Genomic DNA, 110,663 nt, shown 5'->3' on the forward strand with positions numbered 1-110,663 from the left:
CGGCCAGAGGCGGTCGCCGAACTCGGGCAGCGAACGCTCGAGTTGTCCGACTCCGATTCGCTTCTACTGTGGCTGTCGCCGGCGATTCGGATCGGTTCCGCCAAGCGGTCCGGTACCCGCATGCCGACGCGAGTGCGGCCGCCGGTTGGCAGACCCTACGTATATCTGTGTTCGCGGATAAACGTGGACAAGAGTGGACGATTTCAGTTCGCGATCGGGGGATCGGGATCGATCCGGCGAATACAGATCGCCGCTTCCAGGTGTTCGAGCGACTCCACGGCGCCGAGGAGTCCGAGGAACCGGGACCGTGCCGGCGCCGTCCGAGACCGACACCGCGACTGGAACCACGACCGACCATGAGTGATTCGAGACAGTTCAAACCAGAGCCAGCACAGATCCTGTTAGTCGAGGACAATCCGGGTGACGTCCGACTGACCGAAGAAGCGTTCAAGCAGGGCCGCATCGAGAACGACCTCCACGTCGTCTCGGACGGCAACGAGGCGCTGGAGTTTCTCTACCAGCGCGGCGAGTACGAGGACGCGCCGCGACCGGATCTCATCCTGCTCGACCTCAACCTCCCGCGGAAGGACGGCGAGGATGTCCTCGAGGAGCTCAAGGGGGATTCCGAACTGCGATCGATTCCGGTGATCGTCCTGACGAGCTCACGGGCCGAGGAGGACGTCGTCAGATCCTACGAACTCCACGCCAACGCCTACCTGACGAAGCCGGTCGATCCGGACGATTTCATCGAGACGGTCCGGGCGTTCGAGAAGTTCTGGTTCTCCGTCGTCCGGCTTCCGCCGGAGGGTGAGGGCCAATGAGCGGAACGGACACGCGGGCCGACGCGGACGGAACGACCGCCGAGGTCGATACCCTGGAGATCCTGCTGATCGAGGACAACCCCGGCGATGCGCGCCTGATCCAGGAGATGCTCCGTGGGACCGAGGAGCTCGCCCAACGGGTCAGCTCCGACGAATCGGCGGGGCGGACGCCGGAGATCACCCGCGAAAACCGGCTCGAGGACGGCCTCGAGACGCTCGAGGGGTCGCCGGTCGACGTCGTCTTGCTGGACCTGAACCTGCCCGACAGTGAGGGGCTGCAGACGCTCGAGACGGTCCACGACGAGAGCGGGGCGACGCCCATCGTCGTGCTGACGGGCGTCCGCGACCAGCAGGTCGGCGTCCAGGCGATCCAGCGGGGCGCACAGGACTTCCTCGTCAAGGACGAGGTGACCAGCGAACTGCTGGTGCGGACGATCCACCACGCGATCGAACGGGCCCGACAGGAGCGCGAACGCCGCCGCCAGCGCGAGCAACTCGAGGCGCTCAACCGGCTCAACCGGATCGGTCACGACATCACTCACGCGGTGATCACGACCGAAACGCGGGCCGACCTGGAACAGCAGGTTTGCGACCGGCTCGCCGAGTCCGACGCTTACCGGTTCGCGTGGATCGGCGGCGTCAACCCCGGAAGCGACCGCGTGGTTCCGAAAGCGGCGGCGGGCATCGAGGAGGGCTATCTCGACGCCGTCGACGTCAGCGTCGCCGAGGACGACGCAACCGGCCAGGGGCCGGCCGGAACGGCGATTCGAACCGGCTCGGTGCAGGTGATGAGCGACATCCAATCGGATCCGGAGTTCGAACCGTGGCGGGAGGAGGCGATCGAGCGCGGCTACCGTTCCTCGGCGGCGGTTCCGATCGTCCACGAGGATCTGGTCTACGGCGTGTTGAACGTCTACTCCGAGTCGCCGCGGGCGTTCGAGGGGCCGGAGACGACCATCCTCGCCCGGATCGGCGACGTCATCGCCCACGCAATCACGGCGATCGAGCGCAAGGACGCGCTGGTCAGTGACGCCGTCATCGAACTCGAGTTCCGCGTCGAGGAGTTGGCCCAGCCGCTGATCCGACTCTCCTCGGAGGAGGAGTGTACGATCGCGTTCGAGCAGCTGATCCACGGGGACGAGACGCTGCTCGCGTACGGCTCGGCCCACGAGGTCGATCAGGACGCGTTTCAGGAGGGGGTCGACGAGACCGACGGCTTCGGCGACGTCCGCTTCCTCGCGGTCAGGCGCGACGCCTTCGAGTTCGAACTCGTGGCGCCGGCCGCCGTCTCGCTGTTCGAGACGATCGCGACCCACGGCGGCCGCGTCCAGTCGGCGACCATCGACGACGGCGAGTTCCGTTTCGTTGTCGAACTCCCGCGGGGTCGGGACACCCGTCAGATGATCGAACTCATCCAGGAACAGCGCGATGATGTCACCTACCTCGCCCAGCGGACCCGCGAGCGCGGCGACCGCAACGATTCCGGCTCGTCGTCGGTCCTCGAGGACGACCTCACCGAAAAGCAGCGGGCGGCCCTCGAGACGGCCTACTTCGCGGGCTACTTCGACTGGCCCCGCGAGAGCACCGGCGAGGAAATCTCCGAGCGACTCGGGATTGCGCCGGCGACGTTCAACCAGCACCTCCGGACGGCCGAACGGAAGTTCTTCGATTCGGTGCTCGGCGAGCAGTAGTCGGCTGCCGATCGCTCGTTCTCGGTTCAGTATCGTCTGCGAGGTCGCCTGATAGTCGTCGTTCGATCCGAACGAACGGACGGCTTCCCGCTCCCGATTACCCGTCACGCTCGGCATCGTCGTTAGTCGACGCCTCGATACTCGGGGGATACTTACCCAGTCGCAGTTCGAGGTCGGACTGTGGGCGCGCCATACAGGTCAGCGCGTAGGAATCCGCCTCCTCGGCGGTAAGCCCTCGTGCCGCGGGTTGAACGACGTCTCCGGCGACGATTTCCGCCGTACACGCGACGCACGCCCCGACTCGACACGAGTACTCCGACGCGATTCCCGCTTCCAGACACGCCTGCAGGATCGTTTCCGTTTCCGATACCTCGAGCGTGGCGCCGCTGTCGACGAATTCGACCGTGTGTTTTGGGTTCGTCATCGTGATTCAACGCTTGCGTAAGTCGTTCGGGGTTAGTATTTCCGCTCGGCATCACAGATCGAGTGAAACTCGTCCATGATGGCGTCTCGACCCGTCTGCCATCGTTCGAACGCCGCCGGCGTCTCCGGGTACGACGCGTAGTGGTCGGCCAACTCCGTCGCGAGGTCCCGGACGCGGTACAGTTCGCGCAGTTCCGACCAGTAGCCGAACGTCGAGCAAAGCGTCTTGAGCTTCAGCCCGAGTCCCATCGAGGGCGTACCCGAGCCGCCGACCGCGTCCGCGAGTTGCTGGGCGGGCAGCGAGGCGACGATTCCCGACAGCGTCTCGGTGTCGTACGCCGTTCCCCAGACGTTGTACAGATCGATCACGGCGAACCGCTTGCCGAAGTCCGTCATCACGTCTCGGTTGTACTGCCAGAGGGCTCGCTCCGAGGGATCGCCCGTCGATATCGCCTCGATCGCCGCGTTCGCTGCCCAGTGTCCCGCGTTCGCTGCGCTGCCGATTCCGCCGCCGGTCACCGGATTGACGTGGGCGGCTGCGTCTCCGACCGCCAGATACCCCGGTGCGACGGCGGAATCGTACGGTCGGCGGGTCGGAAGCGCCGCACCGAGCTTGTTTTTCACCGTCGCGTTCTCGAACATCGGTTGCCGCCGGAGATCACGTCGTAACGCGTCGACGAGTTTCATCGGTTCCTCGGTCATCTGGAAGCCAAGGCCGACGTTGATCTCCGTCTCCGAGCGCGGGAAATACCAGAGATAGCCCAGTTCGTCGGTGGGTTTGAACACGATCGCGTCGTCCCAGTCGACCGGTTCCGGGACCTCGATGATTTCCCGGTAGGCAGAACAGAACTGAGAGTACCGGACGTCCGTGTCGAAGGTCGTCCCTGAGAAATTGGCCCTATCCTGAAGTATCGACAGCGCGCCGGCGGCGTCGACGGTTATCGGCGCTTCGTAGACGATCTGCTCGCCATTGCGTTTCGCATGGACGCCAGTTATTCGTGCCCCCTCTTGGCGGACGTCAACGACTACGGTATCGTATTCGACCGTCGCGCCGAGTCGCTGGGCCTCCTCGAGGAGGATTTCACCGTACCGTTTCCGATCGACGACAGCACCTCGCTCTCCGAACTCGACCTCAAGTTCCTGCTCGTGATGGGGGTTCCGAAACACCGCACGACGGATGTTCCGGTTCGTAAACGACGCGTCCTTGAGATAGTCGACGTCGATGACGTCGGGAAACGCGCTCGTGCCTTTGATCGCGTCACCGCAGGCGATACGGCCCGCTTCGGACTCGCTTTTCCGCTCGAGTACGACGACGTCGAGGCCGGCGTCGGCGGCCGTGGCGGCGGCGAACGTCCCGGCAGTCCCGCCGCCGACGACCACGAGATCGGCGCGTCGGTGGGTGCTGGATTCGACCATCGAGTATCTGTAGCTGATCGCGCTGTTCGGTAAAATTATTGAAACGTAGTGCCACTTTCGGCGCGTTTCTCGGCTCTGAGCGAACGCGACGAGCGTCGAGCAGACCCCCGAATCGGCAATCGAACGGAAGATGTCGTAGGTATTTATACGCGACTCGAGACCGAAATCATATGTCTGCGTTGCGCGAACTTGGCGTATCGAGTTACGAGGAGTCCGCGTATCGGACGTTGCTCGTGACCGGTCCGTCGACCGCCGCGGACGTTGCGACGGCCAGTGACGTCCCGCGAGGGCGGATCTACGACGTTTTGAACGGGCTAAGTGCCCGACGGTTAGTTCGAACTCGATCCGCCGATCCGAAGCGGTACGTCGCCGTGGAGCCGGAGACGGCGGTCGACCGACTTCTGGCGGAGCGACGGGACGAACTGGTCACGAAGTGGACCCGCTCGCTGGAAGTCGCCGACCGGCTCCGCTCGGACCTCGTTCCGCAGCCATCGCGCGACGGACACTTCTGGCCGGGATCGCTCGGCAGCGACGGGATGCTCACGGCCCTGCGACACCACGCTCGAGCGACCGACGAGCGGGTGCGGATGATCGCTGGAATTCCGTACGAGTACGCCCGAGCAGACGCCCTCCGTTCGGAAACGGACGTCTTCTTCGAGGAACTCGCGGGGGATATCGACGTCGACCTCGTTTGCAGTGCGGGCGTCCTCGAGAAACTCGCGGATTCGATTCCGTCGGCCGCCGCCGATCATGCCGCCGACGTTCGAGTGCGAGGGGTCCCTGATCTACCCCTCTCGTTCGACATCGTTGATGGGACGACGGCGACGATCGAGATCCCCCATCCGCGGACGAACACCGATCGGTTCGGCGTGATCGGTCTCACCGACTCCCGAATCGTCAACCGACTCGAGCGGCAGTTCCAGCAACTCTGGGACGAGGCGACGCCGGTATTGTGATCGTTCGAGCCGCCGCCCCTGCCTTCCTCGAGACTCCGTCGATCGCGCGGCTCGTCGCGGGTTTTCGCTACTCGGCTCCCGGTCGGATTTAGGTCGTGCGAAAAATTATAAGAAAATTGAGAAGTTATATGTGGGTGGGCGTCCTCTACTAGATCGTAATGAGTACGCAGAAGTCCGTTCAGCAGGAGGCCGGCACCGTCGAGGAGAACGCGCTCAGACTCGAGCCCGAGAAGGCCGAACAGATCATCGAGGCGCTGAACCGCGACCTCGCGGATTCCTACGTCCTCTACCACCAGCTCCACAAGCACCACTGGAACGTCGAGGGCGCGGAGTTCCTCGATATCCACGTCTTCCTCCAGGAGGTCTACGAGGACGTCGAGGAGGCGGCCGACGACCTCGCCGAGCGGCTCCAGGCGCTGGGCGGCGTTCCGCATGCGAACATGACGACGCTGGCCGAGAAGGCCACCGTCGAGCCCGAGGACGAGGACGTCTACGACATCCGGACGTCGCTCGAGAACGACCTCGAGATGATGGGCGACATCATCGAGAGTAACCGCCAGCATATCGAACTCGCCGAGAACTTAGGCGACCACGCGACGGCCCAGATGCTTCGCGACCAGCTCGTGACTATCGAGGAACACGCCCACCACATCGAGCACTACCTCGAGGACGACACGCTGGTCCTCGAGTCGGCGACGAACTAACGGGCCAGTCGACGCGACGACCCGCGACTACTCGACGGACGGCGGCCGTTCGTCCGCCTCCGCTTTTTCCGCGTCGAGCAGCGTTTCGGCGACCCGGTCGGTGACGACCGAACTGACGCTTCCCACGAGTTGCATCGCCTCTCGCCGCGGCTCCGGGAGCTCGAGGACGTCCCGAAAGAACGTCGAGAGGACGACGTAGCGCTCGTGGAGCTCGGCGGACGTCTCCCGGCCACGGTCGGTGAGCGTCGCCCCCTCGTACGGCTCGTACTCCAGATAGCCCCGGGCCTCGAGCCGCTGGAGGGTTTCTGTCGCGGTCGACGGCGACCGGTCGAGCTCCTCGGCGACGTAGCCGGGTGCGATTGGTTCCTCGCCGTCCGTCTCCCGGGTCGCGCGATAGATCACCAGCAGGTACTGGGGCGCGTCGGTCATGCGCGACGGCGACGATACTGATCGGCGGGCGGCTGGGTCCCCCTGTCGGGCGCGTCGAGCGAGCGCTCGCACGCCGGCGGGGTCGACGGTCGTCTCGGACTGCGCTTCCGAACCGGATCGCCTTCCATGCGATTTAGGCTTACCTAAAACGTTAAAGTAGTTGCGACTGGCGACCGTTCGATCCGGAACCGTCGATGACAGGGTTTCGACGGCGTCCGTCGGTTTCCGAGAGTACCGCCACCGGATGAGCGATCACTCGTTCGGAATCTCCGTCGTCGGATCGGTCCGTCCGTCCGACGACCGCACCGACTCGAGTCGGCCGGCGAGGTTCCGCAGGAGGACGCGGCTCGAGAAGCGGAACGTCCGCCGGCGATCCCGATAATAGAACGGCCCGAGTTCCGCGTCGGGTACCGTTCGGGGGGTGACGGCCGGATCGGACAGCTTCTCGATCCCGTCGGAGAGGAGACTAATCTGGAGCGCCGCGAGACGATCGAAGACGTCCCAGAGCGTCCGGCAGTCGGCGACGCTCGTCTCCGCGGAGGCGACGATCTCGCCGCCGTCGATCGACTCGTTCAGCCGCTGGAGCGTCGTCCCGGCGCGGTCCCGCCCGTCGTGAAAGATCACCGGCGGCCCCATCCCGCGATAGCGCCGGATATCCGCCGGATGGAAGCTCACCACGCCGTGTTCCGTCGCGGTCAGGACGTCGCCGCGAATCAGTCCGAACCCGAAGCGGACGACGACATCACAGCGGTCCGCGAGCCGGGAGACGATCCCCGGCGGGAGTTCGTTCCAGCCGTCTTCGGTCCGCGGCCGACACCGGACGTGATCCGCGTCGGCGAGCGCGTCGGCGCTCTCGGTCGCGCGTCGGTGCCACAGCGGCCGTTCGTCGCCGAACAGCCGCCCGAGGCTTCGCTCCGCGAGGACGGCTGTCCACGCTCGCTCCTCGCGGAAGACCTCGACGAGTTCGACGACGTCCGCGAGCGAGAGGCGATCTTTGCTCTCGTCCCACGACTCGTCCCCGACCGCCGTGCCGGCGGCGTTGTGGACGACGAGCGGAATCTCGACGTCGACGGCGGCCTCGCGGCGGAGTCGTTCGAGGGCACGGACTTGCCACTCGTAGAGGGACGGTTCCGCCAGTACCCCGACCGCCATCTGTTCACCCCCGGACATGCGGCGGACTACCGGCGTTCCGCCCTTTGTTACTCGCGCCATTCAGGCCGAATATTCGTCCGAAATTGGGACACTCAGCGGGAGGGACGGGTTCAGCGACCGAAAGGTCGAGGTGGTCGTCGGGCGTACGCTCGGCCGTGACCGACGAAACCGACGGGATCGACGACCGCGATGACGACGGCGATAGCGCCGACGTCGCCCACGCCCGTCGCGAGTGCGACGTTTGTGGGGCGTCCGTCCCCGCGGCGACCTACCGCGAGCACCTACTCAAGGAGTGTCCGGGAGAGCCTCGCTGACCGGCCTCGAGTCCGAACGTCGACCTCACGCGCCCGCAATCCCTTTCACCGATCTCTCCGTACGGTCGGTATGAAATTCGCCGTGTTCGGCGCCGGCGGTGTCGGCGGCTACCTCGGCGCGCGACTCGCCGACGCGGGCCACGAGGTCCACCTGATCGCACGGGGCGACCACCTCGAGGCGCTCCGGACCGACGGGTTGCGCCTCGAGAGCGTCGCCGGGGAGACGACGGTCGAACTGCCCGCGACCGACGATCCGGGCGAGATCGGGCCCTGTGACTACGTGCTCTTTTGCGTGAAGGCCTACGATACGCGCGACGCCGCCGGCGACCTCGAGCCGCTGCTCGGCGAGGAGACGGCGGTCGTCTCCTTTCAGAACGGCGTCGACAACGAACGGTGGCTCGCCGAGGAGATCGGCGACGAGCGCGTCGTCGGCGGCGTGGCCTACATCTTCTCGACGATCGGGGAGCCGGGCGTCGTCGAGCATACCGGCGGCCCGGCGCGGTTCGTCTACGGCGAACTCGACGAGCGGCGAACGGATCGGATCGAGGCGCTCGACGACGCGCTGTCGGAGAGCGAGGGCGTCGACGCGGTGCTGGCCGACGACATCCGCGTCGAACTCTGGCGGAAGTTCGCGTTCATCTGTGCGCAGGCCGGGATGACCGCCGCGACCCGGCTCCCGGTCGGCGAGATTCGGGACACCGACGCCTCGTGGGCGATGTACCGGCGGCTCCTCGAGGAGGTCTGTACCGTCGCTCGGGCGGAAGGCGTCGACCTCCCGGACGGCCTCGTCGACGAGTGGCTCGAGTTCGCCCGGGAGCTGGATCCGGAGATGTACTCCTCGCTGCAGTACGATCTGACCCACGACAAGCCGATGGAACTCGACGCGCTCCACGGCTCGGTCGTCCGCCACGCGGCCGACTGCGGCGTCGACGCGCCGATGAACGAGGCCGTCCACGCGATCCTCCGTCCCTGGGCCGACCGGAATCGGAAGGACGACTGAGAGTGAACCGTCGGTCGACACCCCGAGTGCGTACGGACGAATCCGTGCGACCGCGTTTTCCCATCGCTCGTGGATTCTCAAGACTGTTCTCTCGCAGCGAGATGCGGGGAAAATATTATGCGGACCGTTGGACTCACACCGACCAGTGACGGGACAGCACGGCTCTCGACTCTGGAAGTGTCCGAAATGTGACCGATCGGTAAACCGTTTCGTGAACGGCTGTCGGTGTCCGTTTTGTCGGGAGACCGTCGCCGACGAGTGTGACTGCGAGACGATTCACACGACCTGACCGCGAGGGTTCGCTTCGAGCCGCCGCCGTCGGTTCGGATCGCGTTAGGCGGTCTCTGACGATCGATCGAGCGCGCTCGCTACTTCTCTTCGACGTGGCGGATCTCGCAGGCAATTCCCCGAGAGCTCTCGCACATTTCGCGGCCGAACATCTCCGCGCGGCCGACGGCGAAGGCCTTCGGCCCCTCGACGACGACCTCGTCGCCGACGCGGATCTCGTCGTCGGCGTCGACGACGCCCGGCGCGAGCACGCTGCCGTGGGGGACGAAGCCGTCGATCTCGACGCGCTTGGTGGGCGCGTCGCCCTCGACCCACCGCTTCGCGCCCTCGAGCGTAAAGGAGAGCGTGCCGTACTGGGGGACCATCGTCGCGAGCTGGGTCTCCTCGCTATCGCGGACCTGGATCTTCGGATAGCGACTGGTCGTCTGGATGTCGTCGAAGAGGTCGTCGCCGGCGCCGTCGCCGAGCAGGTAGTCCGCGATGGCGCGGACGGTGTTGTGCTCGCGCTCGCGCTTGGAGTACTTCAGCTCGCCCGACAGCGCCGTTCCGAGATTGGAAAGGGACTCGTCGTCGGTGGGGTGGCCGCCCTCGGGAACGGTGTACGTGATATCGAGGTCGAGGGCCTCCTCGACGCGTCCGACGATGTCGCGGTAGCCCTCGTCGGGGACGTGGGCGATGATCTCGGGGTAGTCGTTGCGCTCGAGGTAGCGCTGCAGGACCTCGCTCACAAATTCCTTCTCGTCTTCGGACCACCGCCCCGTGACGACGGTGTCGTAGTGTTGGGCCGGATAGGTCGTCTCGAGTTCCTGCGGGACGACCCCGATGGGGCTGGTCATCGAGACGAGGTGGGCGCGCCACTGGATGACGTCGTGGAACTGGCCGTGACTCTGGGACTCGCTGTAGGGTTTCGTTGCCGAACAGGGGACCAGCACCAGCGGATTCTTGAAGCGATTCTGGTAGCGCGTGGTCACGCGGTCGGCGTACCGCTGGATCTCGACGCGTCGGAGGGTGTCCTCGGTCGCGGCGTTAATCTCCGCGTCTCGGAGGATGGGCGTGCGCTCCTCAAGGTAGCCCCACTCCGCGTCCAGTTCGCGCACGGCGGCGGTGAGCCACTGGTCGTGGCGGGCCTGTCCCTCGACGTAGTCCCGGAGGCGGCCGTCGCGGATGCGTCGGCGGACGATGCCGAGTTCGGCCGCGAGGGCGTTTCGGTTGTGCTCGGCGCAGTCCTCGCGGGTGAACTCCTCGCGGGGCTGCTGGCAGGCCGAACACGAGCAGGGGAGTTCCTCGAGGTCCTCGAGGAAGTACGCCTCGTCGGTCGTGAGATAGCGGCCCTCGGTGCCCTTCACGACCGCGGCGGTCTCGTCGAAGAGGTCGACACCGGCGTAGGCCAGCACGGCGACGTTGCGCGGCGTGGCGACGCCCGAGAAGTAGAGGGCGGTGTCGGTCGGAATCGCCTCGTGGACGTTCACGACGGCCTCGACCAGCGCCGCGCCGTGACCCGTAATCGACTGGACGTCGGAAACGGCGTAGGCGTCGGTGCCCTGCTCGTCGACGTGCTCGCTCGAGACGACCGCGACGCTCGGGTAGTCGACCTCCGGGTGATCGACCGCGAACGACTCGCGGACTTCCTCGGCGGTGCCGCCAGGGAACGCCCGGTGGGGGAGGACGGTGAGCGTCGACTCGTCGCCCTCGGGAAGCTCCCGATCGGCGCTCCACAGCGATCCCGCGTCCTCGAGGACGTCGTCGACGAGCGCGGGGGTCGTCACGGGCGACTCGAGTCGGAGTTCGCCCACGCGAGCGGCCCCATCGCGCTCGTGGACTTCGAAGTAGTCGGTCATACCCGATATGGGCGGGGGAGCGCGAAAGAGGCTGTCGGTCCCGACGCCGGAATCGCGACCGACTCTCCTTCTCGGTATTGAATATAATGATTAATAGACTCGGGAAAATTATATGAACGTCGGGGACCTTGCCGCTATCAATGACAGAACACTACGAATGTTCGAATTGCGGCTCCGAGCTGCACTACCGAACGACGAAGCACAACGGCTGTCCGAACTGCGGCACCGTCCCGCTTCACAGCGCCGACTGAGGACCCGACCGTCGCGCGATCGATCACGCTGACTGCTGACTGATCCGCGAGTCCGGCGTGTCCGCCGATTGTCGCGGTACCCGATATTCTATTCGGTGGCATATGCGAGTCGATACCGACGGTCAGGCGCGCCGAGACGCCGGTTTTCTCTACCGCGGTTCTTCGGAATTGCACCGCTCTACGCGGTTCCACGGAATCGCGCCGTCGCCGACGTGTGGCCGCGGTTGAACGAGAGCACCTCGAGTTCGATCACGTCGCCGACCGAGAGGTCGCCGGGGACCTCCTCGACGAAGACGACGAACCCCTCGATCTTGCAGACGGCCCGCCGCTCGCCGGTGTGGTGTTCCGTGAACTCGTGGACGGCGGCCTCCCTGACGTCGCCGAGATCGACCGGCGGCTCGCGCTCCTGGGCCGCCTTGTGTTTCTCGTAGGACTGCCGACGTCCCGCCGATCGACCGCCCCGGACGCGCTTACGCAGCCACGAGCCGACAACGAGAACGACGAACACACCCGCGACGAGGGCGAACACACCGACGGGCGACGCGGCGCCGAACATACGCGAGGGTGGCGTCGCTTGCGCCTTTGCTGTTCCGATGCCGCGCCGTCGGCGCCGCGGCGACGGGCCGAACCAAAAGCGCTTGCTGCTGGCCCCGAAACTAGCGCTATGGCGTTCGAACTCGACGAGATCGACAGGGGGATCCTCCATCGGCTGCAGGGCGACGCCCGCCACACGACGGCGGCGGACATCGCCGGCGACGTCGGCGTCACGGCCAACACCGTCCGAAACCGAATCCGACGACTCGAGGAGGCGGGCGTGATCGCCGGCTACGTCCCGATTATCGACTACGAGCGGACGGGGAAATCGATGCACATGGTCGTCCAGTGTACGGTACCGATCCACGAGCGCAGCGACTTGGCGGAGACCGCCCTCGGGGTCGACGGCGTGGTCGGCGTCCGCGAACTCATGACCGGACACCGGAACCTCCGGGTCGATCTCGCCGCCGAGAACAGCGAGGAGATCACGACCGCCGTCAGCCGCCTCCAGCGCGCCGGACTCGAGATCGAGGCGGAGGAACTCATCAAAGCCGAGTACCGCCAGCCGTTCGACCACTTCGGAACCGATGCCGTCGATAGCTAACTGCAAGCCCCGATTGATCTCGACTCCGCTCCGAAACCGGCGATATTTTTCGGAAACCGAGATGAATACCGCTGCTATTTCGGTAACGCCGAAATACCCGCTACCCTTTTATGGATAGGAACGGTTGAGTACAACGTGAGTAATTCATTCATCGGTTCGATCGACGACGGGTTCGACGGGGACATCAGCATCGCCGTCGTCACTGCGGTCGCGACCAAGCGCGACGTCGAGCCGACCGAGCTACCGCCCCTCTACGAGTCGATCGATCCTGATGCCCTGGACGCCCTCTTCGCACCGACGCGAACGAGCGGTCCGCGCCGCGGACGTCTCGAGTTCACCTACGACGGCCACGCGATCGTCGTCGAGTGTGGGTCCGACCTCGAGATTACGATCGACGGCACCCCGGCGACGGCCGAGCCGATTTCGGCCGGCCGCGCCGATCGACTCGGCGACTCCCGGACCGGCGCCTGAAGCGCCGGTCGACCGCGACGCTGCCACAGTCTCCGCGTCAGCCGATCGCTGAATTACTGCTTTTCAATTACGTACCGCGGAGAGTCGTCGAAATCGCGTTCGCTCTCCTCGCGCATTCGTCACGGCGGTCGTCGCCGCCTGAACGGCTCGAGGGCGATCAATCCGACGTGAGATCGATCAACTCGACGGACTCGGGAACGCGCTCGAGGACGCCGGCGGGCCAGCCGCGGTGGCCGAGCGCGAGGTCGGCGTCGGGGTTCACCTCGGCGAGTCGCGCGACGCCGTTCGCCGCGGCCGACAGGGCCGCGCGGTCGGTCCGCTCGGGAACTTCGGCCGTGAGCGGGTAGGATCTCGAGAGCGCCCGCGGGAAGGGACCGAACGGCGGTTCGACCCGCCAGGAGTCGTCGAACTCGTCGCCCCGGGCCGGCTGTCCCTCGGTGAGAAACAGCGAGTCGGGGACGGAGAGGCGCTCGAGGCGCCGGTGGTGGCGGACGACCTCGGGGCGGCGAGCGCTCTCCGACGAGACGTGGAAGAACGCGCCCTTCGAGACGGGGTCCGATCGCTCGAGTTGCTCGGCGTGGTCGAGCAGCGCTCGGTAGCCGTCGAGCATCGTCGGGTGCGAGCGGGCGCGTTGCTCGACCAGTTCCAGCAGGTTACCCGCGCGGATGGCCTGTTTGATCCGGCGAATCTCCGCGAACGTGACGTGGAGGTTGTGAGCGGCCAACTCCTCCTCGCGTTCGTCGTCAGGAAGCGCGCGGAGGTCGTCCGGTGAGTGGCTGGTGCAGACGGAACACGAACACGGCAGGTACTCGAGGTCCTCGAGCAGCCGCGTGCCCCGGACCGTGAGGTAGCGGTCGTCGCGGGCGTAGAGCGCATAGGCGGCGGAGTCGAACAGGTCACACCCCATCGCGACGCCGAGCGCGAACATCATGGGGTGGCCGGCGCCGAAGAGGTGGACCGGCGCGTCGGCGCCCAGACCGCGCTTGGCGGCGGCGACGGCGTCGACCATGTCGTCGTACCGGTAGTCGTTCATCAGGGGAACGACCGCGCCGACGGGGAAGACGTCGAGGGTGGTGCCGTTGGCGTGGCGGCCGGCCGCCTCGCGGAGGTCGGGGTAGGTCGATCCCTGCACGGGCGCCGACACGAGCATCTCGCCAGTGTCGACGCCCTCGGCGATCTCGAGGCGTTCCTGAGTCGTCTCGAGTTCGGCTTCCGCGCGGTCGCGAGGGACGTCCGGCGGCGTCGGAATGTCGACGGGCGTGGCGATATCGGAGCCGATCTTGTGTTGGAACTCGAGGATCTCCTCGGTCGTGACGTCGATGTCGCCGTATTCGGAGAGCTGAAAGGAGCCCGAATCGGTCATGATCGCGCCCGGGAAATCGAGCAGTTCGTGGAGGCCGTCCTCGAGGGCCCGCTCGCGGACGTCGTCGGTCCCGTGGATGATATACGAATTCGTGATGAGGATCTCGGCCCCGAACTCGTCGGCGAGGCGACGAGGGGCGATCGTGTCCAGATTCGGATTGATCACCGGGAGCAACGCCGGCGTTTCGACGGTGACGTCGGCCCGCGGAACGGTAAGTTCTCCGATACGTCCGCCCGCGTCGGTGTCCCGAAGTTCGAAGCTCTCGCGCATCGACCGCCCCTTCGGCCGTCGGACGTAAGTCAGTGAAGGTTTGCGACCGATCAGCTGTCGGAACGGTATACATTCCGAGAGCGTCCGTCCTGAACGCGTCGGTAAACGTCTCGTTCCGTCCAGTCTGGTATAATCTCCCATCGTCTGCAAGCACAAGTTCGATTTCACTCACTGAGGTGATAATTATCATCCGATTCACCCTGATCGCCTCGATAGCTGTGACTATAATCGACCCCGACAGGTGAACGCGAGATTAGGGACTGTTGCACGATTCCAACACCTCTTTTCTCCGAGATAATCTCGAAACAGTCGCCTCGTTTTAGCCTGAAACCGCTGGTAGGATCTATCGCAATGGTTTCACGACTACAGAAGCTCGGCGTTGCGTTCGTCGCACTGATGGTCGCACTATCCGGGGGTCCTGCCCTGGCCGGTGCGTCATCGGGCGCGAACGACGACGCCGGAGACATGGGCGACGCCGGAGATGTAGGCGAGTCGAGCGCGACACTCGAGAGCGTGCAAGTCGAGACGCTCGAACTCGATAACGTCACCGTCGAGAACGCGACGATCGAGGAGCTGAACGTCGAGGAGTTCGACGCGAACGTGTCGGCGCTGCAGGAGGAACTGGACGGAAACCAGACGAACGCCTCCGAAGACGGTAACGTGACCGGCGAAGCGAACCTCACTGACATCCAGTTCGAACAGCTCGAGCTCGAGGACGTCGAACTCGAGGAGTTCGAGGAGATGAACGAGTCGGCGAACGACTCGGCGAACGACTCGGCGATGAACGAGAGCGAGGACAACGAGTCCGACGGTCTCGGCATCTCCAGCGAGGAAGATAACGAGTCCGACACCGCTGCGGCGGTCCAGGAAGACGAGGACGACGGCATCGGTCTCGACGACAACGAGACCGAAGACAACGCGACGGAAGATAACGCGACCGAAAACGAATCCGCCGGTCAGAGTCTGATCAACGAAAGCACCGAGGAGGTCACGATCCAGAACCTGACCATCGAGACGATGGACGTCGGCGAGCTGACCGTTGAGGAGCTGAACGTCGGCGAAGACGCCGGGATGAACGCGTCCGCGAACGACTCGGCGATGAACGAGAGCGAGGACAACGAGTCCGACGGTCTCGGCATCCTCGGCGACGACGAGGAGAACAACACGTCCGAGACGGGCGCAGCGATCCAGGAAGACGAGGACGACGGCATCGGTCTCGACGACAACGAGACGGAAGACAACGCGACCGAGGATAACGAGAGCGAAAACGCGACGCAAGAGTTCGAGAACGTCACGATCGAACACTTTGACGTCGACGAGATCACGATCGAATCGATGAACGTCACCTCCGTCGAGGAAGCCGACGGCGGGATGAACGCGTCCGCGAACGACTCGGCGATGAACGAGAGCGAGGGTGAAACCATCTCCAACCTCTCCGCGTCCTCGATCACCATCGGTAACTCGACCGTCGACACGCTGACGTTCGGCGACGCGAGCGAACTCGACGAGATCGGGAGCGAGGAGCCCGAAGACAACGTGACGACGAGCGAAGCCAACGAGACGGAAGACAACGTGACCGAGGATAACGCGACGGAAGATAACGCAACTGAGGAAGACAACGAAACGGAATCCGAAAACGACTCCGAGGACGACGGCGGACTGTTTGGCTGATCGGGACGAACGCCGCGCGATCGATTCCGTTCCGATTACCCTACAATTGCGCTTTTTTTCGGCCCCCACTGATCGCGAGTGGAGACACCGCCCGCCGTCGATAGCGAACGGGCTGTGCTCGTCATCGGAGCACACACTGGCGACGACGGTCGCGAGCAACCGGTCTCGCCGATTGGAGTCGACGGCGGAACCGCTATCGGGTCGGGAATGAACGGCCGATTAGCGACTCTCAGTCGCTTCAAACACGGGGTTTCTCCGCGATAACTCTGTAACAGTCGCCTCGTTTTAGCCGGAAACCGACGGTACGTCCGACTGCAATGGCTTCACGAGCGAAACCGTTCGGTGTCGTGTTCGTCGCGTTGGCAGTCACGCTTGCGGGGGGTCCTGCCCTCGCGGGCGCTGCAACGGGGGCGAACGCTGACACCGGAGACATGGGCGATGCGGATACCGCGGCGACACTTGAGAACGTACAGGTTGCGACGCTCGAACTCGAGAACGCAACCGTCGAGAACGCGACCATCGAAGAACTGAACGTCGAACAGTTCGACGCCGCACAGGAGGACCTCGAGCAACTCAACGAGTCGATCGAACGATCCGGCGAGGGTGAAAACGAGAGCGGGAACGACACCGGCGCCGAGAACGACACTGCGAACGACAGCGGTGTGACCATCTCCAACGTCGAGCTCGAGCAACTTGCGCTCGAGAACGTCTCGTTGACGGAACTCCAGTTCGACGGCGAGCCGGTGGGAAGCACCGAGGCGAACGCGTCTGGCGGAAACGAAAGCGGCGAGAACGCCACCGGCGGGCAGCAAGCGTTGATTAGTGAAAACGCTAGTTCGCTTGCCGTCCAGAACCTGACTATCGAGACGATGAACGTCCAGCAGATGACGATCGATACCATCGAAACCGAGCAGGACGGCGGAATCCTCAGTCAGATCGGCGACTTCATCGGCGGTATCTTCGGTGGCGGCGACGGCGGGGGTTCGGCGAACGACACCGCCAACGAGTCGACCGGCGAGGAGATAGAGCAGCTCACCATCGAGCAGTTCGACGTCGAGGCCGTCTCGGTCGATACGATGTCGATCCAATCTATCGAGGAGGCTGGCTCGGACGGGAACCAGACCGAGGGCAACGAGTCCGGGATGAACGACTCCGCGGATAACGCGACGGCCGGTAACGAAACCGGCGCGACGATCTCCGAGGCCTCCGCGACGTCGATCTCGATCGAGACGCTGGAGGCCAATACCGTCACTCTCGAGGACGCGAGCGACCTCGAGGCCGCCGTCCAGGCGAGCGGTACCGCGAACGAAACTGCCGCGAACGAGACCGGTAACGAGACGGGCGCTAACGAGACTGGCTGAGACAACGGGAACGAGACGTAGTAGCGTCGTCGATGCGGTTTCGAATCGGTCGGCGCGACCACGAGCGCGGTCGGTCCGATCACGGGCGACGGTCGAGCGATCGACCACCCGTTCTGTAGATCGATTTTTGCGACAGCATCGTCGGCAACCGACCGTCCTCGAGGCTACGCTTCCGCGTCGAACAACTGGTGGTACGAGACGGCGAGGACGGTCCGCCCGTCGCGGATCTCGCCCTCGCGGACGGCCTCGAGCAGATCCTCGAACGCCGTCGGCGCCACACGAATGCTCTCGTTGTGATCGAGTTGCTGTTCGGCGGTCGGCCGACAGCCGCGGGCGACGAAGACGTGCAAGACGGCGTCGGCGATTCCGTTGGCCGGTTCGACGGTCACCAGTTGCTCGAAGCTCTCGGCCTCGTGGCCGGTCTCCTCGGCCAATTCGCGTCGGGCGGCGGCCTCGAGGTCGTCGTCGTCGGGTTCGGTGCCACCGACGGGGAGCCCGCGGCTGACGCGGTCGACGGCCTGGCGCCACTCCTCGATGCAGACGACGTCTCCGTCGGGGGTGAACGGGAGGATGCAGACGCTGGCGGGTTCCGAGAGGTAGTCGAACTCGGTTTCGGTGCCGTCGGGCAGTCGAACGCGTTCGTTAACGACGTCGAAGCCCGGACAAGTGTAGGCTATTTGGCGATCGCGGGTCTCCCAGGCGAGTGGATCCGTCGGCATACCGGGCCGTACGGCCGTGGCTCCCAAAAACGCCCCGTCACGGAAGGCGGACCGAATCCGGCCGGTGATAGCGGTCGTTACTGTGTCTATGTCCGACGTTCCGCCGTGACAGCCGTCCGTACTCGCTCTATAACAAAGTCACAGATGAGAGAAGGTCGTCACTCAGAGGGTGATCCATGGATCAGCTAACTGGTTTCCAACGTGACTTGCTGTACGTGATCGCAGGGAAGGATCGGCCGTCCGGTCAGGAGATACTCGACGACATCAACACATACATCGATCAGCCGGTCACCCACGGCCGGCTGTATCCCAACCTCGACACGCTCGTCGAGAAGGAACTCGTCGAGAAGGGGCAACTCGACCGGCGAACGAACTACTACGCGCTGACGCCGAAGGGGCGACGAGCCCTCCGGCGTCGCCAGGAGTGGGTCGACCAGTACGTCGACGTCTAACCGCTCCTGAGCGCCTTTCATCTCGACACGCCGTCGCGGCCGTCCGTAGCGGATCAACCGTTACCGAGTAGCCGTCGCAGCCGGTTCGCCGTCGTTATCTCCGTTACCGAGCGGCCTCGAGGTCGACAACCGTCTCCAGATCCGCGCTGAGCCACGCCGTCAGCATCGCCTCGGGCGGTTCGTCCCGCGGCACGAGCGTACAGCGATCGCTGTCGGCGCTGTAGCGGACGACGACCGCCTCGAGACGGACGTCCCGTCCGGGGCCGTCTCGAGGGTCGTCGGTATCGGTCGTCCGCGCGCCGGCCGTGTCGGATTCCGTCCGTGGGTCGGGTATCTCGTCCATGATCATCCGAAGCGTCAGTGACGCAACACCGTCTATAGGAGCGGCACGGGCAAAACGACATTTGCTAGAAAACAGTCACGAACGACCGGTTGGCGACGCGTTTCCGGGTGCAGCGATCGACGGCGAAAAACGGGACGAACGGCTGCCGAGGACGGCCGAAACTCCCGCGCAAAACGGATCGAACGGCGGTGAGTGCTCCGGATCTCAGTAGTCGCCTGTGGCGGACTCGTTCTCAGCGTGCCCGTCCGTCTGGTTCATCGCATCGTCGGTCGACTCGTTCGCTTCCGTCGTGTCGTCGGCCGTCACGCTCTCGTTTTCGCTACTCGAGTCGTCGTCGGCCGCCGTCTCGCTGCCCGGTTCGCCGTCGACGGCGGCGAGCACGCTGAACGAGCGGTCCTCGTCGTCCGTCTCGTCGGGCATCGATCCCACCTGCTCGGCCGTTACCGTCTCGTCGTCCAGCTCCGCGAGGTAGCCGATGGCGAAGGCTGTGTACGCCGTGTCCGCCTCGAGGTCGAGTTCGACGCTGACGACGGGGTCGGGTTGGGAGATGACGTCGACTTCGCCGACCGTCTCGCCGTCGGTCTCGTTGCCGCTGGCGCTCTCGTTGCCGGTTCCGGACGTCTCCTCGCCCATCTCGGCGCTCTCGCCGGCCGGGAAGAGCTCGAGCGTCTGGCTCCCGGGCTCTACCGGAACGTAGCCGGACGGCTCGGTGAAGGCGACGTCTTCGAAGACCAGCGCACCGGTCTCTCCCTCGGCGATGTCGACCGCCGGGGCGTCCGGGACCGCGTGCACGACTCGGAGCGGGGCCGTCCCCTCTTCGACGTCGTTCGACGGGGAATCGACGAGCAGCAGGACGTCGAACGTGCCCGCGTCGGTCTCGCTCTCGATGTCGCCCATCTCGCCGGTCCCGTCCGTCTCGTTGGCGAGCGCGCTGCCGCCGTCGGAGACGTTCCCCGTCTCGTTGCTGGCGGTGTCGTTGGCTGCGTCGTACGCGGAGACGTCCATGTCGTCTCCCGCGGCGGCGGCGGACCCGCCCTGGAGTTCGCCGAGAGCGGCGGCCGTGTAGAACTCTGAGTCGACGGCGATAGTTCCCTCGTAGACGGGCTGGTCGTCACCGGCGGCCGTGATCGCGATCGAGTACGTGCCCGGAACGATCTCGAGATACGGCGAGAGGTCCCCGTAGCCGACGTCCGAGAGGATCTGCTGATCGTCGACGTAGACGTCGACGTTCGGGGCATCCGGCGAGAAGTGGCCGACACGGATCGCGCCGAGCTCCTCGTCGTCGGCCGTCGTTTCGTCTGCCTCCCGTTCGTCGTCTTCGTGTTCGTTGATGGCCAAAGCGGTTCCAGTGATTGCCGATCCGGTACCGACGACACCGATCGCCTTGATCGTCGAACGTCGTGATAGTGTCATACTACGTCGATAAGGGGGGCGCGAAACGGGCAAAAACAGCGCAGTCAGTTTACCTGATTGTCGTCTCGTTTACTCGAGACGGGTCGTTGTAGACGGCCCGTAACGAGCGAAAGCAGTGCCTACAGCGAAGTAGCAGAACCGAACAGCAGATCGCTTACCGATCTCCGCTCAGCGACACCGTCGAGAGATCCGCCTCGAGGTCCTCGACGTGTTCGTTGAACGACTCGACGAACGCGGCTACGTCGTCGGCGAGCCGACGGACCTCGGTCGCCGGCGGGGGGCCGTACTGCGAGATGAGGTAGACGCCGTCCGACCCGCCGACGCGCAGGTAGCTCGCGGTGTCGCCGTCGAACTTGAGCTCCCAGCGACTGCCGTTTGCCGTCGTCGCGTAGGTGCCGTACTCGCCCTCGTAACGGTGGAGTTCGCTCGCCATCGCGTTCCCGACGTCGCGGATCCGCTCGAGAATCCGATCGCGTTCGGCGACCAATTCGGCCGTCGATTCGATCTCGGGAAACTCGTCCGGAACGTCCGCGAGCAGCCCCTCAAATGAGCGGACGTACTCGTTGTACGCGGCGACGAACGCCCCGTAGTCGGCCATCGCCGTCTCGAGCGCCTCGGGTTCGGGCGGCTGTTTGCTCGAGACGACATAGGTCTCCTCGCCCGATTTCGGCTCGAACCGGAGGTACTGGACGTCGCCGGCCTCGTACTTGATCGTCCACGTTCCCGTGTCGGTCTGGAACGTCTGTTGGCCGTAGTCGCCGCCCTGGAAGACGGCGAGTTCCCGCGCGATTTCGCCGGCGTGGGTCCGGACGCGGGCCGCCAGTTCGTCGCGCCGCTCGGCGACGTTTTCCATCCCCTCGACGTCCGTCTCGAGTCCCTCGGTCATCAGTCGTGAGAGGGACCGAATCCAGATACCAGTTGCGTCTCCGCTCGGTTCGGCCGTCGGACGGCCGCGGCGATCCGATCGGCGACCGGCGACCGGCGTTCCGAACCTACTCGGTCTCGCCGTACTCGGACGCGAGCGTCTCCAGTCCCACGACCTCGAGGTTGCCTTCGGCGACGAGCGCGTCGAGGTACATCACCGTTTCCTCGAAGCGGTCGACCGTGTCGCCCGCCCGTCGGGCTCCGTGTTCGACCCGTTCCACCCCAATTCCGCGCAGCCGGCCAGCGCGACCCCCGTTGTGGTCGCCGTCGCGAGAGACGTCCGCCGTCTCATACGACCAGTATGTGGTCGACGCGGGATTGTTATGATCGAAATAGCACGACCGGTCGGCGCCCGGCGTGTCCCGTCCGGGTTCCGTTCTCAGCTCTCGTCCTCGCTCTCGTTCGTCGTCCCGCCGGTTTCGTTGGCGGTATCGTTCTCCCCGCCGTCGCTCTCGTTCGTCATCTCGCCGGTCTCGTTTTCCGTTTCGTTGGCGGTATCGTTCCCTTCCCCGTCGACCAGACCCTCGTCTTCGTCTCTCTCTTGTCCGTTCCCCGTTCCCTCTTCGGCGGCCGGTTCGTCGTCCTCGTCGCCGCCACCGCTCGGGCCGCCACAGCCGGCGACCAGCGCCGTCGCCGCCGTCGCACCCGTTACCCGCAACAGCCGCCGTCGCGTCCGTTGCTGTGGACTCATACCACGTGCAAGTATTCCCCGTCCGATAAGTTCTGAGCCGACACTCGCGTGTGTCGGACCCTCGACGGCGAGGGCGAACGGTGACGGATCGACTCGAGGAGTTAGGGAGATGAGCCGACCGCCGGAGTCGGCTGCGCCGCAGCCCGTGGCGTTACCAGGTGCGTCGACGAGGGGAGCCCCCACCGGCGTCGAACCGCTCGACCCGAGGCCCGGGCTCGAAGAAGTCCCCGCGGTCGTCGTAGGTGACCCAGCCCTCGAGGACCATCGTTTCCAGCACGTCCCGGACGAGCTCCGGATCGTAGCCCTCGATCTCGCGGGGCCGGAGCGGGAGTCCCCGGCAGATCATCCACTCGAGGGCGTCGTTCCAGATCGCGTCGCGCTCGGGATTGCGCGCGTACATGTGTTAGCTGCGGATTCCCGACGGCAGCTATCAATCTTCTGCCCGTTCCGAGCGTGGATCGACGCGAGCGTGCCTCTCAATGTAGGCAGTAGGCAAAAGCCGAACGCGAGCAAATCGCCGCCCGTGACAGCAATCCCTGACGCCTTCTACGACCTGTTCGAGAAGCAAACGTTCGCGCACGTCGCGACGCTGACCGAGGACACCGATCCCCACGTCACGCCGGTCTGGATCGACTACGACGCCGACGACGACCGACTTTTGGTCAACACCGAACGCGGTCGCCGCAAGGAGCGCAACGTCCGCGAGGACCCGTCGGTCGGCGTCAGCATGGTCGATCCCGAGAACCCCTACCGGCGACTCTCGATCATCGGCGAGGTCGAGGAGATCACGACCGAGGGTGCTCGAGAGCACATCGACGAACTCGCGCAGCGATACACGGGCGAAGACGAGTACGGGGCGCCCATTGAAACCGAGCGGGTTATTCTGCGGATCCGCGCCGACGACGTCGTCGACGCACAGGACGCGAGCTGATCCCGCCAGGGTATCTCCGACGTCGAATCCGTCACCGTCACGCGTCGTCGGTTTCGGTCTCCGGTTCGCCGTCAGGCGAATCGGCCGGCGGCGTCTCATCGGCGGCCGACGGTTCCGAATACTGGCGCCGAGTCTGCTGGTTGAGCAGTTCCACCTCGTGGCTGCGCTCGGCGTGGCGGTTGAAAAACGTCTGGGCGTCCTCGAGCCCCTCGATGAGTCGTTCCGTGTCGCAGGTGTGACAGACGCACCGGTACAGATCCTCACTCATCGATCAACGCTCGTGAGGAGATAGTGGTGACTATCGGCCGGACGTGACCAGCGACGGTCTCAGGGCGGGGTCGAGTGGCATTCATGGGTAGTCAGGTTGCGCCGCGCCGGTCGGGAAACGATTCTCGCTCTCGTCGCAATCGGTGCTTCTGATCAAGGTAGATGTGTGTGGACGGTAGCTGTATCCGGTTCGGTACGACAGTCATTGTCCACGACTTGTTCGGCAATACAAAAAGCCCGTCCCTAACCTATTTGGAAGAAAAGGAGGTACTTATTCTAGTTTGGATTTTCGAAGTTATTCGGGGAGCATTCATTCTCGGAAGTCGCCGGGTCGCTGTTCTTCGCCGACATCCCCGGTGAAGAAGTCGACGGGACGACTCCGCGTCTTCCGCAACAGCCGTTCCCGTTCGATCGTCAGCGGGAGGTCGTCCAGACGACTCGTGATCTCGTTTACCTCTTCGGTGTTATTCGCGACCGCCAGCGCCTGAATGTTCTCCCGCGCACTCAGCATCTCGTCGACCTTGACGATCTGGGGAAGTTCGAGCGCCCGCTCGGCGACCTCCTGGCGGTCGTCGGTCGCGGCCGTACAGGAAAACTGGAGGCGGATCGGAAACCCAGCCTTCTCGTAGTCGATGATCGGCACGTAGCCCTCGATGATTCCGTCGTCCTCGAGCTGTTCGATCCGGTTGCGGATCGTCGTGTCTGTCACCGGCAGCTGTTCGGCCATATCGACCGGCGTGGTCGCTCGAGCATTCTGTTGGAGAAGATGAAGGATTCCGTAATCGATCTCGTCGAGTCCGTCGGCAGCCATACTCAGGGTATCCGAGCAGTCGCTAAAGGGTCTTCGGGTCTCGAAGCGGGTAAGCGGGGCGTACGCACGCACCAGAGTGAATCCGCGTGCCAGTCAGTGACGCGTCACAGACAAAGCCGGAACCGGAGACGCGTCGCGCCGATTACGCGTCGTCGCGGTCGTCCGTACACTTCGTATCGGTGTCGGCCTTCTCCGTGTCGACCGCCTCGCCCTCGTAGGTGACGGTCACGGACGTCTTCCGGTCGTCGAGCACGGTCACCCAGAACGAGTTCGACCCCTCGGCGTCGACGTAGCACTTGCCGCCCTGCTTGTCGCCGTTAACGGTCCAGCCGAGCTTCACGGCCTCCGTGCCGTGATTGCGGACGCAGAACTTGGCTTCCGTCGTCTTCTCGACGCCGCCGTTACCGCCGTCGACGGCGCCGTTCTCGGCGTTCCGCTTTCGCGTCCGGTAACAGACCGCCTCGAGGTCGATCTTGTCCGCCATCGTCGACTCCCGGCACGCCGCCGTGTCGACGCTGACCGACTCGATCCGCTTCCCGTCGTAATAGAGTTCGACCGCCGAATCCATCGAGAGGGCGGCGGCCCGGAACGACTCGACGCCGCCCTTCGGGACCGTGACCGTCCCGTAGAGCTTGTCGAGGTCGAACTCCGCGTCCTCGAGGTCGACGCCCTTCTCCTCGGCGAGTCTCTCGAGGTCGATCGTCTGCTTGCCCAGATCGAGCGTCGTGCCGTTAAGTTCGATCCGCTTCCCCTCGAGACGCTCGAGATCGTCGGCATCGACGTTCATCCCCTGGGATCGGGCGTAGGCCTCGAGCGCGGCCGTATCGTTCTCCCCGAAGTCGTCCTGATCTAGCTCCTCGAGGGCAGCCATATCGAGGTCGCCGAGCTCGAGCCCGTCGACGTCGACCTTCCAGCTGAGCGTCGCTTCCGCCGAGCGCTCGTTCCGGACGCGGACCGTCGCCTCGCCACCCTCGTGGCAGACGACCTCGAGGTCGAGGCCGGCTTTCGTCGCCGCCTCGTCGTCCTGATCGTCGTCTTTTTTGTCGTCGTCGCCGGCTGCCCGTTTCTTCCCGTCGGTCTTTTTCTCAGCCGTCTCGTCGCCGTCGAAGACGCCCGAAACGCCGATGGCGGTCCCGCTGAGGGCCGTCCCCACAGCGCCGATTCCGAGCAGACTCTGTCGCCGTGAAAGTAGATCGTCCTCTGACATCGTTGAACTCCCGCAACCCGACGGTCGCGGCTACCGAACACTCGCAGAGAGTCGACTATTGTTATAGCGCGACTGTAGTGTCGAGCGCGCGACGGCTCTCGACGATCGTTTTCGGACGCTGAGCGCGCCGTCGATCGGGTTGTATTCGACCGCGTGTCCCGGAAGAAATCGGTTGCTATCGTCCGTAACGTCCACATTCAATTTCGAACCGCTAGTAGGGGAACCGCTCCCCTGCAGCATCCCGGTCGTGACAACCGAACGCCGCGTCGCCTATTGGCAGCCCCTACTCGCCGGCGGGCAAGTGGTCCGCCGCTGTAGCGAGCGGTTTTCAGTCGCCCCGCCGACGCCGTGTGTGCAGGGCGGGCGATTAATGACGGCGCCGTGGACGGGACGTTCATGGCGACCACAGCCGAGTTGCTCGTCGACTGTCTCGAGGCGGAAGGCGTCGAGCGCGTCTTCGGCGTGCCGGGCGAAGAGATCGAGGATCTGTTGTTCGCGCTGCGCGAGTCGTCAATCCGCTTTCACCCGACGCGCCACGAACAGGGGGCGGCGTTCATGGCCGACGTCCACGGGCGGCTGACCGGCGAGGCCGGCGTCTGCCTGTCGACGCTCGGCCCCGGCGCGACGAACCTCATGACCGGCGTCGCCGACGCTCAACTGGACAAGAGCCCGGTCGTCGCCATCACCGGCCAGGGGGGCCGCGAACGACTGCACAAGGAAAGCCACCAGGCGCTGGACGTCGTCGACGTCTTCGAGCCGATCGTCGCCTGGAACACCCGGATCGGCGAGCCCGAAATCGCGCCCGAGTCGGTCCGCAAGGCGTTCAAACTCGCCGAGTACGAGAAGCCCGGCGCGACCCACCTCGAGTTCCCCGAGGACGTCGCCGTCGAGGAGATCGACGCGACGCCGATCGAGACGCGCGACCCCGTGCGCCGACCGGACCCGGACGATCAGTCGGCCGCGCGAGCGGCGCGGCTGCTCGAGGAAGCCGAGCGACCGATCCTCCTGGCGGGCAACGGCGCCGTGCGGACGCGCGCGTCCCAGACCATTCGGTCGCTGGTCGACCGCATCGGGATTCCCGTCGTCGAAACCTACATGGGAAAGGGGGCGATCTCGGACCGCGAGGCGGCCTCGCTGATGACGCTCGACTCGGGGCCCGACGAGGAGGCCGCGCTGGCGATCGACCGCGCCGATTGCGTGATCGCGGTCGGCTACGACATCGCCGAGCACGATCCGGCGGGCTGGAACCCCGACCTCGAGAAGACCATCGTCCACGTCGACTACGAACCCGCGGAGGTCTACCGCCACTACAACCCCGACGTGGAGATCGTCGCCGACGTCGGCGCCGCGCTGGCGGCCATCGACGAGCGCCTGTCTGACGCGGCCTGTTCGCTGTGGTGTGACGACCTCCACGAGCAGTTGCTCGAGTCGGTGACCGAGCCGCCGGCCGACGACGATCCGATCACCGTCCGGAACTGCCTGCCGCTGTTGCGCGAGGCCATGGCCGATTCGGACGTGCTCGTCTCCGACGTCGGCAGCCACAAGATGGCAATCGCCCAGTCGTTCCCGACCTACGAGCCCAACACGTGCGTGATCTCGAACGGGCTGGCCAGCATGGGAATCGCCGTTCCCGGCGCGCTTGCGGCCGATCTGACGACGGACGCGAACGTGGTGGCCGGGACCGGCGACGGCGGGTTCATGATGAACGCGGCGGAACTCGAGACCGCCTCGAGACTGGGCTGTCGCTTTACGACGGTCGTGTTCAACGACGACGACTACGGCCTGATTTCCGAGAAACAGGAGGGCCACCGGGGCGAGCACACCGGGACCGAACTGTCGAATCCGGATCTGGTGACGTTCGCGGAGAGCTTCGGCATCGAGGCGTATCGGCCGGAGGGATGGGACGAGGTGGAGGCGGCGTTTAGCGAAGCCGTGCCGTCGGACGAGTTGGCGTTGATCGAGATCGAACTCGAATGAGGACAGGTGGCGCACCGTTACCGACCCCGTCGAACAGCCGCAGTTTTGATCGTCTAGAATATAATTAAATTGGACACTAGCAGAAATAAAACTGAACAGAGTTTTTATTATTCGGCGAGTAAATATTTGGAGTGTAATGTCCGACGAGATTAGTTCAACTGAGTTAAACAGGCGAAGTGTTCTAAAAACGACCGGTGCGATCGGTGCGGCCGGGCTCGGACTCTCGCTCGGTACCGGTTCCGTCGCCGCCGTCGAACCTGGCGACGCGAGCGAGTGGACGGCGGAACACGCGTCGAATATCGAACGCACGGACGCGACCACTGCACCGGTAATCGACGACGGAGCGGAGCCGATTTCGGACGACTACTGGATCTGGGACACGTGGCCGCTCCGACATCGCGACGGTTCGATCGCGAAGATCGACGGCTGGCAGATCGTCTTCTCTCTCACGGCGTCGAAAGACCTCGTGCCTGGCGCTCGCCACAACGAGGCGACCATCCGCTATTTCTATTCCCGGAACGGCCACAGTTGGCAGGAAGGGGGTACGGCCTTCGAGAACCCGCTCGGCCATCACCAGTGGGCCGGCTCTGCGATGTACGACGAGAGCGAGGACCAGATCTACCACTTCTATACGGCCACCAGCCCGGAGCCGGAGTTCCGACAGCGACTCGCACTCGCCAAGGGGGCCTCGTTCGAAACGGGGCCGCGCGGGGTCGAACTGACCGGTGCGCAAGAGCACACCATCATCGGTGCGGCCGACGGCGAGCTTTACCAGACGCTGGAACAATCCCGGGAGCAAGGCATCGTCTACGCGTTCCGTGACCCGTGGTACTTCGAGCATCCCGAGACCGGCGAGGATTTCGTCGTGTTCGAGGGGAACACGCCCACAGGAGGCGATAGCCCGGATGATCCGCAAAGCTACAACGGGAACGTTGGCGTAATGCGAGCGACCAACGACGAACTCACCGAGTGGGAGCTCCTCCCGCCGAACCTCGAGGCGATCGAGGTCAACCAGCAACTGGAGCGACCACACTATGTGTTCAACGACGGGAAGTGGTACCTGTTCGTCCTCAGCCACGAGTTCACGTTCGCGCCCGGCCTCCAGGGTCCCGACGCGCTGTACGGGTTCGTGAGCGATTCGCTCTACGGTGACTACGAACCGCTCAACGGCAGCGGTCTCGTCGTCGCGAACCCCGAGTCGGCGCCCTTCCAAGCGTACTCGTGGCTGGCGATGCCCCACGGGAACGACGTGCTGGTCGAAAGCTTCGAGAACTTCCGCGGGCTCGACGACACGTCGCGTGGCGAGATCAGCCTCGACGAGGTCGGCCACCTCCCCCCGGAGGAACAGAAGGACCTGTTCGGCGGCACGCTCGCGCCGAGCCTGAAGGTGCAACTCCAGGGTAGCGAGACGCGCGTCGTGAACGAACTCAAGGACGGTCACTTCCTCCCCTCGGGTAACTAACGACCCAGGGACCCCCGATCGTCGTCAAGTCGGCGATGCCGCCCTCGCGTTGCAGAATTGAATCGCGTGTTGAAAGGTATCCACTGCTTCGGTCACGGGGTTCGTTATTCGCCGTCTCGGTACACTACTGCGCCACGCTTCGCTCCCCGTGTTGCGGTGTGGGAGAAGTGGGCCAGCGCAGATTCGAAATGATATCAGGGTCATGTTTTCTCACCAACGTCATCTCTCTATATCGACTTTTAGCGGGTACAGCCAGTTGGTCGGCCGGATCCGGGCGAGAGGGAATCGCGTGATCGGCATCGTCAGACCTCTAATATCTTACAGCTATATCTGAAATTTATTCGTATATATTATTTCGCCATTATATTTATATACCTATTTACATAATCTTCGATCGATGTCTGGTAAAAAACTCACCGGCAGGCGGACCGTCCTGAAAACGATCCCCGCGACGATCGCTGGTGTCGGAGTCGTTGGTGCCATCTCGGGGAGTGCCCAGGCTGACGATAACATCACCACGCTCGGCCAGAACGACGATCAACTCGGCGATAACGCGTACATCGAACTCAGCGTCTCGGGCCCCTCGTCGACCTCCGTACAGACCAACACCATGGGTATCGCCTGGGCGATGAACCACGACTACGGAATCTACGGGCACTTCAAGAACACCACCCTCGAGTTCGACATCAAGGAATCGTGGAACCCGGCCGATAGCACGATCGACTGGGTCGAGGGCTACTCCCAGGGGACGGGCGGAATCACGGCGGAACACGTCGATTACGCCCTCGACACGCTGTGGGCCGCGTCGCCGATTCCCACACCGAGCCCGTTCGACGTCACGCGAGATTCAGGCCTCGACATCGACCGTCCGGGGAGCAGTTTCACTCACGACCTCGGCGGCTGGGACGACAAGATCTCGGAAGACGCGACGGGCGGTGCACATTTCAACGTCTCGCTCGGGACGGACGGATCACTGGAGGACGGCCTCTACAGCTTCGAAGCGACGCTGTCGACCGACGTCTACCGCCAGTCCGGCTTCTCGAGCGGCAAGGTCGGCGAACTCGAGGCGAAAACGTCCTGCGCGCTCGTCGTAGACACGTAAGCCGATCACTTGCCGAGCCATCCCGTCTATCCAGCAATACTCTCCCTCGAGTGAGGCCGTCCGTTCAGGCTCCTCACTCACTTCTGACTGACGGCCAATCGTCCTTCTTCGGACCCGCATTGCGCCGACACCGACAGCCGTTGCTCAGGGTGATTCTCCATGCATTACAGACCGCTTGCTGTCGCTCGAGGTTGTGAAATGCGGGAGAAGTGGGCCGGCGCAGATTCGAACTGCGGTTACGGCCACCCGAAGGCCGAAGGATACCAAGCTACCCCACCGGCCCGCATTTGTGAGTGAGAGTCCCCGATTGTTTAACGCTTCCGAAAGTGTCTATCGCTTCGCTCGGTAGCGATTCGCACACTCGAGCCTGCGACACCGACCGCCATTAGAACCGCTCGTAGCCCTCGGTGTCCAGATAGTGGTGCGCGACGGTGATCGCCTGATCGGCGTGCAACAGCTCCGGACCCAGCCGCAGGCGCCGATCGACGGCGTCCTCGAGCACTTGTTCCTCCGCGTCGGTGAAGTCCCGGTGGTCTGACAGCACGAACACGGGGTCCTCGAGGCCGTCGACGCCGACATCGACCACAGCGTCGCCGTCCTCGTGTAGCTGCACCACGGTCCCGTCGGCGACTTCCGCGAGCGTTTCCTCGAACCCGCGCCGGTACACTTCGATGCCGGGACTCGGCTCGGCCGGGAGGGCGCCGATGGCCTCGTCGCGGTGCTCGAGGGCGGTCCGCACCAGCGCCGCGGTGCTTCGCTCGTCGGGATTGAGCCGGCGGAGTTCGCTCCCGTCGAAGGTGATCGTGAGCTCGTCCTGGACGACGAGGTGCGTCCGGACGTCCTCGCGGATCCCGTGGGAGGTGACGAACGAGGCGGTGATCGATCGACAGAGCGCGTCGAGGCGGCCGGCCCCGCCCGCGAGGTCGTCCAGCGAGAAGTCGGGGTCGGTCGGGACGTCGTGGCCGATGCAGACGAACTGGCGCATACCGGTACGCGGCGGGCCGCGGGGATAGCCGCCACGGTTCGCCGCGACCGGTCGCCGTCGACCGCTCGTTTCGGATCGAGAGCACAGCCGTCGCATCTGTAGCCTCCGAATACCGACGATCCACGCCGCCGTCGTGCGGTGTCACTCCCGTCGTAACACTGCATAGGCATGGCCAACCGTTTCCCTCTTCTCGGGAGAGCTATGGTACATATGGCGAAATCACAGTCGTCAGCGACCGACGGCGAAGATCCGCAGTTGATCGCGATCCTCGAGGGGAGACCGTGTCCGTACTGCTCGGACGGCGAACTCGAGCGCGGACGCTACAAGGACAAACAGGCGGCGGTCTGCGACAGCTGCGATACGCCCCACGCCCAGCTGTGGCAGCCGGGCGAGTAAGCGATCAACGCGTCCGCGAGAGCCTGCGAACGATTCGGATGCCTGCACTATTTTTGCCGAGTCACGCGACGCACGGACGGTCGACGACCGCGCAAATGCATCGAACAGCCGGTACCGAAGTCGTCCCGATGGCCGGCACTTCGGTCCGTCACCGCGATCGCGATCCGGAGTAATCGTGGCCGACGATCAGCGCGAGGGCGTGGATCGCGAGGAGGCTGACGACCAGCGAGAGGGAGCCGGCGGAGTCGACACCGGAGAGAAAGACCGGCAGGTAGGCGACCGGCAGCAGGGTGCCGATCCAGAACCCGGCGGCGGTGACGGAGTTTCCGAGGTGCATCATCGGGACCTAGCGCATCGATTCGAGCGAGACGAACCCGTCGTCGTAGGCGACGATCCAGGCGGCGTCCAGTTTCTCGTCGCTCGCCTCCCGCGGGAAGATCGCACACTCGTCGGGAGCGTCGTCGTTCTCGATCGTGACGTGATCGAGGTCGGTCAGCGGTGCGTCGGTCGGACGGGCGGTGTCAGCGTCGGGAGTCATACGTGACAGGCGATGGGTGATCGCGCTACCGATAGCTACCGGAGTCTCACCTATTGTTATCGACCTGCTAAACCCCACTGCCTGTTGATTACGGCCGATTGGCTCCCAGTTCAACGCAGTCGTTCACGAATTCGGGACAGAAACGAAATCTGACTTGTACGGGGCGTCTACACCGGGTTGTCGTCTCGACACCGTCGATTACGCTCGGCTAGGCGGTCGTTTCAAACAGTTTTGATCGGTTCATCGTCCCGGCGGAACCGGTCGCTGGCGCTCGGCTCTCGCTCGCCTCAGTTGGCCGGGGGTCGCTCCCCGAGCGTCAGCGAGACCGCGGTCTCGTCGCCGTAACGCCAGCACTCGAGTTCGATCGTGTCCCCCGGGCTGGTCCGCAAGGCGAGGTGGCTCGAGAGTGCGTGGCGGTCGGGGATCGGCTCGCCGTCGATGGCGTAGATGACGTCGCCCCCGACGGGGATCGAGTCGCGCGGGCGGGGCGTTGCGGCCCGGAGGACGCCGTCGGCCGGGTCGCCGGACTCGACGCCGGTGACGATGACGCCGGTCGCCTCGGGGAGGTCGTTGGCCTCGGCGATATACCGGTCGACGGTTGAGAGGGTGATCCCCATGTAGGAGTGGTCGTAGGTTCCGGTCTCGATCAGCGAGGGGACGACTCGACTCGCGACCGCCGACGGGATCGCGAAGCCGATATTGTCCCCGCCGCCGGCGGTAATGACGCCGGCGACTTCGCCGTCCAGGTTGACCAGCGGGCCGCCGCTGTTGCCGGGGTTGACCGCGGCATCGGTCTGGATCGCGTTCGAAAACGAAAACGTCCGGTCCGGCATGTCGAGCGTGCGGTTGACGCCGCTGACGATCCCCTTCGACATGGAGCCCTCGAACCCGTAGGGGTTGCCGATCGCGAGCACCTCTTGGCCGACGACGGAGCGCTCGGCGGCCAGCTCGAGGGGCGTCGCCTCGTCGGGGACGTGATCGACCTTGAGGACGGCCAGGTCGCTGTAGAAGTCGGCGCCGACGATTTTGGTGGCCGACCAGTCGCCGTTGATGTACTGGAGGTCGACGGTGTCGGCGCCGGCGACGACGTGCTCGTTCGTGACGAGGTGGGTGTCGTCGACGAGAAAGCCCGAGCCTTGGCCGCCGCTCCGGTCGCCACCGTACGGGCTCCCGGCGCCTAGCGCCCGAACCTGTGCGACCGAGTCGATGACCGCCTCGTAGACGTCGGTGTACGTCGAGCCGTCCGCGCGCTTGTCCGGATCGATCTCCTGCGAAATCGAGTGCGAGGACGAGCCCTCTATCGAGTCGCTGGCGGTGGGCTCGGTACAGCCGGCGACGGCACCGACGAGGCCGGTACCGGCGAGCGCGAGGAACTCGCGACGGTCCGGGGTGTGTCCGTTCATAGGCGAGGCTAGCACTCGACCCATTTGAACGTCCGGGCCACTTGAGAGTCTGCTTATCAATACATTATCCCGAGAGGGAATGACGTGCCGGCCGCGGGAACGATCCGGGCGACTCCCCCACCGACGGACCGAAGGGAAAACGTGTTACCCGCGGCCGCCCGATTCCCGTGATATGATCACGGAAGACGCCCGCGCGCTGCTCGAGACGGGGCCGGTCTGTGACTCCTGTCTCGGTCGCCCCTTCGCCGAGCGGAGCTTCGGACTGACCAACGCCGAGCGCGGCCGGGCGCTGCGGACGACGATCGCGATGGAAGACGACGCCGACTTCGAGCCCGACGAGCCCGCCGACTGCTGGGTCTGCGAGGGGTACTCGGGCACCGTCGACGCGATCGCCGAGACCGTCGTCGACGCCCTCGAGGACGCCGACTTCGCGACCTACCAGGTCGGAAGCCGCGTCCCGCCACTGGTCGAGGAAAACGACCGACTCCTCAGGGAGGACGCCGGCCTCGAGCCGGACGTCGGCGAGTCGTTCAAGCGCGAGGCCAACCGCGAGGTCGGCCGTCGCGTCGGCGCGAAGACCGGCACCGACGTCGACTTCGACCGCCCCGACGTCCTCGGGATCGTCGACCTCGCGGCGTTCGATCCCCTCGAGGCTCTCGAGTCGGAATCGGTCACGAGCCACGCGGTCGATATCCAGCTCAACCCCGCCTTCGTCTACGGCCGGTACCGCAAACTCGAGCGGGACATTCCCCAGACGGAGTGGCCCTGCCGGGAGTGTGGCGGTAGCGGAACCCAGTTGAGCGACGACGGCGAGGAACCCTGCGACTACTGCGGCGGCTCGGGCTACATGTACGATACCAGCGTCGAACAAGTTGTCCGTCCCCACGTCGTCGACGCCATGGACGGCGACGAGGGGACCTTCCACGGCGCCGGTCGCGAGGACGTCGACGCCCGGATGCTCGAGGAGGGCCGCCCGTTCGTCCTCGAAGTCAAACGGCCCAAGATTCGCGACCCCGACCCGGCGGAACTCGAGCGCGAGATCAACGCGGCCGCCGAAGGGAGCGTCGAGGTCGAGGGTCTTCGACTCGCGACCTACGAGATGGTCGAGCGCGTCAAGGAACACGACGCGAGCAAGCGCTACCGCGCCGACGTCGAGTTCGCCGAGCCGGTCGACGAGGCCGACTTCGAGGCCGCCTTCGAGGAACTGACGGGAACGACCGTCCAGCAGGATACGCCCCAGCGCGTCGACCACCGGCGGGCCGACCTCACCCGCGAGCGAACCGTCTACGACATCGACGGCGAGTTGCGGTCGCCGACCGAGGCCGAGGTCCGCCTCCACGGCGAAGGTGGCCTCTACGTGAAGGAACTGATCAGCAGCGACGCGGGCCGCACGGAGCCGAGCCTGGCCGGCCTGCTCGAGACCGACGCCGAGGTCACGGCGCTGGACGTGTTCGGCGTCGAGGGCGAGGAGGAACCGTTCGAACTCGAGGAGTACTTCCTCGACGAGCCGCGGGACGACGGCGAGGCGGCCGCGGCGGACGCCTGATAGGAGCGGTTGCCGACGGCGAGTCTTCTTCGCGTTGCGACCGAACAGCGCAACGGTTTAGCCGTCGGCGACGGACCCTCGAGGCATGCCATTCGGCGTCGACGAAGCCGGCAAGGGACCCGCGCTCGGGTCGATGTTCGCCGCGGCGGTCCACTGCGGGGACCCCGCGGCGCTCCCGGACGGAATCGCGGACTCGAAACGACTCGCACCCGAACGCCGCGAGGAACTGGCGGCGACGATCCGCGAGGACGACCGCGTTCGCGTCGGCGTCGCGGAGATCACGCCCGCGCGCATCGACGATCCGGAGACGGACATGAACTCGCTGGCCGTCGCGGCCCACGCCGAGGCGATCGGCGGCGCGCTCACGGACCTCGACTTCGAGCCGGGCGGATCCGACGGTGACACGCTCGAGGCCGACGCCGTCGAGCCGGCTCCGATCACCGGACTCTGCGACGCCTGCGACACCGACGAGGACCGCTTCGCTCGTCGCGTCAGGGAGGCCTGTACGTCCCTCCCGTCAACGTCGGACTCGCTCGCTGCCGCCCTCCAGATTGAGGCGCGCCACGGCGCCGACGACGAGTCGCCGATCGTCGGCGCGGCCAGTATCGTCGCCAAGGTCGAACGCGACGCTCACGTCGCCGCCCTCGCGGACCGCGTCGACGGGTACGAGTCCGTCGGCAGCGGCTACCCGAGCGATCCGAACACCCGCGAGTTCCTCGCGTCCTACGTCGACGAGCACGGCGATCTCCCCCCGTTCGCGCGGGAGACGTGGTCGACCTGCGAGGATCTGCTCGCCGAGGCCCAGCAGACGGGTCTCGGCGAGTTCTGAGCGCCGAGCCGTGCCGCTCGAGACGATCGCTGGTGATCGGTCCGAGTCGAAGAAATTCACCGGGTCGTATTAGTAACTATTTAATTCACTAAGTATGATATAATCGCCGTGTTTCGATCGATTATCGTCGGGATTGGGGACGTACTGCTCGGACGACTGCTCGTCGTTCTCATGTTGGGCGTGCCGGTGTTCGGCGTCGCGTTCGTGTTGGCGTTCGGAACGGACGCTCTCGTATCGCTCGGCCTCTCGAGAGGAGTCGCCGGCACGATCACTGCGACGATAGCCACTGTGGGAAGTGTCGCCGGATTGGCTGCGTTCGCCTACTATCTGATCGACTGGTAGCGACGCCCTCTCGCTGGGATTCGTCGCCGACCTGTCGACCGTTTTATGCGTGACGGCTACGCAGCATCAAGCATGCTCGACGTGGTCGTCCTGTTCGCGCTCGCCGCCGTCGGAACGGCCGTCGTCTGGAAGGGCAGCGCGTGGCTCGAGACATCCGCGAACCGCCTCGCTGCGGGGTACGGCGTGCCGGCGGTCGTCCAGGGGGCGATCATCGCCGCCGCTGGCTCGAGCATGCCCGAACTGGTGAGCGTGCTCGTCTCGACGCTGTTACACGGCGAGTTCGAGGTCGGTATCGGTACGATCGTCGGGTCGGCCGTTTTCAATCTGCTGGCGATCCCGGCCATCTCGGTCCTCGCGGCCGACGACGAGGGAATGACGACGGGCCGGGATCTGGTCTACAAGGAGGCGCTGTTCTACATGCTCGCGGTCGCCGCGCTGCTGTTGACGTTCTCGCTGGCGGTCATCTACTACCCGGCTGCGGGCGCGGGGCTCCAGGGTGAGGTCACGCGGCCGCTCGCGCTGTTTCCGCTGGTCCTGTACGGACTCTACGTCTTCACCCAGTACCTGGACACCACCGAGGACGAAACGGCGGCGGATACCGACGTCGCCCTCGGGCGGGCTTGGCTCCGGTTCGGGCTGGGACTGGTGGTGATCGTCGTCGGCGTCGAGGGACTCGTCCGAGCCGCGGTCGGGCTGGGCGAGGCCTTCGGGACCCCCGCGTTTCTCTGGGGGATGACCGTCGTCGCCGCGGGCTCGAGCGTTCCCGACGCCTTCGTCAGCGTCGCCGCCGCTCGGTCGGGCCGTTCGTCGGTCAGCCTCGCGAACGTCCTGGGGAGCAACGTTTTCGACCTGCTCGTCGCGGTGCCGGCCGGCGTGCTGGTCGCCGGAACCCTGTCGGTTACCTTCGACCACATCGTTCCGATGATGAGCTTCTTGATCCTCGCGACGGTCGTCTTCTTTACCATCATCCGGACGGAGATGACGCTCTCCGAGCGCGAGGCCCGACTGTTGCTTGGGCTCTACGGCCTGTTCGTCGTCTGGCTAGTCCTCGAGAGCGTCGGCGTGACGACCGTCGTCCCGACGTGAGACGAGGGAGGTGACTCGACAAGAGCTACGCCGACGTTCCGCTGCATTTGCAGGCGCCCCGCTCTTGCCGTTGGCCGGATCAATTGCAGTGTTCGATATGCCAGTCTGTACTAACTGCGAGAACCCCGTTTCTCTCGACTTCGAGCGCGCCTACGGCGACGACGGAACGGTCGATTGGTGTCCGCGGTGTCGAGACGGAACGTAAGCTGGGGTGACCCGTTTCTGCCGACACCACAACTGCTTCTCGTCGGCGTCAAGCGAAGCGTCGGCTAACCGATTCGCGTCTCGAGTGATCCGCACAAGAACCAGTACCCACCGTCTGTCTCTACGTCAAGAGCTGAAGGTCCTCGGGTGAAAGCCGGTATCCGCTGAAACCCGATCTCCGCGAAAACGACCGCTGCGTGTCTGTCCGCGCTACTTGTCCGTCAACAGCCGCTGGAGGATGTCCCCGTAGGCGGGCCGAGTGATGAGCACGCCGACGAGCACGCCGAGGATGGTGATGATGGCGAACCCGCGCAGATCCCCGAGGCTCAGGACGGCCAGTGGCGACATGGCGATGATCGTCGTCGCCGCGGCGGCGCCGATGACCCAGAACGCCTTTCGGAAGCGGGATTCGAACACCCGCCTCGAGCTGACGTCGCCTTGCTCCATCACCTCGTCGGCGATGATGACGAGGTCGTCCACCCCGGTCCCGACCACGGCGATGAAGCCGGCGACGTGAGAGAGATCGAGCGGCATGCGTATCAGCGCCGCGAAGCCGAGCAGGATGAGCACCTCAGACATCGCGGTGACGATCATCGGCGCGGCGACGCGGGGGTTCCGATAGCGCAGGAAGACGACGCCGCTGACGGTGATCACCGCCAGCGCTCCGATCACCAGCGAGTAGAGCTTGAACTGTTCGGCCAGCGCCGGCGACAGCGAGTAGGTCTGGGCCTCGCTGAATTCGAGCGGCGCGGGCAACGAACCGGACTGGAGATTCACCGAGAGCGCCTGGCCCTGCTGGGCGCTCTGTGCGCCCATCTGGAACGTGGGATCGTTCTCCCAGGAACCGGCTTGCATCGACCTCGCGAGACGGGGGCCCATGGAGTGGGCGTCGACGACTTCGCCGTCGATGACCGTGAGCAGACAGTACCGCTCTCCCTCGTGGTCGAAGTTGATGCTCTCGCCGTCACCGCGGAGCCCACATTGCTGGACACCGACGTTCGGGTCGGTGAAGCCGAGTTCGTTCAACCTCGACTGGAACTCTGGCGCGGCGTTGCTGTCGACCTGAACGGGAACGACGGTTTCCCCGGTGTCCTGGTTGATTTCTGGCGGATCGACTTTCGCAATATCGTCTCCGCTCAGGACCGTTTCGTTCGTGTGGTTGCCGTCCTCGGTCGGGTGGTAGGCCTGCACTTCGACGATCCCTCGCTCGGCGAGCAGCTCTCGAAGCTCGTCGGCGCCCATGTCCGGCGCCTCGGTGACGATGTAGTAGCCGCCGCCGAGCCTGGCCGATTCGTAGACGTTGCCACCAGAGAGGCCGGCCGCGTTGATTCGCGACTGGATCGTATCGACCATCTGCTGGCGCGTCTCCGCGGTCACGCCCTTTCGGATGTCCTCGTTGGGATCGACCTCGACGCCGGCTTCGGTGAGCGCGGCGGCGAACTCCTCCTCGCTCACGTTCTCGGTGAACAGCTCGGCGTGGGCGTTTCCGTCGTCGTCGACGCTGACGCGGACGTTCCCCGTCTCGAGGCCGGTTTCGTCGTACAGCGTTCGCTCGATTTCCGTAAGCCGTGCCTGATCGACGCTGCCGTTATCCCTGACGGCGCCGGCGTCGATGTCCTCGGCGGTCATCCCGGTGACGGGGGCGCTGATCCGCGTCCCGCCCTCGAGGTCAAGTCCGTACTCGAGGTTCGTCGCCCCGCTGTCCTGGGTCTCGACGTAGTCGTTGCCCCCCATGACGCCGCCGGGGACAAACAGGGAGACCATCGAACCGGTGATGAAGACGACCAACAGCAGCAGCCGCCAGTGGTCTTTGACGAACGTGACCGGGCTGGTCATGATCGAACCCCCTCGAACTTGTACCAACGAAGCAGACTCAGATTGAGCATGTACGTATTCATCAGGTCGGCCGCGAGTCCGACGAAGAGGACGATCCCGATCGACGAGAGCAACTCGACGCCGAACAGTCCCGCGGCGATGCCCATGACGAGCATCGCCGCCATCGACGTTACCGTCATCGTGATCCCGGTGCGCATCGCGCGGTGGGTGCTCTCGTAGAAGTCACCCTGGCGACGCAGGATGTGATTGTTCAACAGGATGTCGGAGTCGACCGAGTACCCGATCAACATCAGCAAGGCGGCGACGGTCCCCAGCGACAGCGAGATGTCGGCGACCGTCATGAACGCCAGCGGGATCACCAGGTCCGAAAACGCGGAGAGGACGATGGCGATCGACGGCACGAACGTCCGAAACAGCAGGAAGGTGATGACGCTCATCCCGACGAAGGCCACGGCGACGCCCAGCAGCGCCGTCCGCTGGGTCTGTTTCCCGAAGCTCCCCGACACCGTCGACTGGAGTTGGACGATGTCCGCGTCGCCGTCCTGCTCTAGGTTCTGCTCGGCCTGCTGGCTCAGCGACTCGAGGTCGGTCGAGGTGAACTGGATGACGTACTGGTTCTGGGAGTCGGGCGCGGAAACCGACTGAATCGACTCGGGTTCCTCGTCGAAGGCGTTCGCGATCTCTTCCTGGGAGGAGGTCGTCTGAATAGTCAGTTCGGAACCGCCGGCGAAGTCCATCCCCAGCGGCACCGGCGCGCCCGTCATGAGGAACGTGCCGGTGAGAACGAGCAATGCAACCGCGAGTACCGCAAGCGGCACCGCCGCGAGTTGGCGGTTGCTGTACCGGGTGTAGGAACGGTCCGGTACGTCGAAATACCCCATATACTTGACTACTGGCGAGCCCCTGAGGTAAGCCTTCTCAATTTATGTAGCATGTTTCGATTACATTGGGGGTGAGAAATACCGTAGGCTGAAGCCACTCGAGGCCCTTCGGTCGGGTATTATGACCGAGTCCGACCAGCGGTCCGGAGTCACGGACGACCGGTCCGATCGCTCCGACGCGACCGGTGCCGAACGCATCGTGATCTCGTACCCGGCCGCCCTCTCGGCGGCTGGCCGCCGACAGCTCGAGAAGCAATCGTTTCGGTCGTACCTCCACAAAACCCACGACGAGGCCCGCGCGAGCGACGTCTGGGAGGAGTTCGTCGGCGTCGGCTGCGGGACCACGCGCGACGTGTCGCTGCGGATCGAACGCGTCGACGGTGGTGTCGAAATCACCGAGGAAACGACGATTAGCTACGCACCTCGCGACGACGGCGAACTCGAGGAGGAGTGAGACGTCCGTGATCGAACTACGCGAACCGAGAGTGAGATCCCAGCGAGCGCTTCAGTCTGGCAGGTACCGCACGCTCAACACGCCGTCGTCGGCCGACCGGCGGACCTCGACGCGGACCGCCTCGAGTCGGGCCGCCCGCGCGATGGTCTCCTCGTCCTCGAGGACGTCCTGGGCCGCCGACTCCACCTCGTCTTCGGGCACGCGAAAGACGTGGATCTCGCCGGTGCCGGCCCGCTCCTTCTGAATCAGGTCGCCGACGTCGGCGTCGTCGGCCAGTTCTTTTTCGTGTTGGGTCGGCGAGAGGTCGCTGTCGACCAGTTCGATCGACCGTCGGTCGGCGACGTCGACCACTTGCCAGGTAACCTCCAGGGGCGGCTCGGGGGCGACGGTCGCCTCGAGGACGTCGTGGATCTCGAGGCCGGGGTTCGAGCCGAGCGTGTGGACCTGGGCGGTCTCGACGTCGCGGATGACGGCCGACTCGCTCTCGGCGTGGGTGACGACGAACGTGCTCGTCTGTTCGGTCATGAGCGGTCGTAGCGGGCGGATCGGTTTCCGGGTTTCGGCTTTCGATCGGAATCGGCGATGCGAAGGACTGTTCGCTACTCACACTGCTCGGACCGAGGATGGCAATTCACTCGATTAATCAAAACCCAGATGCGTGTGAAAATGACGGGGTGTCAACCGTACTCGCGTCGAATTTCCGTCCGCATATGGGAGAGCTACGGAATCAACTGTTCGATGCGCTGTCGGACGAGCAACGGCGATGGATACTATTCGCTCTCCTCGAGCGAGAGGGATCGATCAACGTCGACCCACCGTCTGACGGAGTCACCGATCAGTACAGTGCGGCGGTCAAGCGCCGGCACGTCCACCTCCCCAAACTGGCAGACTACGACTTCGTCGAGTGGCGTCGGCAGGCGAACACCGTTACGAGGGGGTCTCGGTTTACGGAGATCGAACCGATGTTGCGATTGGTGGCTGACAATCGAGAACTCCTGCCGGCCACGGTAAAATAGTGGGACGATCTCTCCCGGAACACGATTCGAAATAATATGTCCCCGTTCACTAAACAGAGCAGTGCCGTCGAACCGATCGACGTTCTGTTCGTCGAAGACAACCCTCACGACGTTACTCTGCTGCGGGACGCGTTCGAGAGCGCGGTGACGAATCGCGAGACGAGACTGCACGTCGTCACCGATGGCAGCGACGCGATGTCATTTCTCTGCCGGTCGGTCGAGTCCGATACGGATTCACCGCCGAACTTCGTCCTTCTGGATCTGAACCTGCCATCCTACGACGGAACCGAAATCCTCGAGACGATCACCGACAACCCGCAGTTACGATGGCTTCCGATCGTCGTCCTCACCGGATCGGACGATACGTACAATCTCGTGCGCTGTTACGAGGGAGACGCGAACGCGTGTCTGACTAAACCACCCGATCTGGAGGGATTTGTCTCGCTCGTCGAGACGATAGACCGGTTCTGGCTCACCCAGGCGACGCTCCCACCGACGTCGATCTGATCGGTTCACAGCGGAGGCACTGTGACGTCCGTGAGCGACAGTTCAGTTAACTGATGGAAAACGGCGGGACCCGAAGTGGTTGGGCCAGATCGGGTCCCCGCCACTGACACCTACCGAACGTGCACTCAAGTAGTTTGTGTGATAATCTGAGTGAACTGTATATTCCCTTCATCCTAGCACTGCAAAGATGACGGATTATTCACGAACGCGAATTCTTTTCCATCCGCGTATCGTATCCTGCGTGTTCGGATATCCGAATTCGTGGTTGGGCCATGACACAGGACGAAACAACGGTAGAGGCGATCAGTATATTGCAGGATCTCGGCCTGCAAGAGTACGAAGCACGCTGCTTTATGGCGTTGAACAAACTTCCCAACGGAACCGCAAAGGAGATCCACGAAATCTCCGACGTCCCGCGGACGCGAGTCTATGACGCGATCCGCGTCCTCGAGACGCAGGGGCTGGTCGAAGTCCAGCACTCGAGCCCCCAGCGGTATCGCGCCGTCGGGATCAACGAGGCGACAGAGATCCTTCGACAAAAGTACAACAACCGGATCGATACGCTCGAGACGTACCTCGAGGAGACGGACGTGGAGGAACCCGAGGACGACGATCATCTCCAGGAGATCTGGTCGTTGAGCGGCCACGAGGCGATCGAGTCGCGGACGATCGAACTGATCAGGAACGCCCAGTCGGAAATCGCGCTGCTCGTCGTCGACGACGACGTCCTCTCTGAGACGCTGTTCGACGGCATTCAGCAGGCGATTGAACGGCATCTCACCGTCGTCGTCGGCGGCCAAACTGCGGCGACGATGGCGACGCTGGAGTCTCGACTTCCCGAAACGCGCGTGTTCGAAACCGATATGGACTGGCTTACCGGGAACGAACTGGACGCCGAGGTCGCGATCAGCCGGATCCTGCTCGTCGACCGGGAGACGCTTCTGATCGGAACCTACTACCCCGACGCCAACGATGGCGAGACGAGAGAGCAGGCCGTCTTCGCAAAGGGGCTACAGAACGGGGTCGTGGTGCTCCTGCGGAGACTCGTGACAGCCGGCCTGTCCGGGATCGAGGACCCGGGAAGGTGACGCTCGTTCGCTGACGGAACGCCTTTACCGCAGGCCGTCGCCTTCTCGCGTATGAACGTCGACATCGGCAACGCGCTCGCGTCGGTCGCGTCGCCGGGCGCCTCGAGGGACTCCCTCGAGCGCCTGGATGAGCAGGTCGCGGACGCCCACGAACGCATCGTCGCGGGAATGGAACATTCGGAGCACGGCTACGAGGCCCTCAACCTCCCGGAGCGAACCGACCCGGACGAGATCCGGGCGGCCGTCGAGCCGGTCGCCGACGCCGAGGCACTGATCACCGTCGGTATCGGCGGCAGCGCGCTCGGCGCGGCGACGATCACGGACGCGCTCGCCGACGAGAGCGACACCGACGCCGTCTACCTCGACAACGTCGACCCCGCTTGGGTGTCGAACCACCTCGAGGGACTGCCCCTCGAGGAGACGGCGATCAACGTGGTCTCGCGGTCGGGAACGACGGCGGAGACGCTGGCGAACTTCCTCGTCGTCCGTGACGTCTTCGAGGCTGCGGGCGTCGACTGGACCGAGCGGACGATCGTAACGACCGGCGAGTCCGGTCCGCTCCGGAACCTCGCGGACCGGAACGACCTCCCGTCGCTGAAGGTCCCCGACGGCGTTCCGGGCCGCTTCTCGGCGCTGTCGGCGGTCGGCATGGTCGCGGCGGCCGTCTGCGGCCACGATCTCGAGGCCTTACTCGAGGGCGCCGCCGCCGAGCGCGAGAGCCTGACCGGCTCGCTGTTCGACTGCCCGGCCTACGCCTACGGGGCGATGGCCTACGCGCTCGACCAGCGCGGCGCCGCCGTCAACGCCATGGTTCCCTACGCGGAGTCGCTCGAGACGTTCGCCGAGTGGTTCGCCCAGCTGTGGGCCGAGAGCCTCGGCAAGGACGACCTCGGGCAGACGCCGGCGCGGGCGCTCGGCGTAACCGACCAGCACTCGCAGTTGCAACTCTACCGGGCGGGCCCGCGGGACAAACTCGTCACCTTCGTCTCGCCGGGCGAGACCGACGACCGGTCGATCCCCGACACCGATGTCGACGAACTGGCGTACCTCGGCGACGCGACGCTCGGCGAACTGCTCGAGGCGGAGTTCGAGGCCACCGAGGCCAGCCTCGCGGCGGCCGGCCGGCCGAACGTCCGGCTCGAACTCGAGACCGTCGACGAGTACGAACTCGGCGGCCTCCTCTACGGGATGGAGGCGGCCTGCGTCCTCGCGGGCGAACTGTACGGTGTCAACACGTTCGAACAGCCGGCCGTCGAGTGGGCCAAGAAGGCGACTCGCGGCCTGCTCGGCGGCGGAAACTTCGAGGAGGCCGACGCCGTCGCCGAGAAGACCGAGCTTCGTATCGAACGGTAGCCGGATTCAGTTCCGGACCCGACCGCGTTGCGGTGCGCCTATGGGTTCGCGCTCGAAGACGCACGTATGAGCGATCTCACCCGGACCGCCGACGGCGACGGTGACGCCGGCTCGGCCGTGTCTGACGTCGTCCCGACCGTCGGAACCGTCCTCTCAGCCGTCGTTCTCGTCGCGCTCGTGTTGCCGGTCCGCCGCGGCGTCGACTCCCCCGCGGTCTGGCTTGCGGCGGTCGGCGCCCTCGTCGCCACGGGCGCGTTCGTCGGTCGCCGCCACGGCTTGCTCGAGCGGCGCGTCGCCGGGGCGGCCGCCGCCGGCGGGAGCCTCCTCGTCGTCGTCCTGTCGGGGTACGCGATCACCCAGGGCGTCCTGGGATCGGTCGTCGTCCCGGGCCTCGAGGGGGCGGTCTCGTCGCTGTTCGTCGCCCTGGTCGCCGCGATCGGCGCGGTCGGCGTCGGTATCGCCGACCGCGGCGGCGTCTCGGGGTCGGGCCTGTACCGCCGGCTCGCACGGACGGTCGAGATGTGTATACTCGCCGTCGTCGGCCTGTTCAGCCTCTCGATCGCGACGGTGTTTCTCTCGCTGCCGGTGACCACCCTCGTCGGCGAACCCACGCCGCTCCAGCAGTCGCTGGTCGAGTACCCCGCCTACGCGCTCGGCCTCGGCGGGATCGCGGCGGGCTACCTGGCTTACCGCGGTCACGATCGGTCGTTCATCGACCTCGAGCGACCGACGCTCCGGACGGTCGGCTGGATCGTCCTCGGTCTCGTCTTGCTCTTTGCCGTGAACATCGGAATCTCGCAGGTCATGACGGCGCTCGGCATCGACGCCTCGGACCACACCACCACCCAGCGGCTGGCCGAGAACCCCGAACTGGCGATGGTCGCCGTTCCGTCGATGCTCCTGTTCGTCGGGCCGTTTGAGGAGCTGTTCTACCGGAACGTAATCCAGAAGAGCCTCTACGAGCAGTTCTCCCGGGCCGGCGCCGTCCTCGTCGGGAGCCTCGTCTTCATGATCGTCCACCTGTTCGCGTACGCGACCGCGGGACCGGGCGCGATGCTCGCGAGCCTCGCGCTGGTGTTCGCTCTCGGGTTGATCCTCGGGACGATCTACGAACGGACGGACAACCTGCTGGTGCCCGCGCTGGTCCACGGCTGTTACAACGCGTTGCTGTTCGTCGAATATCTCGTGTGAGAAAACGGGGTACCGACGGCGAGAGCCGAATTACGAGGGGTTCTTCCGCGCCAGCTCCGAGCCGCAGATCGGGCAGCGGTCCTTCTGTTCGTCGAACTCGCGACCGCAGCCCTGACACTGGTAGCGCCAGTGACGCTGTTCGTCGATGCCCTCGCGGGCGATCACTTCGACGTCGACGTTTAACTTCTCCGCGACGTTTTGCATCGCGTAGTCGTCGGTGACGAGCGTTCCGTCGAGTTCGAAACTCGCCGCGACGAGGCGAACGTCGGTTTCGGAGAGGACGTCGAGATCGCCCGATTCGCGGGCCGCGCGCTGGACTTTCTCGGTGGTGTCGTCGTTGGGAATGTGGATGTGCATCCCCGAGCCCTCCATCGCGTCGTAGCGATAGGCGCTCTCGTCCTCGAGTTCTTCGCGGACGAGGGGAATGGTTGCAGTCTGTTCTGTCGTGTGAAAGTCGTGGATAAACGCCGAGGAGTCGAGAACGTACATACCGTTAGCGCTGGACGACAATGTAGTCTTTGACCGCCTGAACGCGGTTGACGGGGACGAGGAATCGGCCCGCGTCGTCGACGTCGAAGTCGACCGTTCGCGGGGAGATTTCGTCGTCGGGATCGATAACGAGGTCGTGGAGCTTGCCGGATTTGAGATCCATTGTGATGTTATAGAGCAATCCGAGCTCGGTGCCGTCGGAACCCATGACGGACTTCCCCGAGAGATTTTCAGCGAGTATATCGCTCATGCATACCCGTACTTACTAATCGGTATTAAAGTCCACGGGGTAGATAGCGAGGCGTCGTACCCGCCGTCGTCGCGTCGCTCGAGCGAGATCGCCGAACGGCGATTCGACTCGATTCGGACTCCCTCGAAGCGACACGGATCCGGTCCGATAGCAGCCGCTCGAGGGGCGGCCGATCGGCGTCGATCCGGACGGACTCAGTTTCGAGTCGAGCGACCAGTCAGACCGGCGAGAACAGCGCGGATGACGATGGGTTTAACTACCGCTCTACCGACCCCTTAGATAAGACCTTCTCGGGTGGTTCACCATGTCGAATACGGATACGCACGACCCCACATCTCTCAGAACGCCGATCGTGGCCGTCCTCGGCCACGTCGATCACGGCAAGACCAGTCTCCTCGACAAAATACGCGGCTCCGCGGTAATCGAGGGCGAAGCGGGCGCCATCACTCAGCATATCGGCGCGACGGCGGTCCCGCTCGACATCATTTCCTCGATCGCGGGCGACCTCGTCGACCCCGACGACTTCGACCTGCCCGGCCTGCTCTTTATCGACACGCCGGGCCACCACTCCTTTACGACGCTACGCTCGCGGGGCGGCGCGCTCGCTGACATCGCCATCCTCGTCGTCGACGTTAACGACGGTTTCCAGCCCCAGACGCTCGAGGCGCTGGACATCCTCAAGCGCTCCCAGACGCCCTTCATCGTCGCGGCGAACAAGATCGACACCGTCCCCGGCTGGGATCCCAACGAGGACACGCCGATCAACGACACCTACGAGTCCCAGTCCGAGCGCGTCCGCCAGCGACTCGACGAGAGCCTCTACGAGATCATCGGCAATCTGAGCGACGAGGGGTTCTCCGCCGACCTCTACTGGCGCGTTCAGAACTTCCAGCGCAACGTCGGCGTCGTCCCCGTCTCGGCGATGACTGGCGAGGGCGTCCCGGACCTGCTGACCGTGATGATGGGCCTCTCCCAGCGGTACATGAAAGAGGAGATGGAAATCGACGTCTCCGGCCCCGGCGTCGGCACCGTCCTCGAGGTCAAAGAGGAGAAAGGGTTCGGGAAGACGGTCGACATCGTCCTCTACGACGGCACGATCAAGGAAGACGACACGATCGTCGTCGGCGGACAGAACGACCCGATCGTCACCGAGGTTCGCGCGCTGCTCCAGCCCCGTCCGCTCGCGGAGATCCGAACCGAGAGCCGCTTCGAGAACGTCGACGAGGTCGGCGCCGCGGCCGGGATCAAGGTCGCCGCGCCAGAACTTGGCGACGCGATGGCCGGCGCGCCCGTCCGGGTCGTCCGCGACCGGGACCTCGATGACGTCATCGAGGAAGTGCAGGCCGAACTCGCCTCGATCGCGGTCGACACCGCCGAAGAGGGCGTCGTCGTCAAGGCCGACACGCTGGGAAGCCTCGAGGCGATGGCCGACGCCTTGGACGAGGCGGAGGTGCCGATCGTCCGCGCGGAGGTCGGCGACGTCGCGCCGCGTGACATCTCGGTCGCATCGACGGCCGAGGATCCGAAACAGCAGGTCATCCTCGGGTTCAACGTCGACGTCCTCTCAGACGCGGAACACCGCGCCGAGACCGACGACGTGACGATCTTCACCGACGAGGTCATCTACCAGCTTGTCGAGGAGTACGACGAGTACGTCGAGGGGATCGAACAGGCCCAGCAGGATACCATCCTCGAGAACATCTCGCGGCCCGCCCGGTTCCGCATCCTGCCGGACCACACGTTCCGCCAGAACGATCCCGCGGTCGTCGGTGTCGAGGTCAACTCCGGGACCGTCCAGAACAACGCCACCGTCGTGAAGTTCGAGGGCAACGAGCCCGAACGCGTCGGCCAGATCAAGGGCATCCAGGAGCAGGGCGAGGACGTCGACGAAGCCCGGGCCGGCAACCGGGTCTCTGTCGCCATCGACGGCCCGACCGTCGGCCGCCAGATCGAGGAAGACGACGAGCTCTGGATCCAGATCCCCGAGAAACACGCGAAGATCTTAGAGCAGGAGCTGACCGACGAGATCCCCGCTGACGAACTCGAGGCGCTGAACATGTACCTCGACAAGCAGCGCAGCCGGGATCCGTTCTGGGGCAAGTAGCGCCGACGCGGAGTCCGCCGACCCCGACAGCACTGACGTCCGACCGGCCGCTATCCTTATCGTGATGCCTATCTTATAATTCTCATGAACCGTCTCGTCTGGCTACTCGCCGCGTCGTACGTTGCGCTCGGGACCGTGCTCTTCTACGGGCTCGCGATCGACTCGGCGACGGTCGTTCTCGGCGCCACCGCGTTACTCGCGCTGCTGGGCGTTCCCCAATGGCTGCTTCTCTCGAGGGGCGGCGGACGAACGCGGACGCCGGAGCGGGCGCCGCGGAATCGCACCTGACGACGGAACTTACGCCGCGCGCTCGAGTCGCAGTCGCGCTCCGCCCTCGAGATCGGCCAGCGCGGCGCAGTCCTCGACTCGAGCGACGACGGTAACGGGCGCGGCGGCGCGCGGTTCGCCGTTCTGGCTCGCGGTTCCGTCGTCACCGCTCTCCATATCGAGGTCTTCGCTCCGCTCAGGCCTCGCACGGCTGGCCGGCGTCTCGCGCCAGAACAGACACAGCTTCTCGCCGGCCGGCCAGTACGCGATCGAGCCCTCGGGGACGACCTCGCGGGCGTTTTCGGGTGGAACATCGAGCGAAACGTCGAAGTAGAGTTCGTTACCCCAGCGGACGGCGTCGCCGGCGACCGGCAGGGCCGCCTCGAGTGCGGCCCTCGCCTCGGGGGCGTCATCGGTCCAGGCGGCCGCGAGCGTTCGGTCGCCGACGGTAACGGTGAGGTCGGTCATGCGAGAGGCCACGGACGGATGCGCCTTCAATCCGCGAGGTCCGGTTGCCGCGTCGCGTCCGCTCGCCCGCGGGCGCGTTGGATTCCCTCGAGGGTCGCCTCGGGGTCGTCGATCGCCGCAGGGTCGCAGCGCAGGTCGAACCACCGGCGCTCGAAGACGAGTTTGTCGTCGGTCAGCCGCACGTCCGCGACGTCGTCCCACGGAACGAACGTTCTCGAGACGGAGCGCTCGACGACGAGTCCGGCTTCGTGGGCGCGGATCGTCGGCGGGGTCGCCTGTTCGTTCTGGTCGAAATTGAGCCAGTCGCCGCCGATACCGTACCACTGGAGGAGAAAGATGAGCCCGTAGAAGACCATGAGCGAACTGACGTTCAGCCCCCACGCGATCGTGCTGTAGAGGCCGCCGCCGATCGTGATCACCAGATAGGCGCCGAACACGATCCCGCCGGAGGTGAGGCCGGTCTGTCGCCACGTCCAGACCGCCGCGGGCTCGTCGGCGGTGAGCGCGTCGATGTACCGGTTGCGGGCCATCCGATCGACGCCGTACGCCGTGACGCCGGTGACGAGCGTCACGACGAGCGTCAGGACGACGAACCGGCCGGTCGCCTCGATCGATATAACGAGGGGGAGTGCCAGCGTCGCCGCGAACGCGATCGGCGGCGCGTAGCAGGCCAGTCGGCGCCATCGGCTCCGGCCGATCCGCTCGGGCAGGCCGCGGGCCCGCCTCGTGAGGATGTGGCCGGCGATCGCGACCGCCGTCACCATCGACGGCAGGATGCCGAGCAACGTCGCGGTGGAAACCCCTGCCAGGAGCCCCGCGGTCGCCGCGACGCCGGCCGCGACGAGGCCGACGTAGAACCCGAATCCGGCCTGAAAGCCGGTGTCCGGCTCGTCGAACTCGAGGGCGGGTCGTCGTTCGTGAGACGCCACAGTATCTCGGTGTACGAACGCACGGTATAAAATAAATGGGGTAATGAGAGATAACAGACATCTCTGTTCGACGATCGACGGCCTCGAGGTACACGTCGTACACTCGACGATGAAATCGCGCTCAGTAGGCTCGAGACGGTAATCGCGCGGCGGTTTCGACCGGCGACTCACCGCGGGCACTCATGAATTGGTTGAGCCTTCCACTACAAGCATTAACTGGCTACTGCTGGTGGCCAGTATCATGCTCGTTCATCTCCGGCAGTACAAGCACGAGGAGGTCCAGTTCGACGATAACAGAACGACAGGCGAGTCCCAGACCGAAGATACGGTCAACCCAGACGCGGAGGATTACTTCGGCAAAGACATGGACGAGTTCGACGTCGAGACGTGGGACACGGTCGAGCACGAGGGCGACCCGATCGAGCGTCGCTCCGTCACGATCGAGGGGGTCACCGCCGTCTCCGTCCCGCAAGAACCGACCGACGAGGACGATCCGGACCTTCCGGGGCGGACGCTCCAGTTGCGCATGGGCGGCGGCATCGAGTTCATGGAGCAGGCCGAAATCGTCGAAGTGCAGGACATGGAGGTCACGGAGTCGGAGGCCGAAGGCAAGGTGTCCAAGGAAGACGATCCGCAGGGGAAGGCGTCCATGGACGAGGAACCGTAGTCGCCGACAGTCGCCCTTCTTTCCGGTCGCGGTTTCGGGGAAACAGCTGTGGCCGAATCTATCATCGTTCGGGATGACAACGCCTGTCGGAGACGGTGCGGTCCCGAAATCGTTTTCAACCGGTCGCGCGCACACTCGGTATGCCGACGGAATCGGACACTCATTATGACCCCTCGCTGGGGAACAAGTTCATCTTCGTCACCGGCGGCGTCATGTCGGGACTCGGCAAGGGGATTACGGCCGCGAGCACTGGCCGTCTCCTCAAAAACGCCGGGTTCGACGTCACCGCGGTGAAGATCGATCCGTACCTGAACGTCGACGCGGGGACGATGAATCCCTACCAGCACGGGGAGGTATACGTCTTGGAGGACGGCGGCGAGGTCGACCTCGATCTGGGGAACTACGAGCGGTTCCTCGACATCGACATGACCTCGGACCACAACATCACTACGGGGAAAACCTACCAGCACGTCATCGAGCAGGAGCGCGCTGGCGACTACCTGGGCAAGACGGTCCAGATCATCCCCCACATCACCGACGACATCAAGCGTCGCATCCGCGAGGCCGCGGAGGGCACCGACGTCTGTATCATCGAAGTCGGCGGCACCGTGGGAGACATCGAGGGGATGCCCTACCTCGAGGCGCTGCGCCAGTTTGCCCACGAGGAACCCGAGGAGAACGTCCTCTTCACCCACGTCACGCTCGTCCCGTACTCGAAGAACGGTGAGCAGAAGACCAAGCCGACCCAGCACTCGGTCAAGGAGGTCCGCTCGATCGGCCTCCAGCCCGACATCATCGTCGGCCGCTGCGAGGACCGACTCGACCCCGAGACCAAGGAAAAGATCGCGCTGTTCTGTGACATTCCCACGGAAGCGGTGTTCTCGAACCCCGACGTCGAGGACGTCTACCACGTCCCGCTGATGGTCGAAGAAGAGGGGCTCGACCAGTACGTCCTCGAGCACTTCGGGATGGCCGACGAGGCCCTGCCCGTCGGCGAACGCGCCAACGAGTGGCGCGAGATCGTCACGACCGAGAAGGAAGGGACGGTCGACATCGCGCTGGTCGGCAAGTACGATCTCGAGGACGCGTACATGTCGATCCACGAGTCGCTGAAACACGCCGGTTTCGAGGTCGGCGTCGACGTCGAGCGCCACTGGGTCCCGGCCGACGAACTGGCCGACGGCCACGACGGACAACTCGAGGGGATGGACGGAGTCATCGTTCCCGGCGGCTTCGGGATGCGCGGCTCCGAGGGCAAGATCGAGGCCGTCCGCTACGCCCGCGAGAACGACGTTCCGTTCCTCGGGCTCTGTCTCGGCTTCCAGATGGCCGTCGTCGAGTATGCCCGGAACGTGCTGGGCCTTGAGGACGCCCATTCCGCCGAGATGGTCGAGGACTCCCCCCACCCGGTCATCGACATCCTGCCGGAGCAGTACGAGGTCGAGGATATGGGCGGGACGATGCGCCTCGGCGAGCACACGACCGTCATCGAACCCGAGACGCTCGCTTACGACCTCTACGGCGATACCTCCTGTTCGGAGCGACACCGCCACCGCTACGAGGTCAACCCCGAGTACTTCGACGCCTTCGAGGACGAACCGCTCGTCTTCTCCGGGACCGCGGGCAACCGGATGGAGATCCTCGAACTCGAGACCCACCCCTACTTCGTCGGGACGCAGTTCCACCCCGAGTACACGTCTCGTCCCGGCCAGCCGAGCCCGCCGTTCCTTGGACTGGTCGAGGCCGTCCTCGAGCAGTCCGAGGCCGAGGACGCCGAGACCGCAGACGCGGATGCCGACACCGACGCGGAAACGGAGGTAACCCACTGATGGTAGATACCGACACGTTTGTTCCAGAAGCAGTTGCAGAGATCGGCGACGAAATCGGCGACGAAAACGCCGTCATCGCACTCTCGGGCGGGGTCGACTCGTCGGTCGCCGCCGCCCTGGCATACGAGGCCATCGGCGACCGGCTGACCCCGGTGTACGTCGATACCGGCCTGATGCGGAAAGGCGAGACCGACCAGATCCGCGAGACCTTCGACTACATGGAGTCGCTGCGGATCGTCGACGCCAAGGATCGGTTCCTCGAGGCCCTCTCGGGCGTCACCGACCCCGAGGAGAAGCGCGAGATCATCGGCGAACAGTTCATCCGCGAGTTCGAGCGCGAGGCGAAGGACGCCAACGCGGACTACCTCGTTCAGGGGACGATCTACCCCGACCGCATCGAGAGCGAGGGCGGAATCAAGTCCCACCACAACGTCGGTGGCCTGCCGGAGGTCGTCGACTTCGAGGGGATCGTCGAACCCGTTCGCGACCTCTACAAGGACGAGGTCCGCGAGGTCGCGCGCCACCTCGGCCTGGACGAGATCGTCGCCGAACGGATGCCGTTCCCCGGCCCCGGACTCGCCGTCCGCGTCATCGGCGAGGTCACCGAGGAGAAACTCGAGGTCGCCCGTCACGCCTGCCACGTCGTCGAGGAGGAACTCGAGGAGTACGAGCCCTGGCAAGCGCTCGCAGCCGTCATCGGCAAGGCGACGGGCGTGAAAGGCGACAACCGTGTACACGGCTGGGTCGTCTCCGTCCGCTCGGTCGAGTCCCGCGACGGGATGACCGCCCGCGCACAGGAGATCGACTGGGATACTCTCCAGCGCATCCAGTCGCGAATCACCGGCCAGAACGACAACGTCGCCCGCGTCGTCTACGACGTGACCCACAAACCGCCAGCGACAATCGAGTACGAATGAGCACGGACGCAATCGTCGCCGGTCCCGACGAGGACGACATCGCCACCGCCCTCGAGGCGGAGGGCGCTACCGTCGCCCGCCTCAACGGCGACATCTCCCGGCCCGCTCTCGAGGAGGCCGGGATCGTCGACGCCGATCTGTACGTCCTGACCGACACCGGGCAGGCGACGACGATCCCGATCGTCTGCGATCTCTCGGACGACATTCGAACGGTCGTCTACGCCCGGGATACGGTCCCGGAGTTCGTCAAGGGCCAACTCGACCTCGCCCTCGACCCGCAGTTGATGGACGTCGGGATCGTCGCCGACGAACTGACCAGCTAGCCGCTCGCGGCAGCTTCCCTTTTGTGCGGATCGTCGCCGCTCGCGTCGACTTCGAACAGACGCGTCCCCGACGTTCACGAATAATTGTGCGTTGGGACGGAGTGCGGCAGTATAAACCGTAATACGGGCGGTTTCGGCCGCGTAAACTGGGATTGAAATCGACGGAATCCGGGATAACCGTCGAATACCATCGCCCCCGTTGAAGTAGGATCCGCGGCTATCGATAGATGGAGGTCGACGGGCAGACCCCACCGAGGCATCCACCGCCTGCACCCGTGACTTCCAACCCACCCACAGCACCCTTCCCCCACCACTGCCACACCGTACCGATTCCCGGTACCGACGCAGGCCTTGCACCCGCCTGCGTCCCCACACCCTGCGGTTGGCACTCGAGGCGCCGGGGTATTTCCGGCCCTCGGGATGGTTCTCAGCACTTTCGCTTCGACAGTCGCTGTCCGATCGCAGCGACGGCTCCGAACCGATCCGGCGAACCGACTTACGACGACTGCAACCGCCGGAGGACCGGAATCTCCTCGAGACGTTCCTCGTCGAGCAGATCCCAGTCGATTCCGGACGGCTGCGCGCGGCTTTCGGGACGGATCGTCCGCTCGGGAGTGACGACGAGGTCCATCGAGACGTCGTGGTCGCCGATCGCGACGGTGTCGTCGACGAGTTGCCGCTCGTGGACCGTCGTCGCGACCGCCGTCGACTCGTCGACGAGGCCGAGGCCGCGCAGGATAGCGTACTCGAGGTCGCTGTAACCCTCTCCTTTCCCGATCCGACCCCCGTTCTCAGTGACTGCCACGCTCCCGGAGACGATCAGATCGATCTCCTCGACTGCGTCGGGGCCGACCTGCTCGCCGTGTTCCGAGGAGCCCGAAACCGTCGTCGCCGCGTCGTAGTCGGAGAGTTCGTCGGGGTCGAGTTTCAGGAAGCATTTTTCGTCGGCGAGTCGCGGAACGGCCATGTAGACGGTCTTCCCCGCGCGCAACGCCGCCCGCCGGACGGGCAACTGGGGCGCGTCGGGATTGGCCTTGATCGTCGTCGCGTCGCGCCACTCCGGCTGTTCGGCTAGTCGTTCGGCGGCGTCGTCCGCACCCGCGAAGTTCGGAATCCGGCCGTGGGGCGGGAAGGGGAACCGCGCCTCGCCGCTCTCCTCGAGGTCGTCCCAGACGCACTCGCGGATCGTCTCCTTGTCGACGCCGTCGGCGGCGTCGGCGGTGTCTGAATCGTCCATCTCACTCGCCTCCGTCGTCGGGTTCGGACGCGGGTTCCACGGCCGTTTCGCTCTCGAGGTCCTCGCCCTCGCGTTCGCCTTCGATGTCGCGTTCGCCTCCTTCTCCGGTCGCCTCGCCCTCCTCGAGTGCGGCCTCGTCGACGGCCCACCTGTCCTGGGCGATGTCCTCGCGCGCGAGGCTGACGAGATTGTGGATCTCCGGGAGGATGATCTCCTCGAGTCCCATCCGCGCCGCGTCCTCGTTGCCGGGGAGACAGAACACCGGCGTTCCCTCGGTAACGCCCGCGATCGTCCGCGCCGCGACGACGCGCGTGCCGACCGTCTCGTAGGCCATCGAGGTGAACAAATCCTCGAAGGCGGCCAGTCGCTTCTCGAGCAGCGGTTCGACGGCTTCGATGGTGACGTCGCTCGGCTCGATGCTGGTCGCCCCGCCGGTGACGATGACGTCGACGTCGTCGCGGTCGAGCATCCGCGAAACGGTCGACTGAATGCGGTCGTGATCGCTCCCGATGTGTTCGCGCGTGACCACCTCGTGGTCGGCCCGCTTGAGGCCCGTGACGAGCGCCTCGCCGGCGCCGTCAGACTCGAGCGAGCGGTCCGTCGCGATCGTGACGACCCCGACGCCGAGCGATCGGCCGTCGATGTCATTACCCTCGTCGGGCGGCTGCTCGTCTGCGTCGCGTTCCTCGTCCGGCGCCGGTTCTTCGGTCGCCCCCTGCTGTCGCTCCTCGCTCGAGTCCGTCTCGGTCATAGCTCGTCGTTCGAGAGCCGACGGGTAAAACGCTGTCACCCGCCGTCGTCCCGCGGCGCGCTACGAGTCGTCGGTCTCGAGGCCGTCGATCAGCGCCTCGAGGGTGTCGATGTGGTCCTCGAAGAGTTCCTCACCGCGCTCGGTGAGCCGGTAGGTGGTCTGCGGTTTGCGGTCGACGAATTCCTTGTCGACGGCGACGCAGTCGGCGTCTTCCATCCGCTCGATGTGGCTGGCGAGGTTCCCCTCGGTGATCTCGAGTTCCTCGGTCAGCGCCGTGAAACTCGCCTCGCCGTTGGCGTAGAGGTGGGCGAAGATGCGAAGGCGGGTCGGCTGGTGGACGAGTTTGTCGAATTCCATGTTAGCGCCGGGAGAGAACGACGTAGGCGGCGACGTGCTGGACGGCGATACCGAGCCCGAAGACGGCGTACTCCCAGCCCTCGGCAGCGGGGACATGGGGGATAGCGGCGGCGAGAACGAGGATCCACGCGCCGCCGGCATAGAAGGCGTAGCGGTCGGCCGCCCGGATGTCGTACGCGCCGAGCAGTTGGCCCATGTAGACGTAGCCGGCGCCGACGACCGCCCCCGCGGAGACCAGCGCCAGCCGGACCGCGTTCCGCTCGCCGAGCACGTCGAACACCGGCAGGAGGCCGACGAGCAGCGCGCCGATGGCGGCGAGGACCGCGAGGAGCCAGAGACGCTGGTCCGGTAGCCCCGCCGTCGGCGGCTCGTAGGCCGCTCTAATCCGGCGTTTGACGAGCGTCCCGAGGCCGAGCAGGCCGACGAACGCGGCGAGGATCGGCAGTTCGGGCCCGCCGCGGAACCAGAACTGCACGAGGGTGAAACAGCAGCCGGCGCCGACGCCTTCGACGAGCCAGAACCGCCACCAGTAGGGGTGGTCCTCCGCGAGTCCGATCGCTCCCTTGATCTCGGCGAGCTCCGCCTCGAGGGCGGCCGGATCGACGTCTTCGGTTCCGTCGGTCATCGGTTGTGAGTCGGGCGTTCGTCCGGACCAGTGTTCGTGTAGTAGTTAAACAGGTCGGTGTACGTCGGCTCAGCGACGGCGAGATCGTCCGGGTCGATGCCGGTCGCGGCCGCGACGTCGTCGACGGCGGGATCGGGGTCGTCGCCGTCGGCCGGCAGGAACCCCCGGACGTTGCCCGCGACCGCGTAAGGATCCCCGTGGATTGCGTCGGTCAGCGCGCCCGTGTGGGCGGTCCCGGTCTCGAGGATCGGCGGGAGCGACGCTAACAGCTCGTCCGGCGTCCCGACGGTAGCGATTTCGCCGTCCGCGAGGAAGGCGACCCGGTCGGCGATGTCGGCGTCCATCGGGCGGTGGCTGGCGACGACGAGCGTCTTCCCCGCGGCCCGTTTCTCGCGGAACAGGTCGTGAACCGTCTGGACCGTCGGCAGGTCCAGCGCCGCGGTCGGTTCGTCGAAGAGGTAGATCGGGACGTCGATGCTCGCCGCGATCGAGAGCTCGAGCTTGCGCACCATCCCGCCGGAGTAGTTCTCGACGGGCCGCTCGAGGTCCTCGGCGATCCCGAGCCGGTCGGCGTAGTCGCGCCACGCGTCAGTGAACTCAGGGTGGAGCCGGTCGTAGAACGCGACGTTCTCCCGGCCGGTAAGCTTCTCGTGGCAGAGCGCGTCCTGCAGGAGGAAACTCGTCGTGTCCGCGCGTGCGGTGGCCGGCTCGCCGAAGACGGACACGCTGCCCTCGGTCGGGCGGTCGCTGCCGGCCAGACAGGAGAGCAACACCGATTTGCCGACGCCGTTGGGTCCCATCAGGACCAGTAGCTCGCCGTCCCTGACGGTGAGATCGACGTCCTCGAGGACGCCCTCCTCGTCGAAGGATTTCCGGACCCCGCTGGCGGTGACGACGGCGTCGCTCACGGCCACCACCCCCGGTCGTAGGCGTACCGGTTCAACAGGACCGTTCCGGCGACCAGCGCGACGATCGCGTAGCCGGCCAGCAGCGCGACGAACTCGAGACCGGTCGGCATCGCCGGGGGCGCGGCGCCGAGTTCCGTCCAGTTCTCGGCGGGGACGAGGTGGTAGACCAGCAGCCGCGTCGGCAGGGCGTTCGGGAGGTAGTTCAGCAGTTCGCCCTCGATGGGCGACTGGGCGGGCAGCGCGCCGTTGAAGCCGGTGAGGACGAACGCGGCGACCGCGACCAGCGAGCTGACCCACTCGGCGACGGACTCGTTGTCCGCGGCCAGCACGATCGGGATCGCGACGACCATCCAGAAGACCCAGGTCAGCAGTCCAGCGACGACGATAATCGGAATCGACTCGGGCCCGCGGAGGCCGTACTCGGCGCCGGTCGCCACCCCCGCGAGGATCGTCGCCGCGAACGCCGCCGTCGCGAGGACGAGGCCGGCGGCCATCCGCCCAGCCAGATCGGCCGCGGGCGAGAGCGGCATCGACCGGTAGGCCGCGTACCGCCGGTCCTCGAGGTCGCCCGCGAGCTGGTCGCCGAAGAGGTAGAGGCAGACGAAGAGCGCGCCCATCACGCCGATTCCGATCGAGATGATCGCGTCGGCCGTCGCCGGCCCGTCCGTTCCCTGCGCGACGAAGAAGAGGTACATGACCGACGGAAACACGATCACCCACCCCAGCAGCAGCCAGCTGTTGCGCACCTCTTGAAGGCTCCGTCTGGTGAACGCACTCGCCTGTGCGAGCCAGCGTCGCGGGTCTCGATCCCGTTCTCGTGTGGGTTCTCGGTCCCGTTGATTCCGCTCGAGGTCGGCGTTGGATCGGCGGCCGGTTTGTGTCTCTGTTGACATTGTCTCTACGTCAGCTGACACGTCTGTAACACATAATAGTTCCTGCCGCAAAGTAACTTTGCAGCGCAAAGCGACCGATCGTCGACCAGCAGAGTGCTGGTAGCCAAACTGTTATGGCCGGAGTTTCCGTCATACGCGAGTATGCAGGCAGTCAAGATCACCGAACACGGCGACACGGACGTCATCGAGTACGGGGAGTACTCCGATCCGGACGTCGACCGCGACGAGGTACTGGTCGACATCAAGGCGGCTGCGCTCAACCACCTGGATATCTGGACGCGGCGGGGGATGCCGGGGATCGACCTCGAGATGCCCCACGTTCCGGGCAGCGACGCCGCCGGCGTCGTCGAGGAGGTCGGCCCGGACGTCACCCGCTTCGAGGAAGGCGACCGCGTCGCGGTCTCCGCCGGCGTCGGCGACCTGCGGATGGACGATCCGACGCTCGATCCCCGATTCCACATCATCGGCGAGCACGTCCAGGGCGTCCACTCCGAGTACGCCGCCGTTCCCGAGGACAACCTGATTCCGGTCCCCGAGGACGTCGACTGGGCGGTCGCCGGCTCGAGCTGTCTGGTGTTCCAGACCGCCTGGCGGATGCTGATCGACCGTGCGGAGCTCCAGGCCGGCGAGAAGGTGCTCGTGCTGGGCGCCAGCGGTGGGGTCGGCCACGCCGCGCTCCAGATCGCCGACTACGCGGGCGCGGAGGTCTACGCGACCGGCAGCACCGAGGAGAAACTCGACTACGCCCGCGAGCACGGTGCCGACCACGTCTGTAACTACGAGGACGAGGACTTCGCTGACTGGGTGCTCTCGGAGACCGACGGCCGCGGCGTCGACGTCGTCGTCGAACACGTCGGCGCGCCCACCTGGCAGAACTCGCTGAAGAGCCTCACCAAGGGCGGTCGGCTGGTCACCTGCGGCGGCACCGGCGGTGGGAATCCCGAGACCGACATTCCGCGGATCTTCTGGGAGCAACTCCAGATCATCGGCTCGACGATGGCGACGCCCGATCAGGTCGACGAAGTGATGGACCTCGTCTGGGACGGTACCTTCGAGCCCGCGATCCGCGAGGAGTTGCCGATGAGTGAGACGCCCCGCGCCCACGAGATCATCGAGAACCGCGAAGGGTTCGGCAAGGTCGTCGTCCGTCCCGACAGCGAACTCTAGGGACCGACGACGGCGATTCGGAATTGGCTCGACGCTGCCGAGGTAGCGCCGTTACCGTTCGGTGTCGTCCGACTCGAGTCTGTAGTCTTCCGGATCGTACGTATCAGTCACCGAGAGGACCAACAGCGCCCCGAACGTTAGCAGCGAACTGTAGAAGACGTCGACCGTGATCGGTCCGACGGCGAACTGGTGCGTTCCCGGACTGGAGCACACGACCGTTACGATCAGCCCGCCACAGGCGAGAACAGGATAGTGGTAGTGATGGATCTTCGTCAGTGTCCGCAGCCACGTTTCCATGCTGTGATCGGTCGCCGTTGCGATACAAGTAACTTGACTGTTTCCGAGACGTGGACAGTGGCGACTCGAGTCGCGCTGTGTCTCCGCTCAAATCGGCTTCAGCGGGCAACTCGAGTCATACGCCGAACCGGTTCGGCCGCGGCGCAGCATCTCTTCGGAACCACAGATGCTTTTACTATCGCCTCGAACGCCCAAATATGTGCCCGAGCGACGATGGCGGATACGTCCACGACCCGTCCACGTTCGACGAGGGGGGGAAGCGGACCAAAACCGCCGGCGGTTCCGACCCACCACATCCCGATTCGACCGACCGGGAGTTCGACTGGCGCGGCTGGACCGTCGTCGGGATGATCGTCCTCACCTTTATCGTCGCGCCGGCGGCGATCACCTTCTGGCCGCCCGACGTCGGCTACCGCTTCGCCCTGCTGTCGCTGCCACTGTTCCCCGCGGTGTTGCTCGCGCTCACCGCCGTCTGGGGCACGACGCGGCCCTGACGGACGCCGCCGAGCGGAGCATGTCGGCCGACACCGGCACGACGGTAGCTACGCGCGAGCCTCGCGGCCGTCTTCGATGCGTTTCGGTAGGAGCTGTCCTGGCCCTTCAGCGGCGGGACGTGACGGATCTGGCAACTACGAGTTCTTGTACAGGACGGCGGGCCGCGTGACGGTCGCGTCGTCCACGTACGACGCCGCCTCGAGGGTCGGCCACTCCCCGGTCGTCGTGAGCGGTTCGATCGCGTCGTCGGTCACCAGGACCGTCCCTTCGCTCTTCGCCCCTTTCACGGTCGGATTCCACGCGTACGCCATCGGTGCCGTGACGCTCGTCTGCAGCCCCGGCGTCGCGACCCACTCTCGGCTCGCGTACCCGGCCGCGCCACCCTGGTGGTGTTCCTGCCACTCGGTCGGAAGGCCCGCTTCTCCGTACCCGGCCTGAATCGCCCGGAAGACGTCGTCGGCCGTTCCGTCCGACCGCGCGGCCGCCCGTGTCGAGGCCAGCGCGGTCGCGTCGATGCGCGTCGCGATTCGATGTCGTTCTTCAAGCCACTCCGGCGGGTCGAAGGCGACCGTGCGCGTACAACTGGCGTACTCCCCGAGCCGTCGGCCGACGACGGAGACGACGACGAACTCGCCGAGTTCGACGTCCCGCGGGACGGGATGGCGATACTTCCGCGCCCGCGCTCCGCCCGCCACGAGTACGACCGGATGATCGATCCCGTATCGATCGAGCGCACAGCCCAGTGCGTTCGCGAGCTGTTGCTCGGTGTCGCCCGACTCGGCGTTTCGACAGACGCCCTCGACCGCGGCGGCCGTTTCGGCGCCCAGTGTTCGGTACCGTTCGATATCGCCGGCCGTGAGCGGCTGTCGGAGCGGGCTCGCATCTAGCGACTCGAGACCGGGTACGTCGAAGTCCGCGGCTGCGGGCGTCGGCGACCGTTCTGCGACGGCGTCGCCGAGCGACGTCGCGTACCACGGGAACGTCTCGATCGTCACGTCGGGAAGTGCCGGCGTCAGGTGGCAGTCGTCCGAACCGCCGCCGTCGAACCGCTCTTCCCGGACGAGCGCGCGTTCGTCGTTGTCGACGACGATCGTGAGGTCCGCCCCGTCGTAGCCGACGGCGGCGACGCCGGTTGCCGAACTCCGGTCGATGACGTTGCTTCGGCCGGTGAGCCACGCGTACGAGTCCGAATCCGCGAACCAGACGGCCTCGAGCCCGTTCTCGTCGAGATACGCGTCCAGCCGGTCGAACTTTTCCTGACGAGACTGGGTGACGTCCGAGGCGTCGTCGCTCCGTGCGCCCACTGCGCTACTCAGCGCGGGAATCGATACGGCACCGCTGGCCATCTTGAGATATGTTCGCCTATCGATGTCGAGGATATCTTGCAGTGTCATCTCATAGCACACTCCGTCCCGCCCTATTTTATCATAATACAAATTAATACTGGAGAAACATTTACCAGCGACCGGTTGATTTTCACATGAGTATACAAGACTTGAGGAACGGCCACAGAAGCGAAGTGGCGTACCGAGTGACTGTACCGTCCGTTGATGGCATAGTCATCGCCCGCCCAGACACCGTAGATGCCGTCCGCCGAGTTCTCGACGCCACGACCCAGCAGGAATAGGGCTGGGTATGCACCGTATTGGCCGACTCCAAGAGAGCTGCCGGCTGCGCTGCGTCGACGGGGCTGCGGTCGGGAGATCACCCAACCGCACTGCTGTCGCTGCCGCTGTTCCCCACGATACTGCTCGCCCTTTCGGCCGAGGAGCGGGTCTCGACCGTGTGGGGACCCACTCGTCCCTGATCGGACGGCGATCCGTGCTCGCGGGACCCGACGCGGACTCCCGTCTCCGTTCTCTCGGATTCCGCAAAATACGTTCGCGGTCGTCTGACCGCGTTTCGTCGCCTCGCGCCGATCGCTCGGGACGGACTACGCCGTCCCGTGGGACTCGAGGTGGGCCTCGAGTCGGTCGGCGACGTCCGATCCGTGGACGCGGTCCTGGTCCGGAATCCCTTCGCGCTCGAGATAGTCACCCATCGCCTCGGCGAGTCGTCGGGTCTGGAATCCGGTGAGTACCTCCGTGTTGTCTCCGGACTCGACGGCCTCGAGCAGTTCGACCGCCCACGCCGGCGGGGTCTCGTCGGAATCGATAGCGTCGTCGATATAGTCCGCGAGGATGGCGTGAACGACCCATTGCTCGTCTCTGGAGAGCGTGACTTCGTGCGTCTCGGTTTCCGGTGGTTGGGAACTCATTACGTCACACGGACCGTTTTCATCGGTCCACGACCGACGCTACGAACTACCGTATAATAAGCCTTGTTACCGCATCGCATATCTCCGCCTCGTGTCGCGATTCGATCCGCTGGCGTCCGCGGCGACGGCCGACCGCTCGAGTCAGCGACCGGTCGGTTCGCCGATCAAAAGCTACTAACAGAATCGTCTCCAGCCAGTATACAGGAGCCGACGCCGATGGATTTCGCGACGCTATCCGAGACGATTGCGACCGGTCGCTTCGGCCACGCGCTCTCGCGGCTCGTGCCCGCGACGGCCGTCTGGGACCGCGAGTGGGACGTCTGCTGTATTCTCGACGGCTGCCGACTCGATCTCATGCGCGAGGCGGCCGCGGCCGGCCACGAGGCTCTGCCCGGACCTGACGGGGTCGACTCGCTGTGGTCGGTCGGCTCGCAGTCGGCCGAGTGGATGGACCGAACCTTCGCGCCCGCCTATCGCGAGGAGATGGCTCGCACCGCGTACGTGACCGGCAACCCCTTTTCTTCCCAGTCCTGCGAGCACATCCTCGTTACCTCCGACGAGGTATTGCCGCTGTCCGAGGCCGACTTCGGCGTCTTCCACGAGGCCTGGCGGGACGATTGGGTCGACGACGGTATCTCGACGATCCCGCCCGAGTCGCTGACTGACGCCGCGATTGCGATCTGGCGCCGCCGCGAGGAACTCGGCGTCGACCGCGTCCTCGTCCACTACATGCAGCCCCACGCCCCGTTCCGATCCCGACCGGAGTGGTTCTTCGGCTCGGCCGACATCGAACACTGGGGGCAGTTCGCCGACGGCGAGGACGGTGACGACCCGGCAGACGAGGACCTCGACCTTGAGGACCTCACGGCCGAGGAGCAGGAGGCCCTCGAGGCCTTCGCCGAGGCCGACGACGACGAGGGCTCGATGAACGACCCCTGGCTGCGGGTCCGCGACGGCGATCTGGCCTTCGAGGCGGTCTGGCGGGCCTACCGGGACAACCTCGAGTGGGTGTTGGACGACGTCGCACGCCTGCTCGAGAACTGTGACGGCCGGGTTGCGATGACCAGCGATCACGGCAACGCGCTCGGCGAACTCGGCGTCTGGTCGCACCCGCCCGGAACGCCCGTGCCCGCGCTGCGGCGCGTCCCGTGGGTCGTCCGCGAGGGGCGGGATCTGGGTACCGGCGATCCGGCGCTACCCGATGCGGTCCGCGAGGGCGACGAAGCCGGGGCCCAACAGGACGGCCGCGGTAGCGATGGGGACGACGATGACGTCGAATCGCGCCTCGAAGCGCTGGGGTATCGGTGACGGCGGACGATCCGCTGCCCGGTCGCCTGCGAGACGCCGTCTACGCGCTCCGGAAAGCCCGTCTGGGACTCGAGCGCCGACGGCTGGACTACGGACAGGAGATCGACGAGCGAGCCGAGCGGCTGGCGTCGGTGCTCCCCGCATCGGTCGACGAACTCCGAGCGTACGAACGCGAGTACGATAACCTCGAGTGGTTCCACGACACCTACGCCGATCGCGTGGCGGAGATTCACGATGCCGGCGTCGCCACCGACACCACCCACTGGCGCGACGGCGCGACGCTGTACGTCGTCTGTCGCGCCCTCGAGGTCGAGACCGCCATCGAAACCGGGGTTCTGTTCGGCTCGTTCGACGCGCATATTCTGGCGGCGATGGAGCGAAACGGCGGCGGAACGCTGCACTCGGTGGATCTGCCCAGCGGCCCGCCGGGGCCGTTCGACTACGGCCACCTAATTCCGGACCGGTGTCGCGAGCGCTGGGAGTTACGCGAGGGCGACGCGCGCGCGGTGCTTCCCGATTTGCTCGAGACCGTCGGGCCCGTCGACCTGTTCCTGCATGACTCGGATCACCGACTGCCGCACATGCGCTTCGAATACGAGACGGCGCTGTCGCGGCTCGAGCCCGGCGGGTTCCTCGCGAGTCACGACGTGCGGCTCTCGCGACTGTTCGATCGGTTCACCGATGCGAACGGGCTCCGATCGTGCGTGGTCTGTGATACGGGGATTGCTCGAGTGCCGTCTTCCGGGAGAACGGACTGAGTGTCCTCGTCCGTCGCGACGGTACTTGCGCCGCGCCCGTCCGGCTCTCGGACGATGCGCGCAGCGCCCTTTTCAGTGCGTTCTGCGTAGGAGATCCGTGGTTCGACTCTCGACTATCGTTATCTTCGTCGGGCTCGTACGGTTCACGCCGTTACCGCCGCCGCTGGGAATCGTTCTCGGGGCGAGCCTGGTACTCGTCGGAGTCGCGCTCAGAGTGTTCACGGACAAATGACCCGTCCCGAGCGATCGCTGTCACGCGGCGGGTGTCGCACTCGCTGTCACTCTGGCTGCGGATCAGTGAAGAGATCCGCCGCCGGCGACACCCCCGAGAGCGCGTCCGCGGCCAGCACCGCGGCCGCGCCGGTCCAGGTCGGCCGCTCGCCCGGCCAGAACGCCTCGTCCTCGAACTGGTAGCCCGTCCAGAAGATCCCCTCGTCGTCGGTCCACTGAAAGAGCCACTCGTAGATCTCTCGAGCACGCGTCGTCCGGCCGACCGCGGCCAGCGAGAGCACGAGTTCGCAGGACTCGGCGACGGTCACCCACGGCTCGTCCGAGACGCACCGACAGCCTAACTCTTCCTCGAGAAACCGATCCGCGCCGGCGTCGAGACGGTCCCGCGCGGAATTGCCGGTCACGACGCCACAGAGGACCGGGTAGAACCAGTCCATCGCGTACCGGGACTTGCTCTCCCAGGTGCGGTCGAACCGGTCGGGCCGAGTTCGGATCGCCTCGCCGAGTCGGGAACGGGCCTCGAGCCACCGATCCCGTACCTCGACGCGGCCGAGAACGTCCGCGATCGTCGCGCCGCAGGCGAGGCTCTTGTAGATCGAGGCACAGCCGGCGATCAGCGCGTCCTCGTAGACCTCGCCGTCGGGGTCGACGGTCCAGTAGATCTCGCCGGTCGGGGCCTGGTGGTCGCAGGCGAAGGCGAGGGCGTCGCGGACGGTCGGCCACAGGTTCTCGAGAAAGTCGCGGTCCTCGGTACAGAGATAGTGGTGCCAGGCGCCGACGGCGACGTAGGCGCTCCGGTGGGTCTCCTTGCGAGGTTCGTCGCCGTCGTGGGCGCCGTCGTCGTCCTCGCTGTCGCCGTAGGTCGCCCACAGCGCACCGTCGTCGTGTTGGGCGTCGGCCACCCAGCGGTAGGCGCGGCGGGCGGCCTCGTCGCGGCCAGCGATCGACAGCGCCATCGCGCTCTCGACGTGGTCCCAGGGGTCGGCTGGGCCGTCGGGGTACCAGAGGATCAGTCCGTCCGCGCGCTGGACGCGCTCGATGTGGTCGACCGCGGGCTCGAGACCCCAGTCGGCGAGCGACCGGGGCCCGGAGCCGTCGCTCACGCTGGCCCCTCCAGTTCGAAGTAGTAGACGACGCTCTTGCCCACCAGTGGGTCGAGCGCCCGCTCGAGCAGCCGCACCGTTCGGGGCGACTCGAGAACGTCCCACTCGAGGAAGCGATCGTAGGCCCGCAGCGTCAGCGGCGCCTCGCCGCGCTGGTCGCGGTCCCACCAGAGACACTTCAGCCACCAGTAGGGCGCGTGCAGGGCGTGGGCGAAGTGGTCGTCGACCCGGCGGAAACCGCGTCGTTCGATCGCGGCCCGCAGTTCCTCGCGGTCGAAGATGCGGACGTGGCCGCCCTCGACCTGGTGGTACTCGTCCGACAGCGCCCAGCAGACCCGTTCGGGCCCCTCGCGAGGGACGCTGACCGCGAGCGTCCCCTCCGGCTTGCAGACCCGGCGGAGTTCATCGAGCGCGGCCTCGTAGTCGGGGATGTGCTCCAAGACCTCGGTACAGCAGACGACGTCGAAGGCGCTGTCCTCGAAGGGAAGCCGGAGCGCGTCGCCCGCGGCGAACGTAACCGGCACGTCCGTCTCGCCGGCGATGTACGACGTGTAGTCCTCGCGCGCGGCGGTCAGGTTCTCCCGCCCGATGTCGACGCCGACGACCTCCCGGACGTTCTCGAGGGCGGCGGCGTGGACGTGTCGGCCCTCCCCGCAGCCGACGTCTAAGACGCGCATCCCCGGCGTCAGCGTGAGCCGGTCGAAATCGATCGTCTCCATGGTCAGGTCTCCCGCGTCCGCCGTGCCTCGATCGCGGTTCGGTACGTGCGGACAGTCTCGCCGGCGGCCCGCTCCCAGTCGAACTCCTCGACGATGCGCTCGCGGCCGCGCTCGCCCAGCCGGCGGCGCCGGTCGTCGTCCGCGAGCAACTCGCGGATTGCGTCGGCCATCTCGCCGGCGTCGCCGGGGGCGACGAGGTTGCCGGCGTCGCCGACTACCTCGGGCAGGGCGCCGCCGGTGGTGGCGACGACCGGGACGCCACAGGCCATCGCCTCGCCCGCCGGGAGGCCGAAGCCCTCGTACAGCGAGGGGACGACGGCGACGTCGGCGGTTCCATAGAGTTCGATCATCCGGTCGTAGCTGATCTCGCTGTGGGTCTCGACGGCGTCCTCGATGCCAAGCTTCGAGACCAGTCGCTCGCAGTCGCCGCCCTCGTCGAACTCGCCGACGACGACGAGTTCGGCGTCGACGTGCTCGCGAACGTCGGCGAAGGCCTCGAGCAGGTAGCGAGCGCCCTTCAGCGGCACGTCGGCGCTGACGGTCGTCATCACGCGCGGGCGGTCGTGCTCGCGGTCGACGGGTTCGAACAGGTCGGTGTCGATCCCGTTGTGGACGACGCGGAGCGCGTCGGGGTCGGCGCCGAAGTCGGCGACGGTGCGGCGCTTGGCCGCTTCGGAGACGGTCAAGACGTGGGGGAGGTCGCGGACGACCTCGCGTTGCATCCGGAGGAACCGGTACCAGCGGCGGATCAGCAGCCGCTCGCCCCAGCCGTCGGCCGCAGCGAGGGCGACGTCGCGGTCGACGGTGATCGGGTGGTGAACCGTCGCCACCACGGGGTGGCCCCGTTCGCGGAGCGTCTGCAGCCCGTAACACAGAGACTGGTTGTCGTGGATCACGTCGTACTCGGGTCGGCGTTTCTCGAAGTAATCGACGACGCGGCGACCGAAGGCGTAGGGGTCGGGGAAGCCGCCGGTGAGTGCGCTCAGCCACTCGTACATCGCCAGCGGATCGCGCAGATATGAGGGTTCGAACTGTCCTAATCGGTCGAGTTCGTCGACGACGTTCTCGCCGGGCAACTTCACCAGCCCGACGTCGTCGTCGAGTTCGGGGTAGGGCTTCCCCGAAATCACGTCGACGGAGTGTCCGAGGTCGGTCAGCGCTCGGCTCAGATACTTCACGTAGACGCCCTGGCCGCCGGAGTAGGGGTTCGATCGGTAGCTCAACAGACAGATATCCAACGGCTCGCCCTCGGGTCGCGCCGAGTCGGGCGACGGCCCCGTCTCCGTCGTCGATCCCGTCGCGGTCGAACTCCCCGCCGACGCGGACGATGTGGCGACGCTCCCCCGGAGAAGACGCCTGAACGTATCACTGACCATCGCAGTCTATCCTTCATGTGTGGGCACTCACTAATAAACCTCCCGCTAGTGTACTGTTTCTAGACGGTGTCCGTCGCCGAGACGCGACGGTCTCGTCGATCGGTTCTCATCCGGAAAATCGCGGGAGTTGCGTCCTCGAGCCGTCCGAACGGCCGGCGATCGGATCTCGGTGCGGCGGGGTTCGGGATCGGCCGATTCGGCAGAAGTGTCAGAATGACGGCTATCGGGTCGCGATCGGCGGCGCTACCGGACGTCGCGTCGCATCGCGATCTCGAACCAGGGACAGAGGCGGAGTTGGCGGTACCATTCGGGGTTCGAGTGGAGTCGCTCGTAGGGGACCCACATCAGGCCCGTGACCTCCTCCTCGTCGGGATCGAGGTCGCGATCGGACAGGGTCAGCTGCAGGACGGCACAGACTTCGTGTTCGAGGCCCGCGTTCTCGAAGTAGCGCTTGTACTCGAAGCGGTCGGTCAGCCGCAGGTCGCCGTACTGGTCGGGGGTGATCCCCAGTTCCTCCTCCAGTCGCTGGCGCGTCGCTTCCTTCTGGCTCTGTCCCTCAACGGGGTGGGAGGCGACGGTTCCGTCCCAGTAGGTTCCCCAGAGTCGCTTGTCGGGGGCTCGCTGGGCCAGCAGAATGTTCCCCTCGCCGTCGAAGACCAGCGACGTAAACGCTCGGTGGCGAATTCCGTCGCCGGTGTGGGCCTCGAGCCGGTTGACGAGCTCGAGTTCGTTGTCGTCGGCGTCGACGGCGATCACGTCCTGTTCGGCGTTCTCGTGGGAGTGGTCGTCCTGTGGCGTACTCATACCCCCACAATCACAGCGGGTCTTGAAACCAGTATCGTCTCGCCGCGGCGGTGCGCGCGGTTCAGTCCTGCGGTGTGCGTCAGACGATCCCGCCGTTCGTCGCCTCCTCATCCGGATCGATTCGGTACTCGCTCCCGACGGCGATCTCGAGCGCGCTCGCGTCGGTCTCGAGGTGAAGCGTCTCGGTCTCGAGCATCTCGCCGTCGAGGCTGTACTCGACGGCGTCGCGCTGGCTCTCGATCTCGAGCGACGGCGTCCGCCGCGTGATGATGCAGTCGCTGTCGGCGTCGAGCAGCCCCTGTCGGGCCGCACCGCCGAGCAGTTCCGTGACCGCGGCGTCCTCGACGATCGTGACCTCGAACAGCCCGTCCTCGACGTCGGCCTGGGCGGTCCGCGTGCCGGTGAAGCGCCGGCAGTTGCCGACGAGGACGAACAGCGCCTCGCCCTCCCACGCGTGTGCGTGTTCGCCGTCGGGTCTCGTGGCCGTCTTCAGTCGCAGGGGAAGCGAGTCGAACGAGCCGACCGTCCCGACCGTGTTCTTCACATAGGCGAGCACGCCCAGATTCGCCTTGCTCTCCGACGACGTCTCGCTGCTGGCCTCGGCGGTGATCCCGCCGACGCAGGAGTTGACGAAGATGCGGTCGTTCGCGATCCCGAGGTCGATCCGCCGACGGCGGCCGTCCTCAATCACGTCGAACGCGTGCTCGAGTCCTCGGATCCCGATGTTCGAGGCGAAGTTGTTGCCCGTCCCCGCGGGGACGACCCCGACGGTCGTCGACTCGAGGGCGCCCGCCGCTGCGACGCCGTTGGCGACGGCGTTGACCGTCCCGTCCCCGCCGGCCGCGGCGACCAAGTCGGCCTCGGGGGCGGCCTCGCGGGCGAACCTCTTCGCGTCGCCGCCTTTCTCGGTCTTTCGAATCTCGAAGCCGCGATCGGCCGCCAGTTCGACGACCTCGTCTACGTGGTCCCCGCTTCCACTTACGGGATTGAGGACCAGAACGCGGTCGCTCGCACCGTCGGATCCCATACTACAGGAGATGCCGGCCGCACGCAAAAGGGTCTGCCCGGCGTTTGCCCTTCCATGTACTCCGTCGACCTCCACGCGCACACGAGATTCTTCCACGGTCGTCGGCGCCTCGGCGACCGCTTCGACCCGCTGGGAGTCCGACTGCTCGCCCGGGCCGCCGATCGCCGGGGCCTCGCGGGCGTCGCGACGACCAACCACGACTACTACACGCCGCTGGATCCGCCCGGCGGCGCCCAGACGCTGCCGGGGATCGAGATCACGACCGACCGCGGCCACGTCCTCGTCGTCGGTCCCGATCCGCCGGAAGCGACGAAACCCGGCGCGCTCTCCCCCGAAGAGGCGGTCGCGCTGGCACACGACCGGGGCTGCGCCGCGATCGTCGCCCACCCCTTCCGGAACAGCACGGTGCGGGAACTCGAGGACGTCCCCTTCGACGCGATCGAAGTCAACGGCAAACACCCGCGCTCGAGGCCGCTGGTCGAGGAGTTGGCCGAAGAGCGCGATCTCCCGCTCGTCGGCGGCAGTGACGCTCACTACCCCTTCGAGGTGGGCCGGGCGTACACGGTCGTCGAGGCCGACGAACTCACGCCCGAATCGGTCGTCGACGCGATCCGCGACGGGCGGGTGAGCGCTCGCGTCTCCGAGTCGCTGCTGGACCGACTGTTGCGCCGGGGCTACCGGGCGATCCACCGCCGGAAACACGTGATCGACGCGATCGAGCGACCGACGCCGGGCGTCGGGACGCCGCCTGGCGAGGGCTGATCCACCTCGAGGCGTTATCGTAACGAGGACGGGACTGCGGTGGCGCGCGCTGGACCGCGGCGAGCAGTGTGAGGCCGAACGGAGTGAGGCCTCGAGAGGCGAACGGTGACAACGGGAATCGTGGGCCCAGTGACCCGCGATTCGAAGCCGTGCGAGCGAATCGGCTGGGGTGGACGCGGCGACCTCCATTGCCAGGAGTAGCAGGACGCTTCTCCGCGTCTTGCGTCCATCAGCAGAAGTAGCCCTCAGCGGCCTCGAGTACCGACTGACTCGAGAAAACATTGATCGCTGGTCCACTCTCGAGACCGGATCGAGAGATCTGTGATGTCGAGATAACTGTGCGAGCGAGTGATCTGCTCATACTGGCGGCAGGGAATTGCCACACCCTCCCCAGCCGATTCGCTCGCACGGTTTCGTGCCACGGCTCACCGCGGCACAGCGCGCGCCACTACAGCGTGGATCGTCGCGACAGAGCCGACGACGGGCGTCTCTGACCCTCCTAGCCGAGTTCTTCGTCCAGGATGAGCCGTGTCTTCGTGCTTACGACCTCCTCCTGATCGCGGGCCTTCGTGATGAGATCGTTGACTCCGCGCGTGTCCGCGGCGTCGACGACGAGCACGACGTCCTGCTCGCCGGAGACCATCCAGACGAAGTCCACTTCGTCCCACTCGGCGATGCGCTCGGAGACGGCCTTCGTGTCGACGTCGACCGCGACGCTGAGCTCGATCATCGCTTGGACGTTGCCCGTCCGGGTCGAGATGGTGAAGCGTTCGATGACGTCCTCGTCGATCATCCGTTCGACGCGGTTGCGGACGGTTCCCTCGCTCGTCCCGACCTCGTCGGCGATCTCGGTGTAAGGCGTGCGGCCGTCTCGCCGAAGCTGATCGAGGATCTGTCGGTCCAGGTCGTCCATGGAGATGCGTGACTACGTGTGTCCTGCACTTACCGATTACGAAAATCGTAACTGAGCTTCGAAGACAACACTTATGATGGTCCATCCGATACGTAGATCGTAATGACGGAAGCCTACGTCGCACTGGAAGACGGCCGCGTACTCGAGGGACGTGGTCGCGCTTCGGGCACGGCTCGCGGGGAACTCGTTTTCACGACAGCGTATACGGGATACGAAGAGAGTCTGACCGACCCCTCCTACGAGGAGCAGGTTCTGACCTTCTCGTACCCGCTGATCGGTAACTACGGCGTCCGCGAGGAGCGGTTCGAGGACGACCGCGTCCACCCGCGCGCCGCACTCGCCAAGGAGTTCACCGAGGACGTCGCCGAGTGGCTCGAGAGCGAAGGCGTCCCGGCGGTCGACCACCTCGACACGCGAGAGGTCGTCACCACCATCCGCGACGGCGGCGCCATGAAGTGCGGTATCGCCGTCGGCGAGGACGTCACCGAGGAAGACGCCAAGGAGCAACTCGAGGCCTGCAAGGCCATGAGCGATCATACCGAGATCGGCGAACAGGTCAGCGTCGACGAGGTCGAGGTCTACGGCGAAGACAACGACGGTCAGACCGTCGCGCTGGTCGACTGCGGCGCGAAGGGCTCGATCGTCGACTCGCTGCTGGCCCGCGACGCCGAGGTCCACGTGCTCCCCCACGACGCCAGCGTCGCCGACGTCGAGGCCGTCGACCCCGACGTCCTCTTCATCTCGAACGGTCCCGGCGACCCGGTCAACTTCGAGCAGACGATCCACCTCGTCGAGGAGTTCGTCGAGGACACGCCCGTCGCCGGCATCTGTCTCGGCCAGCAGATCGTCGCCGAGGCGCTGGGCGGTACGACCGAGAAGATGGACTTCGGTCACCGCGGCGTCAACCAGCCCGTCCTCGACTTAGCGTCCGGACAGGTCGTCATGACCACCCAGAACCACGGCTACACGGTCGCTGAACCCGGCGAACACCTCGAGGTCACGCAGATCAACGTCAACGACGACACGCCGGAGGGCATCGACGGCATCGAGTACGACGTCATCACCCGCCAGTATCACCCCGAAGCCAACCCCGGTCCGGAGGATACCCTCGACTTCTTCGACGACGTCCTCGCGATGGCCGACTCGCGATCGGAGCAGGCCGTCCCCGCCGACGACTGATCGGCGACCGCGAGTGAACCGCGGCTTTCGGCTGCTATCATTTACCGTTCGTCGCTTGATCTGATCTCCCCGTAGCGACTGGACCGCCGCGACCGCGACGCGAGTCGGACCCGCATCGCCGGTCGATCACGGGACAGGTCGTTCGTGTTCTAGTTACAACAGTTATAGTGTCGGCAACACTATCGATACGTATGACCCGTGATCGCAGTCGCCGATCCCTGCTAGCCGACGACAGCTGGCGGTACGCGATCGTCGGCGGCCTCGCCTCGCTCCCGTTCACGACGGTCACCTACTGGCAGACGGGAAGCGAAATCGGCCTCTTACCGGTAGTGTTCGGCGGACTCGTCGCCGGTTACCTGTATGAAGGACCGTCGGCTGTCCGCTCTCGAGTCGGCTTTCGGGCCGGTCTCATCGGTCTGTTGCCGGCGCTGTGGATGCTGGTCGATATACTGTGGTTCGTCCACGTCGAACTCGGCGGACCGGTGGTGTCGCGGGTACTTCAGACGGTCCTCGCAATCGTGGCCGTCGTCACTATGTTCGTCTTCGCCGGCCTGGCGGCGATAATCGGATCGCGAATCGGGGATTGGCTGAGCAAGAAAGTCGGACGCTACCGGCCGTCGGTCGTCGCTCGGTAAGGACTCGCCGTGAACAGTTAGTTGGAGTGACTCAATAATGCCTCTGAATGAGTTAATTATGAATATATTTGAACTATTTGTAAAATAGTTCGCTATAGTAGAATGAGTAGTAGTCAGCCAGCGATTCGGACGACGTTTCCGTTGATTCTCGTCGTGAATCTGCTTCCAGTTGCCGGGGTTGTTTTTCTCGAGTGGCGGGTATCCGAGGCCACATTCGCGTATTGGGTAGCAATCGGCTTCTGCATACTTCTCTACTGTGGATTGACACTCTTTGCAAAGCGAGAGCCGATACCAGAAGCCGAAGAAAAACGTCTACACGCAGGCGCGATATCGATTCCACGCCGAACTGGTTCAGTACGGCCGATCGGATGGGTACCACCGATTCACTATCGAAACGTTCGTTATCTCCCCGAGAATCTCGCCTTCGTACTCTTCTTCTGGCTGTTTTCTTCACCGCTATTCGTCGAATTCGGAAACCCCGACACGGGGCTAGAAGACGGAATGAAGATCGGAGAGTTGGCGGCTATCTATACGGAAGCGTTCGCTTTGAAAGCGTTCGGTGCGGTCGGACTCATGTTCGGGGTTCAACTCCTCCTCGTCTATCGCGAATACCTCGGCCGTCACCAGTACGAACGGTTCTCACCTTCGATGGTAGCGGCCAACCCGTGTCGGATCGTGTTGTTCTGGGTGGCTATGACGATACTTCTGCAACTAGTGGTACTCGCACTCGATCCGCCGGTCCTTCAAATTGTGGTGCTCGCGGTTGTCTTCGTCTCGAAACTTGCGGTTGACTTGTCATTGGTCCGGGCGCGTCATCTGGATACGTCAGGAAGCTTCTCGCGCTGGTTCGTCCCGAACGAGCCGAGTCCAGGAGAATAATACGAGCAACTGAAAAGAGCGATGGAATCGAAGTCGACGAACTCGGAGCGACGATTCGCTATTCCGATCGCTCGAGTTCTGCCGCCCGCTCGCGGATCTCGTCGAGCACCTGCGCGGGCCGTCGCTGGCCCCGTTCGTCTCGCCGCGTCGCGGTCTCATCGTTGATATTGGTGTCGTCTGCGTTCGGCGACGTAGGACTCGGCGAGACGTCGGATTTCGTTCGCGTCGCGGTCGTTGGGAGCCGCCGCTACGGGGAGATCTATCCACGACTCGAGGTCGGCCCGCTCCGCGTCTCGATTCCGGAGGTACCACCGCCAGTAGCCGACGTACCGACGCTGATGGCCGCGGTTCAGAACTCGCCGGTAACGATCTCCGCGACCCGCTCGCGGTCGAACAGCGTCGCGTCGTCGAACGCATCGGGATAGATGTCCGTCGCGGCGCGTTCGGTGTGGTAGAAGTTGATGATCGGGCCCTGGTCGAGGTAGCCGGCGCTATAGACGGCGTCGTCCTTGACCGCTTGGACCTTGCTGGCGGCCGGATCGTCCCGTAGCGGCTCGACGACTGCTTCTCGGAACTCCGATTCGGAGTCCCCGCCGTGGTTGCGAACCAGCAGTACCTCGGGATCGATCTCGAGGAGAGTCTCCAGATCGACCGTGCTTCGATCGCCGTATCTGTAGTGTCCCACGTCGGTCGTTGCGAGCGCGTCGGTCAGTCCGAGATCCCGCCACTGCTTGGTACTGATCCCGCCGTCGTCGAATCGGAAGGGGTAGAACTCGTTTCCCGACTCGGCCGGATAGACGAGCATCGCGGTCGGTCGCTGGTCGTCCGGCGGTAATCGCTCGTCGATCGTCCCGAGCATCGTTTCGTGAAGGTCGACGAGCGCATCGTAGCGGTCTCGCGCCTGGAACACCTCGGCCATCAGTTCGAGGGCCTCGTAGAGGTCGTAGTAGCGGTAGTCGTGCCACTCGTCACTGTGTCGACGAATGAAGTTGCCGAAGAAGGGGCCGACGTCGGTTCTGACTTGATCGACGTCGTCACGATCCCAGTCATACCAGTGTGTCAATATGTGTGGATCGATGAAATGGGCGTCGGCGTCCATTTCGTAAAACAGCTCCGTGTCGACGCCGCCTTCGGTCAGTTCCGTGACCTCGTCCTCGTCGAACTCGATGCCGGGCAGTTCGTCGTAGACCTCGGTCCCGAACCGCGCGTGGTTCTGAATACCGAGCGTCTGCCCGCCGCCGAGCGCGAACGCCATATCCGCGTAACTGGGCAACAGCGCAGTCCATCGCTCGGGTACCCCCTCGAATTCGACCTCGCCCATCGGCTCCATCGAAACCGTGTACGCCTCGCCGCTTGAGCCGTCCATTGCGTCGCCGCTGATACAGCCCGCGAGGAGCGCGCCGCCGGTGGCGGCCCCCGCGCCAATGAACTTCCGTCGCGTCGTTTCAGACGATCTCATCACACCCGATATTTTTAGGTCTACCTAAAAATTGTATCGATTGATCAGTCGTCGATCAGGTCGGCGTTCGACTGCGCGTTGCCGCCCTCGAGTTCCGCCGCCCGCTCGCGGATCGCCTCGTTGTCGACGGCCTCGAGCAACACCTCGTCGTCGAGCGCTTCCGCGAGCCGTCGCTGGCCGCGCTCGGTTCGCCGAGACGCGGTCTCCGCCTCGAGGTAGCTCTCGTCGCGCTCGGCCGCGTAGGACTCGGCGAGGCGCCGAACGTTCTCTGCGTCGCGGTCCTCGGGGGCGATCTCATCGAAGAGTTCGACCCAGCGCTCGGGGTCGGCCCACTCCTCGTCTCGGTTCTTTGTGTACCGGCGCCAGTCGTACTGCCGTGCGAATCGGTCCCAGTACCCCTCCTCGCGGCGCAGGTCCCGGAGCAGCGTCCGGGCTACTGTCGCGCCGTGGCCAGCCGCGATGATCGCCTGATCACCGCTCCCAGCCAGCGGGCCGGCGACGTAGAGCCCCGCGACCGGCGTCCGGCCGTCGTTGTCCGGATACGCGCGGTCGAACCGTTCGACGCCCCCGTCGGCGCCCTCCTCGGTGACGAACAGCGCCTCGTCGTCGTCCAGTCCGCGGAGGTACGACCCGTCGTACTTCGTCGCCGCGATCACGAACCGCGCCGTCACGGGATCGCCGCCCTGGGGCTCGAGTCGGAACCCCTCGCCGTCCGCTGTGACCTCGGTTTCGCCGTTCCCCGCGAGCGCGACGACGGAGTCTACGAGTTCCTCGCGGATTCGACACCCCGCCTCCCTGGCGTGGGTTTGCGCCAACTTGAGGAACCGCTCGGCGTCGATCCCGCAGGGGAAGCCGAGGTAGTTCTCGAGGCAGGCACACCGACGCAGCGAGGAGGAGCCGCGGTCGAAGACGACCGTCTCGAGGCCGTACCGCGCGGTGAAGACACCGGCCGAACAGCCGGCGGGGCCGCCGCCAACGACGGCGACGTCCACGTCGAATCCGGCGTCGGTATCGGCTCTGTCTGCCATCGTTACTCCGCAGCGCCGTCGGTCACGATTTCCGCGACGCGGTCACGGTCGAACAGCCGTTCGTCGTCCGGAATCTCGGGGTACGACTGCCCGGATTCGTGCCCCGGCCACTCGCCGAACCGGTCGGGATAGAGCTGCTTGGCCGTCATCTCGAGCTGGAAGAGGTTCATGATCGGCCCCTGGTAGCGCATCCCGCTGGCGACGACGCGGTCGTTCTGGACGGCCGTCAACTCGCTTCCCGCGGAGTGGTCCTCGAGCCGTTCGCGGATATCCTCGATGGCGTACCGCGACGTGATCCCCCACAGGTGGAGGATGACGTCGGGATCGGCCTCGAGCATCGTTTCGTAGTCGACCTCGCCCCAGTCGCCCGACCATTCCACGTCGCCAAGCGCGTCGCGGGCTCCGAGCGGCCGCGTCTCGGCCTGCCAGAAGCCGTCCGTGTTGATGTGGTAGGAGTAGAAGACGTCCTGTCCTTCCGGCCCCAGCGTGACCCGCGCGACCGTCGGCCGCTCGTCTTCGGGCGGCAGGTTCGACTCGATCTGGGCCCGCGTCTCGTCGTAGACCTCCTTCAGCGCCTCGTAGCGCTCCCGCTCCTGAAAGACCTCGGCGATCCGCTCGAAGAGCTCCCAGAGCGTGTAGTACTCGTAGCTGTCGGCGTAGGCCTCCGCGGGCTCGCTGTGGACCCCGCTGTGGAAGTTTCCGAACCAGGGACCAACCTGCTCGGCGACGGTATCGATCTTGGATTCGGACCAGTCGTCCTCAGTGGTCAGGACGTACGACGGATCCAGGAAGTGGACGTCGCTGTCGTACTCGTAGAGGTCCTCCTCGACCACCCCGTCCTCGAGCGGGTGGGGCAGCGACTCGCCGTCGAAGGAAACGCCCTCGAGCCGGTCGTAGAACATCGACATCGTCGACCCCGACATCTCGGGCGCGAACAGCGTGTTCACCGCGTCGCCGTGGCCCAGCGCGACCGCCATGTCCGCGTAGTGGGCGAACGTGACGAAGGCGTCCCGGGGGACAGCGTCGAACTCGACTTCCCCCATCGGCGCCATCGACACCGTGTAGGAGTCACCGTCCTCCGAGCCCGAGCCGTTGCCGGTGATGCAGCCGGCCAGCGCCGCGCTCCCGGCGGCGATCCCCGTCGCCACGACCTCCCGCCGACTTCGCTCGAGTCGCCGTATCGATTTCATACGCTTTAGGCTGGCCTAATAATTCAAAAGTCGTTCGGTTTTTGGCCGGCCGAACCGTTGCGGCGGCGCTCGGTCGTCCGTGTTACTCGACAAACGCGTACGTGACCGTCACGCTGGCGCTCACGCTGACGGGATCGGTCTCGATCTCTGTCGGCGGCGCCGCCTCCGCTGCCGCGTCACCGCTCGCGAGATGCCCTTCGACCGGCCGAACCCGAACATCGCCGGTCGTGACGGCCGTCGTTTCCTCAAGGTCGACGTTTCGGTTGTCGGCGACGTGGGCCGCCTCCTCGTCGGCGGTAGCGAGCGCGGCGTCGATCGCGTCCCGTCGCAGCGTCGCTCGCGTCTCCGCCTGCAGCGCGAAGTTTACGCGTCCGACGTCGTCGGCGCCGGCCTCGATCGCCGCGTCGATGACCTCGCCGACGCGGTCGACGTCGGTGATCGTCACCTCGAACGAGTGTGCTCCCTCGAACCCCTCGGCGTCCCGCTCGCGTTCCGGATGGACCCGATATTGGGCTTCTTCGACGTTCTCCGGCGGGATTCCGAGGTCGGCGAACGTTCCGCGAAGTTCATCGGCCCCCGTCGCCAGTTCGTCGGTCACGGCGTCGGCGCTCTCACCGCTCGCCTGTACGCCCACGGTCACGACCGCCCGGTCGGGTTCCGCCTCGACGTCGCCGCTGGCAGTGACTGTGATCTCGCCGCGGTCCGCGCGCTCGCTCTCGTCGCTGGCCGATTCGGTCGGCGCTTCGCCGTCGGTATCGCTGCGCACGTCTCCGACACAACCTGCTATCGCCGCCGCGAGCCCGACGGTCGAGCCCGTGAGTAACTGTCGTCGATTCATAGCCGACGGACGACGGGTTGCGGAAAAAAGCCCCAGCCGCGCTCGACCGACCCGCCGAACCGCGAGCGCCCGCACGACCCGAACCGATTCGGGACAACTGGTAGTGGGGTTGTCCCGCGTGTCTGAACTAATGGCACCAGCAGTCGACTCCGCGGCCGAGGCCGAAATCGACGCCGCCGAGACCGTCGACGAACTGATCGGGCAAACGCCGCTGTTGCGACTGGACGCGTTCGCCGACAACTGTTTCGGCAAACTCGAGGCGCACAACCCCTACTCGGTCAAGGATCGGATCGCGCGGGGGATCGTCGACGCCGCCGAGCGAGCGGGCGCGCTCGAACCCGGCGACACCGTCGTCGAATCGACCAGCGGCAACACCGGCATCGGGCTGGCCGCGGTCTGTGCCGCTCGCGGCTACGACTGCGTGCTGACGATGCCGTCCTCGATGTCGACCGAGCGCCGTCAGCTCCTGGCGGCGTTGGGCGCCGACCTCGAGTTGACGCCCGCCGAGGACGGGATGGGCGGCGCGAACGAGCGTGCCGAGGAACTCGTCGCCGAGCGCGAGGACGCGATCATGGCCCGGCAGTTCGAGAACGAGGCGAATCCGGCGGCTCACCGGGAGACGACCGGTCCCGAAATCTGGGAGGCCACGGACGGCGCGGTCGACGCGGTCGTCGCGGGCGTCGGCACTGGTGGCACCATCACCGGGGTCTCGGAGTACATCAAGGAGGAACAGGGGAAGACCGACCTCACGTCGGTCGCCGTCGAACCGGCAGAGTCACCGACGCTCTCCGAGTTGAGCAGCGACGGCCACGACATTCAGGGGATCGGTCCCGGCTTCGTGCCGGACATCCTGCGGACCGACCTGATCGACGAGACTCGCGCCGTCGAGGGGAACGCGGCGAAGGACGCATCCCGAAAGCTGGGTCGCACCGAGGGTGTACTGGTTGGGATCTCCGCGGGCGCGGCGCTGTCGGCCGCGGCCGAGTACGCGTCCGAGCACCCCGACGAACTGGTCGTGGTCGTCCTCCCCGACACCGGCGAACGGTACCTCTCGACGGATCTGTACGCGGACGAGTGAGCGGAGACTCAGGAGTCGACGAGATCGCCGTCCTCGTTCCACTCGCAGGTGGCGACCTGGGCGTACCCCTGGGCCACCTGTAGGTCGTCGGGGCCGACGTCGACGAACGCCTGAAAGCTTCCCTCGTCGACCGTCCAGGTCTCGACGACTCGCTCCGAACGCGCCGGGATCCCGATCTCGGCGCGGTAGCTCCCGAACCGGTAGTCCGGGCCGTCGAGCGCGGCGGACTCGTTCGCCGAGACGGTGACCGTTCGCTCGAGCAGCGGCTCCTCCTCGTATTCGATCCGGACCTCGAGCGTCACCGCTTCGTCGGTCCCGTTCTCGATCCGCACGGAATCGGCCGGCGGCGCGGTCTCCTCGAGTCGCAGCCGGGTCACGTCGTCGCTGTCGCGTTCAACTACAGCCGCGTAATAGCGGTCGCACCACCGAAGATACGACTCGTCGACCGTCTCCGCGAGGACCAGTTCGTCCTCGGTCTCGTAGCTGCCGTTCTCGAGGGCGTCGGTTACCTCCGCTTCCGCGGGGTCGGGGAGTGAACCGACGCGGACGATCGTGTTCGGACACGTCTCGTATTCGATGTCACCCTCGCGGGCGAACGCGCCGAGACAGCCGGTGAGACCGCACGCAGCGGCGCTGGCGTTCGCGAGGAGCGGGCGGCGTTTCATACGCCGACGGTCGGAAAGCAAGGATAAGTGCTTTCCGAGTTGACAAAAGAATCTGCGCACGAAGTTTGGCAGCTTCGTCGCGTTCGTTCAGTCGTGCCGGAACCAACGAAAGACGTCACTTCGCTCGTCTTTCGAGTTTCAGACACGCCTTCGCACGTTCAGTCGTGTCTGAAGCTCCGCTGACCCGTAAACGCCATCGCGATCCCGTGTTCGTCCGCGGCCTCGATCACGTCGTCGTCGTTGACCGAGCCGCCGGGCTGGACGACCGCCTCGATGCCCGCCTCGGCGGCCTCCTCGATCCCGTCCGGGAACGGGAAGAAGGCGTCCGAGGCCATGACGGCGCCCTCGGCGTTCTTCCCCTCGGCGTGCTCGTCGGCCTTCATGGCGGCCAGCCGGACTGCGTCGACGCGTGAGACCTGTCCCATGCCGATGCCGACCGTCTCGGTGCCGTCCGCAAAGAGGATGCCGTTGGACTTGACGTGCTTGAGGGTCTGCCACGCGAAGACCATCGACTCGAGTTCCTCGTCGGTCGGCTCGCGCTCGGTGACGACCTCGAGGTCGTCGACGGAGATGGACTGCAGATCGCGCTCCTGGACCAGTCGACCGCCCACGAGCGGTTTCTCGGTGAAGCGTTCGGTGCGCTCGCCGAGTTCACCCACGTCGAGGACGCGCAGATTGTCCTTCTCGAAGAGGACCTCGAGGGCGTCGTCGGTGTAGCCGGGGGCGACGACGACCTCCTTGAACGAGTCGATGATCTGTTCGGCGGTCTCGGCGTCGCACTCGCGGTTCAGGGCGACGATGCCGCCGAAGGCGCTCATCGGGTCCGTCGAGAGGGCCTTCTCGTAGGCATCGGCCAGCGAGTCGGCGGTCGCACAGCCGGCCGGATTCGTGTGCTTGATGACCGCGGCGGCGGGCTCGTCGAACTCCTTGATCAGGTTGAGCGCGCCGTCGGCGTCGTTGTAGTTGTTGTACGACAGCGCCTTCGCGCCCTCGTTGAGCTGGTCGGCGTGGACGACGCTGGCCTCGTCCGTCGTGTAGTCGGTATAGACCGCCGCGTCCTGATGGGGGTTCTCCCCGTAGCGGAGGGTGTCGGCGCGGTCGTTCGAGACGAGCCGGCGCAACGGGAGACCGTCGTGGTCCTCGTCTCCGACGGTCGCCACGTCGCTCTCGACGGCGACCTCGCCGGCCTCCGTATCCACGTCGACCGCGCCCTCGGCGAACCACTTCACCGCACGCGGGTACGCGCGGAACTCGCCCTCGTAGAGGACCCGCTCCTTCAGCGTCTCCTCGTCGTCGCCCTCGTAGACCGGAATCGGCTCCTGGGTGACGATCGGCCCGGCGTCGACGTCTTCTTCGACGACGTTTCCGTCCCCGTCGGTCGCGTCCGTGACGACGTGGACCGTACAGCCCGTCACCGAGACGCCCTCCTCGAGCGCGTCGCCCCAGGCGTCCATCCCGGGGAACGCGGGCAGCAAGGCGGGGTGGACGTTCAGCGTCGTCGGCGCCTCGGAGAGGAACGTCTCCGAGAGGATGCGCATGTACCCGTCCAGACAGACCAGCTCGAAGTCGTACTCCGAGAGGGCCTCGAGCACCGCTTCCTCGTGCTCGCTCCGACTCATGTCGTCCTCGAGCGGGACGACCTCGGTCGGGATCCCGCGCTCGGCGGCGGCCTCGAGCACCGGCGCGTCCGCGTCGTTCGTGAGGACGACGGCCAGTTCGGCCCCGCCCGGGTTGCGATCGGCGATGTTCAACAGGTTGCGCCCTCGGTTGCCGGCCATCCCGGCGATTCGCGTCATGGTCGGAGTGGCGCCCGCGAACGGCAAAGTGGTTGCGGTCTCGTTCCCTCGAGTATGCACGTACGTGTATACTTATGCCGATATTACCAGGGCGGGGCGGCGATCTATGCACGCTCGTGGCCCCGAGCGGGTCGCGGTTTCGATACCCTTTTTCGCCATCGTTGCGGACGGACTACTATGACCGACACCGACGCCCTGTACGCCGTCTCGCCGCTGGACGGTCGGTACAGCAGCCGGACCGCACCGCTGTCGCCGTACGCCAGCGAGGCCGCGCTCATGCGAGCGCGGGTTCGCGTCGAAGTCGAGTACCTCATCGCGCTCGCGGATCTGGAGGCGACGCCCCTCGAGTTCGACCTCGAGGAGCGCGAACACCTTCGGGGCCTCTACAAGCACTTCGCCGAGGAGGACGCCCGCCTGATCAAGAAACTCGAGACCGAGGGCCACGGCGAGTTCGAGGCCACCAACCACGACGTCAAGGCCGTCGAGTACTTCGTCCGCCACGAACTCCCCGCCGACAGCGACGCCTCGGCGTGGATCCACTTCGGGCTGACCAGCGAGGACGTGAACAACCTCGCCCACCGGCTGCTCGTCCGGGACGCCGTCGACGAGGTGCTCCTGCCCGAACTGTACGAGGTCCGCGACGCGTTGGCGGAGATGGCGCGGGAGTATCGGAACACTCCGATGCTGGCCCGCACCCACGGCCAGCCCGCGACGCCGACCACGTTCGGCAAGGAGATGGCCGTCTACGCCTCCCGGCTGGCCCGCGCGACGGGTCGCATCCGGCGGGCGACCGACGACCTGCGGGGGAAACTCGGCGGCGCGTCCGGAACCTACGCGGCCCATCACGCGGCCTACCCCGAGGTCGACTGGCCGGCGTTCGCGCGGGAGTTCGTCGAGGACGGTCTCGACCTCGGGTTCGAGCCCCTCACGACGCAGGTCAATCCCTGTGACGACCTCGCGACGCTGTTCGACGCCTTCCGCGGGGCCAACGACGTCCTGCTGGATCTGGATCTGGACATCTGGCTCTACGTCTCCGACCGCTACCTCGGCCAGGAGGCCGTCGAGGGCGAGACGGGCTCGTCGACGATGCCCCACAAGGTCAACCCGATCGACTTCGAGAACAGCGAGGGCAACCTCTCGAAGGCCAACTCGGACCTCACCTTCCTCGCCGACTACGTCACCACCTCGCGGCTCCAGCGGGACCTCTCGGACTCGACGGTGAAACGCAACATCGGCGCCGCCTTCGCCCACTGCCTGATCGGCTACACCAAGGCCGCCGCCGGCCTCGAGAAGGTCGTCCCCACCGAACAGGTCATGCGCGAAGAGCTCGAGTCGACCCCCGAGATCATCGGCGAAGCGGTTCAAACGATCCTCCGCCGAGAGGGCCAAGCGGACGCCTACGAGCGCGTCAAGGCCGTCACGCGGGGCAAGGACGTCACGATCGAGGACTTCCGCGAGATGTTCGACGACCTCGACGTCGACGAGGACGTCCGCGAGGAGCTGCTGGCCCTGACGCCGACGGACTACGTCGGCGTCGCCGACGGGCTGGTCGACGACCTCGAGTAACGAGGGTCGCCCACCGGGACCCACCCGACGTGTCAGTACCTATTTCTATCCGTAGTGGGTAGGGTCGACCGTGTCCTCGAGTCGATCGATCGCCGGGGCGGTTCCGGCGCGCGTCCGCGCCGTCGCCCTCTGTCTCGCCCTCGCCGTTGGCGGCTGGCTGACCGGCTACGCCGCGACGCTCGGCGTCCAGGGACAGGTGTTCGCGCTCGGCTACGAGGCCGAGGCGATCGTCCAGATCTCCACCTCGATCGCGTTCAACGTCGTCGGGGCCGGCGGCCTCGCGCTGACGTACCTGATCGTTCGCCGCAACGGATTCGACCGCGAGTTCACCCGCGCGTTCCTTCGACTTCGGAACCCCACGATCTGGGATCTGGCGTGGATCGTCCTCGGTCTGGTCGGGGCGTTTATCGTCGTCGTCGGCTACCACGGCCTCGTCGAGTACGTCGATCCGTTCGGCACGGGCGGCGAGGGCGAGACCCACTCGAGCATCGAGCAGAACCGCAACCATCCGGTGCTGTTTCTGGTCGGCATTCCGATCGCGATCCTCCTGACCGGGCCCGGCGAGGAACTGCTCTACCGCGGCGTCGTCCAGTCGCGGCTGGGCGAGGCGTTCCCGACGCTGCTCGCCGTTCCCCTGTCCGCGCTCGTCTTCGCCACCGTCCACCTCCCCGTCTACATGGGCGAGGAGTTCGGGGCCGTCCTCGTGAGCCTCGGAACGGTGCTGGTGCTGGGGCTCTACCTCGGCACGCTGTACGAACTCTCCGGCAGCCTGCTCGTTCCGGCGCTGATCCACGGCTGCTACAACGCGGTCGTCTACCTCTCGAACTACCTGACGTACGCCTGAGATCGGACGCCAGGACCGAGAAGTTCGGGTCGTCCTCAGCGATTTCGATTCCTTGTAACTCGAGTCCGGGGTCGAAGATCAAATTCCGTTGCGCTCGACGACTCGAGTCCTGCTGCGGCCAATATCGATTCCCGCTGCCGCCGACCCGCTCACGGCGGCGCGCCGTCCGTGCGTCCTTACCGTTCGTCGGCGGGTTCCTCGCGAGACGGCTCGGCGTCGCCGTCCCCGTCGTCGGCCGCGTCGGCGTCCCACTGCCAGCCGCCGACGGTCCAGTTCTCGTCGTCTCCGACGATGTCGATCTCGTCCCGGCCCGAATCGTCGTCGCCGTCCTGCTCGAGGACGGCCCCCGTCTCGTCCGCCCACGACCGTTCCTCGCGGTCTGTCGACCGTCCGGCAGATTCGTCTCCGCCGTTCCAGATCGCGGCGGACGGCGATCGGTCCGATTCGGTCTCCCAGCCGCCGCTCGAGCGACCGGTCGCCGACCCTGCAGTCGACTCGCCGACCGCGCCAGCGCCGAACAGGCGCTCGTCGACATCGAACCGAAGTCGCGCGACGGCCCCGATCGCGACGGTCGCCAGCCCCATCGCCACCAGCGCGCCGAACACGGGAACGAGTTGGCTTGCGCCGAGGACGACGGCGCCGCCGACGACCGCCGGAACGAGCGACGCCGAGTCGCTGCGCCGTCGAGCGAGTCGGTCGCCGATCGCGACGGCCCCGAGACAGCTACCGACGACCACGGCGATTCCCCAGACGAACAGTCCTGGCGCTGCGACGACCGCTGTCAGCGCAGAGACCGCCGGGTGTTCGACCGTCATCGACAGAATCAGCGGCAGCGTCACGACGACGAGCAGTCCGAACAGGCCGAGAAATCCGGCGGCGAACGAGAGATCCGGCCGCTCGGCGATGTCGTCGCCGACCGTTCGCGTAACCGACGAGGCGGCGGCCAGGAGAACGACGCCGACGAGGAGCGCGACGATCGTTGTCCCGAGCGGGAGCCAGAACGGGCGCGGAACGACGGCGCCGACACTCGAGGCGGCGAGGGAAGTCGTCCCGTTCGGGCCGACGGCGGCGAGGGCGGGCGGAGCGAACGCGGTTTCGGGGGCGACGGCGAGGGGAGACACGTGCGTATACGGATAGGTGTGGCAGTATCGACAAAAAACGCCCGATCGGATCGGTCTCGGTTTCACTCGGCCGGAGCCGCTTCTCGCGTCCCGGTCGCTCCCCGGCTGGCTACGCGACGAGCGTCCGGAGTGTCTCCTCGAGCGCTCGCGACGCCGTCCGCACGGCGTCGACGCGGACGTACTCCTGCGGGGCGTGGGCGACCGCGCCCTCGTCGTCCGCGAGCACGCCGGGACCGAAGACGACCGTCGGCGCGTCGGCCGCGAAGTAGGAGGCCTCGGTCGCGGCGGTGAACGGGCGCACCTCGCCCCCGGACGCGTCCGCGAGGACGTCGACGATCTCGGCGTCAGGGTCAGTGTCCCAGGCCTCGAGGAACGGCGTCGGCCGGTCGGTAAAGCGGAACTCGACGCCGACGTCGTCGGGAACGGCCGCCTCCAACTGGTCGGTCAGCGCAGCGTGGAACTCGTCGGCCGTCTCCGGGGGCACGCTGCGGCGATCGATTGTCAGCGCGCAGTCGGCCGGCACCTGGTTCGTGGCCTCGCCGCCCTCGACGACGGTCGGCGTTAGCGTCGCGGCGCCGAGTTGGGGGTGCTCGGGCGGCGCGTCGTCGCGCTCGCCGAAAGTACGAATCGCCGCGAGGACGGACTCGAGGGCCGCGACCGCGTTGGTGCCGGTCTCCGGTTCCGCGGCGTGGGCGTTGGCTCCCGTCAGGTGGATCGTTCCCTGAAACCGGCCCTTCGCGGCCGTACAGACGTCAAGATCGGTCGGCTCGCCGACGATCACGGCGTCGGCGTCGCGCGTCGGCGAGTCCTCGCCCGTCACGAGTTCGTAGGCGCCCGTCGAGAGCACCTCCTCGTCCGGCGTGATCGCGAGCGTGACCTGGCCCTCGGTCGGGTCGACGGCGAAAAACGCCGCGAGCAACGCGGCGAGGGGCCCCTTCGCGTCGCAGGAGCCGCGGCCGCGGATCACGTCGCTCCCGCCGGCTTCGTCCCCGCTCTCGTCGCGCTCGAACGGGACGTGCGGCGAGACGGTGTCGATGTGCGTGTTCAGCACGACGTGCGTCTCGGCGTTGGCCGATCCGCGGGTCGCCAGCACGTTGCCGCCGTCGTCGATCCGAGGAGAGACGCCGCGGCTCTCGAGCGTCTCGCAGAGGAACTCGCGCATCGGACCGACGTCCTCGTGAGAGTCGTGCTGAACGGCCGTCTCGAGGAACTCGACGGGGTCGAAACCGGCGAACGCAGCGTCTTCGACCGCCGTCGAGCCGTCGTCCCCGCTCACAGTTCCGTCGGCGATCGGACGGTCACTTCGCCGTCAAACTCGTGTTCGACGGGGCCGGCGAGCGTCGCGTTCCCGCGGTCGTTGAAACTCACGCGCAGATTGCCGCCCGGCGGATGGACGTCGACCGGGTCGGCGTCGGTGTGGCCGAGTCGGCGCGCGACGACGGCGATGGCGACCGCGCCGGTGCCACAGGAGTCGGTCTCGCCTTCCACGCCGCGCTCGTAGGTTCGCTGGTCGAAGCCGCCCTCGCCGTCGGAGCTGGCGAGCGTGACGTTCGTTCCGACGGGAAACGCGTCGGCATAGCGGACCGGCGGCGCGACCGTCTCGAGGTCGACGTTGTCGACATCGTCGACGAACGCGACGGCGTGGGGGACGCCGGTGTTGACCATCGTCACCTCGAGGCCCTCGATTTCCTCCTCGAAGACCTGCTCGTCGGCTCGGACGGGTACCTCGTCGGGGTCGAACGTGGGCGTGCCCATCTCGATGGTGATCCCCTCGTCCGTGCGGTCCGCGCGGAGGGTCCCCGCCTGCGTGTCGATCATGACGCTGTCGGAGTCGGTCTCCGCCATGGCCCAGTCGGCGGCACAGCGCGCGCCGTTGCCGCACATCGGAGCCGTCGCGCCGTCGGGCTGGACCAGCGTCATGATGACCCGCGGCGGGTGGAACCGCTCCTCCAGGGCGAGATAGAGGATGCCGTCGGCACCGACGCCGTCGTCGCGGTCGCACTCGCGTTCGGCGAGCGCGCCTCGATCGGGGACGTATTCGTCCGCTTGAATGATTAGAAAGTCGTTGCCGGTGCCGTGGTACTTCTGGAATGGGACGCTCATCGTGCTATCGTATATCGTGGTCGTTATGTGCTTCTCGGTTGGTATCCGCGTTCCGATTCCGACTCGGGTTTTCGATTGTCGGATCGGCCGCGTTCGTCTCGACTCGCGTTACGTCGTCGAACGTCTCGCGTCGGCGGGCGAGTCGGACCGCGTCGTCGCCGTCGCCGTCGATGACGACCGACGCGGGCCGGGGCCGGGAGTTGTACTGGTTGGCCATCTCGTAGCCGTAGGCCCCCGCGTTGCCGATCGCGAGCACGTCCGCGCGTCTGCTGGCCGGTAGTTCGCGGTCGGAACAGAAAACGTCGCCGCTCTCGCAGATGGGGCCAGCGATCGTCTGCGGGACCGTCTCGCGGCCGCTATCGGACGGTTCGTCGGTTTCGGCCTCGATGTCGGCGGTCAGATTCCGAATCGGATGGTAGGCGTCGTACATCGCGGGTCGCAGGAGCGTCGTCATCCCGGCGTCGACGCCGACCGCGAGGGTGTCGCGAGCCTCCTTGACGGTGTTGACCTCGGTCAGCAGGACGCCCGCGTCTGCGACGAAGTAGCGGCCGGGTTCGATTGTCAGCCGCGCGTCGACCTCGCCCAGCGCCTCGCGGGTCGCCTCTGCGACGGCCTCGAGGTCCAGCGGCGCCTCGTCCTCGCGGTAGGGGACGCCGAAGCCGCCGCCGACGTCGACGAACTCGAGGCTGCCGTCGAGCGCCTCGCTTGTCTCACGGGTCGCTTCGCTTCCCGTTCGACTTTCCGAGGCGAGTAGCGCCTCGTTCACTTCCCGCGCGAGATCGCCCATCCGCGCGACGAACGCCCGGTGATCGTCGAGTTGGTCGCTCGAGACGCCCGACCCGACGTGAGCGTGGACGCCGACGACGTCGAAGCCGCGGTCGGCGGCGTCCGCGAGCACGTCGACCGCGCGCTCGATCGGCACGCCGAACTTCGCGGCGGCGCCGGTCTTGACTTTCTCGTGGTGGCCGGCGTCGATCCCCGGATTCACGCGGAGGCAGAGCCGACCGTCGTAGCCGCGTTCCTCGAGGCGGTCGATCGTGTCCTCGGCGCCGACGGTGATCGTCAGTTCGGGGTGGTCTTCCCAGGCGTCGACGACCCAATCGAGGTCCCGCGCGGGCGGATTGACGGCCGTGTAGTGGATGTCCGCGCCCGATCCGCCGCCCCTATCGCTCGCCTCGGCGGCCGCGAGCGCGCGTTTCACTTCCCCGGCGGAGGCGCACTCGAGGCCCGCGCCCTCCTCGTGGAGCGTCTCGAGGACGTCCCCCAGCGCGTTGGCCTTCACGGCGTACATGATCTCGGCGTCGGGAAACGCCGCCGCGAGGCGTCGGTAGTTCTCGCGCACGCGCTCGAGGTCGAGCGCGTACAGCGGTGAGCCGTAGTCGCCGACCAGCGACTCGAGGCGCGTCGCGTCCCAGTCGGCGAGCCGGCGAATCGCCGGCGAGTCCGCGAGCGTACTCATTGTCACTCTCAAGTAACCGAGAGGATTCAAGCGTTTGGGTTCTCGTTCTCGGCTACTCTGCCTCGCGCGACGTTCGCTCGAGGATCGCTATACCGCTAACCGACTTATTCCCGGAGCGCGTCCTCGCGCTCGGTAGCCTCGAGCGTCTCCGTCTCGAGATCGGTCGCGACCACGGCGGGCTTGTAGGCGCCGCCGTCGAAGAGGTCGTGGTCGCTGATCGAGGACTCGACGAAGCGGGTGAACGCGCGCCGGTTCGCGGGCAGTTCGCCGTAGATGACCTCCTCGTCGACGAGGTCGTAGACGGGGATGCGCGGGGTCAGCAGCGTGTTCTCGCCGACGACGCTGTTCTCGCCGACGACGAAACCCGAGGTGACGCGACAGCCGGCGCCGAGCGAGACGTTATCCTCGACGATGACCGGCGCGTTCTCGACGGGCTCGAGGACGCCGCCGATCAGCGTATTCGCGCCGAGCTTGACGTTGTCGCCGATCTGGGCGCAGGAGCCGACGGTGTCACAGGAGTCGACGAGCGTGCCGTCGCCGACGTGGGCGCCGATGTTGACGAACGATGGACTCATCATGATACAGTCCGAGCCGATGTGAGCGCCCTGTCGGACGACGGTGCCGTCGGGCGTGTTGCGGCTCCCGCGGTCGCCGTACTCGCTCGAGTCGGCCAGCGGCAGGACGTCGTTGTACGTCGTGCCGCCGTGTTCGTACTGCTGGATCGACCGGAGGCCGAAGTTCAGCAGGATCCCCTGCTTGACCCACTCGTTGGCCTCCCAGGAGTCGCCCTGTTTTTCCGCGGCGCGGACCTCGCCGTCCTCGAGGGCATCGAGGAACGCCTCGAGGGTGGCGTATTCGTCCTCGCCGGCCGTCTCGGCGTTGACATCGTCGTTCTGGTACTGCGTCCACAGCTCCGAAATTTCGGTTTCGAGTGCGCTCATTCGCTGATCACGTCCGCGAAGTCGTAGCGACCCGCCTTTTGTCCAGCGATCCATACCGCCGCGTCGACCGCGCCCGCGGCGAAAACGCCCCGATCCTCCGCGCGGTGGGTCAGTCGGACCTCCTCGTGGTTGCCCGCGAGGACGATCTCGTGTTCGCCGGTGATGTCGCCGGCCCGCAGCGCGTGGACGCCGATCTCGCCCTCCTCGCGGGGCGCTTCGCCCTCGCGGCCGTGCGTGCGCTCGGAGAACTCGCCGTTGGCCTCGATCTCCTCGAGCAGCCGGTTCGCGGTCCCGCTGGGCGCGTCGCGCTTGGCGTTGTGGTGGGTCTCGACGAGTTCGACGTCGTATCCCTGTAAGTTCTGGACCGCCTCGCCGACGACGTTGACCAGCGCCTGCACGCCGCGGGCGAAGTTCGGCGCGTGGAGGACGGCGACGTCGTCGCCGGCGGCCTCGAGCGCCTCGCGCTGGTCGTCGTCGAAGCCGGTCGTCCCGGTGACGAAGGCGACGCCGGCGTCCGCGCAGGCCTCGACGTAGTCGACGGCCGACTCGGGGCCGGTGAAGTCGACGACGGCGGTGGGTTCGCGGTCGACGACCAGCGAGTCGAACTCGTCGGCCGGCTCGATCCCGACGCCGTCGACGGTCTCGCCGTCCGGCTCCCGGTTGACCGCGAAGACGACCTCGCAGTCGTCGCGCTCAGTGACGGCCGCGATCACTTCGCGGCCCATCCGGCCGGTCGCGCCGGTGACGCCGATCCGAACCGTCATCGATCGCCCTCCACTGCGGCTCCCTCGTCGCTCGCGTCGGTGGTACCGGCGCGGGTCGACTCGTCCTCGAGGTCTTCGAGGACGGCCTCGAGGTCCTCGCGGTACTCCTCGGAGAGGCGGGTCAGCGGCGAGCGCATGCGCGCGGGACCGTAGCCGCGGATCTCCATGGCCTCCTTGACCGGGATCGGGTTGGTCTCGACGAACAGGTGGCGGTACAGCGGCCCCAGCGTGTGGTGGAGCTCCTGTGCGCGCGCGTAGTCGCCGTCGAGGGCGGCGCCGACCATCGCGCAGGTCAGTTCGGGTTCGATGTTCGCACAGACGCTGATCGTTCCGGTGGCGCCGACGGAGATGGTCGGCAGCGTGAGCGCGTCGTCGCCCGAGAGCACCGCGAACTCCTCGTCGGTCGTGCGCTCGGCTATTTCGCCGATCTGGCCGAGGTCGCCGCTGGCGGCCTTGTAGCCCGCGATGTTCTCGTGGGCAGCGAGTTCGACCGCGGTGTCGGGTTCGATGTTGCGGCCCGTCCGCGAGGGGACGTTGTAGACGATCTGGGGCAGGTCGACGGCGTCCGCGATCGTTTCGTAGTGTTCGATCAGCCCGCGCTGTTCGGGCTTGTTGTAGTACGGTGAGATGAGCAGGAGGCCGTCGGCGCCCGCGTCGGCGGCTCGCTCGGAGAGTTCCAGCGCCTCGCGGGTGTTGTTCGAGCCCGTGCCCGCGATGACGGGGACGTCGTCGACGGCCTCGATGACCGCCTCGACGACCTCCACGTGTTCGTCGTGGGTCAGCGTCGCCGACTCGCCGGTCGAGCCGACGGGAACGAGCCCGTCGACGCCCGCGGCCTCGAGTCGCTGCGCGTCGGTCTGGAGCGTTTCGAAGTCGATCCGTTCGTCCTCGTCGAAGGGCGTACACATCGCCGGGAAGACGCCCGAAAGGTCGAGTGCTGTCATTGTCGTGTATTGTGGTCGTGTCGGTAGTGGCGTTTCGATCGTTCGTGATCGATCATCGTCGCTGGCGTGCGGACCGAGACCGCGCCCGAAACGGGGCTGCTACACCCGCTTCGAGCACTTTCACACACGTTTACGTTTCGAAAAACGAGGGGAGACGCCGCTCGAGACGGAGCCGATGGAGCGGTGAGCGACGTGGGGCATACCTGATTCACTGATCCGAACCCCCTTATCCGTTGCGTCTTCGGTCGGCGGCTATCCCCGCGGCGTACCAGCAGCTGATATGATCTTCCGCGTAATTTATCCCCGAGCGTTACATAGAATCGTCTATGACAGACTTCGGACTGAAACTTCGGATGGTCGTCGTCGGTACCATCCTCTTTGCCTTCTACGTCGGAGCAGCGACGTTTTTGGCCCTGCTATTCGGCGTCAGCCCGATCCTGATACTGCCCGCTGGGATCGTCATCCTCCCCGCGATCCAGTACAAACTCGGGAAGTGGATGGCGCTCAGAGGCGCCGAGGAGATGCCCGAGGACGGCCAGTACCGCGAGGTCCACCAGATGACCGAATCGCTCTCCCGCGACATGGGCGTCGACAAACCCAAGCTGATGGTGATGAACATGGGCGTCCCCAATGCCTTCGCCGTCGGCCGCAAGGGCGCCGGCGTCGTCTGCGTCTCGACGGAACTCATGCAGATCCTCGAGCGCGACGAACTCGAGGGGGTCATCGCCCACGAGATCGCCCACATCAAGAACCGTGACGTGATCACGATGGTCGTCGGCCAGTCCATCGGGATGATGGTCGGTTACGTCGCCTACTTCGCGGTCCTGATGGGCGGCGAGCGCAACATCGGCACCTGGATCCTCGCGATGGTCGCCTCCTCGCTAGCGAACATGCTGGTGATGGTCTTCGTGCTGGCCATCTCGCGGTACCGCGAGTACGTCGCCGACGAGGACGCCCGCCAGTACATCGGCACCGGCGAACCGCTGGCACGCGCACTCGAGAAGATTTCCAGCGGCGCGCAGGGACGCGAGTCCCAACTCGACGACAGCATGAGCGCGCTGTGTATCATGAACACCGACCGCGGCCTCATGGAGAAGCTGTTCGCGAGCCATCCGCCGACGGAGAAGCGCATCGAGAAGCTCCGCAGCTAACGATTCGCATTTCGCCGTCGACGCTGTTCTGATTTCTGTTCCCGATCCGTCATTGCTCTCGACCAGCGCACTCTGGACCGCTGGGTCTCCTCGCGGACGGTCGCCGTGGCGCTCGGCGCCAGAGACCGAGGACGATCACCGACTCGGTCGAGGCCCGGAACGCGATCCGCGGAACGCCGCGATTTTTACGGGAGCCCCGCACAGTGTGATCTATGACGGAAATTCACCCGGGCCAGCGCGTCGCCGTTCTCGTCGACGCCCAGAACCTCTATCACACGGCCCAGAGTCTGCACAGCCGCAACATCGACTACTCCGCGCTGCTCGACAAGGCCGTGCAGGACCGCCAGCTCACCCGCGCGATCTCCTACGTCATCCGCGCGGATTCGCCCGAGGAAGAGAGCTTCTTCGAGGCGCTGATCGACATCGGCTTCGAGCCGAAGATCAAGGATATCAAAACGTTCTCGGACGGGACCAAGAAGGCCGACTGGGACGTCGGGATGAGTCTCGACGCGGTGACGCTTGCCAACCACGTCGATACGATCGTCCTTTGTACCGGCGATGGCGACTTCTCGCGGCTCTGCTCGCACCTGCGCCACGAGGGCGTCCGCGTCGAAGTGATGGCGTTCGAATCCTCGACGGCCGAGGAACTCATCGCGGCGGCCGACTCCTTCGTCGATCTCGGCGAACGCCACGAGACGTTCCTCCTCTGAGAGCGGACTCCGCTCGCGTCAGAGCCGATCCGAGCGCCCTTTCCAGAGTCCGACTAACAGTGCGTACCCGGTAACGAGCAGCATCGCTCCCGTCAGAACGTATACGAACGGCCCGGAGACGAGCGTCGCCGGCCCGGCCAGCGTCAGGGTGCCAAAGAGGAACAAGGCGACCCCGAGAGCGATTTGCGTGGCGTCCATACGATACCGGAATTACTGAATCGAGTATTATAACGTTCGTCATTTTAGATAGTCGTGAAATCCAACAGTCTCGCTCTCGCGAGCCGGCGATTCGGGTACGGGAGTCGGGATTGACCGCTCGAGTTCGGGCGAGGTCGAAGGGCTTTCGACCGCGCGCGTGAAAGCCCGCGCAATGAGCGATCCAGCCGACGGGAACGGACAGGCGGGACTGCCGGAACTGCGGACCATCGCGGACTACCAGTTCGGCGCGGGCGCCGGTGAAGCCCTCTTTCCGCCCGCGGAGTCACTCACGATCAAACGCACCTCTTCGGGTCGGCCCCAGCAGATCCACGCCGACGATGGACGGATCGTCTCCTTCGGGACCGACGGCCGGTTCACCCTCGGCCTCGAGGGCGGCCGGCGACTTCACACGGCCCTCGAGCATCCCACCTACCGCGTCGTCGTCGACGACGAGAGCGAACCGTTCGTCCGCGACGAGAAGAACGTCTTCACGAAGTTCGTCCTCGAGACCGGCCCGGAAATCCGGCCGGGCGACGAGGTGCTCGTGGTCCACGAGCGCGGCGAGTTGATCGCGGTCGGGACGGCGGAACTGGCGGCCGACGCCATCGCGGACTTCGAGACCGGGATGGCGGTGAACGTGCGCGAGGGCGCGCCCGCGGAGAACTGACTTTTCTCGAGTCACGATTGACTGGCAACGGTTGACTGGCCGGGAGCGTGCCCGAGCGATAGCGAGGGCGCGCGACCCGGGGAAGGGCAGGCGACCACACGCAACGACCGCGAGCGAGGCCGAAGGCCGAGCGAGCGGGCCGACGACCGACCCGGAAGCCGCGTTCACGCGGCTGGAGGGGAGGGAGGAGTGCTTTTCATCAAAGCTGAGCGGGATCTCCGATCCCGCGAGGTCCAAAAGAGCGCTTCGCGCTCTTTTGAAGATTTTACCGAGTGCGGTCGCCCCGTGACCGCACACAGAGTAAAAGTTTGAACCGCAGAGTAAAAGGGTGCGGGTAGCGACGTGTCGGGTATGTTTGGAGGAGGCGGCGGCGGACTGAACCCGCGCAAGATGGAACAGATGATGCAACAGATGGGGATCGACGTCGAGGATATCGACGCCGAGGAGGTCATCATCCGCACCGACGAGTACGACCTCGTCTTCAACGACGCCGAGGTCACCAAGATGGACGCCCGCGGCGAGGAGACCTACCAGATCATCGGCTCGCCCGAACAGGTCGAGTCCGGTGCCGCCGGCGGGAGCGCCGGCGCTGACGAGGACGCCGGAGCCGCGATTCCCGACGAGGACGTCGAACTCGTCGCCACCCGCGCCGGCGTGAGCGAGGACGAGGCCCGCGAGGCCCTCGAGGCGGTCGACGGCGACCTCGCCGCGGCGGTCGAACGCCTCGAGTGACGTGACCGACGATAGCACTTCCGAGACTGAGGTCGAAACGGAGGGTGAGGACTGCGTCCCCGTCCTGCTGGTCAAGGGCGACCGCGAGTACCTGATCCAACCCGGCGGCGAGCAGGGGACCGATCTGGGCGTGCTCGAGGTGCCCGAGGACGTCCAACCGGGCGACACCATCGAGACGCATCTCGGCGAGGCGTTTCAGGTGCGCCGGCTACGCGGTCCGGATCTCTTCCACCAGTTCGAGCGGACGGGGGCGCCGATGGTCCCCCGCGACGTCGGGCTGGTGATCGGCGAGACCGGCGTCTCGCGGGGCGACCGCGTGCTTGACACCGGCACCGGGACGGGCGTGCTCGCGGCTTCAATGGCCCGCGCGGGCGCCGAGGTGGTGACCTACGAACGCGATCCGGAGTTCGCGGACGTCGCTCGCGAGAACATGAAACTCGGCGGCGTCGACGACAGCGTCGACATCCGGACGGGCGATCTGACCGAGGAGATCGACGCGCTCGAGCCCTCGTCGTTCGACGTGTTGACCCTCGATACGGGCGACGCGGCGGCCGTCGTCGAGCACGCGCCCGACCTGCTGGTCGACGGCGGCTTCGTCGCTGTCTACAGCCCCTTCATCGAGTCGACCCGTGAGGTCGTCGCGGCGGCCCGCGAGGTCGACCTCTCGAATGTCCGCACGCGCGAGACGATCCAGCGGGAGATGCAGTTCGACGACCGCGGCTCGCGGCCGTCGACCGCGCCGGTGGGCCACACGGGGTATCTGACGATTGCCCGCAACGTCTGAGTTCGCTTCGTTCGGCCCGACCCGTCCGCTCGGTGGCGGATCTCAGTGTTCGACGATTCACACGTCGGCCGAAATCCCGTTGTAAACCGGTTCCTACTACAGAAATTCATTCAGTTTCGAGTTGCGAATGTTCGCAATTGTTCGCAACCTTCTTTATTCGCTCGGGTGTCGAGACAGATAGCAATGGCTGTACTCTGGCTGGACGAGATCAGTGCTGGCGACCTCGAGAAGGTCGGCGGCAAAGGAGCCTCCCTGGGCGAACTCACGGGTGCTGGGCTGCCCGTGCCCCCAGGATTCGTCGTAACCGCCGGGACCTATCGATCGTTCATCGAAGAAGCCGAAATCGACGAGGAACTGTTCGCGGCCGTCGAAGTCGACGTCGACGACTCGTCGGCGCTGGCCGAGGCGGCCGACCGCGCCCAGGAACTCATCCTCGAGACGCCGTTCCCCGACGAACTGCGCGAGGAGATCCTCGAGTCCTACCGACAGGTCGGCGACGGCGAGGCGTTCGTCGCGGTGCGGTCGTCGGCAACGGCCGAGGACCTGCCTGACGCCTCCTTCGCGGGCCAACAGGAGACGTTCCTCAACGTTACCGAGGAAGCGCTGCTCGACCGCGTTCGGGAGTGTTGGGCCTCGCTCTTTACGCAGCGGGCGATCTACTACCGCCAGGAGCAGGGCTTCGACCACTCGGCGGTCAACATCGCGGTCGTCGTCCAGCAGATGGTCGACGCAGAGAAGTCCGGCGTGATGTTCACGAGTCACCCCTCGACGGGCGATCCGACGATGATCATCGAGGCCGCCTGGGGGCTCGGCGAGGCCGTCGTCTCGGGTGCGGTCTCCCCGGACAACTACGTCGTCGAGCGCGAGGACCGGTCGATCGACGTTACCGTCGCCGAGAAGAAGGTGATGCACGAAAAGGACGAGGAGACCGGCGAAACCGTCGAGAGCGAAGTTCCCCAGGACAAGCGGAACGAGCGGGTCCTCTCCGACGACGAGATTGGCGCCCTGATGGACCTCGGCGAGCGCGTCGAGGACCACTACGACGAGCCCCAGGACGTCGAGTGGGCCATCGTCGAGGGCGAGGTCTACATGCTCCAGTCCCGGCCGATCACCACCATCGACGAGAGCGACGGCGGGGCCACCGCTGCCGAGGCGACCGGCAGCGTCGATGCCTCGAAGGGACTGACCGACGGTAGCGGCGGCGTTCAGGCCGCCGGCGGCGAGTCCTCGAGTTCGGGTTCGGACGCCTCCGGCGAGGTAATCGTCGACGGGTTAGGCTCGAGTCCGGGGACGGTCAGCGGGGCCGCCCGGATCGTCAAAAAGCTCGACGACCTCGATAAGGTCGGCGAGGGCGACATCATCGTCACGGAGATGACGATGCCCGATATGGTGCCCGCGATGAAGCGGGCCTCGGGGATTATCACCGACGAGGGCGGTATGACCAGCCACGCCGCCATCGTCTCCCGCGAACTCGGCGTCCCCGCGATCGTCGGCACGACGAATGCGACGACCGTCCTCGAGGACGGCCAGGTCGTCACGCTCGACGGCGACAAGGGCGCGGTCCTCGAGGGGACGGAAGTCGAGCCCGATGAAGAGACCGAACCAGTCGAGGAGGTCCGCCCGCAGTCGCCGGTCAAGCCAATGACCGCGACGGAGGTCAAGGTCAACGTCTCGATTCCGGAGGCCGCCGAACGCGCGGCCGCGACCGGTGCCGACGGCGTCGGCCTGCTCCGCATGGAGCACATGATCCTCTCGCTGAACCAGACGCCTGCGAAGTTCATCGCGGAGAACGGCGAGGACGCCTACATCACCGAACTCGTCGAGGGAATCCGCGGCGTCGCCGACGAGTTCTACCCCCGGCCTGTCCGCGTGCGCACGCTGGACGCGCCGACCGACGAGTTCCGACAACTCGAGGGCGGCGCGGACGAGCCGAAAGAGCACAATCCGATGCTGGGCTATCGCGGTATCCGGCGCTCGCTCGACCGTCCCGACGTCTTCGCCCACGAACTCGAGGCGTTCCGGCGGCTCTTCGAGATGGGCTACGACAACGTCGAGATCATGTTCCCGCTGGTCAACGACGCCGAGGACATCTACCAGGCCAAGTCGCTCATGAAGGAGGCCGGCATCGACCCCGAAAAACGCCGCTGGGGTGCGATGATCGAGACGCCGGCTTCGGCGCTGTCGGTCGAGGAGATGGCCAAGGCCGGCATCGACTTCGCCTCGTTCGGCACGAACGATCTCACCCAGTACACGCTTGCGGTCGACCGCAATAACGAGCACGTCGCCGACCGCTTCGACGAACTCCACCCGGCCGTCCTGCGACTGATCGGCGACGTCATCGAGACCTGTCGCGAACACGACGTCGACACCAGCATCTGCGGCCAGGCCGGCTCCAAGCCGGAGATGGTCCAGTTCCTCGCCAAGGAAGGCGTCACGTCGATCTCGGCCAACATCGACGCCGTCCGCGACGTCCAGCACGAAGTCAAGCGCGTCGAGCAGAAGTTGCTGCTCGATTCGGTTCGCTAAGTCTGTCGGTTACGCCGTCCAGAACTCTTCTTTGTCCCGTATTTCGCTTCGCCGTGACGACCCATCGTCGGCGTGGTGTGCAAGCACCGGTAGACGCTACTCGCGTTCCGTTGCACAGCCGATCGTCGACGGCCGTCTCAGGTCGGCTGTGTGCCCGTCGACGGACTGCCGTTCGATTACCTCGAGAGCGCTTCGAATTCCGCGGTCCCGCACCGGCAGCCGTCTTTTCGGCCGATGGGCTGGACGGTCTCGTCGGCGAGAACCCACGCGGAGTAGATCGCGCCACAGTCGCGACATCGGGCGGCTACTTTCTCCCATTCGTCGGTCGTGGAACCGTCGGATTCCTGGGACTGACGGTGTGCTGTCACACCGTAATAAAGACGACCCTTGCGGAAGAGAGAAATGGTTGTATATACCACTCCAGGGGAACGAGCGCTCGAAACCGCCGGGAGCGGGGGCTCACTCGTCGTCCGGATGGGTGAACGTTAACGTGGACGTGATGAGGTTTCGATGGGCGGCGTGAAACCGCTTCGAGAGCGCCTGCTGGGAGATCCCTAGTTGGTCGGCCAACTCGTTCATCGTGATCTCCTGCGGGATCTCGTAGTAGCCTCCCTCGAGCGCCGCGACCAGCGTCTCGCGTTGTTTCGTCGTGAGATCGTACTGGGCGCTGGCCATCGGCTGTTCCTGTTCTTTGATGCGGTTGAGGTCGAACGCGATTCCGTTGTCCTCGCAGTAGTTCTGAAACCTGGCGAGACTGTCTCGGTCGTCGAATCGCATCCGAAGCTCCCAGTTTTCGTCCCGCCCGACCGCCTGCAGGATCGTCGCCCCGAGTTCGATGTAGGCGTAGACGATTGTTTCGACGTTCCGCGTCCACTCGGCGCGGTACAGTCTGGCGTCGTCGACCTCGTCGATTAGCGCGACGTCCGTCGTCGAGTCGTCGTCCTGAAACGCCGCCTCGAACGCCGCGTGGTCGCCGCCGCTGACCCAGAAGTACGGCATCACCCGGTCCTCAATCGTCGCCACGACCCGCTCGATCTCGACGACCATCTGCGGGACGGTCGTGAGGGCGTGGTGCAGCGCCAAATCGTCGGATTCGACCGAAAACTCCGCGATGATACTCATACGGTTCGTTCGCGTTCGGATCGAATAAAATCGAGCACACGCTGCTTCCTTTTCTCTGTGGCCTCGAGGAGATCGTCGCGCAAGTCCCGTCGCTTACGATCTTGTCTTCTCGACGTGGTACCAGCTCCCGTCCCAACTCAGGCCGTACTCGAGGAACGAGCGGAGCGTGAGAACCCCGAACGCGGGGTAGCAAAGCGGCGCGAGGGCGACGCTCCACGCGAGCCCGTCGATCCGGCCGTCGTGCCGGTCGCGCCAGGCGACGAGGCCGATCGTGCCGACGAGGGCCGCCGACGGGAGCAGGACGGCCGACTCGACGTCGAGGACGAGCAAGAGCAGGAGCTTCGAGACCAGCGCGAGGGTAAAGAGGCTGCCGAACAGGCTCGAGCACATCCGGCCGATCGAAATCGCGCCGCGGTGGCCGACCCGACCTCGCAGGAGGTCCACGAGGGTGGCGTGGAGCACCTCGATCTGGCCGACGCGCCAGCGCTTGCGCTGGCCCCAGAGGTCGGCCCACGTGTGGGGGGCTTCCATCGTGTTCGTACACTGGCGGGCCTGTCTAACGTCGAGGCCTTCGCGGTAGCAGGCGTGGGCGAAGTCCAGATCCTCGGTGAGCATGTCGTCGTAGCCGCCGATGCGCTCGTGGGTCTCGCGAGTGAACGCGGTCGAGGAACTGCGGCAGTTCGTGAAGCCGGCCAGTTCGACCAGCTTGTAGCTGGCGTGGAAGACGATGCGCTCGCAGTAGGCGACCGTTTCGACGAGGCCGGTCGGTCGCGGGACCCGCCGCCCCTGGAAGACGTCCGCGCCGGCCTCGAGTTCGCCTATCGCCGTCGGGAGGAACTCGGGGGCGATCCGCTCGTCGGCGTCGAAGACCGCGAAGTGGTCGGCGTCGCTCTCGCGGACGGCGTAGTTGATCGCTCCCGCCTTCGATCCCGGCTCGCCGTTTACCAGACAGTTCACGCGGTCGTGCTCGGCCGCGAGTTCGCGCGCTCGCTCGAGGGTCGCCTCGTCGTTCGGCTCGGCGACGACGGCGACCTCGAGGTTCTCGTAGGCGCTCTCACAGAGGCTCTCGACGCTTTCGTCCATCACTGCGTGGTCGCGGTAGACCGGGACGATCGCCGTGAGTTTCGGCCCGTCGGTAATCTTCTCGAGATCGCCTCGCGAGGACCAGACCTCGCGGACTAGCAGTAGACCGGTCAGCCCGACGAAGAACGTGAAGACCGCGGCGGCCGACAGCGCCTCGAGGAAGACGAAGCGGATGGTGACCGCCAGCAGGTCGATCGTGATCGATTGGACATCCGTTGCATCGAGAAACCCGAAGACGAACAGAGCGAGGACGCCGCTACCGGTGCCGAAGTATTCGACGAACCGCGACGCGGACGGGAGCATTAGCGGGCACTTTCGACTGACGCGGTATCAATATTTCTGCAGCTAGTGCTCTCCTCGAGGTCGCGTCCGTCCGGAGTCCCTCTCTGCGGAATCCGTCCGAGGACAGGACCGTTAAGCGCAACGTCTAAACGGGTGAACGTACTTATGCGTGATATGCAATCCGAGCCGCAAGCGTTCGACCGGGTGCTGTCGTCGATGTGTACGGAGCCCCACCCGGTAGCGCGTGACGCGGCCGAACGGTTCCTCGCGACCAATCCTGGTGATCCGGGGACGTATCCGTCGGTCTCGGCTCTCGAGGAGGAGGCGATCGCGACGCTGGGTTCGATCGCCGGCCTCGAGGAACCGGCCGGCTACATCGCCAGCGGCGGGACGGAAGCGAACATTCAGGCCGTCCGCATCGCTCGCGACCGCGCAGAGAGCCAGCGTCCGAACGTGGTCATGCCCGAGTCGGCCCACTTCAGCTTCCAGAAGGCCGCGGACATCCTCGGCGTCGAACTGCGCATCGTCCCGACCGACGACGACTTCCGGGCCGACCTCGAGGCGGTCCGCGCCTCGGTCGACGAGGCGACCGCGCTGGTGATCGGCGTCGCGGGGACGACCGAGTACGGCCGCGTCGACCCGATTCCGGAACTCGGCGAGATCGCGCGGTCGGTCGACGCCATGCTCCACGTCGACGCCGCGTGGGGCGGGTTCGTGCTGCCCTTTACGGACTACGACTGGAACTTCGACCACGCCGCGGTCGACACGATGGCGATCGATCCCCACAAGATGGGCCAGGCCGCGGTTCCCGCAGGCGGGCTGCTCGCCCGCTCCGAGGAACTGCTGGACGAACTCGCCGTCGACACGCCCTACCTCGAGTCGACCTCGCAGGCGACGCTAACCGGGACGCGGTCGGGCGCCGGCGTCGCCAGCGCCGTGGCGGCGATGGAGGAGCTGTGGCCCGAGGGCTACAAGCGCCAGTACGTCCGCTCGCAGAACAACGCCGAGTGGCTCGCCGATGCCCTCGAGAAACGCGGCTACGACGTCGTCGATCCGACGCTGCCGCTGGTCGCGGCCGACGTGCCCCGATCGACGTTCGACGCCCTGCGGGCGAAGGGCTGGCGGATCTCTCGGACCGCGACCGGCGAACTGCGCGTGGTGTGTATGCCCCACGTCACCCGCGAGATGCTGGCCTCCTTTATCGGCGATCTGGACCGACTCGAGGTGCGCGCGAGCGTGCCCGTCGCGAGCGACGATTGATTTCGCTCGAGTAATCGGGGCTCGAGACTGCGGTTTACTGCGGCGAGTGACTACCGTTTCCTCGAGACTCGAACGTTCTGCTCTCATCTTCTACAGTCGAATAGCGACGATCGGTAGCTGTTTGCCGCGTCACTGCAACTCTCGCGTATGGCGCTGGCACTGGATCGGATCGACGTCATGACGATCATCGGCTTCCCCGTGCTGGCCGCAGCGTCGGTCTCGGCGGCGCTCGAGGGTATCGTCGTCGCGGCTCTCGTCGGGGGCTTTGCACTCTCGCTATCGACGTGGCGGCTCTACGGCGGGCGGCCGTGGGAGGCGCTGGCGTGGCTGGCGTGGGTCGGCGCGGCCGTCGCGGTCGTGATCACTCCCGGGACGCTGGGGATCGTCGCGTTTCTCGTCCTGCTTCTCGTCGGCCTCGGACTGCTGTTCGGCGGTCGACTGGGCCTGCTGCCGACTATCTGGAACCGTGACGGAACGGCGACGAGCGACGAGTCGGTCGACGACTAGGGGCGACGGTCAGAGAGCGTCACCGTCGATCGAAACCGGCGGGTTTTACGCCCGGCACCGCCTCGTGATGCATATGAGCAACGACGAGTTCCCGACGGACCAGCCTGCGGTCGTGACCTGCGGGTTGCCCTACGCCAACGGCGACCTGCACATCGGTCACCTGCGAGGGTACATCGGCGCGGACGCCTTCTCCCGCGCCTTTGAGACGCTCGGCCAGGAAACGGCCTACGTCTGTGGCTCGGACATGCACGGTACCCCGGTCGCCGTCAACGCCGAACAGCAGGGCGTCGATCCGGAGGACTTCGCTCTCGAGTGGCACGAGCAGTACGAGGAGACGTTCCCGCAGTTCAACGTCGAGTTCGACAACTACGGCCACACCCACGACGAGACGAACACGGAACTGACCCAGGAGATCGTCCGGAAGTTGGACGACGAGGGCTACATCTACGAGAAGGAGATCCAGGTCGCCTACGATCCGGACGCCGACCAGTACCTCCCTGACCGCTACGTCGAGGGCACCTGTCCCTACTGCGGCGAGAAGGCCCGCGGCGACGAGTGCGACGAGGGCTGTCAGCGACACCTCGAACCCGGCGAGGTCGAGGACCCGACGAGTACGATCACGGGGAACCCCGCCGAGTACCGCGAGCGCACGCACAAGTTCTTCGAGGTCTCGGAGTTCTCCGACTTCCTGACGGAGTTCCTGGACGGCCTCGAGGGCACCTCTAACGCGCGAAACCAGCCGCGACAGTGGATCGAAGACGGCCTGCAGGACTGGTGTATCACGCGGGACATGGACTGGGGGATCGACTACCCCAACGGGGGCGATACTGAGGGCGACGACCTCGTTCTCTACGTGTGGGTCGACGCCCCGATCGAGTACATCGCGAGTTCGAAGCAGTACTCCGAGCGCGTCGGTACCGACGAGTTCGACTGGGAGCAGGTCTGGAAGGGCGACGGCGAGATCATGCACATCATCGGCCGGGACATCATCCAGCACCACGCGATCTTCTGGCCCGCGATGCTCGAGGGCGTCGGCTACAACAAGCCCCGCGGAATCGCCGCAACCGGCTTCATCACGATCAACGGGAAGGGGCTGTCGACCAGTCGCAACCGCGCGATCTGGGCGAAAGAGTACCTCGACGAAGGGTTCCACCCCGACCTGCTGCGCTACTACCTGACGACCACTGGCGGCCTCCAGCAGGACGTCGACTTCTCGTGGGACGCCTTCCAGGAGAAGGTCAACGGCGAGTTGGTTGGCACGGTCGGTAACTTCTGGTACCGCTCGCTGCTCTTTGCCTACCGCAACTACGAGGGGACGCCGAAGGCCGACGTCTCCGAGGAAGTCCGCGAGCGCATCGAAGGCGCCATCGGCGACACCCGCGAGAGCGTCAACGACTACGACCTGCGGGGTATCGGGCAGGCCGCCACCGAACTGGCCCAGTTCGGCAACGAGTACATCCAGCGCAACGAGCCCTGGAAGCTCACCGACGAGGAGCCCGAACGGGCGGCACAGGTCATCCGCGACTGCGTCCAGATCGCCAAGGCCGTCGGCGTCCTCCTCGAGCCGATCGCGCCCGACAAGGCCCAGGCTCTCTGGGAACAACTCGGCGAGGACGGCGCGGTCGCGGACGCCCACCTTGAGGACGCCCTCGAGGCCCCGCCGCGGAACTTCGACGAACCCGGCGAACTCTTCGCGAAGATCGAGGACGACCGCGTCGAGGAACTCAACGAGAAACTCGAGGAGCGCGTCGCCGCCGCGGGCGACGACGGGGACGACGAGGAAACCGAAAGCGACGACACCGACGGGGACGAAGCGGGCGATATGGCAGACACCGACGATATCGAGGCGCTCGCCGACAATCGCATCGGCTTCGAGGACTTCCAGGAACTGGACATCCGCGTCGGCCGAATCGAATCGGCCGAGGGAATCGAGGGTGCTGACGACCTCGCGCGACTCGAGGTCGACATCGGCTTCGAGACCCGACAGGTCGTCGCGGGCATCAAGCAGCTCCACGACCTCGAGGAACTCCCCGGGGAGAAGTGCATCCTGCTGGCGAACATGGAGAAGGCCGAACTGTTCGGCGTCGAGTCCAACGGGATGATCCTCGCCGCGGGCGAGGAGGCGGACCTCCTGACGACCCACAGCGACGCCGAGGTCGGCGAGAAGATTCGCTAACGCGGCCGCTTGAGCGGTCGACTCTCGGTTTTCGGTCCTCGATTCGATTCCGCGTTACTCCGACTGTCTCGCATCGTAGCGACGGACGAGCTCGGCGACGTACCAGAACTTGAGCGCCATCGCCGCGACGCCGGCGACCGCCGCCCGAATCGGCTGCTTTCGGTACGCGGCGACGACCGCGTAGCCACTCGTCGGGACGTTGAGAACGTTGAGCGCGTTCGGATACGAGAGTTCGAGAACCCCTTCCTGTCGTTCTCTCGTCCACCACCGCTCGGCGAGCACCACACGAGTCATCCACGCGTCGTCAGTTTTCGGCGGCGAAAACAGGAGCGGGTTGAGTATCGTAAACGCGACGGCGGCCGCGCCGAACCGCCAGTTACGACTGTAGATCGCGTACAGGATCGCGGGCAGCAGCAACGTGCGACTCCAGCCGCTTTTCGGGTTCGAGTGTCGCTCCCAGAAGGTCTCCTCGAACTGCTCCAGCGCGGTCATGGTCGTTGTCGGACGCCGACTCGCAAATAGGTTCACGCGCGGTGCGCGTCGATCGGGACGGTAAGTGCAGCGAACGGCGTTGGCGGCTCGAGAGCGGTCAGAGAACCGTCTCGAACGCCTCGAGTGTCGAGAGTTCGTAGGTCGGCTCGTGGGTGTGTGCGCCGCCGTCGGCGTCGTCGTGGCCGGGATCGACCCAGGCCGAGTCCAGCCCCATCGCGTTCGCGCCGGCGACGTCGGCGCGGATCGAGTCGCCGACGTGGATCGCCGCGTCCGGAGCCACGCCGAGTTCCCCGAGAGCGTACTCGAAGGGGGCCGCGTCGGGTTTCGGGAAGATCCCCGCGCTCGGCTCGGTGAAGACGCTGACGTCGAAGGCGTCGGCGATGCCGAGTGCCTCGAGTTTTTGCGTCTGGGTCGGCCGGCCGCCGTTGGTGATCAGCCCGACCGGTCCGAGGTCGCGGGCGTGCTCGAGGGCGGCCCGCGCGCCGGGACGGAACCTGACGGCGGTCGGGTCCTGTTCCTCGAGGTACGCCCCAGCCAGCCGCGGCGCAACCGCGGAGTTGACGTCGGCCCGACCCGCGACCTCGGTGAAGAGGTTCTCGTAGAAATCGCGATCCGTTTCGGCCGTCGGAAGCGACGGCACGGCCGCTCGCAGGTCCGCTGGCGTACAAAACGGGTCGATGCTGGCCCGCTCGAACGCCGCCTCGAGCACGTCCCTGGCGTTGCGCGTCGGCTCACAGAGGGTGCTATCGAGATCGAAACAGATCGCGTCGTACGCAGCCATCTACGACACGTACGGTCGTGTTCGTTCTTAAGGTTTCGACAGCGTGAGAATCTCTTTCACACGGTAGTTGGAGCTCGAAGGTCGAAGTTCAATCGCTCGACGTTTTTCGCAGCCGTTATTTTCACCGCGGCACCTGTCGGTGTATGGACGTCGTCAAACGAGTACACATCGTGCCGCTGGGCTACGAGTACGACCGGATCCTCGGGCCAATCCGGAACCAACGAGCCGATCTCGTCTACCTGCTCGAGGACGACGGCACCGACGCGGGGGCCCGGACCGGGACGGCCGACTACCACGACGACCTCCGGGCGGAACTCGAGTCGGCCGTGCCCGAGGTTCGAACGCGGGAGTGCGATCTAACGGACGTCTACGCCGTCCTCGGTATCGTGACGACCCTCGCGGCGAAGCACGCGGACGACGACGTCTCGGTCAACGTCTCCGGCGCGGGGACGATCCCCGCCATCGGCGCGACAATGGCGTGTATGGACGTCTCGACGGACGCTCGCGCCTACTACGTCGAACCCGAATCCTACGACCACGACGGGGAGCGCGAACCGATATCGGCGGGCGTCGCCGAAACCGAACAGCTCCCGGCGTATCCGATCGACTCGCCGACGCCCGACCAGGTCGCGATCATGGACTTTCTCGCCGAGCCGTCCGACTGGGAGGAGTACCACGACGCGCGGACGACGCCGCCGAAGAAGAAGGACCTGATCGAGTACGCTCGCGATCGGAACCTCTCCTTTATGGCCGATCGACGGCCGCCCGAGGATCGCGGCGGCGAGGACAAGGGCGCCTTTCGTGTCCTCGATACGCACGTGCTTGAGCCACTCGCGGACGACGGCTACATTACGATCGAATCCGTCGGCCGGCGTCGTGTCGTCGAACTCACCGAGCAGGGGGAAAACGCCTACCGGGCGTTCAAGCACAAGCTCGCGGCGGTCGACGGCGTCGAGTACGAGTACGAATCCGAGGCTCGAGGCTGAGCGACCGCGGTACCCGACCGTCCGATGGCGACCGGAGGGCCGAAGCGGCGGAGGGGCCGGCGCGTCGACACCGGTGGTTGGCGGTGGAGGGCCGAAGCGTCGGGAACCGGACCGATCGGGCGGCGCGGACGCCGACACGGAGGGGCGGCGAGGTGGGAGGAGCGACCGTCAGCGGCAACCTACTCGTCGGCGACCAGCGCGGCTAGCTTCGTCCCCAGCCGAGCGCACTCGAGGTCGGCCTCGAGTCGCTCGACGTGGGCGTGGAGGCTCGCCTCGTCGAGGTCGGCCCCGCGGTCGTCGAGACAGACGGGATCGCCGGCCGCTCGAGCGAGCAGGAACGGGGCGGCAACGGCGAGATACGAACCGGATAGGTCGGGGCCAGCGACAGTCCCGCGCTCGGCGGCGGCCAGCAGCTCGCGAGCGACGATCAACCGGCGCCGCAACGACGCGATCTCCGACTCCGGCGTCGGCGTGCCGAGATGGCGCGACAGCTCCGATTCGACCGCGACGACGTCGTCGGGGTCGACGTCGAACGCGGCCACGAGCTCCTCGCGATCGACCGTCGGGCGTCGGCTCCGCCGGGTCGCGAGCCGAACGGCCCCTAGTACGGCCGGGGTGTGGCCGTGTTGCAGGGCCGCCAGCTCGCCGGCGTGATCGAACGCCGCGCGGGCGATGTCGGCGACCGCGTCGACCTCGAGTCGACGAACCGCTTCGTCGACCGATGGACCGTCGTTCGCGATCCCGGAACCGCCTCCCGCGGGGGACTGTCGCTGACCCATATGCGTGTCATCTCGCCGCCATACATTATCTACTTCTGAGAAAGTATCATTACTATCGTTACTATCTTCACTTCCGTTACTACCGATACGATCGAGACTGCGAGCAATGTTCCGACGGGTTGCAGAGCGCACCGAACGTCGCTTGATCCCACACCGCCCCTCGAGTCGGCTCTCGATCGAAGACGGCGACTCGCCAGCGAAGACGTGACGGCTCGGGGACATCGGCCAGTACCGTCCCGAACAGCCGACAGCGATCGCGGACGGGTCCGCCCGCCCTGCGGCATTCGCCACGTTCAAGCCGGTCCCCTTCGAGGGTCGAGATATGACGCGATCTGTCTGGGTCAAAGCCGACGACACCGTCGGCGACTGGGACGACCGCCGGGCGCGGATCACCGCCGCGCTCGAGGCGGGTGCAGACTGGGTACTGGTCGACGAAGAGGACGTCTCCCGCGTGCGCGAACTCGGCGACATCAACGTCGCCGCCTTCCGGACCGACGGCGACGTGACGCTGGTCGACGACATCGACGACGTCGAGACCGACGCGGACGCGGACGCCGACGACGTCGCCGAGTCGACGACGGACGCCGACGCGGTCGTCGTCGGCAAGAACGGCGAGGGCGACGCGACGATCGATCTCCCCGAAGACTTCTCCGGCTCGGCCGACCTCTCGACGCTTCGCCGGCGCGACGGCGACGTTGAGCGCGGCGCCTACGTCCGCATCCTCGGCAAAGAGTACGAGCGGTTCGCCGAGACGGCCGCCGAGGAGGCCGACCACACCATCATCGTCGGCGAGGACTGGACGATCATCCCCCTCGAGAACCTGATCGCCCGGATCGGCGAGGAGACCAACCTCATCGCGGGCGTCACCACCGCCGAGGAGGCGAAGACGGCCTTCGAGACCCTCGAACTGGGCGCCGACGCGGTTCTGCTCGACTCCGACAGTCCAGACGAGATCCGCGAGACCGTCGAGGTCCGCGACGAGGCCGAACGCGAGTCCCTCGACTTGGAGTACGCCGAGGTGCTCGACATCGAGCAGATCGGCAGTGCCGACCGTGTCTGTGTCGATACGGGAAGCCTGCTGGAACACGACGAAGGGATGCTTGTCGGCTCGATGGCCCGCGGCCTCGTGTTTGTCCACGCCGAGACGGCCGAATCCCCGTACGTTGCCTCCCGGCCCTTCCGGGTCAACGCGGGTGCCGTCCACGCCTACGTCCGCACGCCCGGCGGCGGCACGAAGTACCTCTCGGAGCTTCAGAGCGGCGACGAGGTCCAGGTCGTCGACACCGCGGGCAACACCCGCGAGGCCATCGTCGGCCGCGTCAAGATCGAGAAGCGGCCGATGTTCCGGGTCGCCCTCGAGACCGACGACGGCGACCGCATCGAGACGCTCCTCCAGAACGCCGAGACCATCAAGGTCGCCACCGGCGAGGGTCGGACCGCCGTCACGGACTTGGAGGCCGGCGACGAACTCCTGTTGTACACCGAGGACACGGCGCGTCACTTCGGCGAGGCCGTCGAAGAGAGTATCATCGAGAAATAGTCGATTTCGTCGACCTCTCGGATCGGCATCATAGATATTTGGTAACTTACCCCATGTTCTGCAGTCGGATTCGGCACGGTGTGTCGACTAGTTGCCACAATCGCGGACAGTATCCCGTCGAGACACCCTGAAACGGGGAAATAATCCCTTGTGACGGTAATTCCACGCGGCGGCGAACAACTTCTATGGTGGTTGTTATCGTCACACGTGGCAGACGATGAGTATTACTCGAGAGGCCATTCGATCGGTCGAACCGCCCGAATTCGCAGTGACGCTTCGTAATGCCGGCCTCGCGGGCGCAGGCGGCGCCGGATTCCCGACATACGCCAAGTGGGAGCGCCTCGACGAGGTCGACTCGCTGCTGGTCAACCACCAAGAGAGCGAACCGAACTACTACATGGACAAGTGGCTGGGCCGCGAGCGAACCGAGGAGTTGGCGGCGCTGTTCGACGGACTCCTCGAGCGGGCGTTCGATCGGATCGTCATCGCCGCCAAGTGGCCCGACCGCGACGAGTGGATGGGCGACCTCGAGGCGGCGACCGACGCGACGATCTATGCCCCGGACGCGCTGCCAGTCTCCGAAGACGAGACGGGAATCGTCATCGCCTACACCGACGACAAGTACGAGTTCGGGATGGAGAGCGTCCTCATGCGGC

Annotated in this window: 118 protein-coding genes and 1 tRNA gene (1 of these 119 running past the window's edge); 55 read left to right on the forward strand and 64 right to left on the reverse strand. The window is 65.9% G+C overall.

Going from position 1 to position 110,663, the window contains the following annotated elements; translation table 11 throughout:
- Positions 1-356: 356 nt before the first annotated feature.
- Both EH209_RS09895 and EH209_RS09900 read left to right on the forward strand, forming a co-directional pair.
- The gene (locus tag EH209_RS09895) at positions 357-821 is read left to right on the forward strand and encodes a response regulator (protein ID WP_008896088.1); all 465 of its coding nucleotides are present in this window, start codon (positions 357-359) and stop codon (positions 819-821) included.
- Complete coding sequence (locus EH209_RS09900) at positions 818-2,512, forward strand: bacterio-opsin activator domain-containing protein (RefSeq protein WP_126662758.1); 1,695 nt, start codon at positions 818-820, stop codon at positions 2,510-2,512. Before EH209_RS09895 ends, EH209_RS09900 begins: the two co-directional genes overlap by 4 nt.
- A 97-nt stretch (positions 2,513-2,609) precedes the next feature.
- On the opposite strand, the gene EH209_RS09905 is transcribed toward EH209_RS09900, so the two are convergent.
- Both EH209_RS09905 and EH209_RS09910 read right to left on the reverse strand, forming a co-directional pair.
- Positions 2,610-2,936 (reverse strand): 2Fe-2S iron-sulfur cluster-binding protein, encoded by a 327-nt coding sequence (locus EH209_RS09905; RefSeq protein ID WP_126662759.1) that lies wholly within the window; start codon positions 2,934-2,936, stop codon positions 2,610-2,612.
- Positions 2,937-2,968: 32 nt separating this feature from the next.
- Complete coding sequence (locus tag EH209_RS09910) at positions 2,969-4,351, reverse strand: geranylgeranyl reductase family protein (protein WP_126662760.1); 1,383 nt, start codon at positions 4,349-4,351, stop codon at positions 2,969-2,971.
- Between the two features lie 170 nt (positions 4,352-4,521).
- Between EH209_RS09910 and EH209_RS09915 the strand changes: the two genes are divergently transcribed.
- On the forward strand, positions 4,522-5,307 hold the full coding sequence (locus EH209_RS09915; RefSeq protein ID WP_126662761.1) for a TrmB family transcriptional regulator: 786 nt from the start codon (positions 4,522-4,524) through the stop codon (positions 5,305-5,307).
- A 158-nt stretch (positions 5,308-5,465) separates the two neighbouring features.
- Positions 5,466-6,011 carry a DNA starvation/stationary phase protection protein DpsA gene (dpsA, locus tag EH209_RS09920; RefSeq protein ID WP_126662762.1) on the forward strand — a complete coding sequence of 182 codons (546 nt, stop codon included), beginning with the start codon at positions 5,466-5,468 and terminating at the stop codon, positions 6,009-6,011.
- A 27-nt stretch (positions 6,012-6,038) separates the two neighbouring features.
- Here dpsA and EH209_RS09925 read toward each other — a convergent pair whose 3' ends face one another.
- Together EH209_RS09925 and EH209_RS09930 are read right to left on the reverse strand one after the other, a co-directional pair.
- A complete protein-coding gene (locus EH209_RS09925; RefSeq protein ID WP_126662763.1) occupies positions 6,039-6,440 on the reverse strand; it encodes a metal-dependent transcriptional regulator in 402 nt (133 codons plus the stop codon).
- Between the two features lie 252 nt (positions 6,441-6,692).
- Complete coding sequence (locus EH209_RS09930) at positions 6,693-7,610, reverse strand: formyltransferase family protein (RefSeq protein ID WP_249038779.1); 918 nt, start codon at positions 7,608-7,610, stop codon at positions 6,693-6,695.
- A gap of 137 nt (positions 7,611-7,747) precedes the next feature.
- Between EH209_RS09930 and EH209_RS24005 the strand changes: the two genes are divergently transcribed.
- Both EH209_RS24005 and EH209_RS09935 read left to right on the forward strand, forming a co-directional pair.
- A complete protein-coding gene (locus EH209_RS24005; RefSeq protein WP_164722021.1) occupies positions 7,748-7,906 on the forward strand; it encodes a hypothetical protein in 159 nt (52 codons plus the stop codon).
- Positions 7,907-7,976: 70 nt separating this feature from the next.
- Positions 7,977-8,906 carry a 2-dehydropantoate 2-reductase gene (locus EH209_RS09935; RefSeq protein WP_126662764.1) on the forward strand — a complete coding sequence of 310 codons (930 nt, stop codon included), beginning with the start codon at positions 7,977-7,979 and terminating at the stop codon, positions 8,904-8,906.
- 368 nt (positions 8,907-9,274) lie between these two features.
- Here EH209_RS09935 and arcS read toward each other — a convergent pair whose 3' ends face one another.
- The gene (gene arcS, locus EH209_RS09940) at positions 9,275-11,032 is read right to left on the reverse strand and encodes an archaeosine synthase subunit alpha (protein WP_126662765.1); all 1,758 of its coding nucleotides are present in this window, start codon (positions 11,030-11,032) and stop codon (positions 9,275-9,277) included.
- A gap of 429 nt (positions 11,033-11,461) precedes the next feature.
- Positions 11,462-11,839: a TRAM domain-containing protein gene (locus EH209_RS09945; RefSeq protein WP_126662766.1), complete on the reverse strand. Its 378-nt coding sequence runs from the start codon at positions 11,837-11,839 to the stop codon at positions 11,462-11,464.
- 108 nt (positions 11,840-11,947) lie between these two features.
- Here EH209_RS09945 and EH209_RS09950 point away from each other — a divergent pair, with 108 nt between their 5' ends.
- Positions 11,948-12,421 carry an Lrp/AsnC family transcriptional regulator gene (locus tag EH209_RS09950; RefSeq protein WP_126662767.1) on the forward strand — a complete coding sequence of 158 codons (474 nt, stop codon included), beginning with the start codon at positions 11,948-11,950 and terminating at the stop codon, positions 12,419-12,421.
- 135 nt (positions 12,422-12,556) lie between these two features.
- On the forward strand, positions 12,557-12,892 hold the full coding sequence (locus tag EH209_RS09955; protein ID WP_126662768.1) for a HalOD1 output domain-containing protein: 336 nt from the start codon (positions 12,557-12,559) through the stop codon (positions 12,890-12,892).
- Positions 12,893-13,049: 157 nt separating this feature from the next.
- Here the strand turns inward: EH209_RS09955 and tgtA are convergent, their stop codons facing one another.
- Positions 13,050-14,525, reverse strand: coding sequence for a tRNA guanosine(15) transglycosylase TgtA (gene tgtA, locus EH209_RS09960; protein ID WP_126662769.1), 1,476 nt, complete (start codon positions 14,523-14,525; stop codon positions 13,050-13,052).
- A gap of 351 nt (positions 14,526-14,876) precedes the next feature.
- Here tgtA and EH209_RS09965 point away from each other — a divergent pair, with 351 nt between their 5' ends.
- Both EH209_RS09965 and EH209_RS09970 read left to right on the forward strand, forming a co-directional pair.
- Positions 14,877-16,196, forward strand: a complete 1,320-nt coding sequence (locus tag EH209_RS09965; protein WP_164722030.1) for a hypothetical protein — start codon at positions 14,877-14,879, stop codon at positions 16,194-16,196.
- Between the two features lie 317 nt (positions 16,197-16,513).
- Positions 16,514-17,557 (forward strand): hypothetical protein, encoded by a 1,044-nt coding sequence (locus tag EH209_RS09970; RefSeq protein WP_126662770.1) that lies wholly within the window; start codon positions 16,514-16,516, stop codon positions 17,555-17,557.
- A gap of 164 nt (positions 17,558-17,721) precedes the next feature.
- Here EH209_RS09970 and EH209_RS09975 read toward each other — a convergent pair whose 3' ends face one another.
- The gene (locus EH209_RS09975; RefSeq protein WP_126662771.1) at positions 17,722-18,276 is read right to left on the reverse strand and encodes an NUDIX hydrolase; all 555 of its coding nucleotides are present in this window, start codon (positions 18,274-18,276) and stop codon (positions 17,722-17,724) included.
- Positions 18,277-18,452: 176 nt separating this feature from the next.
- Here EH209_RS09975 and EH209_RS09980 point away from each other — a divergent pair, with 176 nt between their 5' ends.
- Positions 18,453-18,728: a PadR family transcriptional regulator gene (locus EH209_RS09980; protein ID WP_008896107.1), complete on the forward strand. Its 276-nt coding sequence runs from the start codon at positions 18,453-18,455 to the stop codon at positions 18,726-18,728.
- Positions 18,729-18,831: 103 nt separating this feature from the next.
- Here the strand turns inward: EH209_RS09980 and EH209_RS09985 are convergent, their stop codons facing one another.
- From EH209_RS09985 to EH209_RS10005, 6 genes are all read right to left on the reverse strand, one after another.
- A complete protein-coding gene (locus tag EH209_RS09985) occupies positions 18,832-19,071 on the reverse strand; it encodes a DUF7511 domain-containing protein (RefSeq protein WP_126662772.1) in 240 nt (79 codons plus the stop codon).
- A gap of 204 nt (positions 19,072-19,275) precedes the next feature.
- Positions 19,276-20,484, reverse strand: a complete 1,209-nt coding sequence (locus EH209_RS09990; RefSeq protein WP_126662773.1) for a DUF4397 domain-containing protein — start codon at positions 20,482-20,484, stop codon at positions 19,276-19,278.
- A 154-nt stretch (positions 20,485-20,638) separates the two neighbouring features.
- On the reverse strand, positions 20,639-21,370 hold the full coding sequence (locus EH209_RS09995; protein WP_126662774.1) for a hypothetical protein: 732 nt from the start codon (positions 21,368-21,370) through the stop codon (positions 20,639-20,641).
- Positions 21,371-21,476: 106 nt separating this feature from the next.
- Entirely contained in the window at positions 21,477-21,629 is a 153-nt protein-coding gene (locus EH209_RS24010; protein WP_164722022.1) for a hypothetical protein, read from the reverse strand.
- Positions 21,630-21,787: 158 nt separating this feature from the next.
- Positions 21,788-22,099, reverse strand: coding sequence for a hypothetical protein (locus EH209_RS10000; RefSeq protein ID WP_126662775.1), 312 nt, complete (start codon positions 22,097-22,099; stop codon positions 21,788-21,790).
- Positions 22,100-22,250: 151 nt separating this feature from the next.
- The gene (locus tag EH209_RS10005; RefSeq protein WP_126662776.1) at positions 22,251-22,499 is read right to left on the reverse strand and encodes a hypothetical protein; all 249 of its coding nucleotides are present in this window, start codon (positions 22,497-22,499) and stop codon (positions 22,251-22,253) included.
- A gap of 123 nt (positions 22,500-22,622) precedes the next feature.
- Between EH209_RS10005 and EH209_RS10010 the strand changes: the two genes are divergently transcribed.
- Complete coding sequence (locus tag EH209_RS10010; RefSeq protein ID WP_126662777.1) at positions 22,623-23,030, forward strand: PPOX class F420-dependent oxidoreductase; 408 nt, start codon at positions 22,623-22,625, stop codon at positions 23,028-23,030.
- A 37-nt stretch (positions 23,031-23,067) separates the two neighbouring features.
- Here EH209_RS10010 and EH209_RS10015 read toward each other — a convergent pair whose 3' ends face one another.
- The 3 genes from EH209_RS10015 to EH209_RS10025 all read right to left on the reverse strand — a co-directional run bounded on the left by EH209_RS10015 (position 23,068) and on the right by EH209_RS10025 (position 25,315).
- Positions 23,068-23,298, reverse strand: a complete 231-nt coding sequence (locus tag EH209_RS10015; protein WP_126662778.1) for a hypothetical protein — start codon at positions 23,296-23,298, stop codon at positions 23,068-23,070.
- Between the two features lie 309 nt (positions 23,299-23,607).
- Entirely contained in the window at positions 23,608-24,108 is a 501-nt protein-coding gene (locus tag EH209_RS10020) for an Lrp/AsnC family transcriptional regulator (protein WP_126662779.1), read from the reverse strand.
- 142 nt (positions 24,109-24,250) lie between these two features.
- Complete coding sequence (locus tag EH209_RS10025; protein ID WP_126662780.1) at positions 24,251-25,315, reverse strand: hypothetical protein; 1,065 nt, start codon at positions 25,313-25,315, stop codon at positions 24,251-24,253.
- 396 nt (positions 25,316-25,711) lie between these two features.
- Here EH209_RS10025 and EH209_RS10030 point away from each other — a divergent pair, with 396 nt between their 5' ends.
- The 3 genes from EH209_RS10030 to EH209_RS10040 all read left to right on the forward strand — a co-directional run bounded on the left by EH209_RS10030 (position 25,712) and on the right by EH209_RS10040 (position 29,856).
- A complete protein-coding gene (locus tag EH209_RS10030) occupies positions 25,712-27,292 on the forward strand; it encodes an acetolactate synthase large subunit (protein WP_126662781.1) in 1,581 nt (526 codons plus the stop codon).
- A gap of 136 nt (positions 27,293-27,428) precedes the next feature.
- Positions 27,429-28,754, forward strand: a complete 1,326-nt coding sequence (locus EH209_RS10035) for a glycoside hydrolase family 68 protein (RefSeq protein WP_126662782.1) — start codon at positions 27,429-27,431, stop codon at positions 28,752-28,754.
- A 397-nt stretch (positions 28,755-29,151) separates the two neighbouring features.
- On the forward strand, positions 29,152-29,856 hold the full coding sequence (locus tag EH209_RS10040; RefSeq protein WP_126662783.1) for a hypothetical protein: 705 nt from the start codon (positions 29,152-29,154) through the stop codon (positions 29,854-29,856).
- 210 nt (positions 29,857-30,066) lie between these two features.
- On the opposite strand, the gene EH209_RS10045 is transcribed toward EH209_RS10040, so the two are convergent.
- Both EH209_RS10045 and trmY read right to left on the reverse strand, forming a co-directional pair.
- Positions 30,067-30,139: transfer RNA gene (locus tag EH209_RS10045), tRNA-Pro, on the reverse strand.
- Positions 30,140-30,241: 102 nt separating this feature from the next.
- Positions 30,242-30,841, reverse strand: coding sequence for a tRNA (pseudouridine(54)-N(1))-methyltransferase TrmY (gene trmY, locus EH209_RS10050; RefSeq protein WP_126662784.1), 600 nt, complete (start codon positions 30,839-30,841; stop codon positions 30,242-30,244).
- A gap of 210 nt (positions 30,842-31,051) precedes the next feature.
- On the opposite strand from trmY, the gene EH209_RS10055 reads away from it, so the two are divergent.
- Positions 31,052-31,237 (forward strand): HVO_A0556 family zinc finger protein, encoded by a 186-nt coding sequence (locus EH209_RS10055; protein WP_008896121.1) that lies wholly within the window; start codon positions 31,052-31,054, stop codon positions 31,235-31,237.
- Between the two features lie 148 nt (positions 31,238-31,385).
- Here EH209_RS10055 and EH209_RS10060 read toward each other — a convergent pair whose 3' ends face one another.
- From EH209_RS10060 to EH209_RS10070, 3 genes are all read right to left on the reverse strand, one after another.
- Positions 31,386-31,574 carry a hypothetical protein gene (locus tag EH209_RS10060; protein ID WP_126663571.1) on the reverse strand — a complete coding sequence of 63 codons (189 nt, stop codon included), beginning with the start codon at positions 31,572-31,574 and terminating at the stop codon, positions 31,386-31,388.
- Positions 31,575-31,583: 9 nt separating this feature from the next.
- Entirely contained in the window at positions 31,584-31,775 is a 192-nt protein-coding gene (locus EH209_RS10065) for a DUF7511 domain-containing protein (RefSeq protein WP_008896123.1), read from the reverse strand.
- Between the two features lie 287 nt (positions 31,776-32,062).
- Positions 32,063-33,178 carry a S1C family serine protease gene (locus EH209_RS10070; RefSeq protein WP_126662785.1) on the reverse strand — a complete coding sequence of 372 codons (1,116 nt, stop codon included), beginning with the start codon at positions 33,176-33,178 and terminating at the stop codon, positions 32,063-32,065.
- A 172-nt stretch (positions 33,179-33,350) separates the two neighbouring features.
- Between EH209_RS10070 and EH209_RS10075 the strand changes: the two genes are divergently transcribed.
- The 5 genes from EH209_RS10075 (at position 33,351) to EH209_RS25250 (ending at position 37,186) form a co-directional block, all read left to right on the forward strand.
- Positions 33,351-34,724, forward strand: a complete 1,374-nt coding sequence (locus EH209_RS10075; RefSeq protein WP_126662786.1) for a tRNA pseudouridine(54/55) synthase Pus10 — start codon at positions 33,351-33,353, stop codon at positions 34,722-34,724.
- Between the two features lie 85 nt (positions 34,725-34,809).
- The gene (rnhB, locus tag EH209_RS10080) at positions 34,810-35,553 is read left to right on the forward strand and encodes a ribonuclease HII (RefSeq protein ID WP_126662787.1); all 744 of its coding nucleotides are present in this window, start codon (positions 34,810-34,812) and stop codon (positions 35,551-35,553) included.
- Between the two features lie 108 nt (positions 35,554-35,661).
- A complete protein-coding gene (locus EH209_RS10085) occupies positions 35,662-35,895 on the forward strand; it encodes a hypothetical protein (protein ID WP_126662788.1) in 234 nt (77 codons plus the stop codon).
- Between the two features lie 72 nt (positions 35,896-35,967).
- Entirely contained in the window at positions 35,968-36,981 is a 1,014-nt protein-coding gene (locus EH209_RS10090) for a sodium:calcium antiporter (RefSeq protein WP_126662789.1), read from the forward strand.
- 97 nt (positions 36,982-37,078) lie between these two features.
- Entirely contained in the window at positions 37,079-37,186 is a 108-nt protein-coding gene (locus EH209_RS25250; protein ID WP_449271909.1) for a DUF7563 family protein, read from the forward strand.
- Between the two features lie 209 nt (positions 37,187-37,395).
- Here EH209_RS25250 and EH209_RS10095 read toward each other — a convergent pair whose 3' ends face one another.
- On the reverse strand, positions 37,396-39,021 hold the full coding sequence (locus EH209_RS10095) for a preprotein translocase subunit SecD (RefSeq protein WP_126662790.1): 1,626 nt from the start codon (positions 39,019-39,021) through the stop codon (positions 37,396-37,398).
- Positions 39,018-39,902: a protein translocase subunit SecF gene (gene secF / locus EH209_RS10100; RefSeq protein ID WP_126662791.1), complete on the reverse strand. Its 885-nt coding sequence runs from the start codon at positions 39,900-39,902 to the stop codon at positions 39,018-39,020. Before secF ends, EH209_RS10095 begins: the two co-directional genes overlap by 4 nt.
- A gap of 121 nt (positions 39,903-40,023) precedes the next feature.
- Between secF and EH209_RS10105 the strand changes: the two genes are divergently transcribed.
- Positions 40,024-40,356, forward strand: a complete 333-nt coding sequence (locus tag EH209_RS10105) for a hypothetical protein (protein ID WP_126662792.1) — start codon at positions 40,024-40,026, stop codon at positions 40,354-40,356.
- Positions 40,357-40,407: 51 nt separating this feature from the next.
- Here EH209_RS10105 and EH209_RS10110 read toward each other — a convergent pair whose 3' ends face one another.
- Positions 40,408-40,881, reverse strand: coding sequence for a DUF5812 family protein (locus EH209_RS10110; protein ID WP_126662793.1), 474 nt, complete (start codon positions 40,879-40,881; stop codon positions 40,408-40,410).
- 527 nt (positions 40,882-41,408) lie between these two features.
- Between EH209_RS10110 and EH209_RS10120 the strand changes: the two genes are divergently transcribed.
- From EH209_RS10120 to EH209_RS10135, 4 genes are all read left to right on the forward strand, one after another.
- Positions 41,409-41,879: a response regulator gene (locus EH209_RS10120; RefSeq protein ID WP_126662795.1), complete on the forward strand. Its 471-nt coding sequence runs from the start codon at positions 41,409-41,411 to the stop codon at positions 41,877-41,879.
- A gap of 272 nt (positions 41,880-42,151) precedes the next feature.
- Positions 42,152-42,967 (forward strand): TrmB family transcriptional regulator, encoded by an 816-nt coding sequence (locus EH209_RS10125; RefSeq protein WP_126662796.1) that lies wholly within the window; start codon positions 42,152-42,154, stop codon positions 42,965-42,967.
- A gap of 51 nt (positions 42,968-43,018) precedes the next feature.
- The gene (locus EH209_RS10130) at positions 43,019-44,320 is read left to right on the forward strand and encodes a glucose-6-phosphate isomerase (RefSeq protein ID WP_126662797.1); all 1,302 of its coding nucleotides are present in this window, start codon (positions 43,019-43,021) and stop codon (positions 44,318-44,320) included.
- Between the two features lie 66 nt (positions 44,321-44,386).
- Positions 44,387-45,511, forward strand: coding sequence for a CPBP family intramembrane glutamic endopeptidase (locus tag EH209_RS10135; RefSeq protein ID WP_126662798.1), 1,125 nt, complete (start codon positions 44,387-44,389; stop codon positions 45,509-45,511).
- Between the two features lie 30 nt (positions 45,512-45,541).
- Here EH209_RS10135 and EH209_RS10140 read toward each other — a convergent pair whose 3' ends face one another.
- Complete coding sequence (locus EH209_RS10140) at positions 45,542-46,000, reverse strand: NOB1 family endonuclease (RefSeq protein ID WP_126662799.1); 459 nt, start codon at positions 45,998-46,000, stop codon at positions 45,542-45,544.
- 4 nt (positions 46,001-46,004) lie between these two features.
- On the reverse strand, positions 46,005-46,250 hold the full coding sequence (locus EH209_RS10145) for a PRC-barrel domain-containing protein (protein WP_008896139.1): 246 nt from the start codon (positions 46,248-46,250) through the stop codon (positions 46,005-46,007).
- A 304-nt stretch (positions 46,251-46,554) separates the two neighbouring features.
- Here EH209_RS10145 and infB point away from each other — a divergent pair, with 304 nt between their 5' ends.
- Entirely contained in the window at positions 46,555-48,354 is a 1,800-nt protein-coding gene (infB, locus tag EH209_RS10150; protein ID WP_126662800.1) for a translation initiation factor IF-2, read from the forward strand.
- A gap of 84 nt (positions 48,355-48,438) precedes the next feature.
- On the forward strand, positions 48,439-48,642 hold the full coding sequence (locus EH209_RS10155) for a hypothetical protein (RefSeq protein ID WP_126662801.1): 204 nt from the start codon (positions 48,439-48,441) through the stop codon (positions 48,640-48,642).
- Positions 48,643-48,651: 9 nt separating this feature from the next.
- On the opposite strand, the gene EH209_RS10160 is transcribed toward EH209_RS10155, so the two are convergent.
- Together EH209_RS10160 and EH209_RS10165 are read right to left on the reverse strand one after the other, a co-directional pair.
- Positions 48,652-49,089 (reverse strand): cyclophilin-like family protein, encoded by a 438-nt coding sequence (locus tag EH209_RS10160; RefSeq protein WP_126662802.1) that lies wholly within the window; start codon positions 49,087-49,089, stop codon positions 48,652-48,654.
- Between the two features lie 26 nt (positions 49,090-49,115).
- On the reverse strand, positions 49,116-50,018 hold the full coding sequence (locus tag EH209_RS10165) for a PH domain-containing protein (RefSeq protein ID WP_126662803.1): 903 nt from the start codon (positions 50,016-50,018) through the stop codon (positions 49,116-49,118).
- 241 nt (positions 50,019-50,259) lie between these two features.
- Here EH209_RS10165 and EH209_RS10170 point away from each other — a divergent pair, with 241 nt between their 5' ends.
- The 4 genes from EH209_RS10170 to EH209_RS10185 all read left to right on the forward strand — a co-directional run bounded on the left by EH209_RS10170 (position 50,260) and on the right by EH209_RS10185 (position 53,754).
- The gene (locus EH209_RS10170; RefSeq protein ID WP_126662804.1) at positions 50,260-50,685 is read left to right on the forward strand and encodes a hypothetical protein; all 426 of its coding nucleotides are present in this window, start codon (positions 50,260-50,262) and stop codon (positions 50,683-50,685) included.
- Positions 50,686-50,825: 140 nt separating this feature from the next.
- Complete coding sequence (locus EH209_RS10175) at positions 50,826-52,514, forward strand: glutamine hydrolyzing CTP synthase (protein WP_126662805.1); 1,689 nt, start codon at positions 50,826-50,828, stop codon at positions 52,512-52,514.
- Positions 52,514-53,431 (forward strand): glutamine-hydrolyzing GMP synthase, encoded by a 918-nt coding sequence (guaA, locus tag EH209_RS10180; protein WP_126662806.1) that lies wholly within the window; start codon positions 52,514-52,516, stop codon positions 53,429-53,431. Before EH209_RS10175 ends, guaA begins: the two co-directional genes overlap by 1 nt.
- Positions 53,428-53,754, forward strand: coding sequence for a DUF7126 family protein (locus tag EH209_RS10185; RefSeq protein ID WP_126662807.1), 327 nt, complete (start codon positions 53,428-53,430; stop codon positions 53,752-53,754). The genes guaA and EH209_RS10185 overlap by 4 nt, the downstream gene beginning before the upstream one ends.
- 496 nt (positions 53,755-54,250) lie before the next feature.
- Here the strand turns inward: EH209_RS10185 and EH209_RS10190 are convergent, their stop codons facing one another.
- From EH209_RS10190 to EH209_RS10215, 6 genes are read right to left on the reverse strand one after another with little or no spacing between them, the layout of a single operon-like run.
- Entirely contained in the window at positions 54,251-54,991 is a 741-nt protein-coding gene (locus EH209_RS10190) for a 5-formyltetrahydrofolate cyclo-ligase (protein ID WP_126662808.1), read from the reverse strand.
- Position 54,992: 1 nt separating this feature from the next.
- Positions 54,993-55,742, reverse strand: a complete 750-nt coding sequence (locus EH209_RS10195; protein WP_126662809.1) for a MogA/MoaB family molybdenum cofactor biosynthesis protein — start codon at positions 55,740-55,742, stop codon at positions 54,993-54,995.
- A 60-nt stretch (positions 55,743-55,802) separates the two neighbouring features.
- A complete protein-coding gene (locus tag EH209_RS10200; protein ID WP_126662810.1) occupies positions 55,803-56,099 on the reverse strand; it encodes a winged helix-turn-helix domain-containing protein in 297 nt (98 codons plus the stop codon).
- Between the two features lies 1 nt (position 56,100).
- Entirely contained in the window at positions 56,101-56,724 is a 624-nt protein-coding gene (locus EH209_RS10205) for a hypothetical protein (RefSeq protein WP_126662811.1), read from the reverse strand.
- Positions 56,721-57,632, reverse strand: a complete 912-nt coding sequence (locus tag EH209_RS10210) for an ABC transporter ATP-binding protein (RefSeq protein ID WP_343132686.1) — start codon at positions 57,630-57,632, stop codon at positions 56,721-56,723. The genes EH209_RS10205 and EH209_RS10210 overlap by 4 nt, the downstream gene beginning before the upstream one ends.
- A complete protein-coding gene (locus tag EH209_RS10215) occupies positions 57,629-58,525 on the reverse strand; it encodes an ABC transporter permease (protein WP_249038780.1) in 897 nt (298 codons plus the stop codon). The genes EH209_RS10210 and EH209_RS10215 overlap by 4 nt, the downstream gene beginning before the upstream one ends.
- Positions 58,526-58,666: 141 nt before the next feature.
- Between EH209_RS10215 and EH209_RS10220 the strand changes: the two genes are divergently transcribed.
- On the forward strand, positions 58,667-59,692 hold the full coding sequence (locus EH209_RS10220; RefSeq protein ID WP_126662813.1) for a zinc-binding dehydrogenase: 1,026 nt from the start codon (positions 58,667-58,669) through the stop codon (positions 59,690-59,692).
- Positions 59,693-59,743: 51 nt separating this feature from the next.
- Here EH209_RS10220 and EH209_RS10225 read toward each other — a convergent pair whose 3' ends face one another.
- Entirely contained in the window at positions 59,744-59,989 is a 246-nt protein-coding gene (locus EH209_RS10225; protein ID WP_126662814.1) for a hypothetical protein, read from the reverse strand.
- A 197-nt stretch (positions 59,990-60,186) separates the two neighbouring features.
- Between EH209_RS10225 and EH209_RS10230 the strand changes: the two genes are divergently transcribed.
- Positions 60,187-60,483, forward strand: a complete 297-nt coding sequence (locus tag EH209_RS10230) for a hypothetical protein (RefSeq protein ID WP_126662815.1) — start codon at positions 60,187-60,189, stop codon at positions 60,481-60,483.
- Positions 60,484-60,618: 135 nt separating this feature from the next.
- On the opposite strand, the gene EH209_RS10235 is transcribed toward EH209_RS10230, so the two are convergent.
- The gene (locus tag EH209_RS10235; RefSeq protein WP_249038781.1) at positions 60,619-61,878 is read right to left on the reverse strand and encodes a M24 family metallopeptidase; all 1,260 of its coding nucleotides are present in this window, start codon (positions 61,876-61,878) and stop codon (positions 60,619-60,621) included.
- Between the two features lie 539 nt (positions 61,879-62,417).
- Positions 62,418-62,741 (reverse strand): DUF7853 family protein, encoded by a 324-nt coding sequence (locus tag EH209_RS10240; protein ID WP_126662816.1) that lies wholly within the window; start codon positions 62,739-62,741, stop codon positions 62,418-62,420.
- A 216-nt stretch (positions 62,742-62,957) separates the two neighbouring features.
- On the opposite strand from EH209_RS10240, the gene EH209_RS10245 reads away from it, so the two are divergent.
- Both EH209_RS10245 and EH209_RS10250 read left to right on the forward strand, forming a co-directional pair.
- Positions 62,958-64,049 (forward strand): hypothetical protein, encoded by a 1,092-nt coding sequence (locus EH209_RS10245; protein WP_126662817.1) that lies wholly within the window; start codon positions 62,958-62,960, stop codon positions 64,047-64,049.
- 14 nt (positions 64,050-64,063) lie between these two features.
- Positions 64,064-64,807: a class I SAM-dependent methyltransferase gene (locus tag EH209_RS10250; RefSeq protein ID WP_126663574.1), complete on the forward strand. Its 744-nt coding sequence runs from the start codon at positions 64,064-64,066 to the stop codon at positions 64,805-64,807.
- A gap of 278 nt (positions 64,808-65,085) precedes the next feature.
- Here the strand turns inward: EH209_RS10250 and EH209_RS10255 are convergent, their stop codons facing one another.
- From EH209_RS10255 to EH209_RS10275, 5 genes are all read right to left on the reverse strand, one after another.
- On the reverse strand, positions 65,086-66,141 hold the full coding sequence (locus EH209_RS10255) for a prenyltransferase (protein WP_126662818.1): 1,056 nt from the start codon (positions 66,139-66,141) through the stop codon (positions 65,086-65,088).
- A complete protein-coding gene (locus EH209_RS10260) occupies positions 66,138-66,860 on the reverse strand; it encodes a class I SAM-dependent methyltransferase (RefSeq protein WP_126662819.1) in 723 nt (240 codons plus the stop codon). The genes EH209_RS10255 and EH209_RS10260 overlap by 4 nt, the downstream gene beginning before the upstream one ends.
- A gap of 2 nt (positions 66,861-66,862) precedes the next feature.
- On the reverse strand, positions 66,863-68,236 hold the full coding sequence (locus EH209_RS10265) for a glycosyltransferase family 4 protein (RefSeq protein WP_126662820.1): 1,374 nt from the start codon (positions 68,234-68,236) through the stop codon (positions 66,863-66,865).
- A gap of 243 nt (positions 68,237-68,479) precedes the next feature.
- Positions 68,480-69,040 (reverse strand): NUDIX hydrolase, encoded by a 561-nt coding sequence (locus EH209_RS10270; RefSeq protein ID WP_126662821.1) that lies wholly within the window; start codon positions 69,038-69,040, stop codon positions 68,480-68,482.
- A 79-nt stretch (positions 69,041-69,119) separates the two neighbouring features.
- A complete protein-coding gene (locus EH209_RS10275) occupies positions 69,120-70,067 on the reverse strand; it encodes a diacylglycerol/lipid kinase family protein (RefSeq protein ID WP_126662822.1) in 948 nt (315 codons plus the stop codon).
- Positions 70,068-70,121: 54 nt separating this feature from the next.
- On the opposite strand from EH209_RS10275, the gene EH209_RS10280 reads away from it, so the two are divergent.
- A complete protein-coding gene (locus EH209_RS10280) occupies positions 70,122-70,829 on the forward strand; it encodes a PHP-associated domain-containing protein (protein ID WP_126662823.1) in 708 nt (235 codons plus the stop codon).
- Positions 70,830-71,328: 499 nt separating this feature from the next.
- Here the strand turns inward: EH209_RS10280 and EH209_RS10285 are convergent, their stop codons facing one another.
- On the reverse strand, positions 71,329-71,742 hold the full coding sequence (locus tag EH209_RS10285) for an Lrp/AsnC family transcriptional regulator (RefSeq protein ID WP_008896169.1): 414 nt from the start codon (positions 71,740-71,742) through the stop codon (positions 71,329-71,331).
- Positions 71,743-71,844: 102 nt separating this feature from the next.
- Here EH209_RS10285 and carA point away from each other — a divergent pair, with 102 nt between their 5' ends.
- From carA to EH209_RS10300, 3 genes are all read left to right on the forward strand, one after another.
- The gene (gene carA, locus EH209_RS10290; RefSeq protein ID WP_126662824.1) at positions 71,845-72,921 is read left to right on the forward strand and encodes a glutamine-hydrolyzing carbamoyl-phosphate synthase small subunit; all 1,077 of its coding nucleotides are present in this window, start codon (positions 71,845-71,847) and stop codon (positions 72,919-72,921) included.
- A 191-nt stretch (positions 72,922-73,112) separates the two neighbouring features.
- Positions 73,113-73,556 (forward strand): DUF5518 domain-containing protein, encoded by a 444-nt coding sequence (locus EH209_RS10295; RefSeq protein ID WP_126662825.1) that lies wholly within the window; start codon positions 73,113-73,115, stop codon positions 73,554-73,556.
- A 102-nt stretch (positions 73,557-73,658) separates the two neighbouring features.
- A complete protein-coding gene (locus EH209_RS10300; RefSeq protein ID WP_126662826.1) occupies positions 73,659-74,435 on the forward strand; it encodes a DUF6498-containing protein in 777 nt (258 codons plus the stop codon).
- A 349-nt stretch (positions 74,436-74,784) separates the two neighbouring features.
- On the opposite strand, the gene EH209_RS10305 is transcribed toward EH209_RS10300, so the two are convergent.
- From EH209_RS10305 to EH209_RS10320, 4 genes are all read right to left on the reverse strand, one after another.
- On the reverse strand, positions 74,785-75,756 hold the full coding sequence (locus EH209_RS10305; RefSeq protein ID WP_126663575.1) for an ABC transporter substrate-binding protein: 972 nt from the start codon (positions 75,754-75,756) through the stop codon (positions 74,785-74,787).
- Between the two features lie 182 nt (positions 75,757-75,938).
- On the reverse strand, positions 75,939-76,922 hold the full coding sequence (locus EH209_RS10310) for an NAD(P)/FAD-dependent oxidoreductase (protein ID WP_126662827.1): 984 nt from the start codon (positions 76,920-76,922) through the stop codon (positions 75,939-75,941).
- 2 nt (positions 76,923-76,924) lie between these two features.
- On the reverse strand, positions 76,925-78,112 hold the full coding sequence (locus EH209_RS10315) for an ABC transporter substrate-binding protein (RefSeq protein WP_126662828.1): 1,188 nt from the start codon (positions 78,110-78,112) through the stop codon (positions 76,925-76,927).
- An 82-nt stretch (positions 78,113-78,194) separates the two neighbouring features.
- A complete protein-coding gene (locus EH209_RS10320; RefSeq protein ID WP_126662829.1) occupies positions 78,195-78,950 on the reverse strand; it encodes an SIMPL domain-containing protein in 756 nt (251 codons plus the stop codon).
- Positions 78,951-79,080: 130 nt separating this feature from the next.
- Between EH209_RS10320 and cysK the strand changes: the two genes are divergently transcribed.
- On the forward strand, positions 79,081-80,028 hold the full coding sequence (cysK, locus tag EH209_RS10325) for a cysteine synthase A (protein WP_126662830.1): 948 nt from the start codon (positions 79,081-79,083) through the stop codon (positions 80,026-80,028).
- Between the two features lie 8 nt (positions 80,029-80,036).
- Here the strand turns inward: cysK and EH209_RS10330 are convergent, their stop codons facing one another.
- Positions 80,037-80,693, reverse strand: coding sequence for a hypothetical protein (locus EH209_RS10330; RefSeq protein WP_126662831.1), 657 nt, complete (start codon positions 80,691-80,693; stop codon positions 80,037-80,039).
- Positions 80,694-80,851: 158 nt separating this feature from the next.
- The gene (gene purH / locus EH209_RS10335; RefSeq protein ID WP_126662832.1) at positions 80,852-82,489 is read right to left on the reverse strand and encodes a bifunctional phosphoribosylaminoimidazolecarboxamide formyltransferase/IMP cyclohydrolase; all 1,638 of its coding nucleotides are present in this window, start codon (positions 82,487-82,489) and stop codon (positions 80,852-80,854) included.
- 177 nt (positions 82,490-82,666) lie between these two features.
- Here purH and purB point away from each other — a divergent pair, with 177 nt between their 5' ends.
- Together purB and EH209_RS10345 are read left to right on the forward strand one after the other, a co-directional pair.
- Entirely contained in the window at positions 82,667-84,055 is a 1,389-nt protein-coding gene (gene purB, locus EH209_RS10340) for an adenylosuccinate lyase (RefSeq protein ID WP_126662833.1), read from the forward strand.
- A gap of 70 nt (positions 84,056-84,125) precedes the next feature.
- A complete protein-coding gene (locus EH209_RS10345) occupies positions 84,126-84,899 on the forward strand; it encodes a CPBP family intramembrane glutamic endopeptidase (RefSeq protein WP_126662834.1) in 774 nt (257 codons plus the stop codon).
- Between the two features lie 176 nt (positions 84,900-85,075).
- Here EH209_RS10345 and EH209_RS10350 read toward each other — a convergent pair whose 3' ends face one another.
- The 7 genes from EH209_RS10350 to dapA all read right to left on the reverse strand — a co-directional run bounded on the left by EH209_RS10350 (position 85,076) and on the right by dapA (position 92,231).
- Complete coding sequence (locus EH209_RS10350; RefSeq protein WP_126662835.1) at positions 85,076-86,020, reverse strand: hypothetical protein; 945 nt, start codon at positions 86,018-86,020, stop codon at positions 85,076-85,078.
- A 109-nt stretch (positions 86,021-86,129) separates the two neighbouring features.
- Positions 86,130-87,296, reverse strand: coding sequence for a M20 family metallopeptidase (locus EH209_RS10355; protein WP_126662836.1), 1,167 nt, complete (start codon positions 87,294-87,296; stop codon positions 86,130-86,132).
- Positions 87,293-88,123, reverse strand: coding sequence for a diaminopimelate epimerase (dapF, locus tag EH209_RS10360; RefSeq protein ID WP_126662837.1), 831 nt, complete (start codon positions 88,121-88,123; stop codon positions 87,293-87,295). The genes EH209_RS10355 and dapF overlap by 4 nt, the downstream gene beginning before the upstream one ends.
- 4 nt (positions 88,124-88,127) lie before the next feature.
- Positions 88,128-89,582 (reverse strand): diaminopimelate decarboxylase, encoded by a 1,455-nt coding sequence (lysA, locus tag EH209_RS10365; RefSeq protein ID WP_126662838.1) that lies wholly within the window; start codon positions 89,580-89,582, stop codon positions 88,128-88,130.
- 104 nt (positions 89,583-89,686) lie between these two features.
- Entirely contained in the window at positions 89,687-90,523 is an 837-nt protein-coding gene (locus tag EH209_RS10370) for a 2,3,4,5-tetrahydropyridine-2,6-dicarboxylate N-succinyltransferase (protein ID WP_126662839.1), read from the reverse strand.
- Positions 90,520-91,287, reverse strand: a complete 768-nt coding sequence (dapB, locus tag EH209_RS10375) for a 4-hydroxy-tetrahydrodipicolinate reductase (protein ID WP_126662840.1) — start codon at positions 91,285-91,287, stop codon at positions 90,520-90,522. Before dapB ends, EH209_RS10370 begins: the two co-directional genes overlap by 4 nt.
- Positions 91,284-92,231, reverse strand: coding sequence for a 4-hydroxy-tetrahydrodipicolinate synthase (gene dapA, locus EH209_RS10380; protein WP_126662841.1), 948 nt, complete (start codon positions 92,229-92,231; stop codon positions 91,284-91,286). The genes dapB and dapA overlap by 4 nt, the downstream gene beginning before the upstream one ends.
- A 326-nt stretch (positions 92,232-92,557) precedes the next feature.
- Here dapA and EH209_RS10385 point away from each other — a divergent pair, with 326 nt between their 5' ends.
- Complete coding sequence (locus EH209_RS10385) at positions 92,558-93,382, forward strand: M48 family metallopeptidase (protein ID WP_126662842.1); 825 nt, start codon at positions 92,558-92,560, stop codon at positions 93,380-93,382.
- A gap of 212 nt (positions 93,383-93,594) precedes the next feature.
- Complete coding sequence (locus EH209_RS10390; protein ID WP_126662843.1) at positions 93,595-94,092, forward strand: LabA-like NYN domain-containing protein; 498 nt, start codon at positions 93,595-93,597, stop codon at positions 94,090-94,092.
- A gap of 18 nt (positions 94,093-94,110) precedes the next feature.
- Here the strand turns inward: EH209_RS10390 and EH209_RS10395 are convergent, their stop codons facing one another.
- Complete coding sequence (locus EH209_RS10395) at positions 94,111-94,290, reverse strand: hypothetical protein (RefSeq protein ID WP_126662844.1); 180 nt, start codon at positions 94,288-94,290, stop codon at positions 94,111-94,113.
- Positions 94,291-94,462: 172 nt separating this feature from the next.
- Here EH209_RS10395 and EH209_RS10400 point away from each other — a divergent pair, with 172 nt between their 5' ends.
- From EH209_RS10400 to ppsA, 4 genes are all read left to right on the forward strand, one after another.
- Complete coding sequence (locus EH209_RS10400) at positions 94,463-94,957, forward strand: PUA domain-containing protein (protein WP_126662845.1); 495 nt, start codon at positions 94,463-94,465, stop codon at positions 94,955-94,957.
- Positions 94,958-95,308: 351 nt separating this feature from the next.
- The gene (locus EH209_RS10405; RefSeq protein WP_126662846.1) at positions 95,309-95,689 is read left to right on the forward strand and encodes a nascent polypeptide-associated complex protein; all 381 of its coding nucleotides are present in this window, start codon (positions 95,309-95,311) and stop codon (positions 95,687-95,689) included.
- 1 nt (position 95,690) lies between these two features.
- Positions 95,691-96,473, forward strand: coding sequence for a methyltransferase domain-containing protein (locus EH209_RS10410; RefSeq protein WP_126662847.1), 783 nt, complete (start codon positions 95,691-95,693; stop codon positions 96,471-96,473).
- A gap of 183 nt (positions 96,474-96,656) precedes the next feature.
- The gene (ppsA, locus tag EH209_RS10415) at positions 96,657-98,999 is read left to right on the forward strand and encodes a phosphoenolpyruvate synthase (protein WP_126662848.1); all 2,343 of its coding nucleotides are present in this window, start codon (positions 96,657-96,659) and stop codon (positions 98,997-98,999) included.
- Positions 99,000-99,175: 176 nt separating this feature from the next.
- On the opposite strand, the gene EH209_RS10420 is transcribed toward ppsA, so the two are convergent.
- From EH209_RS10420 to EH209_RS10430, 3 genes are all read right to left on the reverse strand, one after another.
- Positions 99,176-99,367 carry a hypothetical protein gene (locus tag EH209_RS10420; protein ID WP_126662849.1) on the reverse strand — a complete coding sequence of 64 codons (192 nt, stop codon included), beginning with the start codon at positions 99,365-99,367 and terminating at the stop codon, positions 99,176-99,178.
- Between the two features lie 91 nt (positions 99,368-99,458).
- A complete protein-coding gene (locus EH209_RS10425; RefSeq protein WP_126662850.1) occupies positions 99,459-100,121 on the reverse strand; it encodes a helix-turn-helix domain-containing protein in 663 nt (220 codons plus the stop codon).
- A 93-nt stretch (positions 100,122-100,214) separates the two neighbouring features.
- The gene (locus EH209_RS10430; protein WP_126662851.1) at positions 100,215-101,507 is read right to left on the reverse strand and encodes a glycosyltransferase; all 1,293 of its coding nucleotides are present in this window, start codon (positions 101,505-101,507) and stop codon (positions 100,215-100,217) included.
- 144 nt (positions 101,508-101,651) lie between these two features.
- Between EH209_RS10430 and mfnA the strand changes: the two genes are divergently transcribed.
- From mfnA to metG, 3 genes are all read left to right on the forward strand, one after another.
- The gene (gene mfnA, locus EH209_RS10435; protein WP_126662852.1) at positions 101,652-102,746 is read left to right on the forward strand and encodes a tyrosine decarboxylase MfnA; all 1,095 of its coding nucleotides are present in this window, start codon (positions 101,652-101,654) and stop codon (positions 102,744-102,746) included.
- A gap of 147 nt (positions 102,747-102,893) precedes the next feature.
- Entirely contained in the window at positions 102,894-103,253 is a 360-nt protein-coding gene (locus tag EH209_RS10440) for a hypothetical protein (protein ID WP_211338345.1), read from the forward strand.
- 73 nt (positions 103,254-103,326) lie between these two features.
- Entirely contained in the window at positions 103,327-105,429 is a 2,103-nt protein-coding gene (gene metG / locus EH209_RS10445) for a methionine--tRNA ligase (RefSeq protein ID WP_126662853.1), read from the forward strand.
- A gap of 54 nt (positions 105,430-105,483) precedes the next feature.
- On the opposite strand, the gene EH209_RS10450 is transcribed toward metG, so the two are convergent.
- Together EH209_RS10450 and EH209_RS10455 are read right to left on the reverse strand one after the other, a co-directional pair.
- Entirely contained in the window at positions 105,484-105,921 is a 438-nt protein-coding gene (locus EH209_RS10450; RefSeq protein WP_126662854.1) for a DUF6653 family protein, read from the reverse strand.
- A gap of 97 nt (positions 105,922-106,018) precedes the next feature.
- Positions 106,019-106,702 carry an HAD family hydrolase gene (locus tag EH209_RS10455; RefSeq protein ID WP_126662855.1) on the reverse strand — a complete coding sequence of 228 codons (684 nt, stop codon included), beginning with the start codon at positions 106,700-106,702 and terminating at the stop codon, positions 106,019-106,021.
- 143 nt (positions 106,703-106,845) lie between these two features.
- On the opposite strand from EH209_RS10455, the gene EH209_RS10460 reads away from it, so the two are divergent.
- Positions 106,846-107,688, forward strand: a complete 843-nt coding sequence (locus EH209_RS10460) for an HFX_2341 family transcriptional regulator domain-containing protein (RefSeq protein WP_126662856.1) — start codon at positions 106,846-106,848, stop codon at positions 107,686-107,688.
- Positions 107,689-107,867: 179 nt separating this feature from the next.
- Here the strand turns inward: EH209_RS10460 and EH209_RS10465 are convergent, their stop codons facing one another.
- On the reverse strand, positions 107,868-108,467 hold the full coding sequence (locus EH209_RS10465; RefSeq protein ID WP_126662857.1) for a hypothetical protein: 600 nt from the start codon (positions 108,465-108,467) through the stop codon (positions 107,868-107,870).
- Between the two features lie 322 nt (positions 108,468-108,789).
- On the opposite strand from EH209_RS10465, the gene EH209_RS10470 reads away from it, so the two are divergent.
- On the forward strand, positions 108,790-110,007 hold the full coding sequence (locus EH209_RS10470; protein WP_126662858.1) for a 3-dehydroquinate synthase II: 1,218 nt from the start codon (positions 108,790-108,792) through the stop codon (positions 110,005-110,007).
- A 217-nt stretch (positions 110,008-110,224) separates the two neighbouring features.
- Positions 110,225-110,663, forward strand: the start of a protein-coding gene (locus EH209_RS10475) for an NADH dehydrogenase subunit (RefSeq protein ID WP_126662859.1). It continues 680 nt past the right edge of the window; only the first 439 of its 1,119 coding nucleotides appear in the window; its start codon is at positions 110,225-110,227; its stop codon lies off the right edge, out of view.

Origin of the sequence: Haloterrigena salifodinae (genome assembly GCF_003977755.1) — an archaeon.
In the GTDB taxonomy this organism is placed as follows: Archaea; Halobacteriota; Halobacteria; order Halobacteriales; family Natrialbaceae; genus Haloterrigena; species Haloterrigena salifodinae.

Coding starts and splice junctions, on each gene's coding strand:
- EH209_RS09895 (WP_008896088.1), top strand. CDS start 357: ATGAGTGATTCGAGACAGTTCAAACCAGAGCCAGCACAGATCCTGTTA.
- EH209_RS09900 (WP_126662758.1), top strand. CDS start 818: ATGAGCGGAACGGACACGCGGGCCGACGCGGACGGAACGACCGCCGAG.
- EH209_RS09905 (WP_126662759.1), bottom strand. CDS start 2,936: ATGACGAACCCAAAACACACGGTCGAATTCGTCGACAGCGGCGCCACG.
- EH209_RS09910 (WP_126662760.1), bottom strand. CDS start 4,351: ATGGTCGAATCCAGCACCCACCGACGCGCCGATCTCGTGGTCGTCGGC.
- EH209_RS09915 (WP_126662761.1), top strand. CDS start 4,522: ATGTCTGCGTTGCGCGAACTTGGCGTATCGAGTTACGAGGAGTCCGCG.
- dpsA (WP_126662762.1), top strand. CDS start 5,466: ATGAGTACGCAGAAGTCCGTTCAGCAGGAGGCCGGCACCGTCGAGGAG.
- EH209_RS09925 (WP_126662763.1), bottom strand. CDS start 6,440: ATGACCGACGCGCCCCAGTACCTGCTGGTGATCTATCGCGCGACCCGG.
- EH209_RS09930 (WP_249038779.1), bottom strand. CDS start 7,610: ATGTCCGGGGGTGAACAGATGGCGGTCGGGGTACTGGCGGAACCGTCC.
- EH209_RS09935 (WP_126662764.1), top strand. CDS start 7,977: ATGAAATTCGCCGTGTTCGGCGCCGGCGGTGTCGGCGGCTACCTCGGC.
- arcS (WP_126662765.1), bottom strand. CDS start 11,032: ATGACCGACTACTTCGAAGTCCACGAGCGCGATGGGGCCGCTCGCGTG.
- EH209_RS09945 (WP_126662766.1), bottom strand. CDS start 11,839: ATGTTCGGCGCCGCGTCGCCCGTCGGTGTGTTCGCCCTCGTCGCGGGT.
- EH209_RS09950 (WP_126662767.1), top strand. CDS start 11,948: ATGGCGTTCGAACTCGACGAGATCGACAGGGGGATCCTCCATCGGCTG.
- tgtA (WP_126662769.1), bottom strand. CDS start 14,525: ATGCGCGAGAGCTTCGAACTTCGGGACACCGACGCGGGCGGACGTATC.
- EH209_RS09965 (WP_164722030.1), top strand. CDS start 14,877: ATGGTTTCACGACTACAGAAGCTCGGCGTTGCGTTCGTCGCACTGATG.
- EH209_RS09970 (WP_126662770.1), top strand. CDS start 16,514: ATGGCTTCACGAGCGAAACCGTTCGGTGTCGTGTTCGTCGCGTTGGCA.
- EH209_RS09975 (WP_126662771.1), bottom strand. CDS start 18,276: ATGCCGACGGATCCACTCGCCTGGGAGACCCGCGATCGCCAAATAGCC.
- EH209_RS09980 (WP_008896107.1), top strand. CDS start 18,453: ATGGATCAGCTAACTGGTTTCCAACGTGACTTGCTGTACGTGATCGCA.
- EH209_RS09985 (WP_126662772.1), bottom strand. CDS start 19,071: ATGGACGAGATACCCGACCCACGGACGGAATCCGACACGGCCGGCGCG.
- EH209_RS09990 (WP_126662773.1), bottom strand. CDS start 20,484: ATGACACTATCACGACGTTCGACGATCAAGGCGATCGGTGTCGTCGGT.
- EH209_RS09995 (WP_126662774.1), bottom strand. CDS start 21,370: ATGACCGAGGGACTCGAGACGGACGTCGAGGGGATGGAAAACGTCGCC.
- EH209_RS10000 (WP_126662775.1), bottom strand. CDS start 22,099: ATGAGTCCACAGCAACGGACGCGACGGCGGCTGTTGCGGGTAACGGGT.
- EH209_RS10005 (WP_126662776.1), bottom strand. CDS start 22,499: ATGTACGCGCGCAATCCCGAGCGCGACGCGATCTGGAACGACGCCCTC.
- EH209_RS10015 (WP_126662778.1), bottom strand. CDS start 23,298: ATGAGTGAGGATCTGTACCGGTGCGTCTGTCACACCTGCGACACGGAA.
- EH209_RS10020 (WP_126662779.1), bottom strand. CDS start 24,108: ATGGCTGCCGACGGACTCGACGAGATCGATTACGGAATCCTTCATCTT.
- EH209_RS10025 (WP_126662780.1), bottom strand. CDS start 25,315: ATGTCAGAGGACGATCTACTTTCACGGCGACAGAGTCTGCTCGGAATC.
- EH209_RS10030 (WP_126662781.1), top strand. CDS start 25,712: ATGGCGACCACAGCCGAGTTGCTCGTCGACTGTCTCGAGGCGGAAGGC.
- EH209_RS10035 (WP_126662782.1), top strand. CDS start 27,429: ATGTCCGACGAGATTAGTTCAACTGAGTTAAACAGGCGAAGTGTTCTA.
- EH209_RS10040 (WP_126662783.1), top strand. CDS start 29,152: ATGTCTGGTAAAAAACTCACCGGCAGGCGGACCGTCCTGAAAACGATC.
- trmY (WP_126662784.1), bottom strand. CDS start 30,841: ATGCGCCAGTTCGTCTGCATCGGCCACGACGTCCCGACCGACCCCGAC.
- EH209_RS10055 (WP_008896121.1), top strand. CDS start 31,052: ATGGCGAAATCACAGTCGTCAGCGACCGACGGCGAAGATCCGCAGTTG.
- EH209_RS10060 (WP_126663571.1), bottom strand. CDS start 31,574: ATGCACCTCGGAAACTCCGTCACCGCCGCCGGGTTCTGGATCGGCACC.
- EH209_RS10065 (WP_008896123.1), bottom strand. CDS start 31,775: ATGACTCCCGACGCTGACACCGCCCGTCCGACCGACGCACCGCTGACC.
- EH209_RS10070 (WP_126662785.1), bottom strand. CDS start 33,178: ATGAACGGACACACCCCGGACCGTCGCGAGTTCCTCGCGCTCGCCGGT.
- EH209_RS10075 (WP_126662786.1), top strand. CDS start 33,351: ATGATCACGGAAGACGCCCGCGCGCTGCTCGAGACGGGGCCGGTCTGT.
- rnhB (WP_126662787.1), top strand. CDS start 34,810: ATGCCATTCGGCGTCGACGAAGCCGGCAAGGGACCCGCGCTCGGGTCG.
- EH209_RS10090 (WP_126662789.1), top strand. CDS start 35,968: ATGCTCGACGTGGTCGTCCTGTTCGCGCTCGCCGCCGTCGGAACGGCC.
- EH209_RS25250 (WP_449271909.1), top strand. CDS start 37,079: ATGCCAGTCTGTACTAACTGCGAGAACCCCGTTTCTCTCGACTTCGAG.
- EH209_RS10095 (WP_126662790.1), bottom strand. CDS start 39,021: ATGACCAGCCCGGTCACGTTCGTCAAAGACCACTGGCGGCTGCTGCTG.
- secF (WP_126662791.1), bottom strand. CDS start 39,902: ATGGGGTATTTCGACGTACCGGACCGTTCCTACACCCGGTACAGCAAC.
- EH209_RS10105 (WP_126662792.1), top strand. CDS start 40,024: ATGACCGAGTCCGACCAGCGGTCCGGAGTCACGGACGACCGGTCCGAT.
- EH209_RS10110 (WP_126662793.1), bottom strand. CDS start 40,881: ATGACCGAACAGACGAGCACGTTCGTCGTCACCCACGCCGAGAGCGAG.
- EH209_RS10120 (WP_126662795.1), top strand. CDS start 41,409: ATGTCCCCGTTCACTAAACAGAGCAGTGCCGTCGAACCGATCGACGTT.
- EH209_RS10125 (WP_126662796.1), top strand. CDS start 42,152: ATGACACAGGACGAAACAACGGTAGAGGCGATCAGTATATTGCAGGAT.
- EH209_RS10130 (WP_126662797.1), top strand. CDS start 43,019: ATGAACGTCGACATCGGCAACGCGCTCGCGTCGGTCGCGTCGCCGGGC.
- EH209_RS10135 (WP_126662798.1), top strand. CDS start 44,387: ATGAGCGATCTCACCCGGACCGCCGACGGCGACGGTGACGCCGGCTCG.
- EH209_RS10140 (WP_126662799.1), bottom strand. CDS start 46,000: ATGTACGTTCTCGACTCCTCGGCGTTTATCCACGACTTTCACACGACA.
- EH209_RS10145 (WP_008896139.1), bottom strand. CDS start 46,250: ATGAGCGATATACTCGCTGAAAATCTCTCGGGGAAGTCCGTCATGGGT.
- infB (WP_126662800.1), top strand. CDS start 46,555: ATGTCGAATACGGATACGCACGACCCCACATCTCTCAGAACGCCGATC.
- EH209_RS10155 (WP_126662801.1), top strand. CDS start 48,439: ATGAACCGTCTCGTCTGGCTACTCGCCGCGTCGTACGTTGCGCTCGGG.
- EH209_RS10160 (WP_126662802.1), bottom strand. CDS start 49,089: ATGACCGACCTCACCGTTACCGTCGGCGACCGAACGCTCGCGGCCGCC.
- EH209_RS10170 (WP_126662804.1), top strand. CDS start 50,260: ATGCTCGTTCATCTCCGGCAGTACAAGCACGAGGAGGTCCAGTTCGAC.
- EH209_RS10175 (WP_126662805.1), top strand. CDS start 50,826: ATGCCGACGGAATCGGACACTCATTATGACCCCTCGCTGGGGAACAAG.
- guaA (WP_126662806.1), top strand. CDS start 52,514: ATGGTAGATACCGACACGTTTGTTCCAGAAGCAGTTGCAGAGATCGGC.
- EH209_RS10185 (WP_126662807.1), top strand. CDS start 53,428: ATGAGCACGGACGCAATCGTCGCCGGTCCCGACGAGGACGACATCGCC.
- EH209_RS10190 (WP_126662808.1), bottom strand. CDS start 54,991: ATGGACGATTCAGACACCGCCGACGCCGCCGACGGCGTCGACAAGGAG.
- EH209_RS10195 (WP_126662809.1), bottom strand. CDS start 55,742: ATGACCGAGACGGACTCGAGCGAGGAGCGACAGCAGGGGGCGACCGAA.
- EH209_RS10200 (WP_126662810.1), bottom strand. CDS start 56,099: ATGGAATTCGACAAACTCGTCCACCAGCCGACCCGCCTTCGCATCTTC.
- EH209_RS10205 (WP_126662811.1), bottom strand. CDS start 56,724: ATGACCGACGGAACCGAAGACGTCGATCCGGCCGCCCTCGAGGCGGAG.
- EH209_RS10215 (WP_249038780.1), bottom strand. CDS start 58,525: ATGTCAACAGAGACACAAACCGGCCGCCGATCCAACGCCGACCTCGAG.
- EH209_RS10220 (WP_126662813.1), top strand. CDS start 58,667: ATGCAGGCAGTCAAGATCACCGAACACGGCGACACGGACGTCATCGAG.
- EH209_RS10225 (WP_126662814.1), bottom strand. CDS start 59,989: ATGGAAACGTGGCTGCGGACACTGACGAAGATCCATCACTACCACTAT.
- EH209_RS10230 (WP_126662815.1), top strand. CDS start 60,187: ATGTGCCCGAGCGACGATGGCGGATACGTCCACGACCCGTCCACGTTC.
- EH209_RS10235 (WP_249038781.1), bottom strand. CDS start 61,878: ATGACACTGCAAGATATCCTCGACATCGATAGGCGAACATATCTCAAG.
- EH209_RS10240 (WP_126662816.1), bottom strand. CDS start 62,741: ATGAGTTCCCAACCACCGGAAACCGAGACGCACGAAGTCACGCTCTCC.
- EH209_RS10245 (WP_126662817.1), top strand. CDS start 62,958: ATGGATTTCGCGACGCTATCCGAGACGATTGCGACCGGTCGCTTCGGC.
- EH209_RS10260 (WP_126662819.1), bottom strand. CDS start 66,860: ATGGAGACGATCGATTTCGACCGGCTCACGCTGACGCCGGGGATGCGC.
- EH209_RS10265 (WP_126662820.1), bottom strand. CDS start 68,236: ATGGTCAGTGATACGTTCAGGCGTCTTCTCCGGGGGAGCGTCGCCACA.
- EH209_RS10270 (WP_126662821.1), bottom strand. CDS start 69,040: ATGAGTACGCCACAGGACGACCACTCCCACGAGAACGCCGAACAGGAC.
- EH209_RS10275 (WP_126662822.1), bottom strand. CDS start 70,067: ATGGGATCCGACGGTGCGAGCGACCGCGTTCTGGTCCTCAATCCCGTA.
- EH209_RS10280 (WP_126662823.1), top strand. CDS start 70,122: ATGTACTCCGTCGACCTCCACGCGCACACGAGATTCTTCCACGGTCGT.
- EH209_RS10285 (WP_008896169.1), bottom strand. CDS start 71,742: ATGGACGACCTGGACCGACAGATCCTCGATCAGCTTCGGCGAGACGGC.
- carA (WP_126662824.1), top strand. CDS start 71,845: ATGACGGAAGCCTACGTCGCACTGGAAGACGGCCGCGTACTCGAGGGA.
- EH209_RS10295 (WP_126662825.1), top strand. CDS start 73,113: ATGACCCGTGATCGCAGTCGCCGATCCCTGCTAGCCGACGACAGCTGG.
- EH209_RS10300 (WP_126662826.1), top strand. CDS start 73,659: ATGAGTAGTAGTCAGCCAGCGATTCGGACGACGTTTCCGTTGATTCTC.
- EH209_RS10305 (WP_126663575.1), bottom strand. CDS start 75,756: ATGGGCGAGGTCGAATTCGAGGGGGTACCCGAGCGATGGACTGCGCTG.
- EH209_RS10310 (WP_126662827.1), bottom strand. CDS start 76,922: ATGGCAGACAGAGCCGATACCGACGCCGGATTCGACGTGGACGTCGCC.
- EH209_RS10315 (WP_126662828.1), bottom strand. CDS start 78,112: ATGAAATCGATACGGCGACTCGAGCGAAGTCGGCGGGAGGTCGTGGCG.
- EH209_RS10320 (WP_126662829.1), bottom strand. CDS start 78,950: ATGAATCGACGACAGTTACTCACGGGCTCGACCGTCGGGCTCGCGGCG.
- cysK (WP_126662830.1), top strand. CDS start 79,081: ATGGCACCAGCAGTCGACTCCGCGGCCGAGGCCGAAATCGACGCCGCC.
- EH209_RS10330 (WP_126662831.1), bottom strand. CDS start 80,693: ATGAAACGCCGCCCGCTCCTCGCGAACGCCAGCGCCGCTGCGTGCGGT.
- purH (WP_126662832.1), bottom strand. CDS start 82,489: ATGACGCGAATCGCCGGGATGGCCGGCAACCGAGGGCGCAACCTGTTG.
- purB (WP_126662833.1), top strand. CDS start 82,667: ATGACCGACACCGACGCCCTGTACGCCGTCTCGCCGCTGGACGGTCGG.
- dapF (WP_126662837.1), bottom strand. CDS start 88,123: ATGAGCGTCCCATTCCAGAAGTACCACGGCACCGGCAACGACTTTCTA.
- lysA (WP_126662838.1), bottom strand. CDS start 89,582: ATGAGTACGCTCGCGGACTCGCCGGCGATTCGCCGGCTCGCCGACTGG.
- EH209_RS10370 (WP_126662839.1), bottom strand. CDS start 90,523: ATGAGCGCACTCGAAACCGAAATTTCGGAGCTGTGGACGCAGTACCAG.
- dapB (WP_126662840.1), bottom strand. CDS start 91,287: ATGACGGTTCGGATCGGCGTCACCGGCGCGACCGGCCGGATGGGCCGC.
- dapA (WP_126662841.1), bottom strand. CDS start 92,231: ATGACAGCACTCGACCTTTCGGGCGTCTTCCCGGCGATGTGTACGCCC.
- EH209_RS10385 (WP_126662842.1), top strand. CDS start 92,558: ATGACAGACTTCGGACTGAAACTTCGGATGGTCGTCGTCGGTACCATC.
- EH209_RS10390 (WP_126662843.1), top strand. CDS start 93,595: ATGACGGAAATTCACCCGGGCCAGCGCGTCGCCGTTCTCGTCGACGCC.
- EH209_RS10395 (WP_126662844.1), bottom strand. CDS start 94,290: ATGGACGCCACGCAAATCGCTCTCGGGGTCGCCTTGTTCCTCTTTGGC.
- EH209_RS10400 (WP_126662845.1), top strand. CDS start 94,463: ATGAGCGATCCAGCCGACGGGAACGGACAGGCGGGACTGCCGGAACTG.
- EH209_RS10405 (WP_126662846.1), top strand. CDS start 95,309: ATGTTTGGAGGAGGCGGCGGCGGACTGAACCCGCGCAAGATGGAACAG.
- ppsA (WP_126662848.1), top strand. CDS start 96,657: ATGGCTGTACTCTGGCTGGACGAGATCAGTGCTGGCGACCTCGAGAAG.
- EH209_RS10425 (WP_126662850.1), bottom strand. CDS start 100,121: ATGAGTATCATCGCGGAGTTTTCGGTCGAATCCGACGATTTGGCGCTG.
- EH209_RS10430 (WP_126662851.1), bottom strand. CDS start 101,507: ATGCTCCCGTCCGCGTCGCGGTTCGTCGAATACTTCGGCACCGGTAGC.
- mfnA (WP_126662852.1), top strand. CDS start 101,652: ATGCGTGATATGCAATCCGAGCCGCAAGCGTTCGACCGGGTGCTGTCG.
- EH209_RS10440 (WP_211338345.1), top strand. CDS start 102,894: ATGGCGCTGGCACTGGATCGGATCGACGTCATGACGATCATCGGCTTC.
- metG (WP_126662853.1), top strand. CDS start 103,327: ATGAGCAACGACGAGTTCCCGACGGACCAGCCTGCGGTCGTGACCTGC.
- EH209_RS10450 (WP_126662854.1), bottom strand. CDS start 105,921: ATGACCGCGCTGGAGCAGTTCGAGGAGACCTTCTGGGAGCGACACTCG.
- EH209_RS10455 (WP_126662855.1), bottom strand. CDS start 106,702: ATGGCTGCGTACGACGCGATCTGTTTCGATCTCGATAGCACCCTCTGT.
- EH209_RS10460 (WP_126662856.1), top strand. CDS start 106,846: ATGGACGTCGTCAAACGAGTACACATCGTGCCGCTGGGCTACGAGTAC.
- EH209_RS10465 (WP_126662857.1), bottom strand. CDS start 108,467: ATGGGTCAGCGACAGTCCCCCGCGGGAGGCGGTTCCGGGATCGCGAAC.
- EH209_RS10470 (WP_126662858.1), top strand. CDS start 108,790: ATGACGCGATCTGTCTGGGTCAAAGCCGACGACACCGTCGGCGACTGG.